General features: G+C 43.5%; 110 protein-coding genes (1 of these 110 cut by a window edge). 38 read left to right on the top strand and 72 right to left on the bottom strand.

Annotated features, from left to right (window positions below):
- Positions 1-485: the 3' portion of an RNA recognition motif domain-containing protein gene (locus tag KJ365_RS09655; RefSeq protein ID WP_250884136.1), read on the top strand. Its footprint begins 7 nt before the window's first position; only the last 485 of its 492 coding nucleotides appear in the window; its start codon lies beyond the left edge, outside the window; its stop codon occupies positions 483-485.
- 41 nt (positions 486-526) lie between these two features.
- On the opposite strand, the gene KJ365_RS09650 is transcribed toward KJ365_RS09655, so the two are convergent.
- Complete coding sequence (locus tag KJ365_RS09650; RefSeq protein WP_214451449.1) at positions 527-1,657, bottom strand: DUF5610 domain-containing protein; 1,131 nt, start codon at positions 1,655-1,657, stop codon at positions 527-529.
- Between the two features lie 130 nt (positions 1,658-1,787).
- Here KJ365_RS09650 and trmA point away from each other — a divergent pair, with 130 nt between their 5' ends.
- Positions 1,788-2,879, top strand: coding sequence for a tRNA (uridine(54)-C5)-methyltransferase TrmA (gene trmA / locus KJ365_RS09645; protein WP_214451448.1), 1,092 nt, complete (start codon positions 1,788-1,790; stop codon positions 2,877-2,879).
- A gap of 4 nt (positions 2,880-2,883) precedes the next feature.
- Here trmA and fabR read toward each other — a convergent pair whose 3' ends face one another.
- Entirely contained in the window at positions 2,884-3,483 is a 600-nt protein-coding gene (gene fabR, locus KJ365_RS09640; RefSeq protein ID WP_214451447.1) for an HTH-type transcriptional repressor FabR, read from the bottom strand.
- Between the two features lie 116 nt (positions 3,484-3,599).
- Here fabR and KJ365_RS09635 point away from each other — a divergent pair, with 116 nt between their 5' ends.
- Positions 3,600-4,736, top strand: a complete 1,137-nt coding sequence (locus KJ365_RS09635; protein WP_214451446.1) for an acyl-CoA desaturase — start codon at positions 3,600-3,602, stop codon at positions 4,734-4,736.
- 81 nt (positions 4,737-4,817) lie between these two features.
- Here KJ365_RS09635 and KJ365_RS09630 read toward each other — a convergent pair whose 3' ends face one another.
- From KJ365_RS09630 to dusA, 9 genes are all read right to left on the bottom strand, one after another.
- Positions 4,818-5,129 (bottom strand): pyridine nucleotide transhydrogenase, encoded by a 312-nt coding sequence (locus tag KJ365_RS09630; RefSeq protein ID WP_214451445.1) that lies wholly within the window; start codon positions 5,127-5,129, stop codon positions 4,818-4,820.
- A 358-nt stretch (positions 5,130-5,487) separates the two neighbouring features.
- Entirely contained in the window at positions 5,488-6,231 is a 744-nt protein-coding gene (locus KJ365_RS09625) for a phosphoadenylyl-sulfate reductase (RefSeq protein ID WP_214451444.1), read from the bottom strand.
- On the bottom strand, positions 6,224-7,936 hold the full coding sequence (cysI, locus tag KJ365_RS09620; RefSeq protein ID WP_214451443.1) for an assimilatory sulfite reductase (NADPH) hemoprotein subunit: 1,713 nt from the start codon (positions 7,934-7,936) through the stop codon (positions 6,224-6,226). The genes KJ365_RS09625 and cysI overlap by 8 nt, the downstream gene beginning before the upstream one ends.
- Positions 7,936-9,738 (bottom strand): assimilatory sulfite reductase (NADPH) flavoprotein subunit, encoded by a 1,803-nt coding sequence (locus KJ365_RS09615; protein ID WP_214451442.1) that lies wholly within the window; start codon positions 9,736-9,738, stop codon positions 7,936-7,938. The genes cysI and KJ365_RS09615 overlap by 1 nt, the downstream gene beginning before the upstream one ends.
- A 113-nt stretch (positions 9,739-9,851) precedes the next feature.
- Positions 9,852-10,613, bottom strand: coding sequence for a TIGR04219 family outer membrane beta-barrel protein (locus KJ365_RS09610; protein WP_214451441.1), 762 nt, complete (start codon positions 10,611-10,613; stop codon positions 9,852-9,854).
- 4 nt (positions 10,614-10,617) lie between these two features.
- Positions 10,618-11,604 carry a DUF2333 family protein gene (locus KJ365_RS09605; RefSeq protein ID WP_214451440.1) on the bottom strand — a complete coding sequence of 329 codons (987 nt, stop codon included), beginning with the start codon at positions 11,602-11,604 and terminating at the stop codon, positions 10,618-10,620.
- A gap of 50 nt (positions 11,605-11,654) precedes the next feature.
- Positions 11,655-11,855 carry a PspC domain-containing protein gene (locus KJ365_RS09600; RefSeq protein ID WP_214451439.1) on the bottom strand — a complete coding sequence of 67 codons (201 nt, stop codon included), beginning with the start codon at positions 11,853-11,855 and terminating at the stop codon, positions 11,655-11,657.
- Between the two features lie 165 nt (positions 11,856-12,020).
- Positions 12,021-12,314: a hypothetical protein gene (locus tag KJ365_RS09595; RefSeq protein WP_214451438.1), complete on the bottom strand. Its 294-nt coding sequence runs from the start codon at positions 12,312-12,314 to the stop codon at positions 12,021-12,023.
- A gap of 208 nt (positions 12,315-12,522) precedes the next feature.
- Complete coding sequence (dusA, locus tag KJ365_RS09590; protein WP_214451437.1) at positions 12,523-13,572, bottom strand: tRNA dihydrouridine(20/20a) synthase DusA; 1,050 nt, start codon at positions 13,570-13,572, stop codon at positions 12,523-12,525.
- A 223-nt stretch (positions 13,573-13,795) separates the two neighbouring features.
- Here dusA and KJ365_RS09585 point away from each other — a divergent pair, with 223 nt between their 5' ends.
- From KJ365_RS09585 to KJ365_RS09565, 5 genes are all read left to right on the top strand, one after another.
- On the top strand, positions 13,796-15,952 hold the full coding sequence (locus tag KJ365_RS09585) for a sensor domain-containing diguanylate cyclase (RefSeq protein ID WP_214451436.1): 2,157 nt from the start codon (positions 13,796-13,798) through the stop codon (positions 15,950-15,952).
- A 180-nt stretch (positions 15,953-16,132) separates the two neighbouring features.
- Complete coding sequence (locus KJ365_RS09580; RefSeq protein ID WP_214451435.1) at positions 16,133-18,193, top strand: sensor domain-containing diguanylate cyclase; 2,061 nt, start codon at positions 16,133-16,135, stop codon at positions 18,191-18,193.
- A gap of 102 nt (positions 18,194-18,295) precedes the next feature.
- Complete coding sequence (gene yihG / locus KJ365_RS09575; protein ID WP_214451434.1) at positions 18,296-19,204, top strand: 1-acylglycerol-3-phosphate O-acyltransferase, YihG family; 909 nt, start codon at positions 18,296-18,298, stop codon at positions 19,202-19,204.
- Positions 19,201-20,085, top strand: coding sequence for a 1-acylglycerol-3-phosphate O-acyltransferase, YihG family (gene yihG, locus KJ365_RS09570; protein ID WP_214451433.1), 885 nt, complete (start codon positions 19,201-19,203; stop codon positions 20,083-20,085). Before yihG (KJ365_RS09575) ends, yihG (KJ365_RS09570) begins: the two co-directional genes overlap by 4 nt.
- Positions 20,086-21,372, top strand: a complete 1,287-nt coding sequence (locus KJ365_RS09565; RefSeq protein WP_214451432.1) for a mechanosensitive ion channel family protein — start codon at positions 20,086-20,088, stop codon at positions 21,370-21,372.
- A gap of 65 nt (positions 21,373-21,437) precedes the next feature.
- Here KJ365_RS09565 and KJ365_RS09560 read toward each other — a convergent pair whose 3' ends face one another.
- Positions 21,438-21,629, bottom strand: a complete 192-nt coding sequence (locus KJ365_RS09560) for a hypothetical protein (protein WP_214451431.1) — start codon at positions 21,627-21,629, stop codon at positions 21,438-21,440.
- Between the two features lie 281 nt (positions 21,630-21,910).
- Between KJ365_RS09560 and KJ365_RS09555 the strand changes: the two genes are divergently transcribed.
- Positions 21,911-22,720 carry a DUF2884 family protein gene (locus tag KJ365_RS09555; RefSeq protein WP_214451430.1) on the top strand — a complete coding sequence of 270 codons (810 nt, stop codon included), beginning with the start codon at positions 21,911-21,913 and terminating at the stop codon, positions 22,718-22,720.
- 6 nt (positions 22,721-22,726) lie between these two features.
- On the top strand, positions 22,727-23,575 hold the full coding sequence (locus KJ365_RS09550; protein ID WP_214451429.1) for an SDR family oxidoreductase: 849 nt from the start codon (positions 22,727-22,729) through the stop codon (positions 23,573-23,575).
- On the opposite strand, the gene KJ365_RS09545 is transcribed toward KJ365_RS09550, so the two are convergent.
- The 3 genes from KJ365_RS09545 to KJ365_RS09535 all read right to left on the bottom strand — a co-directional run bounded on the left by KJ365_RS09545 (position 23,572) and on the right by KJ365_RS09535 (position 26,218).
- Entirely contained in the window at positions 23,572-24,993 is a 1,422-nt protein-coding gene (locus tag KJ365_RS09545; protein WP_214451428.1) for a sodium-dependent transporter, read from the bottom strand. The genes KJ365_RS09550 and KJ365_RS09545 overlap by 4 nt on opposite strands.
- Positions 24,994-25,103: 110 nt before the next feature.
- Complete coding sequence (locus tag KJ365_RS09540; protein ID WP_214451427.1) at positions 25,104-25,829, bottom strand: SDR family NAD(P)-dependent oxidoreductase; 726 nt, start codon at positions 25,827-25,829, stop codon at positions 25,104-25,106.
- Positions 25,826-26,218 (bottom strand): thiol-disulfide oxidoreductase DCC family protein, encoded by a 393-nt coding sequence (locus KJ365_RS09535; protein ID WP_214451426.1) that lies wholly within the window; start codon positions 26,216-26,218, stop codon positions 25,826-25,828. The genes KJ365_RS09540 and KJ365_RS09535 overlap by 4 nt, the downstream gene beginning before the upstream one ends.
- Before the next feature lie 121 nt (positions 26,219-26,339).
- Here KJ365_RS09535 and msrA point away from each other — a divergent pair, with 121 nt between their 5' ends.
- Positions 26,340-26,873 (top strand): peptide-methionine (S)-S-oxide reductase MsrA, encoded by a 534-nt coding sequence (gene msrA / locus KJ365_RS09530; protein WP_214451425.1) that lies wholly within the window; start codon positions 26,340-26,342, stop codon positions 26,871-26,873.
- A gap of 1 nt (position 26,874) precedes the next feature.
- Here the strand turns inward: msrA and KJ365_RS09525 are convergent, their stop codons facing one another.
- The gene (locus tag KJ365_RS09525) at positions 26,875-27,957 is read right to left on the bottom strand and encodes a hypothetical protein (RefSeq protein WP_214451424.1); all 1,083 of its coding nucleotides are present in this window, start codon (positions 27,955-27,957) and stop codon (positions 26,875-26,877) included.
- A 132-nt stretch (positions 27,958-28,089) separates the two neighbouring features.
- Here KJ365_RS09525 and KJ365_RS09520 point away from each other — a divergent pair, with 132 nt between their 5' ends.
- The 3 genes from KJ365_RS09520 (at position 28,090) to KJ365_RS09510 (ending at position 31,066) form a co-directional block, all read left to right on the top strand.
- On the top strand, positions 28,090-29,988 hold the full coding sequence (locus tag KJ365_RS09520; RefSeq protein ID WP_250884135.1) for a metallophosphoesterase family protein: 1,899 nt from the start codon (positions 28,090-28,092) through the stop codon (positions 29,986-29,988).
- 26 nt (positions 29,989-30,014) lie between these two features.
- Positions 30,015-30,551 (top strand): flavodoxin FldB, encoded by a 537-nt coding sequence (gene fldB / locus KJ365_RS09515; protein WP_214451423.1) that lies wholly within the window; start codon positions 30,015-30,017, stop codon positions 30,549-30,551.
- Between the two features lie 110 nt (positions 30,552-30,661).
- Positions 30,662-31,066 (top strand): ExbD/TolR family protein, encoded by a 405-nt coding sequence (locus KJ365_RS09510; protein WP_214451422.1) that lies wholly within the window; start codon positions 30,662-30,664, stop codon positions 31,064-31,066.
- A gap of 27 nt (positions 31,067-31,093) precedes the next feature.
- Here KJ365_RS09510 and KJ365_RS09505 read toward each other — a convergent pair whose 3' ends face one another.
- The 3 genes from KJ365_RS09505 to KJ365_RS09495 all read right to left on the bottom strand — a co-directional run bounded on the left by KJ365_RS09505 (position 31,094) and on the right by KJ365_RS09495 (position 32,823).
- Entirely contained in the window at positions 31,094-31,636 is a 543-nt protein-coding gene (locus KJ365_RS09505; protein WP_214451421.1) for a YgjV family protein, read from the bottom strand.
- 96 nt (positions 31,637-31,732) lie between these two features.
- Positions 31,733-32,098, bottom strand: a complete 366-nt coding sequence (locus KJ365_RS09500; protein ID WP_214451420.1) for a hypothetical protein — start codon at positions 32,096-32,098, stop codon at positions 31,733-31,735.
- A 95-nt stretch (positions 32,099-32,193) separates the two neighbouring features.
- The gene (locus KJ365_RS09495; protein WP_214451419.1) at positions 32,194-32,823 is read right to left on the bottom strand and encodes an NAD(P)H-binding protein; all 630 of its coding nucleotides are present in this window, start codon (positions 32,821-32,823) and stop codon (positions 32,194-32,196) included.
- 209 nt (positions 32,824-33,032) lie between these two features.
- Between KJ365_RS09495 and KJ365_RS09490 the strand changes: the two genes are divergently transcribed.
- Both KJ365_RS09490 and KJ365_RS09485 read left to right on the top strand, forming a co-directional pair.
- Positions 33,033-34,034 (top strand): serine/threonine dehydratase, encoded by a 1,002-nt coding sequence (locus tag KJ365_RS09490; RefSeq protein ID WP_214451418.1) that lies wholly within the window; start codon positions 33,033-33,035, stop codon positions 34,032-34,034.
- Positions 34,035-34,037: 3 nt separating this feature from the next.
- Entirely contained in the window at positions 34,038-35,699 is a 1,662-nt protein-coding gene (locus KJ365_RS09485; RefSeq protein ID WP_214451417.1) for an amidohydrolase, read from the top strand.
- Between the two features lie 235 nt (positions 35,700-35,934).
- On the opposite strand, the gene KJ365_RS09480 is transcribed toward KJ365_RS09485, so the two are convergent.
- From KJ365_RS09480 to bamJ, 21 genes are all read right to left on the bottom strand, one after another.
- Positions 35,935-36,711 carry a LytR/AlgR family response regulator transcription factor gene (locus tag KJ365_RS09480; protein ID WP_214451416.1) on the bottom strand — a complete coding sequence of 259 codons (777 nt, stop codon included), beginning with the start codon at positions 36,709-36,711 and terminating at the stop codon, positions 35,935-35,937.
- On the bottom strand, positions 36,708-37,856 hold the full coding sequence (locus KJ365_RS09475; protein ID WP_214451415.1) for a sensor histidine kinase: 1,149 nt from the start codon (positions 37,854-37,856) through the stop codon (positions 36,708-36,710). Before KJ365_RS09475 ends, KJ365_RS09480 begins: the two co-directional genes overlap by 4 nt.
- Before the next feature lie 126 nt (positions 37,857-37,982).
- The gene (locus KJ365_RS17035) at positions 37,983-38,285 is read right to left on the bottom strand and encodes a GNAT family N-acetyltransferase (RefSeq protein ID WP_352109373.1); all 303 of its coding nucleotides are present in this window, start codon (positions 38,283-38,285) and stop codon (positions 37,983-37,985) included.
- Between the two features lie 27 nt (positions 38,286-38,312).
- Positions 38,313-38,468 carry a hypothetical protein gene (locus KJ365_RS09465; RefSeq protein WP_214451413.1) on the bottom strand — a complete coding sequence of 52 codons (156 nt, stop codon included), beginning with the start codon at positions 38,466-38,468 and terminating at the stop codon, positions 38,313-38,315.
- A gap of 2 nt (positions 38,469-38,470) precedes the next feature.
- Positions 38,471-39,331 carry an MBL fold metallo-hydrolase gene (locus KJ365_RS09460; RefSeq protein ID WP_214451412.1) on the bottom strand — a complete coding sequence of 287 codons (861 nt, stop codon included), beginning with the start codon at positions 39,329-39,331 and terminating at the stop codon, positions 38,471-38,473.
- Positions 39,332-39,380: 49 nt separating this feature from the next.
- Entirely contained in the window at positions 39,381-39,605 is a 225-nt protein-coding gene (locus KJ365_RS09455) for a DUF1653 domain-containing protein (RefSeq protein WP_214451411.1), read from the bottom strand.
- Positions 39,606-39,608: 3 nt separating this feature from the next.
- Entirely contained in the window at positions 39,609-41,171 is a 1,563-nt protein-coding gene (locus KJ365_RS09450; RefSeq protein WP_214451410.1) for a M17 family metallopeptidase, read from the bottom strand.
- A 79-nt stretch (positions 41,172-41,250) separates the two neighbouring features.
- Positions 41,251-42,342, bottom strand: coding sequence for a DNA polymerase IV (gene dinB / locus KJ365_RS09445; RefSeq protein ID WP_214451409.1), 1,092 nt, complete (start codon positions 42,340-42,342; stop codon positions 41,251-41,253).
- Positions 42,343-42,411: 69 nt separating this feature from the next.
- Positions 42,412-42,645 (bottom strand): (Na+)-NQR maturation NqrM, encoded by a 234-nt coding sequence (gene nqrM / locus KJ365_RS09440; protein WP_214451408.1) that lies wholly within the window; start codon positions 42,643-42,645, stop codon positions 42,412-42,414.
- Positions 42,646-42,666: 21 nt separating this feature from the next.
- Positions 42,667-43,707: an FAD:protein FMN transferase gene (locus KJ365_RS09435; protein WP_250884134.1), complete on the bottom strand. Its 1,041-nt coding sequence runs from the start codon at positions 43,705-43,707 to the stop codon at positions 42,667-42,669.
- Between the two features lie 76 nt (positions 43,708-43,783).
- The gene (gene nqrF / locus KJ365_RS09430) at positions 43,784-45,016 is read right to left on the bottom strand and encodes an NADH:ubiquinone reductase (Na(+)-transporting) subunit F (RefSeq protein WP_214451407.1); all 1,233 of its coding nucleotides are present in this window, start codon (positions 45,014-45,016) and stop codon (positions 43,784-43,786) included.
- A 21-nt stretch (positions 45,017-45,037) separates the two neighbouring features.
- Entirely contained in the window at positions 45,038-45,646 is a 609-nt protein-coding gene (gene nqrE, locus KJ365_RS09425) for an NADH:ubiquinone reductase (Na(+)-transporting) subunit E (RefSeq protein WP_214451406.1), read from the bottom strand.
- A 5-nt stretch (positions 45,647-45,651) separates the two neighbouring features.
- Positions 45,652-46,284 (bottom strand): NADH:ubiquinone reductase (Na(+)-transporting) subunit D, encoded by a 633-nt coding sequence (locus tag KJ365_RS09420; RefSeq protein WP_214451405.1) that lies wholly within the window; start codon positions 46,282-46,284, stop codon positions 45,652-45,654.
- 9 nt (positions 46,285-46,293) lie between these two features.
- Positions 46,294-47,058: a Na(+)-translocating NADH-quinone reductase subunit C gene (locus KJ365_RS09415; protein ID WP_214451404.1), complete on the bottom strand. Its 765-nt coding sequence runs from the start codon at positions 47,056-47,058 to the stop codon at positions 46,294-46,296.
- A complete protein-coding gene (locus KJ365_RS09410) occupies positions 47,048-48,250 on the bottom strand; it encodes an NADH:ubiquinone reductase (Na(+)-transporting) subunit B (RefSeq protein WP_214451403.1) in 1,203 nt (400 codons plus the stop codon). Before KJ365_RS09410 ends, KJ365_RS09415 begins: the two co-directional genes overlap by 11 nt.
- Before the next feature lie 3 nt (positions 48,251-48,253).
- Positions 48,254-49,594 carry a Na(+)-translocating NADH-quinone reductase subunit A gene (locus tag KJ365_RS09405; protein ID WP_214451402.1) on the bottom strand — a complete coding sequence of 447 codons (1,341 nt, stop codon included), beginning with the start codon at positions 49,592-49,594 and terminating at the stop codon, positions 48,254-48,256.
- A gap of 414 nt (positions 49,595-50,008) precedes the next feature.
- The gene (fabV, locus tag KJ365_RS09400; protein ID WP_214451401.1) at positions 50,009-51,193 is read right to left on the bottom strand and encodes an enoyl-ACP reductase FabV; all 1,185 of its coding nucleotides are present in this window, start codon (positions 51,191-51,193) and stop codon (positions 50,009-50,011) included.
- Between the two features lie 134 nt (positions 51,194-51,327).
- Positions 51,328-52,422 carry a TRAP transporter substrate-binding protein gene (locus tag KJ365_RS09395; protein ID WP_214451400.1) on the bottom strand — a complete coding sequence of 365 codons (1,095 nt, stop codon included), beginning with the start codon at positions 52,420-52,422 and terminating at the stop codon, positions 51,328-51,330.
- 22 nt (positions 52,423-52,444) lie between these two features.
- Entirely contained in the window at positions 52,445-53,812 is a 1,368-nt protein-coding gene (locus KJ365_RS09390) for a TRAP transporter large permease (protein ID WP_214451399.1), read from the bottom strand.
- Positions 53,812-54,333, bottom strand: a complete 522-nt coding sequence (locus tag KJ365_RS09385; RefSeq protein WP_214451398.1) for a TRAP transporter small permease subunit — start codon at positions 54,331-54,333, stop codon at positions 53,812-53,814. Before KJ365_RS09385 ends, KJ365_RS09390 begins: the two co-directional genes overlap by 1 nt.
- A gap of 136 nt (positions 54,334-54,469) precedes the next feature.
- Positions 54,470-55,093, bottom strand: a complete 624-nt coding sequence (gene bamJ / locus KJ365_RS09380; RefSeq protein WP_214451397.1) for a BamJ family beta-barrel-assembly machinery protein — start codon at positions 55,091-55,093, stop codon at positions 54,470-54,472.
- Positions 55,094-55,327: 234 nt separating this feature from the next.
- Between bamJ and ppc the strand changes: the two genes are divergently transcribed.
- Positions 55,328-58,003 carry a phosphoenolpyruvate carboxylase gene (gene ppc, locus KJ365_RS09375; protein ID WP_214451453.1) on the top strand — a complete coding sequence of 892 codons (2,676 nt, stop codon included), beginning with the start codon at positions 55,328-55,330 and terminating at the stop codon, positions 58,001-58,003.
- Positions 58,004-58,006: 3 nt separating this feature from the next.
- Positions 58,007-58,528, top strand: coding sequence for an RNA methyltransferase (locus tag KJ365_RS09370; protein ID WP_214451396.1), 522 nt, complete (start codon positions 58,007-58,009; stop codon positions 58,526-58,528).
- A 61-nt stretch (positions 58,529-58,589) separates the two neighbouring features.
- On the opposite strand, the gene mdh is transcribed toward KJ365_RS09370, so the two are convergent.
- Positions 58,590-59,528, bottom strand: coding sequence for a malate dehydrogenase (gene mdh / locus KJ365_RS09365; RefSeq protein WP_214451395.1), 939 nt, complete (start codon positions 59,526-59,528; stop codon positions 58,590-58,592).
- A 189-nt stretch (positions 59,529-59,717) separates the two neighbouring features.
- Between mdh and argR the strand changes: the two genes are divergently transcribed.
- Positions 59,718-60,182: a transcriptional regulator ArgR gene (gene argR, locus KJ365_RS09360; protein WP_214451394.1), complete on the top strand. Its 465-nt coding sequence runs from the start codon at positions 59,718-59,720 to the stop codon at positions 60,180-60,182.
- A 6-nt stretch (positions 60,183-60,188) separates the two neighbouring features.
- On the opposite strand, the gene rsmI is transcribed toward argR, so the two are convergent.
- Positions 60,189-61,034: a 16S rRNA (cytidine(1402)-2'-O)-methyltransferase gene (gene rsmI, locus KJ365_RS09355; RefSeq protein WP_214451393.1), complete on the bottom strand. Its 846-nt coding sequence runs from the start codon at positions 61,032-61,034 to the stop codon at positions 60,189-60,191.
- Positions 61,035-61,142: 108 nt separating this feature from the next.
- Between rsmI and KJ365_RS09350 the strand changes: the two genes are divergently transcribed.
- The 4 genes from KJ365_RS09350 to KJ365_RS09335 are packed head-to-tail and all read left to right on the top strand — an operon-like array spanning position 61,143 to position 64,593.
- On the top strand, positions 61,143-63,038 hold the full coding sequence (locus KJ365_RS09350) for a penicillin-binding protein activator (protein WP_214451392.1): 1,896 nt from the start codon (positions 61,143-61,145) through the stop codon (positions 63,036-63,038).
- A gap of 12 nt (positions 63,039-63,050) precedes the next feature.
- Positions 63,051-63,401 (top strand): YraN family protein, encoded by a 351-nt coding sequence (locus KJ365_RS09345; protein WP_214451391.1) that lies wholly within the window; start codon positions 63,051-63,053, stop codon positions 63,399-63,401.
- Positions 63,402-63,424: 23 nt separating this feature from the next.
- Complete coding sequence (locus tag KJ365_RS09340) at positions 63,425-64,021, top strand: D-sedoheptulose-7-phosphate isomerase (RefSeq protein ID WP_214451390.1); 597 nt, start codon at positions 63,425-63,427, stop codon at positions 64,019-64,021.
- A gap of 2 nt (positions 64,022-64,023) precedes the next feature.
- Positions 64,024-64,593 (top strand): BON domain-containing protein, encoded by a 570-nt coding sequence (locus KJ365_RS09335; protein ID WP_214451389.1) that lies wholly within the window; start codon positions 64,024-64,026, stop codon positions 64,591-64,593.
- Between the two features lie 7 nt (positions 64,594-64,600).
- Here KJ365_RS09335 and KJ365_RS09330 read toward each other — a convergent pair whose 3' ends face one another.
- The 18 genes from KJ365_RS09330 to pdsR all read right to left on the bottom strand — a co-directional run bounded on the left by KJ365_RS09330 (position 64,601) and on the right by pdsR (position 83,282).
- A complete protein-coding gene (locus tag KJ365_RS09330; RefSeq protein ID WP_214451452.1) occupies positions 64,601-64,993 on the bottom strand; it encodes a ClpXP protease specificity-enhancing factor in 393 nt (130 codons plus the stop codon).
- Positions 64,994-65,033: 40 nt separating this feature from the next.
- Complete coding sequence (gene sspA / locus KJ365_RS09325; protein WP_214451388.1) at positions 65,034-65,666, bottom strand: stringent starvation protein SspA; 633 nt, start codon at positions 65,664-65,666, stop codon at positions 65,034-65,036.
- Positions 65,667-65,772: 106 nt separating this feature from the next.
- Positions 65,773-66,504, bottom strand: coding sequence for a cytochrome c1 (locus KJ365_RS09320; protein ID WP_214451387.1), 732 nt, complete (start codon positions 66,502-66,504; stop codon positions 65,773-65,775).
- Positions 66,501-67,766: a cytochrome b gene (locus tag KJ365_RS09315; RefSeq protein ID WP_214451386.1), complete on the bottom strand. Its 1,266-nt coding sequence runs from the start codon at positions 67,764-67,766 to the stop codon at positions 66,501-66,503. The genes KJ365_RS09320 and KJ365_RS09315 overlap by 4 nt, the downstream gene beginning before the upstream one ends.
- The gene (petA, locus tag KJ365_RS09310; RefSeq protein ID WP_214451385.1) at positions 67,766-68,398 is read right to left on the bottom strand and encodes a ubiquinol-cytochrome c reductase iron-sulfur subunit; all 633 of its coding nucleotides are present in this window, start codon (positions 68,396-68,398) and stop codon (positions 67,766-67,768) included. The genes KJ365_RS09315 and petA overlap by 1 nt, the downstream gene beginning before the upstream one ends.
- 366 nt (positions 68,399-68,764) lie before the next feature.
- Positions 68,765-69,157: a 30S ribosomal protein S9 gene (gene rpsI / locus KJ365_RS09305; RefSeq protein ID WP_214451384.1), complete on the bottom strand. Its 393-nt coding sequence runs from the start codon at positions 69,155-69,157 to the stop codon at positions 68,765-68,767.
- 12 nt (positions 69,158-69,169) lie between these two features.
- Positions 69,170-69,598: a 50S ribosomal protein L13 gene (rplM, locus tag KJ365_RS09300; protein ID WP_214451383.1), complete on the bottom strand. Its 429-nt coding sequence runs from the start codon at positions 69,596-69,598 to the stop codon at positions 69,170-69,172.
- 145 nt (positions 69,599-69,743) lie between these two features.
- A complete protein-coding gene (locus tag KJ365_RS09295) occupies positions 69,744-70,814 on the bottom strand; it encodes a GGDEF domain-containing protein (RefSeq protein ID WP_214451382.1) in 1,071 nt (356 codons plus the stop codon).
- 126 nt (positions 70,815-70,940) lie between these two features.
- Entirely contained in the window at positions 70,941-71,345 is a 405-nt protein-coding gene (locus tag KJ365_RS09290; protein WP_214451381.1) for a MazG nucleotide pyrophosphohydrolase domain-containing protein, read from the bottom strand.
- On the bottom strand, positions 71,345-73,486 hold the full coding sequence (gene relA, locus KJ365_RS09285; RefSeq protein WP_214451380.1) for a GTP diphosphokinase: 2,142 nt from the start codon (positions 73,484-73,486) through the stop codon (positions 71,345-71,347). The genes KJ365_RS09290 and relA overlap by 1 nt, the downstream gene beginning before the upstream one ends.
- Before the next feature lie 89 nt (positions 73,487-73,575).
- Positions 73,576-74,943, bottom strand: a complete 1,368-nt coding sequence (rlmD, locus tag KJ365_RS09280) for a 23S rRNA (uracil(1939)-C(5))-methyltransferase RlmD (RefSeq protein WP_214451379.1) — start codon at positions 74,941-74,943, stop codon at positions 73,576-73,578.
- Positions 74,944-74,946: 3 nt separating this feature from the next.
- Positions 74,947-75,333 carry a holo-ACP synthase gene (acpS, locus tag KJ365_RS09275; RefSeq protein WP_214451378.1) on the bottom strand — a complete coding sequence of 129 codons (387 nt, stop codon included), beginning with the start codon at positions 75,331-75,333 and terminating at the stop codon, positions 74,947-74,949.
- On the bottom strand, positions 75,333-76,082 hold the full coding sequence (gene pdxJ / locus KJ365_RS09270; RefSeq protein WP_214451377.1) for a pyridoxine 5'-phosphate synthase: 750 nt from the start codon (positions 76,080-76,082) through the stop codon (positions 75,333-75,335). The genes acpS and pdxJ overlap by 1 nt, the downstream gene beginning before the upstream one ends.
- 50 nt (positions 76,083-76,132) lie before the next feature.
- A complete protein-coding gene (recO, locus tag KJ365_RS09265; protein WP_214451376.1) occupies positions 76,133-76,855 on the bottom strand; it encodes a DNA repair protein RecO in 723 nt (240 codons plus the stop codon).
- Between the two features lie 15 nt (positions 76,856-76,870).
- Complete coding sequence (recJ, locus tag KJ365_RS09260) at positions 76,871-78,586, bottom strand: single-stranded-DNA-specific exonuclease RecJ (RefSeq protein WP_214451375.1); 1,716 nt, start codon at positions 78,584-78,586, stop codon at positions 76,871-76,873.
- Positions 78,587-78,673: 87 nt separating this feature from the next.
- The gene (locus KJ365_RS09255; RefSeq protein ID WP_214451374.1) at positions 78,674-80,305 is read right to left on the bottom strand and encodes an FMN-binding glutamate synthase family protein; all 1,632 of its coding nucleotides are present in this window, start codon (positions 80,303-80,305) and stop codon (positions 78,674-78,676) included.
- A 108-nt stretch (positions 80,306-80,413) separates the two neighbouring features.
- Positions 80,414-82,576, bottom strand: coding sequence for a proteobacterial dedicated sortase system histidine kinase (pdsS, locus tag KJ365_RS09250; RefSeq protein ID WP_214451373.1), 2,163 nt, complete (start codon positions 82,574-82,576; stop codon positions 80,414-80,416).
- A 13-nt stretch (positions 82,577-82,589) separates the two neighbouring features.
- Positions 82,590-83,282, bottom strand: a complete 693-nt coding sequence (gene pdsR, locus KJ365_RS09245) for a proteobacterial dedicated sortase system response regulator (RefSeq protein ID WP_214451372.1) — start codon at positions 83,280-83,282, stop codon at positions 82,590-82,592.
- Between the two features lie 229 nt (positions 83,283-83,511).
- Here pdsR and pdsO point away from each other — a divergent pair, with 229 nt between their 5' ends.
- The 3 genes from pdsO to KJ365_RS09230 are packed head-to-tail and all read left to right on the top strand — an operon-like array spanning position 83,512 to position 87,173.
- Entirely contained in the window at positions 83,512-84,330 is an 819-nt protein-coding gene (pdsO, locus tag KJ365_RS09240) for a sortase-associated OmpA-like protein PdsO (RefSeq protein WP_214451371.1), read from the top strand.
- A 10-nt stretch (positions 84,331-84,340) separates the two neighbouring features.
- Positions 84,341-86,569, top strand: coding sequence for a marine proteobacterial sortase target protein (locus KJ365_RS09235; protein ID WP_214451370.1), 2,229 nt, complete (start codon positions 84,341-84,343; stop codon positions 86,567-86,569).
- Positions 86,553-87,173, top strand: a complete 621-nt coding sequence (locus tag KJ365_RS09230) for a class GN sortase (RefSeq protein WP_214451369.1) — start codon at positions 86,553-86,555, stop codon at positions 87,171-87,173. Before KJ365_RS09235 ends, KJ365_RS09230 begins: the two co-directional genes overlap by 17 nt.
- On the opposite strand, the gene KJ365_RS09225 is transcribed toward KJ365_RS09230, so the two are convergent.
- The 3 genes from KJ365_RS09225 to djlA all read right to left on the bottom strand — a co-directional run bounded on the left by KJ365_RS09225 (position 87,170) and on the right by djlA (position 89,908).
- Positions 87,170-87,904 (bottom strand): thioredoxin fold domain-containing protein, encoded by a 735-nt coding sequence (locus tag KJ365_RS09225; protein WP_214451368.1) that lies wholly within the window; start codon positions 87,902-87,904, stop codon positions 87,170-87,172. The two genes, KJ365_RS09230 and KJ365_RS09225, sit on opposite strands and share 4 nt — an antisense overlap.
- A 204-nt stretch (positions 87,905-88,108) precedes the next feature.
- A complete protein-coding gene (xerD, locus tag KJ365_RS09220; protein WP_214451367.1) occupies positions 88,109-89,050 on the bottom strand; it encodes a site-specific tyrosine recombinase XerD in 942 nt (313 codons plus the stop codon).
- A gap of 6 nt (positions 89,051-89,056) precedes the next feature.
- A complete protein-coding gene (gene djlA, locus KJ365_RS09215; RefSeq protein ID WP_214451366.1) occupies positions 89,057-89,908 on the bottom strand; it encodes a co-chaperone DjlA in 852 nt (283 codons plus the stop codon).
- Between the two features lie 196 nt (positions 89,909-90,104).
- On the opposite strand from djlA, the gene KJ365_RS09210 reads away from it, so the two are divergent.
- The 7 genes from KJ365_RS09210 to KJ365_RS09180 all read left to right on the top strand — a co-directional run bounded on the left by KJ365_RS09210 (position 90,105) and on the right by KJ365_RS09180 (position 98,720).
- Complete coding sequence (locus tag KJ365_RS09210; RefSeq protein WP_214451365.1) at positions 90,105-92,315, top strand: LPS-assembly protein LptD; 2,211 nt, start codon at positions 90,105-90,107, stop codon at positions 92,313-92,315.
- A gap of 34 nt (positions 92,316-92,349) precedes the next feature.
- A complete protein-coding gene (gene surA / locus KJ365_RS09205) occupies positions 92,350-93,639 on the top strand; it encodes a peptidylprolyl isomerase SurA (protein ID WP_214451364.1) in 1,290 nt (429 codons plus the stop codon).
- A gap of 9 nt (positions 93,640-93,648) precedes the next feature.
- Positions 93,649-94,635 carry a 4-hydroxythreonine-4-phosphate dehydrogenase PdxA gene (gene pdxA, locus KJ365_RS09200; RefSeq protein WP_214451363.1) on the top strand — a complete coding sequence of 329 codons (987 nt, stop codon included), beginning with the start codon at positions 93,649-93,651 and terminating at the stop codon, positions 94,633-94,635.
- Positions 94,632-95,435, top strand: a complete 804-nt coding sequence (gene rsmA, locus KJ365_RS09195) for a 16S rRNA (adenine(1518)-N(6)/adenine(1519)-N(6))-dimethyltransferase RsmA (RefSeq protein WP_214451362.1) — start codon at positions 94,632-94,634, stop codon at positions 95,433-95,435. The genes pdxA and rsmA overlap by 4 nt, the downstream gene beginning before the upstream one ends.
- Complete coding sequence (gene apaG, locus KJ365_RS09190) at positions 95,428-95,799, top strand: Co2+/Mg2+ efflux facilitator ApaG/CorD (protein WP_352109371.1); 372 nt, start codon at positions 95,428-95,430, stop codon at positions 95,797-95,799. Before rsmA ends, apaG begins: the two co-directional genes overlap by 8 nt.
- Before the next feature lie 9 nt (positions 95,800-95,808).
- Positions 95,809-96,630: a symmetrical bis(5'-nucleosyl)-tetraphosphatase gene (locus KJ365_RS09185; protein WP_214451360.1), complete on the top strand. Its 822-nt coding sequence runs from the start codon at positions 95,809-95,811 to the stop codon at positions 96,628-96,630.
- Between the two features lie 65 nt (positions 96,631-96,695).
- Entirely contained in the window at positions 96,696-98,720 is a 2,025-nt protein-coding gene (locus KJ365_RS09180) for a methyl-accepting chemotaxis protein (RefSeq protein WP_214451359.1), read from the top strand.
- A 78-nt stretch (positions 98,721-98,798) separates the two neighbouring features.
- Here the strand turns inward: KJ365_RS09180 and lysC are convergent, their stop codons facing one another.
- The 4 genes from lysC to KJ365_RS09160 all read right to left on the bottom strand — a co-directional run bounded on the left by lysC (position 98,799) and on the right by KJ365_RS09160 (position 104,772).
- Positions 98,799-100,148: a lysine-sensitive aspartokinase 3 gene (gene lysC / locus KJ365_RS09175; RefSeq protein ID WP_214451358.1), complete on the bottom strand. Its 1,350-nt coding sequence runs from the start codon at positions 100,146-100,148 to the stop codon at positions 98,799-98,801.
- Positions 100,149-100,163: 15 nt separating this feature from the next.
- Positions 100,164-100,667: a DUF192 domain-containing protein gene (locus KJ365_RS09170; protein WP_214451357.1), complete on the bottom strand. Its 504-nt coding sequence runs from the start codon at positions 100,665-100,667 to the stop codon at positions 100,164-100,166.
- A 143-nt stretch (positions 100,668-100,810) separates the two neighbouring features.
- A complete protein-coding gene (acnB, locus tag KJ365_RS09165; RefSeq protein ID WP_214451356.1) occupies positions 100,811-103,423 on the bottom strand; it encodes a bifunctional aconitate hydratase 2/2-methylisocitrate dehydratase in 2,613 nt (870 codons plus the stop codon).
- 233 nt (positions 103,424-103,656) lie between these two features.
- Entirely contained in the window at positions 103,657-104,772 is a 1,116-nt protein-coding gene (locus tag KJ365_RS09160; protein ID WP_214451355.1) for a PQQ-dependent sugar dehydrogenase, read from the bottom strand.
- Between the two features lie 94 nt (positions 104,773-104,866).
- Here KJ365_RS09160 and KJ365_RS09155 point away from each other — a divergent pair, with 94 nt between their 5' ends.
- From KJ365_RS09155 to KJ365_RS17030, 4 genes are all read left to right on the top strand, one after another.
- Positions 104,867-105,316 carry a hypothetical protein gene (locus KJ365_RS09155; RefSeq protein ID WP_214451354.1) on the top strand — a complete coding sequence of 150 codons (450 nt, stop codon included), beginning with the start codon at positions 104,867-104,869 and terminating at the stop codon, positions 105,314-105,316.
- A 111-nt stretch (positions 105,317-105,427) separates the two neighbouring features.
- The gene (locus tag KJ365_RS09150; RefSeq protein ID WP_214451353.1) at positions 105,428-106,999 is read left to right on the top strand and encodes an AMP-binding protein; all 1,572 of its coding nucleotides are present in this window, start codon (positions 105,428-105,430) and stop codon (positions 106,997-106,999) included.
- A 1-nt stretch (position 107,000) separates the two neighbouring features.
- Positions 107,001-107,438, top strand: coding sequence for an SRPBCC family protein (locus KJ365_RS09145; protein ID WP_214451352.1), 438 nt, complete (start codon positions 107,001-107,003; stop codon positions 107,436-107,438).
- Between the two features lie 40 nt (positions 107,439-107,478).
- Complete coding sequence (locus KJ365_RS17030; protein WP_214451451.1) at positions 107,479-108,438, top strand: AEC family transporter; 960 nt, start codon at positions 107,479-107,481, stop codon at positions 108,436-108,438.
- 82 nt (positions 108,439-108,520) lie between these two features.
- Here the strand turns inward: KJ365_RS17030 and KJ365_RS09135 are convergent, their stop codons facing one another.
- Positions 108,521-110,062 (bottom strand): leucyl aminopeptidase, encoded by a 1,542-nt coding sequence (locus tag KJ365_RS09135; protein WP_352109369.1) that lies wholly within the window; start codon positions 110,060-110,062, stop codon positions 108,521-108,523.
- A 181-nt stretch (positions 110,063-110,243) separates the two neighbouring features.
- On the opposite strand from KJ365_RS09135, the gene KJ365_RS09130 reads away from it, so the two are divergent.
- Entirely contained in the window at positions 110,244-112,154 is a 1,911-nt protein-coding gene (locus tag KJ365_RS09130) for a GGDEF domain-containing phosphodiesterase (RefSeq protein WP_214451351.1), read from the top strand.
- Between the two features lie 5 nt (positions 112,155-112,159).
- On the opposite strand, the gene chrA is transcribed toward KJ365_RS09130, so the two are convergent.
- From chrA to tuf, 4 genes are all read right to left on the bottom strand, one after another.
- Positions 112,160-113,332 carry a chromate efflux transporter gene (gene chrA / locus KJ365_RS09125; RefSeq protein ID WP_214451350.1) on the bottom strand — a complete coding sequence of 391 codons (1,173 nt, stop codon included), beginning with the start codon at positions 113,330-113,332 and terminating at the stop codon, positions 112,160-112,162.
- A gap of 1 nt (position 113,333) precedes the next feature.
- On the bottom strand, positions 113,334-113,753 hold the full coding sequence (locus KJ365_RS09120; RefSeq protein ID WP_214451349.1) for a hypothetical protein: 420 nt from the start codon (positions 113,751-113,753) through the stop codon (positions 113,334-113,336).
- An 84-nt stretch (positions 113,754-113,837) separates the two neighbouring features.
- Positions 113,838-114,041 (bottom strand): hypothetical protein, encoded by a 204-nt coding sequence (locus tag KJ365_RS09115; RefSeq protein ID WP_214451348.1) that lies wholly within the window; start codon positions 114,039-114,041, stop codon positions 113,838-113,840.
- 65 nt (positions 114,042-114,106) lie between these two features.
- A partial coding sequence (tuf, locus tag KJ365_RS09110) for an elongation factor Tu (RefSeq protein WP_214450484.1) occupies positions 114,107-115,000 on the bottom strand: 894 nt, incomplete at its 5' end.

Below are 115,000 nucleotides of genomic sequence, written 5' to 3'. Positions count from 1 at the left end.
CTATCAGGCTTCCTCTAGCCATTATCATTACCGCAATACTAGCGATTGGCGCTTTTTTCGCGCATTCATCTTTTTCATCAACATCATTTGGCCCATATATAGCCTCAATTTTTGTTATTTTAACTTTTGTATTGATGGCGCTGCCATCAATGTTTGCCAATATGGCTAACGGAAGCGAGCCGCAAACCTCTCAAAAAAGAGTGAAAACCAAGTCCAGCGTAACGACAGCAGAAGGAATGGCAACGTTATATGTGGGCAACTTGCCCTATAAAGCAAATGAAGAGTCTATCAAGTCATTATTTGCAGCAGTCGGACACGTTGAATCCGTGAGACTAATGAAGGACCGAAAAACTGGTAGACGAAAAGGTTTTGGATTTGTCGAAGTTGAAGCATCTAAATTAGATGTGTTTATTGACAGACTCAATGACCATGAGTTTATGGACAGAACGATTAAGGTTCGCACCGCAAAAGATAAAGCAAGTTAATTTCTTGTAGGAGCAAAAGGCCCGCTATTACGCGGCGCCTTTTATTCAGAGAACTTAGAATTAAATGAATAGAACTTATTGATGGCTTGGACTATGTCAGGCACTTGTACGTCACTCATTTGATTCACAATACCATTAATAATATCTTTGTACTGTCCTTCGTCATCAAATAGCTCGTTAGATTTCTCCATGAGATTCATAAGCTTTGAAACATACATCACAACGGCTTTAGGTGACGAAAGCTCCTTCGAATCCATACCATCTTTAAAGTGTTTAATATCACCATAAGCGTTCTTTGCATTGAGCCGCTCCATTGCGTCGTTTTTTGCTAATCCCGATAATTCTTTGTCGTCATAACCGAGCGCTAGGGATTTATTGTATGCGGTACTTACGCCACCTCTATAAAACGAATTAATCAAATCGTCGGCGCTGTTAACAAAAGATGCTAATTTCTCGGCAGATGCTTCATTGAGAATATTTTCAATCGAAAAACTAAGATTGGAAGCTTGTGTTGTAAAAAACTGCGCGGTGTTTTCATCGCTAGCATCATTTCCAAACACGCCCTCGCCAAACTTAATCGTGAGCGTTTGGTTATCGCGTGTAGTGACACTTATCTGCGCTAAAGCTGAGTTTTCTGAAGCGTTACTTGACAGATTATAATCGTTAGGATCATTTGATAAAGCTTCTATGCCTTCGATTATCGACGTCCTTGTAAGATCGACTTGAGCTAGTAATTGATCGTCAGCAATGCCTATTAATTCTTGCTTCGCCGCTTGTACTCCTGTTTCGACGCCTTCAATTGCTTTATCTCTGAAATAACTTAACGCATTTGCATCAGCGCCATTAGCAGAAAGGTCCTGAAGTGCAGACGAGACATAATTAATCACATTGTTTGTAACCAAATCAATATCGAACACCACGCTCTGGCGAACAGGTGTCTTTGATTGGCTTTGGTCACTTTTCGTATTTAATTCCGATTCAAACCGTTGAGATATAGAAAAAGACAGCACCTTTGCAACGAATTTATCCGCTGTGCTCGATGCACTGTACGAATCCCCACGCGCAATATCTGCTGTTTTTGTTACTCTTTCGTATTTTTCTAGGTCGACCACATTTTTGGCTTGTTGAACAGGCACACCTGTCAACCCAGCCTTTACTTCTGCTGTGTTCATGATTGATACCTCACTATCCTCAATCTGTTATCGGCCCAAACGTAATTTCTTTAATAAAGAGTTGGTAATTTTTTCAACAACGTTACAATTCAGCCACAAAACAGATTGAACATATTAAAGGTAATCATTTTTGACTAAAGATTTGCACATCTCATATGCAGCACAGTTACAAGAAAAAAGTACTCGACTGCATTCGCTACTATCGCCGTTTTATAAACACAGCATTACCACCTTTTCTTCTGCTGAGAAAGGGTATCGAATGCGCGCGGAGTTTAGGGTGTGGCATGAAGGTGAAGAAACCTTTCATATTATGTTTAATCAAGATACTAAAGAAAAATTTGAGGTTAAAACGTTACCGGCTGCTTGCGATTTAATCAACGAAGCGATGTCTGCGGTAATCTCATTTTTGCATGGAAACAATGAGCTTAGATCCAAGCTTTTTCAAATTGACTACCTTGCAAGCACTAGCAATGAACTCGTTATATCAATGCTTTACCACAAACCACTTAGTGAACAGTGGGATATAGCCGCTACGGCTTTGCAAGCGCATTTATCGAGTTTAGGGAAGGTCAATATAATTGGCAGAGCCCGCAAACAAAAGAGAGTGATAGGGGTTGACTATGTGCTAGAAAAATTAACGCTTAATGGCAGAAAATACGAATTCAAACAAATTGAAAACAGTTTTACGCAACCAAATGCCCAAATCAATTGCAAGATGATTGAGTGGGTATCAGACCATGTTAAAGATTTACCAGGTGACTTACTTGAACTTTACTGCGGGGCAGGGAATTTTTCGATTCCATTAAGTGAGTATTTTAATCACGTGTTGGCCACTGAAATATCCAAAACATCAGTCGCCGCTGCCCAATACAATATTGAACGCAATCACATCGACAACCTAAGTATTATTCGCTTAAGCAGCGAAGAATTTACACAAGCGTATACAAAAGTACGTGAGTTTTATCGCCTAAAAGAAGTATCCTTAGACCAATATGCGTTTTCGACAGTGTTGGTAGACCCGCCAAGGGCTGGCTTAGATGAGGAAACGCTTTCACTGATTGCTAAGTTCGATAACATTATTTATATCTCTTGCAATCCAGAGACCTTGGCAGACAACCTCAAAGCGCTGTGTAATACCCACCGCGTGACTGATGTTGCACTTTTTGACCAATTCCCGTTTACACATCACATCGAAACTGGCGTGATCCTCACTCGATGCTGAGCGTTCACTTTAACTGATAGCTCGAAGCACCCAGTTGTATGAAGCGAAGTTGTGTAATGACTCGGTCAGAGAGCTTATTGACTTCGAGTTGACTTGCATCGAGTGCCTCTGCGCCTGCACTGAAAACAACTCGAACCATTGCTTCCGCCTGCAAATGAGCAATTTGAGGTTCTAGCTGAAGATGAGAAACAATATAATCAGATAATTCTTCTGTGAAATATTGAATCTCTCGCATAACCGCCGAGCGAAACGCCAGCGATGTACCGGTGTGCTCACGCAGCAGCAAGCGGAATACGTTTTTGTTTTGCGTAATAAATTCCATAAAGGTATGCACTGAGATCTCAATCACACTGCCACCTTTTTCAATACGTTGGCGAGCCTTACGCATTAATTGCCTGAGGGCGAGGCCTGATTCATCTACTAAGGTCAGACCTAATTCATTAATGTCGGTAAAATGCCGATAAAAAGAAGTGGGCGCAATACCGGCTTCTCGAGCTATCTCGCGTAAACTAATCGCTGTTAGTGTTTTATTCTCATCTAGCAAAGCGAACGCGGCATCGATAAGTTTTTGACGTGTTTGTAGTTTTTGCTGCTGTCTGTTCATCCGCATATGTTTACACAGCAGATGAGCTTATATCAATAAAATTCTTGCCTTTGCTTGCGCTAAAAGTTAAATTCTGCGTACAGTTGTACGCTGAAATAAATTAAAGTGAAAAATAAGTGAATAGACCTCCATTAATCCCCCTAAATATAACCATCTTCGCCTTAACCACCATCATTGCTGTGATTGGTGTACCTGTTTGGATTGCATTTAACGGCGTTGATTTGACCGAAATTCTTGTAGGTGTGTTCCTATTCTTTTTTACTGGCATGTCAATCACTGCTGGCTATCACCGTCTATGGTCCCATAAAGCCTATGAAGCGCACCCCGTTGTAAAGGTTATTTTGGCCATCGGAGGCGCCATGACGGTGCAAAACAGTATTTTGCACTGGGCTTCAGACCATCGTGTGCATCATCGCCATGTAGATGTTAATGATAAAGACCCCTACTCGGCTAAACGCGGTTTTTGGTTTTCACACATCGGTTGGATGCTACGAGAGTATCAATCTGAACGATACAGTGATTACTCTAACTGCCGTGATTTGCAAAAAGACAAGGTAGTAATGTGGCAACATAATTATTACCTACCAATAGTATTAATTGCCAATTTTGGCATCACCGGTTTGTTAGGCTGGTTAAACGGCGATATTTTGGGGATGATACTCATCGCTGGCGTCGCAAGACTTGTATTGGTGCATCACGTAACATTTTTCATTAATTCGCTCGCGCACATCTGGGGTTCTCGTCCATATACAGATTCAAATACTGCAAGGGATAATGGATTTATCGCCTTTTTTACGTTTGGCGAGGGTTATCATAACTATCACCACATCTTTGAATACGACTATCGCAATGGTATTCGTTGGTGGCAATATGATCCTACAAAATGGTTGATTAAGTCATTATCGTGGGTGAATTTAACGTCTAACTTGCGTACTACACCAGAAGAGCGAATCGAAAAGGCTAAACTTCAGATGGAGCTTAAGTATGCCAAGAAGCGTTTGGTCAATTTACCCAATGCAGAGGAAGTTGCCGCGAAGATTCAACATGAGTACGACATCCTAGTACAAAGGATGACAGATTATTACACGGCTAAAAAGCGTGTTATGGCAAATAAGGGCCATGACATAAAGGCGTCGTATGAAAAATTAGAGCTCGACTTCAAAGTGAAGGAGTTAAAACACTCTTTTTCAATACAAAAAGAAAAATGGCAGTCACTGTATGACCTCTATACCACACCAGCGGCTGTGGCATGACCTAAGTTTTTGTCGTGTTCCTAAAATAAAAAAAGCCTTTCAAATAGAAAGGCTTTTTTGTTTTATCTGTTATTCAGTGTTTTACTTTTGCTTATTGAGTAACTTTGCAAGGTAAGCGTCTTTGTGCGCTACCACTTCAATGTTAAGCGTTTTTGGGTCTATCGTTAGCGTTGCCATTGCGTTATCGCTGGCATTCGCATTCTGCTCAAACAACATAGTTTGTGCTTGTAAAAAAGATTCGTTAGTTTCTATTTTATTGCTCATGCACGAAGCGTTAATCTCGAAAGATGTCTTATCCATACATGAAAAACTATTTGTAGCTACTGTGTCTGTTTGAGCAGCTGAAGCGCCAAAGCAAAATGCTGTTAACAGCGTTGCGGCTAGTATCTTCATATTATTCTCCTCACAGATAACTATGGCAAAGTATACGTAAAGTTTAAGGAAAACACAATGGGCATCATAGAAATATTACATTTATATGACAATAAAGTGATATTTACATGACACATTTGCAAAACATCTTCATTATTGAAGGGGAAGTAGCGTAAATCGCTTTATAAATATGGGATTAACATGCAGATATCATTGCGCCTCGGAAGCATTTCCGTAAAAACGCTCACCATATTGGTATCAAAAGAAATAACTAATAATAGGTAAATATACCCAAGCTCAATGAAAGTCAGGTATCGAACCTATCAATTCAGAATTAGCAAACCTTAGCTTAAGAGAAATACGACTCAAGAACGTTTGTCTATATGCCGTCACCGTCCCCGAACTCATGTAAACCGCACTCACGCTTCAAGCCAAAGAAACGTGTGTCTTGCTCGCTCATACCCGCCTCTAATGGACGCGTTGTATGCCAGTCACCAATTGAAACATACCCTTTTTCCCAGAGCGGATGATACGGTAATTGGTTCTGCTGCATATACTCATGCAACTGCTTATTGCTGTAATCGGCGATAGGATGCACTTTAAATTGTCCACCTTGCTTTTGAACATAGGCTAAATCTTCACGAGATTGAGATTGAGAACGTCTTAGCCCCGCAAACCATGTGTTTGCATTATGTTCTTGCAAAGCTCGCTTCATCGGTTCTACTTTATTTATACGGTTATACTCTTCAATTCCCTCTAGTCCGTTTTCCCATAACTTTCCAAATCGAGCTTCTTGCCACGCGCTTGAAATAGCCGCGCTATAAACTTGCAGGTTGAGGTTGAAACGATTCGTCATTTCATCAATAAACCGATATGTCTCTGGAAACAAATAGCCGGTGTCAGTCAAAATAACTGGGATGTTTGGGGCAACCTCATTAAGTAAGTGCAGCATCACTGCTGATTGTGCGCCAAAACTAGACGATACAATATGTTTGCTGGGCAAATGCTCTAAGGCCCACTCTACGCGTTGAATTGCACTAGACGTTTCTAGGTTTACATTGATTTGCACCAAATCCATCACATTTAGCGGCGCAATCGCATGTTGTTCGGCGAGATTATTCATAAAAATCCCTCGCAGAGTCTATAACAGGCTTAACAATTCCCGCCCTAATAACAAAGTCACCAAATGCCTCTTTGGGTTGACGTTGCTTAGCCCATTTCTCTATAAGTTCATCAATGATTGCCATGATTTCAACATCACTGATGTTTTCCTTGTACATGCGTGGAATTCTAGTTCCTTCGCGGTTACCGCCAAGGTGCAAGTTATACTTATTAGGCCCTTTTCCTACCAAGCCAATTTCAGCTAACATTGCTCTACCGCAACCGTTTGGACATCCGGTAATGCGATAGATGATGCTTTCATCTCCTACATCATGCTTGTTGAGCATCGCTTCAATTTCGCTTACCGCATCAGGTAAGTAACGCTCAGCCTCCGCCATTGCGAGTGGACATGTCGGTAACGAAACACAAGCCATAGAATCTTCACGCTGCTTTGAAACATCTTCTCGCTTTAGCCCATACTTAACCGCCAAGTCTTCAATGACTTGTTTCTGCTCTGTTGGCACACCCGCAACGATCAAGTTTTGATTTGCGGTCAATCTAAAATCACCTTGATGGACCTTTGCAATTTCTCTGCAGCCAGTTTTTAAAGGTTTGTTTTCATAGTCCAAAATACGACCGTTTTCGATAAACAAAGTAAGGTGATGCTTGCCATCGATGCCCTCTACCCAGCCAAAGCGGTCTCCTCGTGAGGTGAATTCATAAGGTTTACTGGGTGCAAAGGTAAGCCCTGCTCGTTTTTCTACTTCAGCCTTAAAGGTCTCAACACCAACACGCTCAAGCGTGTATTTTGTTTTCGCATTCTTTCTATTAACTCGATTACCCCAATCACGCTGAGTAGTGACTACCGCAGCGGCAACATCGAGTGTTTTATCTAGGGGAATAAATCCAAAGTCGTCCGCTTTACGCGGGAAAGTTGACTTATCTCCATGGGTCATAGCCAGTCCACCACCCACTAGCACGTTAAAACCAATCAGTTGATCATCCTGTGCAATAGCGACAAAATTGAGATCATTAGCATGTACGTCCACATCATTATGAGGCGGAATGACAACCGTGGTCTTAAACTTTCTTGGTAGATAGTTTTTGCCCAAGATAGGCTCGTCTTCTTGCGTCGAATCTACTTTTTCGCCGTTTAACCAAATTTCGGCATATGCGTTTGTTTTAGGAAGTAAGTGCTCGCTAATTTTAGCTGCCCATTGCCAAGCCTGTTGATGCACTTCCGATTCAATAGGGTTGGATGTGCACAATACATTTCTATTTACATCACCTGCGGTCGCGATAGAGTCAATGCCTGTTGCATTTAAGGTTTGATGCATAGATTTAATATGCGGCTTTAGAACGCCATGAAATTGAAAGGTTTGCCGAGTAGTAAGTCGAATGCTGCCATAAATAGAGTAGTCTTGTGCAAACTTATCAATTTCCAACCACTGCTTAGGGGTGATCATACCGCCAGGTAGACGGGCTCTTAACATCACATTATGCAAGGGCTCTAGTTTTTGTTTCGCACGTTCAGCACGAATATCTCTATCATCTTGCTGATACATGCCGTGAAAACGAATCAGCTGGAAGTTATCGGCGGTAAAACCGCCAGTGACGTCATCGGCTAAGTCTTGCGTAATCGTTCCGCGCAATAAGTTACTTTCTTTTTTTAGACGCTCATTGTCAGAAAGTTTACCCTCTACGATAAGGTTTTTGTCATTACTCATTAGTAAACATCCTTCTGATAGCGTTTTTCTTTGCGTATCGCCAGTAAATATTGCTTCGCTTCTTGCTCAGTTTTCTGACCAAAGGTTTGAATAATTTTCAGTAACGCAGTTTCTACATCTTTTGCCATTCTAAGAGCATCGCCACATACGTAAAAATGTGCACCTGACTCTAACCACTCGTAAACCTCTTTGCCGTTCTCAAGCAATCGATCCTGAACATATATTTTTTCAGCTTGGTCACGAGAGAAAGCAAGACTGATTTTGGTTAAAAGACCTGATTTCAAATAGCCTTGCCATTCAGTCTGGTACAAGAAGTCTTGCGTAAAGTTGGGGTTACCGAAAAACAGCCAATTTTTGCCCTGTGCCTCAAGCGCATCTCGTTGCTGCATAAATGCGCGAAAAGGCGCGATACCCGTCCCGGGGCCGACCATAATAATCGGTGTATCTGCGTTGCTAGGCAGACGAAAATTATCGTTGTTCTCGGTGTAGACCTTGACCTGCCCCCCCTCTTCTAAACCTGTACATAAGTAACCAGAAGCGCCGCCCTGATGCCGTGTGCCGAAAGCTTCATAATCGACATGAGCTACCGTTAAGTGAACTTCATCTTCAACTTCAGATTGGCTCGATGCAATAGAGTACAAACGCGGTGTGATCGGGCGTAACGCGTCTACTAATGCCTGAGCACTTATATCTTCGGGAAACTGTTCGACGATGTCGACAATTTGTCTTTCTGCTAAAAATGCACGAAGTGCTGCACTGTCATTAAGCAAGGCCGCTAAGGCCTCACTATTAGAGGCTAGCTGATACGCTTTAACGAAGCCGGGATAACTCAATGTTAATTCCAGATGCTCGGTCAAGGCATCAAAAAGTTGATACTCAACATCTTTGATGAGCACTTTATCGTCTGCTTGGTTATTGGTTGCAGTCAGGATCCTTGAAACTAACGATTCATTATTAAGAAAAAAGACACCAAGCGCGTCGCCAGGTTGATAAACGATACCGGAATCTTCAAGAGAAATTTCAACGTGGCGTATATCTTTCACAGAATCCCTGCCGGTTATCTTAAGACTCTGGTTTAGGGTAGCGATGTACGGGTTTTGCTTGGTGTATGCAACAGCAGAGGGTTGTGCAACTATCGGCGCACTTTTTTCAACCGGACTAGTTTTCATGACTGTCGCTAATATCTCATTAATTTTTATGGTCCATGCCGCGAGCTCTTGCTCATACTCCACATCACAATCGAGCCTTTCAATAAGTGGTTGAGCACCAAGCCCTGCAAGACGAGCATCGAAATCTTTACCGGTCTGGCAGAAAAACTCATAACTGGTATCACCTAAAGCTACTACTGCATACTTTAATTTATCGAGGTTAGGCGCTTTTTTGCTTGCAAGGAATTCATGAAATTCAACCGCATCGTCGGGCGCATCGCCTTCACCGTGAGTACTGACGAACAATACCAAATGCGATTCGTCTTTGATTTTGCGGGGTTTGTAGTCAGCCATGCTTACTACGTTGGTTTTTATCCCCTGCGCCTTTACCGAGTCAGCGTAGGAAATAGCAGCATGCTTAGCATTGCCGGTTTGTGAGCCATACATGACGGTCAAAACGCTTTGCTCTTGAGACACTGCCACCGCATTATTAACACTCGCCATTGCTTTTATATCGCTTTGCGACAAACCCGCCAGATATCCACTAGCCCAAATCAGTTGCTCTCTGTCTAACCCTGAGACCGCTTGAGTAATTTGAGAAAGCTGGGTTGAATCCAGCAATGTCAAAGGTATTTTGTTTTGTTGTGACGACATTAAAAAACCGCTAACTTTGAAGATATTCCCAAAGGTTAGCGGTTTTTGTCAATAACGTGAAAGAATTAAAACTAATTTTTTATATTCTTTTATGCTGAATGTTTTTTTGAAGCTTAAAAATCAAACTCGACACCTACGTAGGCGCCATCAAACTCTAAATCAGCATAAATATCATCGATATCCTCAAGCTCTATAGTCGTTACTCGATATCCTGCTTGAATCGTCATATCAAGTGCTAACGTTTCCATAAAGTTATAAGTAATGGCAGCTTGAATATCGCTCACGGTGCTATCGTCTATTGATAAGAAACTTCCCTCTACATACAAACCAAGGCCGGTTAATGGCAGACCCACTGCCGCACGCGAATACACCATAGGAACGATTACATCGAATGACTCAAAGCCAGCTTGTTGCGTTTGCTCATCTACAACCAAAAACTCTCCATCCACTTGTTTACCGGTAATGCCGACATCTAAACTGACTAAATCATTATCTAAGATTTCATAATATAGGATGTAGTCGGTGGTCGTCAGGTCTGCGGTAGTTTGCAGTTGAGAATTTACGACAAATACTTCATCGCCAAAGGTAAAAGTCGAATCGAGGATAGTCGTGCCTGACGTATCATACGTTGTTCTCGCCACCTTAATGTTAGGTATTAGTGGAATCGGATGCTCTAGGGCTGCATAAAAACTGTTATTTGCCTCTTCTTCAAAACTAAAACCTGCAAGGGACTCATTTTGCGCAAAGCCACCTTCGGTTTTCATATTCCAAGCTTGTGCGCCTATGTAACCACCTAACACCGTATCGGCATGTGCCGACATGCTCATAAGTGACGTGCCCGCAATAATCGCAGACAAAATAATTTTCTTTTTCATAAGTTTAGCCTTGGTTAAGGAGTTCTGATAATTCAATCAACGCCGCATTGGCACGAGAGATGTAATTAGCCATGACCAATGAGTGATTTGCTAAAAATCCAAAACCACTACCGTTTAAAATCACAGGGCTATAAACCGCCGTTTGCGTCGATTCTAGCTCGCGAATTATTTGCTCAAGGCTTACAGTAGCATTTTTCTTTTGTAGCACGTCCTCAAAGTCAGTTTCTATGGCTTTTAGAAAGTGTAGCAAAGCCCAGCTAGCTCCGCGAGCTTGATAAAAATTATTATCTAATTGCATCCAAGGTGTTTGCGTAATAATTTTCTCGCTTTGCGGTGTAGACTGCCTTGCTGCGCTATCACCGGCTAAATCGGTATTGAATGCCTCTGTACCAACACTTGCGCTTAGTTGTTGCGACAAGCTACCCAACCGCTTCTCAACTTGCTTTAAATATTCTCTTAAATTATCCGCCCGCGCATAAAACTGACTGTTGCGCTCAGCAATATCGCTTAATTCAGAACGGTAAATTTTCAATGCATCGATACCATCCTGAAACTCACCTTCTGATGATGGCAATATCCAGCGATTATGATCGAAGTTTAATTTGGGTGACGCTTTAACAAGCTGAGGGTTTTCTAATGACTGAGACTGCGAACGGCTGAAGTCTTTGCGCATAGCTAACACAAGGTCTCTCGACATTTCTATCGCGCCAAATTCCCAGCTAGGAATATTATCCATCAATACACCTGGCGGTAGGACATCATTTGAGAGGTACCCACCTGATTTATTCATGAGCGTTTCCATCACCTCTATCAGTGCAGTAGTGGTGGTATACCCGGTCACGACACGTTCGTTGTTTGCGGTCGCTGTCTCTAGCGCTTTTGCATCCACATCAAAAGTGCTAGGCTCAAATCCCCACCAAAATCCAATTAAACCGATAATCAGTAAAACTGAAGCGATGACTGCTGAAACGCTTTTAGTACCTATATTCATGACATTATGTCTTCCGCTGTAAATGCTTGTTGCTTAGTGTACCTTTGTCTCTAGCGATATCGCAATAAGAGTATTGCCAAAACATAGGCTAACGCCGTTGCGACAGGTAACAAAACAAAACAGAAAATCGCACCACCTCTGACTAGCCATGGGTTTACGTCAAATTGCTTTGCAAGCCCAGCACATACGCCAGAAACCTTTGCATTTGCTGCGTCTCTAAAAAAACGATGATGGTTTAAAACAGTTTTCATGGGCATCTCCAATACAACAAAAATTTAATCATTAATAAGTTTTAAATAGGAAAGCAGCATAACAAGCGCTGCACTTCCTAGATAAAACAGTACAGGGGAAAGCAGTAGCCCTAATAAATTTAATTGAATCAACATAATCTAGCTCCGAATATCTGATAATTAAATTTATTCGCCTTTTTGCTCTTCCTTAGAGACTTCGCTTTTTTCGGTCGTCGTCGCTACCAAATCCGTGATCGTTACCGTACCTAGAACTTGCTCGCCATTTACCGATAACAGATGATTTGCGGTAAGTACCGTTTTGTCTATTTGCGTGTCAATCTCTTGTGAAACACTTGATACAGCCTGCTTTACCATCGAGGTGACAATTTGACTTACTGCAGTTTCGTTTGCATTTGCAACACAAGCCGCTGAACTAGTAGCCAATAAAGTGAGTGCAATAATTGATGTTTTAGTATTCATAATCTTTCCTTTCATGCTTTAAATTAAGAGAGGATAGCTGACTGCCTGTATCCTTGCTTCGCCATCAATTGGCTTTAATCAAAGCATTGCGAAACATGTGCCAAAAGTTCAAATTTAATTTTATTTCAATTAATTCAATGGTTTATATTTTTAAACTAAAAGTTTCAGATTGAAAGGAAGGAACGCATGAAGAATTTAACCAATAGGTTTAGCCATTTTGACCAAATTTTAGTGCTTTTTCTTGGGCGTTGATGACTTGCTCATATGCGTCTAGCAGTAAGTTGGGGTTATTGTGCTTACCTGTGCCGTTTTGACTAAGATAGCGGCGCCATATTTTGCCCCCCACTTGGCCTTGGAAGAGACCGAGCACATGTCTAGCGATATGCCAAACTCGAACACCTTGAGCAACCTGATGGTGAATATAATCAGTCATTTGATGGATTACTTGCTCTCGACTTATTACAGCGCCATCAGCTACATAAAATAAGTCAGCGTCTGCTGTAGCCAAAATATATGGATTACTATAAATCTCACGCCCCATCATTACGCCATCAACATTTTTTAAGTGTTGTTTAGCTTGGCTGAAGTCGGTAATGCCGCCATTTATACTAATATAAAGGTGTGGGAACTGCTCTTTAAGACGATATACACGCTCATAATTTAAAGGTGGGATATCTCTGTTTTCTTTAGGACTAAGCCCTTGCAGCCAAGCCTTTCTGGCATGAACAATAAAATGTTCCACACCACTATCGACGAGTGGACTAACGAAAGCTGTTAAGCCTTCGTCATCATCCATATCATCGATGCCAATTCTGCATTTAACGGTGATGGGAATATCCACACTCGCTTTCATATTTTCAACACAACTTGCCACAATCTCGGGATGAGACATTAAGCAGGCACCAAAACTACCGTTTTTCACGCGATCTGATGGGCAGCCCACGTTTATGTTTAGCTCATCATAGCCTTTTTCTTGCGCAATACTCGCACATCGCGCCATATCATCAGGAGCGCTTCCCCCTAGCTGTAAGACAAGTGGGTGCTCTGCTTCATCAAACCCTAGATATTCCCCCTTCCCATAAATGATAGCGCCCGTGGTCACCATCTCTGTATACAGAACAGTATGTTGGCTCAATAATCTTAAAAAATATCGGCAATGCCTGTCCGTCCAATCCAGCATTGGCGCGACAGAGAAGCGGTGATCCAGAAGAGTTCGTTTCAAGGCAATTAAGGGTATCGTTGTAAATTCGGCGCGCATTATAGCTTATTTTCGATACTTTCGTTAAAAACATTTTGCTGTGAGTGATCTGATTTAATAAATCAACTCCCACGCACTACTAAAGTTTGAAAAATCGCAGATTACATGCATAATTAGTGAGTTAATTTACGATTATTATGAAACTTGAGATGAATCCATCTGAGTTATCATTGATTGCCAAAATGACGTTCGACAATTATAAAATCACCTATATAAGGGATGAATGAACGACAGGGAAATAATCATAAAACGACGGCATAATAACGCTGCCACGTCATTTTTTGCGCTTCCTAACCTGCTGTATGGCCTAAATTTCGGTGTGCTGGGCGGGATGGTAAATGCATTTTTGGGTGTGCCGTTCTTCGGTAGCTTTACGTTGTTTTTTGGACAAATATTTGTACTACTGTGTTTAATAACTCGCGGTATAAATTCGGCTGTCGTCGCCGTAGCGATTTCTTCTCTTGTTACTGCCGTGTATGCAGGTGACCCTAACCTCATTATTATTTTTGCGCTTGAGATATTTTTTATCCATATGTTACTCAAACGCGGCTTCTTTTTGCTTCAGTCTGTCATTCTTTACTGGGTTTTATTCGGCATACCGTTATTACTTGCACTGAGTGCGCTTACGTCAGATGCGACACTGCAAGTGCATTTTATCAACGGACTCACCCGAGGCATTAATGGCTTGATATGCGTGTCGGTCGCGGCAATTTTTTATTGGTCCGTCCCCAGCTCTTTCCTGACCACCAGTTATTACAACAAGCCTCCTAAACTTGCGGCACTTATATTTAGTTTATGCATGCTCACAGTTACCTTGCCTGCCATTTTAATATCTTTATTTTTTATTCACCAAGCTACTTATCAAAATGAAAAAACAATCTCTTCTGAACTCAATAATACAACCAATGAGTTAAGTTTAATTACTGAAGGCGCGCTTACAGCGAATACGCGGGCACTCTCGTTACTTGCCAATTACCTCTCAAAAGGCGCGGACTTGCTTGAAACCCAAGATATGATCGCAACGCTGTATGAAAGCGACACACTATTTTCTAGCGTGCTTGTGGTGGACCATACCGGCAAAGTGGTGATCGCTTCGCCTTCAAAAAATGCCCTTAAGTTGATGCGAGAAGGAGATATAAACATCAACAATACGGAGGCGTTTCAGCTGGCTAGACAACGTTATGAGCCTATTTATAGCAATGCCACACAAACTACTCAATTTGATAACGTGCCAACATTTAGCATCGCTGTACCTGTATCAGACCAAAGAGGCTTTCAAGGTTTAGTGAGCGGCTCAATACCGCTAGAGCGGTTTCAAACTTATGTTTTAGATAAGACTAAATCTGAACAAGACTTTATTATTACCGATGCAAATAATAATGTATTGTTAACATCCCTTGGGAAGAGTTTGCCAAGTCTCTCATCCTTCAATATTGAAGAAGAGGAAAATCCTCTAATAAACCTTGTTCCAACATTAAGGCATGAGCAAAATGAGTACCTGTTTTCGAAGATTGACACCGAAAATAGCTGGCAAATTATTGCGTTAACTTCTCCGGAGTCAGCCATTTCAGAATTAATGCAGCGATTTTTGATTCTGTTGTTGAGTACCGGTTTATTATTAATCTCTTTTGCTTTTATAGCTCGCCAACTATCTAAAAAAATAACCCAACCTCTAGAAAATATTGCCAAACGTTTTCCTGATAAAAAAATTAATCCACAAATATTAAAAGACGCAAAAATTAGTCAAGAAACGGTAACGTTGACGAATCGTTTAATCTCATCGCATGCAGTTATGACCGATTTTCAACAACAGTTAAAAGAGCAGGTCGATAATAAAACGCGTCAATTGAAACAACTTAACCAAGAGTTATACTCACTCGCCCAAAAAGACGGGTTAACACAACTTTTGAATCGCGCCGGCTTCAACCGCTTTGCTCTTACATCTTATCGAAACTGTATTCGCAACCATATAACGATGTCTCTCATTTTGATAGATATCGACCATTTCAAGCATATCAACGATACTCATGGGCACTTATTTGGTGATAAATGTATTACCTCTGTGGCTGAAGTATTGCAACATTACTGCAAACGCGATACCGACATCATTGGCCGATTTGGCGGTGAAGAATTTATTATTATGATTGTCGGAGGCGATGTGGTGGAGCATCATGCTCGCATTAAGTTAATAAAAGAGAGCATTGCCAATAACCAAATTATTGAGAAAGAAGATCGTGCTAGCATGACCGTCAGCGCCGGGGTAATAAGTATTAAAGATGATTACACCTTAGATTTTGAATCAATGATAAAACTCGCCGACGACCAGCTTTATCTTAGTAAGCGCACAGGTAGAAATAAAATAAGTACCCTTATTCGATAAATGCGTAGTACACTTGCAAACGAATATCGTGGCGCCATTCGGCGTTCAAATCCAAAACAATAAAAAAGATGCAAGCGATACCGTAGACTGTCGATGAGCCCAAGCGATCAAATAACATCAATAGAGCACTTTCAAAGGTGCCTGTTCCTAGCAATACTAACCATTTCGGTTAACCTTTTTATGATGGTTCCCGTCATTGGTGATGTCACTATTATGCTGGGCAGCGTATTTGTGCTGATGTCTTTGATATTATTGCCTACGCCCTTTATGTTTATTGTTTTATTGAGTAGCGCAGTTAGTCTTTATCTTGCTAATGTGCCATCGCTATTTATTGCCACGCATATCTTAGAAATTATCGTCATCGCGTATTTACTCAAACGCCAGTTTTTTATATTGACAGCCTCTGTGATGTTTTGGGCATTGATGGGTACCCCATTACTGTGGCTGTTAATTAAGTTTAACCCCTCTTTTTTACAGGAAATTCCGTTAGTTATCGCAATCCAATATGGCTTAAATGGTATTTTTAATGCCGCTATTGCGGCATCTATCCTGGCCATCATCCCACTGAGTTACAAGCAATCTCGATTAGCGAGCAAGGAGCGGACGCTTTCAAAGAATATCTTTTCGCTATGTGCATCTTTGATGGTAGTGCCAGTTCTCATTATTTCATTTGTATTTATCGCGCTTACAAGCAGAGAGTATGAAACACTCTTAGTACAAAAGATAAAATCAAACAGCGTTTATGTGGCAGAGCTAACGCAAAACTTTATCGATCAACACAAAACCATCATTGAACATCACGCCATGTTATTAAGCAATGATACGCCTTTAGAAAAGGTGCATGCATCGATGCGAGTCTCCCAGCTTAACTATCCGGCCTTTTTTAGCCTCACTACTGCTGATGCTAACGGGCAGCTATTATTTTTTGCCCCAGAAAAGTTGAATACCGAAATTGCGGGCTTGCCAGATGAGCTCAAAAGTGTGGCTGATAGGGCATACTTTAGAATGGCACGCGACAATAAAAGAACTACCCTTTCAAATACACTGCTTAGTCGCGGTGTTGTCGTCGCCCCCATGATTTCGGTGGCTTCACCTATTTTTAAAAATAACGTATTTGATGGGATCGTGTTTGGTGCTATTAACCTTCATGCAATGAACGCCTTCAAATCGCGCATTGAGCCAATTTCAACAGATGCCGCTGTGGTAATAACCGATTCTGACAATCTCACTGTTTATGCTTCAGATGAAGGGATCGCCCGTCCACTATCGACTTTCTTGCCCTTACCTAGTTATCACTACATTATCAGTAAGCTCCCCGTCTTAAATAATGACGATAAGCGATATGCATACTTTAGAAGTACAACCGATTATGGTTGGAATATTTACATTTTAACCGAGTCCAGTAGCTTCACTAAACACTTGCGAGATAACTTTGTCATTGCCAGTGTGTGCCTACTTATCGTTATGGGTATCTTTTTATTATTTGCATATAAATTAGCACATCAAATTACTCAGCCATTAGTCGCTATGCTAAACGCCGATGAAGAAACCGTTTCTTTAGATAATCGTTACCCAAATAGTAAAGAGTTTTCAGATGTAGCAAATAAACTCAAACGCACACAGTTTCTTATGCGCAACTTTGAAAATAGACTTAAACAACAAGTAACTGAGAAAACTGAGCAGCTCGAACAACTCAATTTACAGCTCGCAGCGCAAGCGCGGGAAGATGGCATGACCCACCTGCTCAATCGCAGTGGCTTTGACGAACTCGCCTTAAACGCAATAAAAACAAGCTACCGCCTAGGGCAACCCTTTAGTATGGCCTTACTCGACATAGACCACTTTAAAAAGATTAACGACAACTATGGGCATTTAATGGGCGATAAATGCCTGCAAGCCTTTTCAGCCCTAATGCAGCGAAACTGTAAGCGTGATACAGACATTATTGGGCGATACGGAGGTGAGGAATTCGTAATCCTCATGTCTGGTAAAAATATCCATGCACATCATCAACTGATGCAAAATATCCATCAGCAAACCCGCAACATTTCATTGAAGCAGGCAGATACTGGCGAACTTATTAAGTTTACCGTCAGTATTGGCATTTGTAGCGTATTGGGAAATGCCAACCTCGAACTACAAGAAATTGTAAAACTTGCAGATGAAGAGTTATATAAATGCAAGCGCGCCGGCAGAGACCGAATTTCAGCAATGACAGTGGGCTACAGCGATAACATTTGAATATCGTGCTGATGTTTGCTCAAACCTTCGAACCTGAGTGACTAGGATTGCGCTTGTTTATGAGTATAATTACGCGACTATCGCCGCTAAAATAAAAACAATATGAAGCCATTTTTGCACTTAGTAAACGGCACCATCGCAGTGGTGTTATATTTTATCAACACGGTCATGCTCGTCATCCCGCTGTTATTTTTCTCCATTTTCAAGCTTATACCTCAGCCTACTTGGCGCAAATGGATGTCCAAAGTAGTAGATAGCATTGCAACCCTTTGGATAAGCGTGAACAATCTTAACCAAAGCATTTTTTCTCGCACAAAGTTTGAGATAAAAGCTAAGCCTGACCTCTCTCTCAACAATTGGTATTTAGTGATCTCGAATCATCAGTCTTGGGTGGATATTTTAGTGCTCCAACGTGTTTTTAACCGAAACATTCCATTTTTGAAGTTTTTCCTCAAAAAGAATCTCATTTATGTTCCATTTTTGGGACTGGCTTGGTGGGCCTTAGATTTCCCATTTATGCAACGTTACAGTCGTGCTTATCTTGAAAAGCATCCACATTTAAAAGGTAAGGATCTTGAAACTACCAAAAGAGCATGCGAAAAATTTGAGTTTAAGCCGGTCAGTATTATGAATTTTGTAGAAGGCACTCGCTTCGAACCTTCCAAACAAAAGCCAGGGGATCCATATAAACACCTGTTGCCTCCCAAATCAGGCGGTATCGCATTTGTTTTAAGTGCCATGGGGGAGCGCCTTGATAAACTGGTCAATGTTACTTTATTTTATCCAGATGGCATTCCTAGCTATTGGGATTTTATTAGCGGAAAAGTGAATAAGATTGTTGTGGATATTGAAACGATCGACATAAAGCAACTCTATGATGACGGCATCTTCTCAGAAGCATACTTTGAAGACGACCAGCATAAACAAACTTTTCAAAACTACGTGAATGCGCTCTGGCACGATAAAGATGCTAAACTCCAGCAACTTAACGATGAGCATCAATCTACATGACAAAACTTAGAAGCTTTCTAATCTTTCCTATTCATCTCACAATTCAACTTTGTAATTTGGCACTATGGGGTGGATTAGTCATATTTTTTGGGTTAATTAAACTCATTATTCCTATTAGAAGTGTCCAAGAAATCCTGCTAAATGTGATGCACCGCTTATATTTTTCCTTTGGCATTTTTAGCGTTGCCATCATAAAAGCATTTAATCGCATAGAGATACGCATAGAAATTGACGAAGCCTTGTCGAAACAGAAATGGTATTTGATAACGGCCAATCATATTAGCTATCTGGATATTATTTTACTTATCGATTTCTGCGCACCGCGTATCCCACCTCCTAAGTTTTTTCTCAAAAAAGAACTCATTTGGCTACCTTTTGTTGGCATAGCCGCCTGGGCATTAGACATGCCTTTTATGCGGCGCTATTCGCAAGCCTTTGTGCAAAAGAATCCGCATTTAAGAGGCAAAGATATCGAAACAACTAAAAAATACTGTATGCGCTACAAACATAAACCGACTACCGTCATCAACTTTGTTGAAGGCACTCGTTTTACACCACAAAAGCACAAACTCAAGCAAAGTCCTTTTTCACATCTAATGCGACCGAAAGCTGGGGGCGTTGCCTTTACGCTTTCAGCAATGGGTGAGCTTTTTAGTAATATTCTTGATATAACATTGGCTTATCCCGACTCTCGTCACCCAATGATGGATATGTTGTGTGGCAGAATGACAAAGATAGTAATTGATGTAACTACCTTACCTGTTACAGATGAGTTAATCGGTGATTACTTTAATAATCAAGCGTTTCAAAGCCATTTCCAACAATGGTTAAATACGCTTTGGGAAAAGAAGAACGCACGCATGCGTGCTTGGATGAATTAGATGCAAACGATTAGTGCAGCACAGCAAACCGCTTCTTATTTTAACGAGGTTATTACCAAGTTAGCCGAATATCTTGGTCTAAGCACCCAAGCGGGTAGTTTAGTGCATCAATGGCTTGGCTTAGGGGTGCTAATCGGGGCTGCTGTATTAGGATGGCTGGTTGCGCTTTTTGTGCTGCGCTTTAAGGTTGCCAGATTAGTCAACTTTTCCAAGTCTACTTGGGACGACACATTGTTGCACAATGGCGTGTTTCGACGACTTGCCATGCTGGTACCAGGGCTCATCGTATACTTTGGAATAAATGCCTTCTTAATTGTTGACAGCCAGATGTATCAGGTCGTTAACAACCTAAGCATTATCTATATTATGCTCGGTGTTTATTTTGTCGCGCAAGCATGCCTAAGTGCGACAGAACAAATATATAAGTCCACCCGCTTTGCAAAGAAAGCGCCTATCACCGGATTTATACAAGTTGGGCGCTTACTGTTTACCCTTGCACTGATTTTCTTGCTCATCTCACTGTTGCTAGGTAAAAGCCCGATATACTTATTATCAGGTCTTACTGCCATTGCCGCGGTGCTGCTGCTGATTTTCAGAGATACTATTTTAGGGTTTGTAGCGGGCATTCAGATTGCAGCTAACCGCATGTTCAATACTGGCGACTGGATTGAAATGCCAAAGTATAACGTTGATGGTGAAATCCTCGAAATCGGCCTCACAGTCGTGAAAGTTCAGAATTGGGATAAAACCATAAGCACCCTTCCCTCATACAGCCTTATCACCGAAGCGATTAAAAACTGGCGAGGGATGAGCGAGTCTGGTGGACGCAGAATAAAACGCGCGATTTATATAGACCTGCAAAGCCTGCAATTTGCAAACGAAGAAGACTTAATGAGATGGCAAAAGCTCGCTATTTTGCAGCCTTATCTAGCCAGCAAAAAGTTGCTTTTAGAAGAAGACTCAAAGGAGCTAACAAATAAACAGTTAGATATTATTAACGGGCGCAAGCTTACAAATATTGGCACGTTCAGAGCCTATATTAAGGAGTATTTAGCACAACACAAAGACATCAACCACGATATGACCTGCATGGTTCGTCAGTTGCCACCTAAAGAAACCGGATTACCGCTTGAGGTGTATTGTTTTAGTAAAAATCAGAATTGGGTTGAATACGAGGGGATTCAGGCAGATATTTTTGATCATATTTTATCAATGATGCCTTATTTTAACTTAAGAACATACCAACGCATTACTAACACAAAACAAGATAGCGAATTACTACGTTAAAAACGGAAAAGTAATTACGTCATCTTATTTCGTGTTTGCGCTTAAACTGTCTTGAAATAGAGGTTTTAGCTTAATGCGTAAGCTAACAAGCCAGTGATCACCAGACCTGTTACACCTAAAAAGCCATATTCAATGCGTTCTTGGAAGGCTTCTTGGCCCTTCTTAGTAGAAATAATGGCCATGACAATACAGCTTAAACCAAGCACTAATGCCAGCATCATCACACCAAACAATACCGTGCCAACTAATTCATTCATAAGGGTTCCTGATTAAATAAAAACGGCGGCTATTATGCCCGAAACGTTCAAAAATCACTATGCGACAAAAGTATTTTTTAAACAATAATGATCTTGGTCAATTTTGCGAATTTTATCGCATTTTCACCTTTTACTGACTATATTAACAAAAAAGTGTTCTATTGGATTTTTAACTGTTTGTTTTATAGAGCATATTTACTTGGTCTAATATTTGCTATTCCAGAATTGACAGTTCACAAACTGCACTATCGTTTCACCGCTTGGTTGCTTAAGGAAATACTATGAAAATGCATAAAACAATTCTTGTCGCTGTTGGCTTTATCTCAATGTTTAGTCACAACGCAGTCGGACACAATTTACAAAATGATGCGTGTGAGGTTAGGCTGCAAGGAGACTTAGTCTTAGTAGACGGCCAGGTTACCTTATCGGATGAAAATGATGCGGTTATTGTATTAAATCGTTCAGGTGAAGCGACGGTCAATGGTCGTACACTCGTCCTAAACACCAACGAGCAAGCTCGCGTGACAAGCTACGTAGAAGGAATAGAATACGCTGTGCCGCGCGCTATTGAGCTTGCGGCAAATGCCATTGAATTAACAAATTTTGCGCTTACCGAGGTATTTACTGGATTACTTGGACAGGACAGCAGGCTAGTGAAGCTTTTAAATGAGAAGCTTACTGCGTTAAAGCAAAAACTGGACGCGCATATATATCAAACGCCAAACGCTATCACCTTTAAAGGCGATGTATTCGGACTCAATGAAACCGGTAAAAGCGAGTTAGAAAAAGAAATTGACGCAGCGGTCGAAGATTTACTTGCTACCGCAATGGCAGAAATGTTTATCGCATTGGGTAAGGGTATGCTTTCAGGAAATGGAGGGCTACAGGAGTTAGAAAGTAAAATGAATAATTTAGGTGACCAATTAGAAGCTACCATCGAAACTGAATCGCAAAAATTAGCTGACGATGCACAAGCGCTGTGTGACAGTATTGAGCTATTAGACATACAAGAAAGTCAGCTAAACAATATTGACGGACTGCAAGATTTAGACTTCTTTGAGTACCAAGCTGTAAATCGTTTGAAGGCTTAACATCTAATGCAAGCATCAATTATTGGCCTAGGGTGGCTTGGATTACCGCTAGCTCGCAATATTCAGGACGCTGGAGGCGATGTTATCGGTACTACAAGAACCCCCGAGAAACGCCAGCGTTTAGAGCAAGAGGGTTTCAAAGCGCTATTATTTGATGTGTTCGATGACGCCATTGCAGAGCAACTTCCTGCCGCGTTTTTCGAAAATAGGCAGTTGATCATCAATATTGCGCCTGGACGGCGCAATATTGAGGCAAAGCGTTACATTGATGCTATTTCCTCGCTTATTTCTCATGCATTTACTCATGGCGCATCACATTTAACGTTTGTTAGCACCACCTCGGTTTTCGGGGAGCAACATGGCGTTTTGAATGAATCAAGCCCAGTGATGCCAGTATCTAATTCCGCCATTGCGCACTCACAATTAGAACAGTACCTATTGAATGTATTTACCGATAAGTCTTGCGTGATTCGATTAGCCGGATTAATTGGCCCCCAAGCAGATATTCAAGCAAGTGACATCCGCCATCCAGTTACCTCATTAGTTAAACGAGAGGAAATTACCGGTGGCAACGCGGTTGTAAATTTAGTGCATCAATTTGACGCCATACAGTGCATTTTTAGCATTATGAAGCACAAACACGTAGGCAAGATATTTCATGCGTGCGCAACTGACCATCCCACTCGCAAAGACTATTATACTTGGGCGGCTCAGCAGATGGGATTATCAAGCCCTAAGTTTATTAATGATGGGGATACAGCTAGTAAGATTATTGATGCAAGTGAAAGTTTTAAGAGCCTTGGGGTAACATTGCGCTACCCCAGTCCCTACGATATGTTATCGGATAAGCGCTAACCAATAAGCGCTACACCGAAATATTTAAGTGCTACCGTGTTAACAAAAATAAGCAACAAAATGCCTGGGATAAACGTACCCAGTGAGAAGTTGACATAACGCTCAAACAGACTGTTTTTAAACTCTGGTGCGCCTCGGTCCAATTCTTCATTAAAGTTGTGTTTTTTCCAGCGGTAAATAACAAACAAGCAAATTAACAGTCCATTCAACGGTAAGATTGTGTCGTAAAAAACGTCATATACTAAATCGAAGAACGAACGATCGGCGCCTGCATAGCTGACAAAGTTCGTAAAGAACTCAACGAAGCCAAATGACAGCGCGCAAAACGCCGAGAACACAATTAGCAAGCTAACGCATAATAACAATGCCTTCTTCCGCTCCATCCCCTTCTCACTCATGAGTGCAGCAACCGGCACCTCGAATATAGAAACAATGGAAGTAATGGCAGCAAAGAAAACAAGCAAGAAGAAGAAGCTTGCTACTGCACTGGCGCCAAAGTACCCAATTGAGTTCTGCAACTCTAAAAAGATTTGCGGTAAGTAAGAAAAGATCATCGATATCGACGACTCACTTAACTCATCTGGGTTAACTTCTGGGTTGAAAGAAAAGATTGCGGGTAAAATCATTAGGCCAGCAGCGAAGGCAACAGCGGTATCAGTAAGTGCTACAAGTTTCGCAGAGCTAGGTAAGTTGGCTCTCGTATCAATATAACTGCCATAGGTAATCATGATCCCCATACCAAGAGACAGTGAGAAGAAAGCTTGTGCTAACGCACCGTTGACAACACCAGCATCAATTTTGCTTATATCAGGGATCAGATAGTATCTAACGCCTGCAAAAGCGTTTTCGCGGGTTAATACAAACACCACTAAAATGATAAGCATAATGAATAATGCTGGCATCAGTATCTTCGCCGCTTTTTCAATCCCTTCTTTTACACCGCCGCGCAATATGGCATAGATGATTGCCACAACGCCGGCCATATATATAAATAGGTTCGAACTGGTAATAAAGTTACCAAAGGTTTCTGGCTGTGCGAGCTCGTCTAAGTTGCCAATAGACGATTCAAATAAATAGCCAAAAATCCAAACCGTAATGACCAGATAAAAGACGGCAATCATAAAAGGCGTGATGATTGACAACCAACCGGCCATACGCCAACCTCGGTTATGTCCTGATAGATTGGTTAGTGCTCCTAAAGGGTCTTTCTGAGATGCCCGCCCAACGGTCATTTCAGCGATCATTACCGGTAGACAAATGAAAGCGACGAAAATCGCGTACATGATAAGAAATGCACCACCGCCGTTTTTAGCAGCGCCCACTGGAAACCCAACTAGGTTACCAATCCCGACTGCCGATCCGGCTGCGGCTAAAATAAAGCCCAGTTTAGAGCCAAATTGCTCTCTTGAACCTGCCATGTGTTGTCCTTTTTTCTTATTATTTTGTGCAGATGTTAACAGCCATTAACAAAAAAGTCTTTACGCAAAATACATAATTCACGCAAAGACGATGCCTTAATTTTTGCGTACTACCAGTTAATCGTTTTTCCATCCCAATCTAAATAATAGGGTGAACCCTCTGGGTCTAAATTAGATGTATGCAGAATAAGCTTTTGCGCGGTAAACTCTGGCGTGAATAGCTTGCTGGCTTTCACATTACTTTGAAACGGTTTTGAAAGCTCTGTGTCTACGGTTCCAGGATGATAAGACACCAATACTGTATTTGGCGCTCTTCTTTTGTATTCAACCGCAGCAGTTTTTACAATCATGTTGAGCGCAGCTTTTGAGGCGCGATACCCATACCAGCCGCCCAATTGATTTTCGCTAATACTGCCAACGCGCGCACTAAAGACCGTAATGACGGCATGCGCTTTATCAACTAAATGAACGGCGTATTTGAGCCAAAGTGCAGGCACAACCGTGTTAACTTTAAAGTACTCCTCGAACTGTGCTAAATTCATATCCTCTAGCCGCTTTTCTGGCTTTAATGTTTGATTACCAGAGGTATGCAACACTCCGGTACAACACACAATCTGAGTAAACTGAAATTTCGTTTTTTGCTGGTCGACAAATGCTTTAATCTGCGTTTCGTCTGTTGAGTCGATAAGAATATGTTCATGGTTAGCGGATAAGGGTTCAAGAGCTTGCCGCGAGACAGTGACTAAGTGTTCAAGGCTTGCATCATTAATAAACTGTTTAATAAGTGCTTGGGCAATGCCGCCGCTTGCGCCAATTAGTAATACGTTTTTTTTCATTTCAATTTGCTCTCACAGTGGCTTTCACATCGCTCTTTACGAGTGAGCAGGTAAGATATTTTATGTCTTCGCTTTGCAAACAAAAGATATATTTTATCAAACACACTGCGCAAAATGGGTAGGCGAGTGATGCCATACAGCCAGCGTACCCCAATTCTTGACCATGCCTCATGCATAACATCGAATCCAACCACCATCCGACCATCCTCATGTTGCCCATGAATTCTTGCATCAAGTGCTTGGTAGTCAAGGTGCGGGTATGAGTCAGCAAAATCTGCTGCAGTGATGTCTACAAAGGCCAATCGATTTTCAGTGTTGCGCTTCTTCAAATGTTCGATTTCAATCTCACACAGCGGGCACTGTCCATCATAAAAAATCTTAAATGCCACTACATTTACCTGATTTGCTTAGTGTAAAGATGGTTACGCAAATAATTGTTGAACAGATGACTTGAAAAGAGAATCGATGGCACACACTTATATCCTACAGTGTAAAAGGAGACATACAAATATGGCGACAGAATCCATTGTATTAGGTGGCGGTTGTTTTTGGTGCATAGAATCTGCTTTCAACAGCGTTGATGGGGTAGTGAGTGCTTATTCAGGCTACGCTAACGGTTCTGTCGAAAACCCTAGCTATGAGGCGGTATGTACCGGTAACACTGGGCATAACGAGGTTGTTGAAGTGAATTTTGATACTGACGTTATCAGCCGACGAGAAATTCTTGAAATATTTTTTGCGCTTCATGATCCCACGCAGCTCAATCGTCAAGGTAATGATGTCGGTACGCAATATCGCAGTGGCATCTATTTTAAGTCGAATGAACAAAAGCAGGATGCGCTAGCAATTATTGAAGAAATACGCGAGGCAGAAATTTGGCCTGGCGAAGTGGTTACCGAAGTTGAACCACTTGGTTTATATTTTCAGGCCGAAGATTATCATCAGGACTACTTTAGCAATAACCCTCAAAATGTATATTGCAATATGGTGGTTGCACCCAAACTAGCGAAGTTTAAAAAGACCTTCGCTAGTCGCTTAAAGTAAGTTAACGCTTTACAAACCAGTTTGAATCAATGGGCAGCGAGAATATAAGCGGAGACATACGTTCATACTTCTCGCGCTGTGACTCACATGTGACATTCTTTAAGTAATTAACCTTCCAAGGGTCGTTGATCAGTATTAGTTGCTGATCTGCGACCGCAACCCCTTCAATCGAAGCATTATCCATTTTGTAATTTGTAGCGCATTGGGCATCATCGCTTTGCGCCAAAAAGACAAGGGGAATAATAGTGGTTGGCTGCTGTGCAGTTAAATCAATCACCCACAGCTCGTTGTCATTTCTCGCGGCAGCAAGCAAATAACCATCTGATGCATCATCCGGATAATATATATCCATGCCGTTAATAGGGTGATTTCCCTGACTAAAGACAGGCATGTTGAGCTGAGCATCTTCTACTTGTAAAAACCGCTCAGTCTGCTCGAACACATCCGCTGAGAGGGCTACTTTAAATACCCTAGGCTGCCCTGCATTATCTTTTTCTAGTCCTAGATACAGTGTATTGTCTTTTGCAATGGATAAGCCCTCTATGCCGTCGTTAGGAAAGTCTCCTACTTGAGCCTCGTGAGGAAACTGTATCGCTCGAACACCGCTGACGATTAGCTCTTCATCTTGCTTGGTGACTTCTACGAGTAGCGTTGGATACTCAGTAGAGCCGGTTTTGGCAAAGTCATCCGCACATTTGCCACTTAGTATTGGGCTGTTCGTGGCATCTTCTGTGACTAAAAGCCATGCATTCCTTTTAAACGGATGCAAAACAATCGCCTCATAATCTGGGTTGTCACCCAGATATGTAGCAAAACAACTGTTAATTACCTTCGCACTTAAGCGCATCGGTCCGTAACGTTTAATTATTGCACCACTATCTCTATCTAATAAATGCAATTGTTGTATCTGGCTTTTATCCGCGCTTCTGTCAGAAATGGTCCATAGTCCGACTTCATCGTTAATCAGTCCTGAGGTTTGCGGGTCTAGCATGGTTTCACCACTTTCTTCTAGTACCCATTGCCCAGTTGTCTCAACAGCCTCCAATACACGTGGTGGTTGTGCACTTGAGCAGCTCCAAATCAATAAAGGGCTTAAACAAACGATAAATCTACACAGTTTTTTACACTTAGATGTTAACACCTGACTTCTATCTCTCTGCTGGCGTGATATGCTGTGAATATGATACCGACTTTTATGGCTCCTGATCACTAAAATATGTCAGATAATTCAATACCCTCGATTATTGCTGGACCGATGTTGCGTCATGTTGATGAAAAGGTCATTACCATTTGGCTTGTCACCAAAGATGACACCCCCATCCATGCGCAGTTATTCGATGAGAATGATGCGGCGATTGGTATTGACGAGAAAAAAACCGAAGTCTTAAGCCTGTGTTTAGGCAAGCATTGTTTTATCCGCTTAGTGCGCATGGTGCCCAGCCAAACGCTGTCGTTAAACGCTCAGTATGCTTACAACATGAACCTTGAAGATGACCAAGGCAAATTGACTTCGCTTAACCAACTGTTACCTGATATTTTTTATGAATATGAAAAAAACCTCTCTTTTGCATTGAAAAAAGATCTAACCAATGTGGTGCACGGAAGCTGTCGAAAGGCACATTTTAGCAAAGGGAGTGACGCCTTACCGCAACTCGATAAGCTTTTAAAAAAGTGCGATCAAGGCACAACACCTGAGGACTACCCTGATTTACTGCTGCTTACCGGCGACCAAGTCTACGTCGATGATGTTGCCGGCCCAATGCTGCATGCCATAAATCAAGTGATTGATTTGCTTGGATTACATCACGAAAGCTTTACCGATAGTATCATTGAGCACTCTTCAGAACTTGCCGACCATAAATTTAGTTTCTATGATCGTGAAAAGCTATTTCCTGAAGTGGATGAAAACGATGATCTGACCAAGGCTTTTTTTAAAGGTGCCCGCAAACCCGTTTTCACCTCGGTAAACGCTCACAATCACTTAATTGCGCTAAATGAAGTCATTGCGCTGTACTTATTATCATGGTCAAGCCGGCTGTGGCCCCTTGTAAAAGAAACAAAGCAGGGCTTAAATGAAACCCTAACCGCACAATACAACGCAGAAGCGAAAAGCATCGAACTCTTCTGTTCAAGCCTAGACGCTGTAGAGCGCGCCCTCGCCCACGTACCTACTTATATGATATTCGACGATCATGATGTGACTGACGACTGGAATCTCACAAGAGGTTGGGAAGAACAAGTCTACGGCAACGCCTTTTCAAAACGGATGGTGGGTAATGCACTATGTGGGTATTTTTTATGCCAAGGACTTGGCAATCCATATACCGCAATGAAACCTTTAGTAAAAAAAGCACAAGCTGTTTTTACTCATGATGGCCTAAACAAACAAGATGCATTTATAGATACTTTGCTTGAATTCGATAAGTGGCATTATCAGCTCAACACCAGCCCCCCGGTGCATGTGCTTGATACTCGCACCCAAAGATGGCGCAGTGAATCAAATAAAAATAAACCTTCTGGCCTGATGGACTGGGAGGGATTATGTGAGTTGCAACAAAATATCATCGGCAAAAAGTCCGTTATTATGGTGTCGGCGGCGCCTGTTTACGGGGTTAAATTCATTGAAACTATTCAACGCGTATTCACCGCCTTTGGCGGGGCGTTGATTGTGGATGCAGAGAATTGGATGGCGCATAGAGGCACCGCTAGTGTAATGCTAAATATTTTTAGGCATATTAAAACACCACCGTTGTTTATCATTTTGTCAGGTGATGTTCACTACTCGTTTGTATACGATATTTCTTTGCGCTTTAGACGCAACAGTCCAAAGATATTACAATTCACATGCTCGGGCATGCACAATGAATTCCCAGACAAATTACTCACTTGGTTTGAACGCTTGAATAGATGGCTTTATGGACACCGTTCACCACTTAACTGGCTCACTAAACGCCGAAATATGTCGGTTAAACAGCGAAAGCCACAAGGCAGTGAGCGAGACGTGATCAATGCATGCAGTATTGGCGTACTGCAACTAGAACAAGACGGAACAGAAAAAGCCTGTAAAGTGATAAGGGCAGATGGCAGTCAGGTCGTGTTCAAACCTTCTGCATAAGCTATTGAGATGAGAAATAAAGTTTTATGAGCAACAATAAGCGAATGGCAATTTTTTATGGCTCTACTACGTGTTATACAGAGATGGCCGGCGAAAAAATTCAAGCCCAATTGCAGGCTATTACCAACCAAGCAATTGACCTTTTTGACATTAAAGATACACCATTAAGTCGCTCGCAAGACTATGACATCGTCATTTTTGGCATTTCCACATGGGATTTTGGTGAGCTTCAAGAAGATTGGGAGTCTACTTGGGATGACATATCTAGTTTAAACTTCAGCGGAAAAATCTTGGCACTTTTTGGCCTAGGTGATCAGCTAGGTTATGCAGATTGGTTTCAAGATGCATTGGGCATGCTACATGACGAACTGATTGTACTAGGTGGCGACATAGTCGGCTACTGGCCTGTCGCAGGGTATGAGTTTGTTGCCTCAAAGGGTGTAACCGAAGACGGCGAATATTTTGTAGGGTTAAGCTTAGATGATGAAAATCAGTTTGATATGAGCGAGGAGCGCATCGCCTCGTGGTGCAAGCAAATTGCCGCTGAATGCGAGATTGCATAAATATCATGTGAATTATTTAAAAAATGTTATAGAAAATTACGCCTTTGCTCTATGCATTTTGGTTTGAATAGATATACTATAGCGATAAGTAAGTAAGAGAGCTGTGAATAATGAAGAGAAAAAAGCATACAGCCGCGGATGATGACGCGCAAATCGACATGACACCGATGCTAGACATAGTGTTCATAATGCTAATATTTTTTATCGTAACAACGACTTTTTCATCTGAGAAAGGTTTAAGTGCGAACCGTCCAAAAGATAACACGCCAACGAACACGCCAAGCAAAGCGTTGTCTATTCGTATCGATGATACAGGGCAAATCATGATGGGTGGACGTATTGTTGATATTCGTCGTGTTGTTGCTAACACGCAGACATATCTAGCTGAAAACGCCACTGAAACGGCTGCTATTCAAGCTCATGAAAATACTGAGCATGGTATTGTGGTAGAAGTCATGGACCAAGTAAAATTAGCAGGTATTAGAAACGTTTCTATCTTAGTTAAGAAAGACTAACGGTTTATATATTTGAGAGAACGCCGGTTAATCCGGCGTTTTTTTTGTCTCTAAATCATTCGACGCATTTTTCTTATCACGATACAACACGTAAAAAATGCTGCATAAGTTTGTGATGTTAAAGATCGTACCAAAAATGCTTCCTACCAAAATTGCATAAACCAGCCCAAGTCCTTCAGCAAAAATAAACCATTTTCTTACCTGAGCAGCCTGGGTGAATACGATAGACCCCACCGTAAAAATCATCGAAGAGGTATATGCAATAATAATAATCCAAGGGCTATCCAAATAGCCCCATTCATATACAAAGAAGGCAATATTGAGCACAACAAACAAAGCAAGAACACTATTGCCACGGTAATAAATAGCAATAATATTTCGAACACTCGCCAGCGCAGTACCAATGCCAGCGGCTAACGCGCCAAGCATAAAAAAGTGGGTACTAACGGCAGCCAAAGCAATAGCCGAAATAAGACGATACCGATTGATATCTTGTTGTCGATAACCAATGAAGTTGAAAACAACCGCAATCGCACCAAATACCTCAGCAATGACATACTGATTTTCCACCTGCGGCTCCTGAAAACTAAACGGGTGCGTATTATGCGGATTTAATAAGGGATTTCCACTAAAGATTGGAGAAAGTTACGATTTCGGTGCGATGCGCTAGCTGATCTTTTGTCGCGCAAACCATTCGTCATAGGACATAGAGAACGGCTCATCAATACAATCCGCTGGATAAGCATATAACGCAAACTTATCTCCCTCTTGATGAGTAAGCACCACTGCAAACTTAGGCATACTGTTTAATGCTTTATGCATGGGATCCCAAATGGGAATATGATAGTTACCAAGGGCTAAAATTGGCACTTCAAAACCATTTATATGAGTGTAATGATCCGCCACAGGATTTGGAATTACCGCATAAACGCAGTGAAATGGGATGTTGACCTGAACGCCATCCCACCAAAACTTCTCAACTTGTACATTGCTGAATAACGCTTTTGTAGACGCTGGAATTGCATTTTTCATTGTCATCACCCGCTTTACATCGTTGAATATAATTTCGTTGTATATCTTTATATCCACTGATCGCGTGCTTTTCTTTAGCGTTTATCTTTAAAGAATTAAAAAACCTGTAAATTTATCATTTCACTGGCAACCTGCTGAGGCAAAACGGGACGATACTTTTTTAACGGTCCCAACATGAGTGGATCTAGAATTTTAAGCAGTTTTAGCGCAAATGATTCCCCTGGTCTGTGCAATTTGCGCTGTCCGTCTAACAAAGGTGGTCTTACTGCTGCTGGATGGTTTAACTGCGGCATGGTTAAAATCGCATTCTCGAGTTCGCCTTTCACTCGCAAATAAAACTGCTTGCTTCTTGCATTAGCGCCTATCGACGAAATCCATACAAAACTGGCGGCTCTTTGGGCTCTTGCGAGCTGAGCGCATACATGAACAAACTCAAAATCGACACGCCTAAAAGCACGCTTACTGCCAGCCTGCTTCAGGGTAGTCCCTAAACAACAATACACATGATCAACTGAAAAGTACCCTTGGTAATCCTGCAATAAATCAAAGTCGATGACTAGCGCCTGAATTTTCTTCATTGGATCATGGTAATCAGACTGGCTTAGAGGCGCTCGGACTAAACAAGTTACCGTGGCATAACGATCATCTTGGCACAATTGATTGACCAAGGCCTTACCAACTAAACCGGTAGCTCCTAGCACAATTGCGCTATATTTTTTATTCATGTAAGACCTGTTTGTGCTAATCTAAATGTGTGTTTAACATACCCTTAAACGCTGACCAATGATCAGTCTATTTAACGATTTATTCATTTTCCTTTGTCAGCATAGCGATGCTGAATGCTAATGCAGGCGGTTTAATAGGCCAAAAAGCAAAAGCCAAAAAAACACATCAACCAACTTTGCTCCTTTATTCATAATTTGAGATTGACATCATGGTAACTTTTGACGATATCAAGCAGGCACAAACTCTTATCTCGCCATATATACAACGCACCCCCATCATGCAATCGAGTCTGTTAAATGGGTGGTTGGGACATGAGATTTTTTTTAAAGCTGAGTGCTTACAAACGACTGGCGCGTTTAAGCTAAGAGGCGCAATCCACTTTTTGTCGCAATTAAAAAAGCACAATGCATTACCCAAACATATTGTTGCCAATTCATCCGGTAATCATGCACAAGCCGTGGCTTATGCTGGCAGACTCTTCAATGTCCCGGTGACCATTTATAGCGCTAAAAACATATCCCCCATCAAGGCTGCCGCAACTGAATCATATGGCGCAACCTTAAACCGCTTTGACACTCGAGTGCAGGCAGATGTTGCCGTTAAAGCTGCAAGCGAACAAGAGGGTGTGGTTTGGATACCACCATTTAATCATCCGTATATCATCGCAGGACAAGGCACTGCTGCTCTTGAAGCATTAAAACAGGTCGATGATATCGACATGATTGCAGCGCCGTGTGGTGGCGGTGGTCTATTAAGCGGTACCATTGTTACCGCACGAGCATTGAATAAGAATATTGACGTTGTGGGTGCAGAGCCGCTTGCAGCAAATGATGCGGCGCGTTCCCTCAGAGAAAACCGCATAATGAGCCTAACTGAGGCGCCCAATACACTTGCTGACGGCGCTGCAACGCCAAGTGTTGGTGAGCATACCTTCGAGATTTTAAAAAGTGTCGATGCCTTTCATGAAGTCGATGAATCCTCTATCATTTATTGGACACAATGGTTACAACATCTACTAAAACTACATATAGAACCCACCTGCGCGATGACCATGCAAGCTGTTGTTAATTATTTATCTCAACAACAAACAAAAAAGCGTGTAATGGTTATTATCTCAGGTGGCAATATCAGCCAAACAAGCATGCATAAGATTTGGGAGTATGACTGTTTGGACACTTTGCCCAGTTTGGGTCTTGCAACAAGGATATAAAGCATGAAATTAATTTATTCGCTGACGCTCATCATCAGCTTTCTTACCCTTATAACGCCTGTTGACGTAGGTGCGGCATCTCGCGTTTACACTAATGCAACCGGCTATACCTTAAATTCCGATGGTGAAATGCTTGCCTTTTCTCAGCTGTATATAGTGGACGACATTGTGCAAGGCGTTGGACATAACTTACAGGTACCAAACGATGTTGAGCGTATCGACATGCAAAATGCGGTTATTATACCGGGTTTAATTGACGCTCACGGACATATTTTAGGACTAGGAGAAAACCTGTTTCAGGTGGACCTGCGCGGCACAACAAGTGAAGCTGAGGCCGTTGAACGCATCAAGAACCATATTAGCGCGCGCGGTTCACAAGGCAATGGATGGATAATGGGAAGAGGATGGAACCAAGTTTTGTGGGATAACAAAACCTTTCCATCAAAAGAGAGCTTAGATCAAGCGTTTCCAGATACGCCAGTCATCATGAGCAGAGTGGACGGTCATGCCGATTGGGTCAACTCAAAGGCGCTAGCAATGGCTGGGATCAATGCCGATACCCCGCAAGTTACCGGTGGTGAAATTGTAAAAGATGATGCAGGGCAGCCTACTGGTTTACTCATTGATAATGCTAGCTACCTCGTATACAAGTTAATTCCTAAACTTTCGACCGACGGTTATAAGAAGCGGCTCAACCTTGCTGGTCAGCGCTTACTATCGCTAGGTATTACGAGCGCACACGATGCTGGCATTACAGAAACCGTCAGGAACTTCTATATACAGCAAGCTAACAACAATGAGCTAGATTTTCGTATTTACGCAATGCTATCTGCGACAGAGCCAAATATCGAGCGAATGTTAAAAGAAGGACATTTTAACGACGAGCAAGGTTTTTTATCTATTCGTAGCGTGAAGGCCTATGGCGATGGCGCGTTAGGTAGCAGAGGAGCAGCTTTACTTGAACCGTATTCAGACGATCCAGATAATGTAGGCTTACTCGTTACTCCAGAAGAGAGTTTACCGATGCTGTTTAACACGGTAATCGGTGCGAATTTTCAATTAAATTTTCATGCAATCGGTGACCGAGCCAACCGTTTAGCTTTGCAACAATTTATTAAATCATTCGAAAACTTTCCACAAAATGTATCACGACATCGTGTTGAGCACGCACAAGTTATCGCCGTAGAAGACATTCCACTATTTGCACAGCACGGTATTATTCCATCTATGCAACCGACACATGCAACCAGCGATATGAACATGGCAGAAGATCGCGTTGGAAAGGAACGCCTTAAAGGTGCGTATGCCTGGCAGACATTCTTGGCACAAGGGTCTCGCATTGCATTTGGTAGTGACTTTCCCGTTGAGCTCGCTAACCCATTTCATGGCCTACACGCCGCAGTCACTCGACAACAGGCAAATTCTGAGCCAAAGGGTGGTTGGCTAGCTCACGAGGCCGTTACCCGCTTACAGGCCTTTAAAGGCTTCACATTAGATGCGGCGTACTCTGGGTTTCAAGAGGATATGATTGGCACGCTAGAAGTCGGCAAAAAAGCGGACTTTATTGTGATTGATACGGATATTTTTGAAGCTGCACCCGCTGCAATTCGGGATACTCAAGTGCTTGAAACGTGGGTAAATGGTGAACTCAAATATAAGCGTTGATCTTGCACGCTCTATCGATTCTAGAATTGTATCTATGACTGGGTTTGCATCCGTGCATTAAAAGAACCGCCGTCAATATAGACGGCGCTTTTGTTGTGCCAACCAAACACTATCTAAAAAAATAATACCGATTCCACATTCGACCTAGCTGTATGAAACTGAAATAATGACTCAATCCTAATTTTTTCAATATCAAACAGTGATGCTTTACCTTAATAACAATGGATATATCAGTCTAGTTAGCTAAAAATCCCTTTACAACATCTCTGTAATTCCTGCTTACTTTCACTTGGTCGTACTCACCTAATACCAAGTGAAACTCACCTTTTGAAAGTGGGATAACTTTTTTTACAAATTTCAGGTTAACAATAGTAGAGCGATGTACACGCTTGAAGATTGACTCATCTAGCTCTGCCAACAACTCCTTCATCGTTATACGTTTGACATGCGTTTTTCCCCCAATATGTATACACATATAATCACCCGCTGCATCAATCCATTCAATTTCGCGTTGGTTTAACATATGAATCTCATCTTTATCTTTTACAACTATTTTAGATGGTGACTCTTCTTTTTCAGCACTTGCCATTTGTGCAATGGCGTTCATGACAGACGTTTTATTGATCTGAGAAGCACTTCGCTCGAGCAAACGCAGGGTTACTCTGTCAATTGATCGCTTCAATGATTCGTCGCTAATTGGTTTTAATATATAGTCAACTGCATTGGCATCAAACGCGTCCAAAGCGTATTGCTCATATGCAGTAGAAAATATAACGAGTGGCATTATGTCGCCCTGCACTCTTTTGATAACCTCTAGTCCCGACATTCCGGGCATTTGAATATCGAGAAACATCACATCAGGACATTGGTCAGCAATACAAGCTAACGCCTCTTGGCCATTCTTGCATTGTCCTACAATTTCCACATGTGACCATTTAGCTAATTTAGCTACCAACAACTGTATTGCTAAAGGCTCATCGTCAACAATGATAGCTCGAATGCGTCTGTTCATAATTGCGCTTTACTTACTGGTTGGTTGCGTTCATATGGGATCACAATAGTCGTCATTAAACCGCGATCGCCGTTAGGGGCTGATGTCAAAGAGTGGTTGTCCTCATATAACACATTCAAACGTTGGCGGATGTTTTTTAACCCAACCCCAACAGAGGGGACTTGATCGCATACCATATCAGAATTGGCATCACTACCGGTGTCAGAAAGCTGTATTACTAGTTGCTCATCTTCAACATGCGCTTTTATATCTATTTCACCACCTAACACACTTTTTGCGACCGCATGTTTCATTGAATTTTCGATAATTGGCTGTAGTAATAGGCTTGGCACCAGAGCCTCTTGCGCTTCGTCGGAGATATCAATGTTTACCCTCAATCGCTCTGCAAACCGAGTTTCTTCAATTCTTAGGTATAGGTTTAACGCAGACACTTCTTCATCTAGAGATGTTTTCAAGTTCGGATTACTGTTTAGAGAATAGCGCAAGAATTCGCTCAATTGCACTGTGACTCGCTGCGCCTTATCTGACTCACCGATCTCAATAAGTGAATTAATTGCGTTTAAGGTGTTACATAAAAAGTGTGGATTAAGTTGATAACGAAGCATTTTTAACTTCGCATCTGCGGCCTCACTTTGTGCGCTGATACGTTTTAGGTGCTCTATTCGAGACTTTGTTTCAGCTTCTAGCATTATTTTATGTTCTGACTCAGACAACTCATAATAACGAATGCCATAGAATAGACCAGTCCAGCACAAAAATACGAAGATACTGCTAAAATACCAACCTCCAAATTCGTTCCAAACTGCGGCATATCCCGTAAGCATTACAAATATTTGCATATGCATGAGGGTCCAGCACAAGGAAGTGAATAAAACGAGCACTAGACCATAAAAAATAAGCCTTATTACACTGAGGGTATGCATCCTCTCGAAGGCTACCTGCATCAATATGGAAAAAAATAAACCCAGTACCGCCTGCATAATGATATGGGCAACGTTCGCAAACGTGACTTCGCTATACCATAAAATTAGTGTGAAAAAACCAACAATGCAAAGAAACAACCAAAACCCAATGTGCCACACCCAAAAACGATATTTCGGATTTGTTTCTAGCGCCACGCGCAAATTCAAAAGGCTAGATTCCATAGTCTTGCTCTTACGTAATCGGTTAACACACATTTGTTAATGAAATGTTTTACGCTAAGTTAATACTTGGGTCTACTAATTTATCGGATAAACCGCTCGATTTGCGCAGTTTGAGTGACGCAACACCTAATAACGCAACGTCATGTACTGGCAATGTTTGATACTTGAAACATCTTTGGGGTAGGCTGTGGGGACAAAACCAAGGTTATTGTAGCTAGTAAGGGCTGCCTTGTTACTCTCATAAACAAATAATGAAATGATGTGAATGTCCTGCTGTCTTACCGCGACCTCAATCAACCGATTCACTACTTCATAAGATAGTCCCAGACCACGGTAGTCTGGCGATATTACTAAGCGTCCTAGGTGTGCTCTTAGTGGGCATAGCTGAACTTGTCCAAAACCAAGCATGGTTTGGGTATCGGCGCACAACAGCGAATATGACTGATAATTACCTTTTTATATAAGAGATGCCAGTTCTGGCATGGTTTGCCTGAACGGGATATGAGGGCCTGCCCAATGCATAAACTCAACTTCGTCGGTAAACCAAGACAGCAAAGGCGCATAATAATGCGCCTTACTCTCAACAACAGATAAATTTTTAATCTTTATCATGCTCACTGATAAAGGGTCTTGATCCATCTCTCTTCATTAATAAATTGCCATGCCCAGCTGTTCCACTTTTCTTCGAGCCCCATATCTAAAACGGCTTGTTCACTTAAACCTTCCGCTTTTTTAGACTGCACGTAAGCATACGTTTCCTGAATCATATCGACAAAACGTTGCAAGTCAGCCTTGTCAGCTAATGCACCATGACCGGGGATAACCTTAGTATCGTCATCTATTTTACTCAAAAGGGTCTCAACGGACTGAATATAACCTGCTACCGAGCCGCCAGCACCTAGGTCAATATATGGGAACATGTCCTTAAAGAATAAGTCGCCTGTATGCAGCACATCTGGCTCTTCAAACCAAATGGCACTATCGCCATCGGTATGACCGTCGGCTAGATGAAAAACGTGGATCGTTTCGTTGTTCATGTGAAACTTAATGCCATCTTCGTATGTAACAACGGGCAGCATAGCTGGGTTTACATCCTCCCCCGAAGCAAGGCGAATTCGCACATTTTCATGAGCAAAAATAGTGACACCTTTGTTTTGTGCAAAAAAGGCATTAGAACCAACGTGATCTCCATGATAATGCGTGTTTATCACAAAACGTTTTGGCTGTGAGGTTATCTCACTAATTGCGGCACTTATCTTTTCCGCTAACGGAGCATATTGATCGTCAATCATTAACACCCCATCATCACCAGCAGATACCCCTATATTTCCGCCAGCGCCAACGAGCATATGAACCGAACCCGCCACTGCAAGGCTTTTGACTTCAACGTCAGCGAACCTATCTTGCGCGAAACTTGTGGCTGCAGCAAGCGTCAAAGACGCACTTATTAATGATACTAATAAAACCTTTTTCATATTTTGTTCCTTTGCCCTTCTGATAAATAAGACTGTAGCCTATTTATGATTAATTACCCGCATCACTGCCACAAAAGGCAAAACGAGGGATCATTTCGCCGTTTATCTCTACACCTTCAACAAACATATCGAAAGGTCGCACCCATAATGCTTGGTCACCGTAAAGTGGTTTATATAACACTAACCATTCCTCTGTTTCCGAGTGGCACACAAGGTCGATAACTTCATAATATTGCCCTTTGTAATGACGATATTTGCCTTTTTGTATATTCATCTTTCACAGCCTAGGCAATATATAGCGAGCTGTAAAGGCAGCGAGGGGCGCGGCGGTAGGTTTACCGTGCTGCCAATTTAAATTTTCAACACCGGAGCCAGCGATGTCTACGTGAGTGTATGCTATCGGTTTGTCACTGCCCATGTTATGTGCATCAAGCCCTGACGCAATGCTCAAATAAGCCATCGGAAATTGATGCCCACGCACGGTACTGACCGACGGCGCATTATTTGACGACAAAACATCATCAGCTTTAGTACGAGGTTGAATAAAGTCATAATCTTCTCGCCTGACCCGCGACTGCTCACACGGGTCTGACCAAAGATGGCCGGCATCAATAAGGCCTTGGCTCACACTTTGACTAATTGCCACCTGGTTTTCAAGGAGGGCAGTATATGGTCCAAAGGCAATGGCAGCGTGCCCAGTCAGCGTAGCTACTGAGAATATTTGTGGATTAATAGCATCTATGGCTTGTTCGCGCATATGTGATAAAACATCCGTTAACACCATACGGCCTTCTGCATCAGTGTTACCAACTCGCACTCTAATACCGGCGTGGGACGTGATTATTTCATCTGGTACATAGGCGTCAGCACCCACGCTATTTCTGACTAATGCTAGCGTAGCGACGACTTTAAGCCCTTTGGGTTTTAACATCGAAAGGGTCTTCATGAATCCTGCGACCGCTGCAGCACCGCCTTTATCTCGACTCATCCCTGCCATATGGCCATTGACTTTCAAATCGGCACCACCGGTATCAAAAGTAATGCCTTTACCCGCCAAGAAAAGCGTTTGCTGTATCTCATCTTCACTATCATAGGACAATGTTAGGATTCTTGGATGATGACGGGCAACCTCTAATGAGGCTCTAGCGACAGCGTGCAGGCAAGGATATTCTTGCAACATGATGTTTTCGTCATCGATACAATGCATACCAATGTTGGTATCGGTAAAAGCGTCTTCGCAGTATTCTACAAAACCAATAGGTGCCATGCTTTCCGGCTCAGTTCCGCATAAGTCGCGGGCAACGCGTTTTCCCGCTTCAATGGCAGATATAATGCTCACTTGTGATGCGTCAAGACCAAACATACCCACGCATTCTACCGGCTCTAGTACTTTCTCATCTAGCGCGACACGAGCCTCTAAAGGTTGCCATAACTGCTGACAAATCCCCAAGTAAACATTTTGCAGCGCAAAGTTAAACTCATTATTTTTGTAACTAGGCACTTCATCTACAAACACGCTTAGTAAGGGTTTAACTGAATGAATATCGGTCAACAGTGCAGCAATCGTCTTGCCAAGATCAAAAAAACGTCTCACATCATCATAATCACGTGAAATATCGCCGATGGGCACATACAGCGTTCTGCCACCGGGCAATGAAGACGTTGCTACAAGAGAAGGCGAAACACCTACGCGAGGGTCTATCTTAGTAGCACTAGGGATAGCGTCAGACAACTCAGCAAATATCTCTGGAAATGTTCCTGTCGAGACGACAATTGTTAAATCAAATTTCTCGTGTGCTTGTTGCAAGTCGGCGACGGCCACCGGTATAGGGTAAGACATAACAGCATTCCATGTTGGTTCTTATCACAGTAGTATAGTGAATAGCGCGAATATCACCAAATGATGCGCAGTATTTGACCTAGTTCTGATTGGCCTTAGTCAGCGTATCATCTTCCCAGTCAAATGAAAGTTGGGGTGCGTCGGGCTCTGGGTCCTTTAAACCCACCTGAACCCCTAAGAGACGTACCTGTTTCCCCTCACCTCTTGCAAGTGCCTCGTGGAGCAAAGACAACAGTACTTCCTCATCTATGCATGAATGCTTTAGTTCTTTTGTGGTTTGCTGAAAGTCATGAAATTTTACTTTTACGCCAATCTTGTCGATGCCTCGGCTGGTAATATATTTATCGGCTCGCTTGCTCAGTTCGGGCATCAGTTTTTGAACCATATATTCAGCTAAATCAGCCTCGCGAACCTGATCGACGTTAAACGTGCGCTCTACCCCAACAGATTTGCGAACCCGTGAGGTCTCAACAGGACGAAAATCTCGCCCTTGGCATTTTTGCCACAAAGAACGCCCAAACTTACCAAACTTTTCCACCAACTCACTTTCTCGCAGGGCTCTAATATCAGCTCCAGTGCTTAAACCAAGTTGCTGTAGCTTTTCAAAGGTTACTTTGCCTACTCCGGGTATTTTATTGAGTGGAAGATGTTCAATAAAGTGGTCAAGCTCGCTCGGGGTGACAACGTATTGGCCATTCGGCTTATTCATATCAGAAGCTATCTTTGCAACAAATTTAATTGGTGCAATGCCAGCAGAGGCGGTGAGATTAAGCTCATTCTCAATGGTTTTTCGAATGTCGTGGGCTATCAGGGTAGCGGAGCCATGAAATAACTCACATTCAGTGACGTCAAGATAGGCTTCGTCAAGAGAGAGAGGTTCAATAATAGGCGTGTAACGAGAGAAAATTTCGCGTATGCGTGCGCTTACCTCTTGATATACCTGCATGCGGCCTGGAACGATAAGCAGCTTAGGACATTTCCTCAACGCAACTGCTGCAGGCATAGCAGAGCGGACTCCAAACTCGCGGGCAATGTAATTGCAGGTCGTTAACACGCCACGGTTAGCCGTCTTTCCACCAACCGCGACCGGATGCGAGGCTAATTCAGGGTTGTCTCTTATTTCTACTGAGACATAAAAGGCGTCCATATCTACATGGATGATTTTGCGCATATAGACTCGCAAGCTTATACATACTCAGCATTTTCCACTACACAAAAATATTTGCAATGTGCGTATTAACTACAAGATCTGATTGTTCTTCCACTCTTCAAGTTTACGCTCGCGAATGGCTTCTTTTTCCAGCCTGGCCTTTTTGCGATCGCATGGTTCAGGGCAGTCACATGCCTTCGATACCCCTAGCGCTCCTAATCCACCGCATGAGCCAGAAATACTTTTCTTTTGAAATATATAGCCAACGCCCATAGCAAGGACCATTAATAAGAAAAAACCAAATGCTAAAATAAATGTACTCAAAATTACCTCTGTCGGCTAAATTTATTGTATCACTTTGACCTGACGGTCAAAGGCGGTGGAGCGAAATTCATTAAATCCGTCTTCGTCTTTAGTGATAAAAAGCGCTGCAATATTTTCACGCTCTGCTAGTTCTTTTCCCGTCTCTGGCCCCATAACAATTAACGCAGTGGCGAGGCCATCCGCTTCCATGCTGCTAGGCGCAACGACTGTTACCGCCACTAAATTGTGTTGAATAGGATATGCCGTTTTGGGGTCGATTAAATGCGAGAAGCGTTGACCATCCTCCTCGTAGTAATTTCTATAATCGCCTGAGGTTGCAATTGCATTGTTTCCTATCACAATTGTACGTTGAATCGCTCGCTGTTGAGAAATCGGTTTTTCTATAGCTACAACCCAGTCCTGCTCGTTTGGCTTTTTGCCTGATAAGCGCATCTCACCACCAATTTCAACGAGATAATTGGTAATGTTATATGACTCTAGGATTAACGCCAGCTCATCCACCGCATACCCTTTCGCAATAGTCGACAAATCGATATATACATCGTCATTTGACTTGATGACACTATTGCCCTCTAACACAAAACTCTTAGCACCTGTTAAAGCCTGGGCCGCAAGCAACTGCTCAGGTGAGGGAATTTTTTCAGGTCTTAGGTTAGGTCCAAACCCCCACAAATTGACAATAGGCCCAACCGCAATGTCTAACATGCCATCGCTTAACTCAGAGAGCTCAAGTGCTTTACGAATGACAGACGCAGTTTCTTCACTAATAGGAAACGCTTGATGCGCTGGCGCGTCATTTAACATCGACAGCTCTGAATCGCTGATATATGTCGACATAAGCTGATTGATTTGAATCAAACGCTCATCCAACAAGTTCGTAAGTTGCTGAGTTGAAATCGAACCTTTCCCATCTGAGGGTAAGTATTTTACGCTGTACGTCGTGCCCATCGTTTTACCATTAACTGTTACGATTTGAGCGTTTTGCTTAGCACATCCGACGAGCACCAAGATTGCTAGTGAGGCAATAAGCCATTGTGATTTAGTAAAAATTGTTTTGTTCAACGAACATTCCTCGTGACTACCTAAGCACAAAAAAGGGGCTTACAGCCCCTTTTAATTTCAATAATAACTGAGCTAATTAGCCACCAAAGTCATCTAGCATAATGTTTTCGTCTTCCACACCCATGTCTTTCAACATGTTTATGACCGCTGCGTTCATCATTGGTGGACCACACATATAAAACTCACAATCTTCTGGAGCAGGGTGATCTTTCAGATAATTTTCAAGCAATACATTGTGAATGAACCCTGTATCACCCTCCCAATTATCTTCAGGCTGTGGATCTGATAATGCGACATACCACTTAAAGTTTTCGTTTTCTGCTTGCAACATATCGAAATCTTCAACATAGAACATCTCTCTCAAAGAACGAGCACCATACCAGAACGTGATTTTACGGTCCGTTTTGATTCGACGAAGCTGATCAAAGATGTGTGAGCGCATCGGTGCCATACCTGCACCACCACCAACGAATACCATTTCTGCGTCTGTTTCTTTTGCAAAGAACTCACCAAATGGACCAGATATCGTGACTTTATCACCTGGCTTCAATGACCAAATAAATGAAGACATCTTACCGGCAGGCAAGCTAAGGTTATTAGGCGGCGGCGTTGCAATACGCACGTTTAGCAAAATAATCCCTTCTTCTTCTGGATAGTTTGCCATGGAGTAAGCGCGAATAGTTTCTTCGTCTACTTTAGATTCCACGTCGAAGAATTTAAAACGCTCCCAATCTGGGCGATATTCTTCTGGAATATCAAAGTCTTTGTATTTTACATGATGTGGTGGAGCTTCAATCTGAATATAGCCACCTGCACGGAAAGGCACACTTTCACCATCAGGAATGCCAAGCTTAAGCTCTTTGATGAAGGTCGCTTCGTTGTTGTTAGAAAGCACTTCACATTCCCATTTCTTGATACCAAATACTTCTTCTGGTAATTCAATTTTCATGTCTTGCTTAATCGCTACCTGACATGAAAGGCGACAACCTTGCTTCGCTTCGCGCTTGGTGACGTGATCGAGTTCCGTTGGTAAAATTTCACCACCGCCCTCTTTGATATCAACTCGACACTGACCACATGAGCCACCGCCGCCACATGCTGACGATACGAAAATACCAGAGTCTGCTAAAGCGCCAAGCAACTTGCCGCCTGGAGAGGCGGTAATGACTTTTTCAGGATCGTTATTGATCATGATTTTCACGTCGCCACTTGGGACGAGCTTTGATTTGGCGAATGTAATAATCAATACGAGTATCAAAACAATCGCAATGAACATCCCTACGCCAAGATATATTTCAATCTGATTCATTTCTTAATGCTCCTACTTCACTTAAAGTGAGATACCGGTAAATGATTGGAAACCAAGCGCCATAAGCCCAGCTATCATAAACACTGAACCTAAACCACGGATACCATCTGGCATGTCAGCGTACTTCAGCTTTTCACGAACGGCAGCTAACAATACGATTGCCATCGCCCAACCGATGCCACTTCCCACTCCGTAAACAACGCTTTCTGACAACGTGTACTCGCGCTGCACTGCGAAGGCTACGCCACCAAATATTGCACAGTTTACGGTGATAAGAGGGAGAAAGATCCCTAGTGCGTTGTATAAAGCTGGGAAGAACTTGTCCAGTGTCATTTCCAGTATTTGTACCAATGCCGCAATAACGCCGATAAAAGTCAAAAAGTTAAGAAAACTTAGGTCGGCATCTGGGAATCCAGCCCATGCTAGCGCACCTGGTGCAAGCACGTTGACGTAAATCAACTGATTTACAGGAACTGAAATACCGAGTACTACGATTACCGCAACACCTAGTCCCATTGAAGTCTTAACCTTCTTTGATACCGCTAAGAAAGTACACATCCCCAAGAATAATGATAGTGCCATGTTTTCAACAAAGATGGCTCTGATTGCTAGTGCTAAATAATGTTCCATCAGTCTTATTCCTTAGGCTCAACTTGTTCAGGGCGGATAGTACGAATGCCCCAAATCATTAATCCAATCAAGATGAAAGAGCTAAAGGGTAAGATAAGCAAACCATTACCCTGATACCATCCGCCATTTTGCACGAGAGGTAGGATTTCGAAGCCCAAAATAGTACCGAAACCAAACAGTTCCTTAACTGTGCCAATCACAATTAATATGAAGCTATAACCGAGACCGTTACCGATACCGTCTAGTAAACTCATAAATGGCGGGCTTTTCATAGCATAAGCTTCGGCGCGACCCATTACGATGCAGTTGGTGATAATAAGACCAACAAAGACCGATAGCTGTTTAGATATCTCGTAAGAATATGCTTTCAAGATTTGGTCAACAACGATTACCAACGAGGCGATAATTGTCATCTGAATGATGATGCGCACGCTTGAAGGTATCTGATTTCGTATCATCGAAATAAATAAGTTAGAAAACGCACATACTGCGGTCAATGCCAGAGACATTACCAAGGCAGTCTCAAGCTTTGTTGTGATTGCAAGTGCAGAGCAAATACCCAAAACGTGAAGCGCGATGGGGTTGCTACCTATAATAGGCCCGAAGAGGGCTTGTTTCATTTCTTTAGTATCAGCCATTTTCGTATCCTATGATTTCCAAGATTGACGTTTGAGATATGTACCGTAACCATTTTCACTGGCCCAGTATTGCAAGGTATTTTCAACACCATTACTGGTCAATGTTGCGCCAGATAGTGCATCTACTGCATATTGGTTGCCATCACCTACGTTTTTATCAACGCTGATTGCAACATCTCCATCTTTAAACAGTTGCTTACCATTCCACTTCGCTTGCCAATCAGGGTTTTGTATTTCTCCACCCAATCCTGGCGTCTCTTTATGTTGGTAATAAATGAGTTCGCGGATGGTTTGGCCATCGCTATCTAGTGCCAAAAACCCGTACATTAAATCCCACAGTCCACTTCCGTGCACTGGCAAGATAATGCGTGACACTTCGCCTTGCTCATCTTTAATATGATAAACGCTGGCAACGCTAGAACGGCGTAAGAATCCTACATTACTACCTTCAACACGCACCATAAACTCTGGTTGTTTGGCCGCTTTGTACATATCAAAATCAGGCGAAGGTTTCTCTACATATTCACCCGATGACAAATCAACAAACTTCTCTTCTACCTTGTTCAGGTAGATTTCAGCAATTTCTTCTTTTGTGCTGGCTTCTCCAAGTAAACCCGCAGCGCCGAGAATGTTTGATTTCTTATCGAGGGCGGCGTTAGTTTGTTGAAGCTCGCGTAAGCCTACCGCGGAGCCCGATACTACAATCGAGCAAACGAGACATACCGCAACAACCACCAACATTGTTTTTCCTAATGTTTCCTTTTTAGCCGACACGTGCAAGTCTCCTTTTTATGTTGCTTTGGGCAACGAAGTAATCAAACAATGGCGCCCATAAGTTAGCAAACAATATCGCTAGCATTATCCCTTCTGGGAATGCTGGGTTTAGCACACGTATCAACACAGTCATAAACCCGATAAAGAATCCATACAACCATTTACCCTGATTAGTAAACGATGCAGACACCGGGTCGGTCGCCATAAAGAACATACCAAAAGCCATACCGCCAATGACGTAATGGAAGTAGAAAGGCATATTAAACATCGCATTGGTATCTGAACCTATGAGGTTGAGTAACAGTCCGAAAAACGCCACGCCAAGGGCCACACCTGAAACAATACGCCAACTTGCAATACCCAGATAGATGATAAACAAACCACCTATCATAATCATTAGTGTCGAGACTTCACCCACCGAACCAGGGATATTACCTAAGAAAGCTTGAATGAAGTTTTCATTGGTATATTCCAATGCGCCTGCGGCTGATTGACTTAGCCAAGTTGCGCCTGAGTATCCATCAGCGGCTACCCAAACTTGGTCGCCAGATATTTGTGCAGGGTATGCAAAGTAAAGGAAAGCACGTCCAGATAACGCTGGGTTTAGGAAGTTACGTCCTGTACCACCGAATATCTCTTTGGCAATCACCACACCAAATGTAATACCCAACGCCACTTGCCATAATGGAATCGTTGCCGGTAGCGTTAACGCAAAGAGTACGGATGTAACAAAGAAGCCTTCATTGACTTCATGCTTGCGCACCGAAGCAAACAATACTTCCCAAAATCCACCAACGATGAACGTTGTTGCATAGATAGGTAAGAAGAAACAGGCGCCATAAAGCATCATGCTTATCCAAGTAGCATCTGCACCCATGCTGCCGCCAAGCGCAGTGAACAATGCTGCTTGCCAAATATCAGGAAGGGCGCCCGCACCAGACATAATGGCTGAATGCGCTTGAGCACCAACGTTATACATACCGTAAAACATTGCTGGGAAGGTTGCCATCCACACCATGATCATGATGCGCTTAAGGTCGATACCATCTTTTACGTGAGTAGTAGATTTATTTACTTTACCCGGCGTATAAAAAATAGTCGCTGCGGCTTCATAAAGCGCATAGAACTTTTCGTATCTGCCGCCCGCTTCAAAATCGGGCTCGATTTTTTCTAAATAAGCTTTTAAACCCATCAGTTAACCCTCTGCTTCAATTTTGCTTAAACAATCTCGTAATTCTGGACCGTAATCGTATTTGCCTGGGCACACATAAGTACACAATGACAAATCTTCTTCGTCCAACTCCAAAGCGCCTAAGTTTTGAGCGCCGTCGGTATCACCCGATAAAATGTCTCTCAAAAGTAAGGTTGGAATTACGTCCAATGGCATGATGCGCTCATAGTTGCCAATAGGCACCATGGAACGGTCGGAGCCGTTTGTTGTTGAGGTCATATCAAACAGCTTTTTACCGCCTAAATGCCCTAAGTAAGCGCGTGTGACAGAATGCTTATCTGAACCCGGCATAATCCAGCCAAATAGCTTCTTCTCACGATCTTCTTTAATGAGTGATACTTGATAATGGTAACGGCCCAAGTACGCGTGTGGACCTGATGCATTAGTTCCGTTTAGAACCGAACCAGAAATTACACGAATCGGTTCGTCTGTGGTTTGATCAGCAATCAAGTCATTAACACTTGCGCCAAGCTGTGTACGAACCACTTTTGGTGACTTGGCCATAGGACCAGCAATGGAGATGACGCGTGATGTGTCGAGATCACCTGACTGGAGCGTAGCGCCAATTGCAATGACATCTTGATAATTGATGTGCCATACTTTTTTGCGCGGTCCAACCGGATCTAGATAGTGAATATGGGTACCAGGAAGCCCTGCAGGATGAGGACCCGCAAATTCGTTAACTTCGACACGTTCGCCCATAGCCGGAATGTTTGCGCCAGGTGCTTTGTTGACGAACAGCTTACCTTCCGTCAATTTAGCCAGTACCTTTAAGCCAAACGCAAAATCCTGCTCTCGCTCTGCAATCACAATTTGAGGGTCAACTGCGAGTGGATTAGTATCCATCGCCGTAACAAAAATTGAATGAGGCACGCTATCAATCGCGGGGACTTTACTAAATGGTCTAGTGCGCATTGTCGTCCAAAGCGCTGAGTCGACGAGCACGTCAACCAATGCCTGACGATCTGCGTTTGCTAAACTCGCATCGTCGAATTTAGTGAACTCTACCGTTTCATTGCCAGACACGCTAATTACAACAGATTGCAATACGCGTTTATCACCACGGTTTACTTCAACGACTTCACCACTTGCAGGAGCAACAAATTTTACGCCAGGATTTTTCTTGTCCTCGAATAAAATCTGTCCCTTCTTCACCACATCCCCAACTTGGACGTGCATGGTGGGTCGCATACCAATATATTCCTGTCCAAGAATGGCTACCTTAGAGGCTGTTACCGTATCGGTAATAGTCTGCTCAGGGGCACCTTGGATAGGAAGATCTAAGCCTTTCTTTATCTTTATCATATGCAATTGACTACTCTTAAATTTAGAAACCAATTAAAACGCGCCTGTTGCTTTCATCTGATTGTATTTCAAGCAAGTTTTAATTGTCTCCTAACAGTACGATATAAAATTTCAAACAAGCCATTGCGTCCAAACAGTCACATAGACCAAATCGGACACATCCTTAAGTACTTGTTATTATTATTTATTGTTGTGCACGCCGACTTGCATTTCTATTTGTGATGACCGTAGTCGATAGTATGCAGTCGTTGAATGGGCGCGATTTTAGCATTATCCGCCCTTAAAAGGCTATGGTAATTATACCAAAAGCGTATTTAATCAATCATTAACGTGAACAAATAATTCCACCAACAGCGTGTGCTAAACAACAGGCTAGTGCCGTAGCTTACTGTATATGAGGGGGAATTAGTGAAACTAAGACCAATGTACCATAGGGTCAACATCGGCCTCATAATCAACACCTTGAATTTCAAAACCAAATAAGTTTAAGAAATCTTTATGGTATCCCGCATAGTCACTTAATTCATGAAAGTTATCTTGGGTCACTTGGTCCCATAAAGCTTTGATTTTAGCCTGTGTTGCTTCGTTGGTCTCAATACCGTCCATCCGGTAACGATTCAACTCATCGGTAGGTGGGTTGTTTGCATAAAGCCGTTTACCAAACAAACCCGCGATTTGTTCAATACATCCTTCATGGGTGCCTTCTTGCTTCATGACTTTGTAAATAAGAGATATATACAAAGGCATGACCGGAATAGCGGAGCTCGCTTGCGTCACTAAGGCTTTTAAAGACGACACGTTTGCTTGTACCCTGCTCGTTGCGATGTCTGACATGATTGCGCTCGCTGCTCTGTCTAAGTCTTCCTTCGCACGGCCTATGGTTGCATTTCCATAAATTGGCCAGGTTAGCGCTTTGCCTATGTAGGTATAAGCGGTTGTTTTGCACTCGTCAGCTAGCACGCCTGCTGCAGCTAATTGTTTTAACCAACGCTCCCAGTCTTCGCCGCCCATAACTTTAACGGTTTGGGCAATTTCATCATCATTCGCCGGCTCAAGCGAGACCTCATGCACCTTGTCTTTATCGGTGTCGTAAGTCTTAGTCGTATACGCCTGTCCGATGGGTTTAAGCGTCGATTTGTAAGTTTCTCCAGAGTCTGGATCTGTGCGACGTGGAGACGCCAAACTATAAATGACGAGGTCTATTTTGCCCATCTGAGCTTTGATCTTTTCGATCGTTTGCTGTTTGATTTCATCTGAAAACGCGTCGCCATTAATGCTGTCTGCAAACAAACCCTGTTCTTTTGCAGCGTCGTGAAATGCGGCTGTATTATAAAAACCTGCGGTACCCGTCTTTCTCTCAGTTGGGGCTTTTTCAAAACACACACCAAGGGTTTTAGCGCCATATCCAAATGCTGCGGTAATGCGTGAGGCAAGTCCGTATCCTGTGGAGCAGCCAATCACTAACACATTTTTAGGGCCATCGGTCTTATCAAAAGATTGTGATTGCACGTACTTTATTTGCTGCTCGACGCTTTTTGCGCATCCTACCGGGTGTGCATTTGTACAAATAAATCCTCTGACCTTTGGCTTGATAATCATGTCTGCTCCTTTGCGCAAATTGTGTTTTGTATCTGCTACATTAATGTTGTGGGTAAGCTCACCCATAATTTATGGCGCGCATTCTATAGTGCAACGCGCCAAGAACATATCAGTCCAGCTAAAAAAAATGGCGCTTAGCGATTGTTATAATAAGCTTGCTCTGACAACTTATGGTACTGCTTAACATTTTGATAAAACGCATCGTAAGACGCATAGATTTTATCAAACATGGGGTCATCGGCACGTTCTTGTGCAATCACTTCAGCAGTAGCCTGTTTCAGCGCTTGCATGACATCATCAGGTAATGGGCGCACATCAATGCCATGCTCATTAATCAGTTGTTGCAACGCGCTATGGTTTCTAGCAGTGTATTCATCCAGCATGTCTTGGTTCACCGCGCGGGTGGCCACTTCAATAATTTTCTGTAAATCAGGTGGTAGAGAAGCATAAGCTTCCTCATTAACGATAAACTCTAAGGTTGTACCCGGCTCATGCCATCCGCTGTGGTAGTAATAGTTTGCAGCTTTATGTAGCCCAAATGCTAAATCATTATAAGGTCCCACCCATTCTGTGGCATCAATTGCGCCACTTTGTAACGATGTAAACAACTCACCGCCGGTAAGCGTAATTGGCAAACCACCAACGCGTTTAAACACTTCACCACCAAGCCCAGGGATGCGCATCTTTAAACCCTGCAGGTCTTCTAACGAATTAATCTCTTTTTTAAACCATCCGGCCATCTGAACTCCCGAGCTTCCACCAGCAAATGGGATAACACCAAATGGAGCATACAATTCACGCCATAAGTCCATGCCCTCGCCGTAGTGAAGCCATGCATTCATTTCGGTAGCATTCATACCAAAGGGGATCGCTGAAAAAATCGGTGCCGCAGGAATAGAGCCCTTCCAATAATATGCGCCAGCGTGTCCCATTTCAGCACTGCCGTTGGCGACTGAGTTAAACACTTCAAACCCCGGCACCAGTTCGCCTGCCCCATATACAGTTACCGTTAAGCGACCACCAGACATTTCATTTACGTATGTCGCGAAAGTCTCCGGGCCTTTACCTAAACCAGGAAAGTTTTTGGGCCACGAGGTGACTAGCTTCCAATTATAAGTTTGTTGCGGTGCGCTGGCTGTATCTGAAGATGCAGGGGATTGGTTGCCGCCGCCGCATGCTTGCACAACAATTGCGGTAGAAAGGATGAGCAATAGTCTTAAGTATTTCATATGGGTTCCTTTATCGGGTCACTTATCCGTAAATCGTATGAGGTAGCCAAGTCACAATACTTGGCCAGATTGCCATTAATATTAACACTGAAATTTGAATTAATATAAAGGGAATGACGCCCTTATAAATGTGCTCCGTTTTCACTAGTTCACTTGCCACTCCGCGTAAATAAAACAGAGCAAATCCAAACGGAGGCGTTAAAAAGGAGGTTTGTAAATTAACCGCAATCATAATTCCTAGCCATATTGGGTCCACACCCATGATCAATAATATAGGCGCAACAATAGGAACCACAACAAAGGTTATTTCAATAAAATCTAGAATAAAGCCAAGCAAAAAGATAACAAACATCACCAGCAACATTGCGGTAAATACGCCGCCAGGTAAACTCGTGAAAAAGTCTGTAAGTAAACGCTCACCACCAAAGCCTCGGAACACGAGAGAGAAGATTGAAGCACCAATTAAAATCAAAAATATCATGCAGGTGACCTTTGTGGTCTCTCGCACAACGTAGTTGACGTTACTTTTAGACAATTGCCTCTTAATACCGGCCAATATTAAAGCACCTACAGCACCAACGCCTGCCGCCTCAGTTGGCGTCGCAAAACCGAACAAAATGGTGCCTAATACGGCAACGATAAGTAATAGCGGTGGTAACAAGGCCATCAGTAGCGTAGTGAGTGATGCGTGCTCATTTTTTTGACCATGCTCGGGTACTTGTGACGGAGAAAAGGCGCTCACCGCCCACATATATGCTAGGTAGCAAAGGACCAAAATAAGTCCTGGCACTAATGCACCTACAAACAAGTCGCCAACAGACACGCTATCGGGAGAGAATATACCCATATCTAATTGTGCTTTTTGATAAGCACTTGATAACACATCTCCTAACAACACCAGTGCGATGGAAGGCGGAATAATCTGGCCCAGCGTACCTGTCGCACAAATTGTGCCGGTCGCCAATGCAGGCGAGTATCCACGGTTGAGCATCGTCGGTAAAGATAATAAGCCCATTGTCACCACAGTAGCGCCAACGATGCCGGTACTGGCAGCCAAAAGCATGCCCACTAGGATGACTGATACGCCTAAACCCGACTTGAAGCGCCCTAGGACTGCCGACATTGCGACTAATAAATCTTCAGCAATCTTTGAACGCTCTAACACCACACCCATAAATACAAACAGCGGCACGGCAATTAATGTAGTGTTGCTTATAATACCAAACAATCTAGAAGGTGCAGTGAGCAAATAGTTTGCGTCAAATACGCCAAACGCAACACCTATACCAGCAAATATGAGCGACACCCCCGCCAACGTCAGCGCAACCGGGTAGCCAATTAACAGCGTCAAGCATACAGCGGCAAATAAAACGAGAGATAACCACTCCATCAGCGAGCCTCTTGCTTAGCTTGGGCGCCTGCCAGTTTCAATCCTTGGCATATGATGTCTGATATAGCTTGCAATACTAAAGAGATTGCGAACAACAGTAGAAAGGACTTAAGAATATATACAAAGGGCAGGCCACCTGGCTCACGACTCCCCTCCAACAATCGCCATGAGTCGAGCACGTAATCAAAACATATAATGCCAATATAGAGCGACACAGGTAACATAAATAAAAGGCTGCCAAATAGATTTACCCATGCCTTTTTACGCTCTGAAAACTGTCGATAAAACACATCCACTCGAACATGAGCATTGTGTTGATAGGTATATGCACTGCCCAGCAAAAATACAGCCGCGTGCAGATACATAACCGATTCCTGCATCGCAATCCAGCCTAAATTAAAACCGTATCTCAATACCACAATCGTGCAGGTTACCAACGCCATCAGAATAGTTGCGTAACTTACCGATATTCCTAATATCCGATTGATGTGATTAATTGTATTTGCAGTTTGCTGAAGCATTTACACACTTTTTTATATTTTTGTCACAGCATTGTGACACAACTTAACGTTAAGGCAAACGCTTGATTTCTTGCAAAAATGATAAAAAAAAGCTGCGGAACCAGTCCACAGCTTTTCATGTAATTTTCGCTATCAATTACGCAATGATATCGAGCAATTCAACATCAAAGATAAGCGTTGCATAAGGACCAATAGCTCCGCCAGCGCCTTGCTCTCCATACGCTAGCTCAGAAGGTACGTATAAACGCCATTTGTCACCTACATTCATCATTTGTAAGGCCTCTGTCCAGCCTTTGATTACACCACCTACCGGGAACTCGGCTGGTTGACCACGATCGTAACTGCTGTCAAATACAGTGCCATCTAATAAAGTACCGTGATAATGTGTGCGCACGGTCGAAGCTGCTGTGGGTGATTGGTCGCTATCACCTTTATTAATTACTTCATACTGAAGCCCAGAAGCCGTCACAGTGACTTCTTTACGAGCACTGTTTTCTTGTAAAAATTGCTTACCCGCTTCTACCGTTGCGGCAAATTTTTCTTGCTTGGCCGCTTGCATACGATTATGAATTTCGTTGAATGCGGCACGTAACTCTTCGCTGCCAACAGCTGATTCAGCGTGCTCGAAACCATCTTTAATTCCGCGAGCGACCATATCAAGCGACAGCCCATCAAACGGATTTGACGCTAACTGCTCACCCATTTGATAACCAATACCATAACTTGTTTGCTGCTCAACACCTGTAATTTTATCTGTCACTGCTCTACCCCAATAATTTAAAGGCGCTAAGGCTAACATAGCCTATATCGAAATAACACCTTCAGTGGGGGGTAAAACGTGAAAGTCAGTCTGAAAGTTTTACATCCACAGTACATAATAAATTATACGAATTTATTTAATTTGAGGCATAGACTTCGCACCTTCATATGGGTATGTTTGATAGCAAGATATTGCGCCTGGAACCTCTTTTTAATGACAAACACGACCAATACCATGACCGAGACGAACCTCTCGGATACTTCTGCAAATAGCGGACAAGACGCTAAAGATGTGCTTTCCGCGCAACTAAGAGAAACCATTAAATATCTTGGTGCAACACTCGGTGAAACGATTGAAGCAGAACTTGGAAGTGACTGGCTAGCGCTGATTGAACAAGTTAGGCATGATGGGCGACATTCATCTAAAGGTAATTCAGATAGTACCGCGCGCTTAGCACACACCATCGCTGAATTAGATAATCAGTCGCTACTCACTATTGGACGCGCGTTTGCACAATTTTTGAATCTGGCAAATATAGCTGAGCAAGAATTCAATACCGTTGCACAAAAAGACGAATCGCTCTCTATTTATCTAAATCAGTTAATCGAGAATGCAAAGAGCGCTGACGATGAGGTGTCACAAGCATCCATTCTGAAAGCCATCGAACAGTTGAATATCGACTTGGTATTGACCGCCCACCCAACTGAGGTTACCAGACGCACCCTAATCCACAAGCATCGCGCTTTAGCGGCTCAATTACAAAAATTACACAATGCAAATCTAACCGAAGTTGAAGAACGCAAAATTAGAGCGAGAATCGGCGATTTGATCGCCCAAGCATGGCATACAGAAGAAATTCGCTCTATTCGTCCTACGCCAGTGGATGAGGCTCGTTGGGGTTACTCAGTGATTGAAAGCTCACTTTGGGAGGCAATCCCCGACTTTTTAAGAGATTTAGACGACTTTTTACAAACCACATTCAAGACCGCTCTTCCTCTCGATGCCAAACCTGTGCAATTTAGTTCATGGATGGGTGGAGATCGAGATGGCAACCCCTTTGTCACCTCAAAAGTGACTGAGGAAGTGCTACTGCGCGCTAGGCGCCGCGCTGCCAAACTGTTTTTACAAGATTTAAACGAGCTCTATGTAGAATTGTCGATGAACGATTGCGATGATGCGCTTAGAGCAATCGTAGGGGATGTAAAAGAACCTTACCGAGAAATTTTACGCCCTCTTGTTCATAAAATGGAAATCACGCGTGATGGTCGCGCATCAGAAGACCAGTGGCTTCAAACAAATGAAGAGTTATTAAGACCGCTGACTTTGTGCTATCAGTCCCTTTTATCGTGCGGCATGCAAGTGATTGCTAACGGCGCACTGTTAGATACCATTCGCCGCGCCCATGCGTTTGGCATGCATTTACTTAAACTGGATATTAGACAAGACTCACAACGCCATGCAGATGTGTTTAGCGAACTTACGCGCTACCTTGGCTTAGGCGATTATAATCAGTGGTCGGAAGTCGACAAACAAGCCTTTTTATTACGCGAACTTGCGTCTCGCCGACCGCTTATGCCACCAAAATGGTCTCCTAGTGAAGAAGTGCAAGAAGTCTTAGACACCTGTAAGGTGATTGCTAAACATGGTAAAGCTGGGTTTGGAATTTATATTATCTCTATGGCTAGCGAACCCTCTGATGTGCTTGCCGTCCAATTGTTGTTGAAAGAATGCGGTGTTGACTGGCCCATGCCGGTAGCGCCATTGTTTGAAACCTTAGATGACTTAAATCACTCTCCTAAAGTAATGCATGACTTACTCAATATTGACTGGTATCGCGGTTATATCAACGGGCGTCAGTATGTCATGATTGGTTACTCAGATTCCGCAAAAGATGCGGGTTCGCTAGCGGCGGGTTGGTCGCAGTATAGCTCCCAAGAGGCACTTGTTGACTTGGCGAAAGAACAAGGTGTTCAACTTACACTCTTTCACGGCAGAGGGGGTACGATTGGCCGAGGCGGTTTACCTGCCAAAGCGGCAATACACTCGCAACCACCTGGCTCACTCACGGGAGGCTTCAGAGTAACCGAACAAGGTGAAACGATTCGCTACAAATTTGGGATGCCACAACTAGCTAAACGCAGCTTATCTATATACGCATCGGCCGTTGTAGAGGCGATTGTGTCGCCACCTCCTGCACCAGAGCCTCGTTGGCGAGAGCTGATATCGCAAATGGCAGAGCAAGGCTGCGAAAATTATCGTAAGACCGTACGCTATGATAAAGAGTTTGTCCCCTATTTTAGAGTCGCAACACCCGAGCAAGAATTGGGTAAACTGCCCTTGGGAAGCAGGCCTGCAAAACGTAAACCCAGTGGAGGAATAGAGAGCCTACGGGCCATCCCATGGATATTTGCATGGGCTCAAACACGACTTGTGTTGCCCTCTTGGTTAGGGGTAATGCGCGCAGTTCAGACTGTTAATACCCAAGAAAACCAGCAAGACGTGCAAAACATGATTGAACAATGGCCGTTTTTTGCTTCGCGTTTATCCATGTTAGACATGGTCTTTAAAAAGGCCGACCCGTCTATCAGTGAGGCTTATGATAAAAGGCTAGTACCCGCAGAGTTAGTTCACTTCGGCGAAGCGCTGCGTGAGGAGCTCAAAGAGAGTATGCAGTCACTTTTGCAGATCACGGGGCATGAACACATGATGGAGGATGATCCCCTGGGCCGAAACTCTATGAATATTAGAGCCGGTTACTTGCAGCCCCTGCACTACCTGCAAATTGAATTGCTCGATAGAATTCGTAAAGCCGAGGCCTCTGAATTTAGTGATGACGATGTCGCCACTTTAGAGCGAGCAATGATGGTGGCAATCACTGGGATTGCCGTGGGTATTCGTAATACAGGGTAAGTAATGACTTCACATTCATCTGGGCCAGCACTGAATCATGGACGGATCAGCATTGGTTTGGTTAACCCCAAATCCGCTAGTAATGTTGCCGTTATTTTGCGAGCAGCGGGATGCTATGGCGTATCATCAGTATTTTATACGGGTAAGCGCTATAGTTTTGCAAAAGGATTTCAAGAAGATACGAAAGGCATGCGCCACAAAATACCCACGATTGCAGTGGAAGATTTGATGGCAATGAAACCACAAGGGGCCACAACCATTGCAATAGAACTTGCTGAAAATGCTAGTCCATTACCTGAATTTGAACACCCAGAAAATGCTTATTATATTTTTGGGCCTGAGGATGGCTCGGTGCCATCAGATGTGCTTGAACAATGTGACCAAACCATCTACATCCCGACCTTCACCAGCATGAACTTAGCAGCAACTGCTAATGTCGTGCTTTATGATCGCTTAGCAAAACGTGAATACCCTCATTCTAATGCGTTTATTCGCCAGAGCCGAGACAAAAACAATAACCTATGACGCTATAAACAAAAAGCCACTTAACGATCAATCAAGTGGCTTTTGCAGTTTCTTGTGCTGATTATCCGTTAACGAATTCGACACCTAACTTAATGTCGCCGCGCAGACCTTCTAGCATTTCGTTTTTCGCATTTTCTTCAAACGCACTTAATGTACCGTAAGGTAAGATTTCTTCTACGCCATTTTTACCTAAACGCACTGGGTGAGCGAAAAATGCCGCATCGTCAGAACCATCTACTTGTACATAAGTGTATTCGGTTACTGACTCACCTTGTAATGCTTTTACAAGAGATAGACAGAAACGCGCCGCAGCTTGTCCCATAGATAAGGTTGCTGACCCGCCACCCGCTTTTGCTTCAACGACTTCAGTACCAGCATTTTGAATTCGCTTAGTTAAACTCGCGATTTCATCATCCGTAAAGCTTACACCCTCAACTTGTGAAAGCAAAGGCAGGATGGTGGTACCAGAGTGACCACCGATAACAGGTACATGCACATCTGATGTGCTCTTACCTTTAAGCTCAGCGACGAAGGTTTCAGAACGAATAACATCTAGCGTAGTTACACCAAATAGTTTGTTCTTATCATATACACCTTTGGCTTTTAGCGTTTCTGCGGCAATAGCAACCGTAGTATTCACGGGGTTGGTAATCACGCCAATGCAGGCATTTGGACAATTGTCAGCACATGCTTCGATAAGGTTTTTTACGATACCGGCGTTAATATTAAACAAGTCTGAACGATCCATGCCTGGCTTTCTTGGTACGCCCGCTGGAATCAATACAACATCGCATCCGCTAAGGGCATCTGCCAAAGCGTCTTTTCCAAAACCTTTCACCGCAACATCGGTGGGTATATGGCTCAAATCCACAGCTACACCAGGTACCACCGGTGCAACATCATATAAGGATAATTCAGAACCCGCTGGTAACTGGGTTTTTAGTAATAGTGACAATGCTTGACCAATACCACCGGCAGCGCCTAATACGGCTACTTTCATGTTCAATCTCCTAATCTGAAGGCGTTAAATTCGAGCGTGAGAATAATCTAAATAAAATGATATCTCAATGACACATTGGTCTGATGCAGGCAAATTGTGCATAAAGTTATTTTTACGGTCAGATAAATTGATAAAGCCAAGCGCATACTGCACAATAACGCCTAAATTTGGCAGTGTGATACATCAGTTATGAGCTCAAACAAACAAGACGCGCTTGTTAAGGCATTTAAAGAAATCATCAATACAGAGAGTTACGGCTCCCAAGGTGAGATAGTCAGCGCATTGAAAGCCCGTAACTTTGACAATATAAGTCAATCAAAAGTGTCTCGTATGCTCAGTAAGTTTGGTGCCGTTCGTACGCGAGATGCTCGTGGGGATATGGTCTACTGCCTTCCGCCAGAACTAGGTATGCCAACTGCAAAGAGTCCTCTCAAGCAGCTTGTATTAGATATTGTACACAATAATGTTATGGTAATTATTCGCACAAGCCCAGGTGCTGCGCAGTTGATTGCACGCTTGCTTGACTCACTAAGCCATACAGACGGCGTATTAGGCACCATTGCCGGGGATGATACCATTTTCATTGCGCCTGCTGACATTACCAAGATAGAAGAATTACGTCAGCGTGTTCAAGACCTATTTGATAGTGTTTAGCACCCGTTAACCGTCGTTTTTGGCCTGTAAGCTATATTCATAAAGCTGCTTTTTGTTTAAGTCATAATGCTCAGCAACTACACCCGCTGCTTTTTTAGGCGGCATAATTGGCAAAAGTTGATTGAGTAAGGCAGCCGCTCTTTCAGGTATCCCCTCCTCAACCTGATTTGGGCAATGCAGCATCAGCACAAACTCACCTTTTTGATGGCTAGCATCAGCGTCTAAATAAGCAAGTAAGTCTGCTATGTCACCGCTCACATAAGTCTCATAGGACTTACTTAATTCCTTTGCCAATACATAACGGGTATGGCTTGGTAGCTCTTGCTGACATGCTCTTAACGTATCGGTGACTCGTCGCGGCGATTCATAAAAAATACTCGTCACACAAGAGTTTGCGGCACTTAAAAGCTTAGCGGCTTTAGCTTGTTGCTTCACCGGTAAAAAACCAAAGAATGTAAAGGTATCAGTAGGCAAACCCGAGGCGCTCAAAGCGGTGGTCAAGGCACATGGCCCGGGTAAGGCTGATACGGTAATGTTTTGGGACCTGCATAAGTTGACTAAGGTATAACCTGGGTCGCTAATTAAGGGCGTACCGGCATCAGAAATAAGCGCAATCGACTGACCGCTGAGCAACCTTTCGATTAAAAGCGTGGAACGCTGAGCCTCATTATGGGAATGCAAACTAATGGTACGCGTACTAATTTGATAGTGCTGTAACAAACGAGCAGAATGGCGTGTGTCTTCGGCGGCGATTAAATCGACCTCTGCCAATGTAGTTAAGGCCCTAGCGCTGATATCAGAAAGATTTCCAATAGGCGTGGGAACAATATACAGGCAACCTGCGTCTGACATATAATGACTCTACTCGATAGAAAAATGCCATTCTACCCTAGCTTTAAGGTAGAATCTGCGAAAGGTATTAGAATTTTACGTTCACCTAATCGACAAGTAAGGAATGTTGTGAGAATAACCCGTTCATTATTGCTGATTGCAGGCGCTGTGTTTGTGTTTGGCTGTGCAACCGCTCCTCAAAAAGAGCGCACAGATATTATTAGCCAACCTACTGCACCGGCGGTAGCCGACGAGCTAGAGCAAGACAGCATTGATGCCATCATTGAGCAGTATGAATCTACAAACGACCTTTTGTCACTTGAGAGCAAATTATTAAACCTCGCTGAACAATACCAAATGCAAGAAGACTGTCTTTCCGTGAACATCATCGAACAGACAGCCACCCAGATTTTTGTAACCGAAGCCTCACGCACACTGCTCAAAATTGTCACCCATGAGTGTGCACTCATGCACAGACTCTCATTAATCGGGAACGACGCTGACAGTCATAGCAATAAAGTCAATCCGCCTAAAATGGAAATGACAACCAGAGCAGAACTGCCCTTGGCTTGGCAAGCACGCATGAACATTGTTAATGCTTACCAATTAGCAGACACACAAAACTACAATGATGCGTTAAGCACCTTAATGTCACAGGATGCATACGTCAGTCCTTTAGATAAATTTAAGCGTCAACATGTTTTTGACTGGCTAGGGCAACTCAATCGCTCACAAAGGTACACGCTTTCTGCACGCTTTACACAGCTAAAAGAATACGTTGCTCTGCTCGATATTATCGAAAGTGACACCTCTAACGAAGTTGAAAAGCAGCAGCAAATGCTTGGATTTGTACAAAATGTATCGAATGAAGCCTTCTTAACTGATTTACCATCACACATACAACAATACTTAACATTAGATATTAGTACTCAACAAAACATTGCGGTATTACTTCCACTAACAGGGCGTCTAGAGAGTCAGGGACAAGCAATAAAGCAAGGGATCCTCGCGGGTTATTACGACCGTGTTTCGAACAGAAGTTATGATGCAACACAACACACACCCTTAATTACATTTATTGATACAGGCTCTGAGTCGCAACTTGCTGAAACAATCAACAGCGAAAGCTTAGGTGAATTTAACGTGATCATCGGCCCGTTGTTAAAGTCACATTTAGATCCAGTGGACAGCTTGGCACCCCCTCAATCTTTGCGTATCTTTCTCAATGATGTAGACCGTCCTTTGCAATTACAAAGAAATGATATTAGTAGACAATACTTTTCGCTATCGCCTGAACAAGAGGCTATTGCACTGGTGGCGAAAATGAGAGATCAGAGCATTAGAAACCCTGTGTTGATATATGATAACAGTAGCATCACTACCCGCATGGCGAACGCCTTTCTTTCTCAGTGGGATGCAACAAAACGTGATGTAAATACTCCCTCGCCTAGCGCGGTTCGTTATTCTGATAATACCTCAATGCGCACGGGCATAAGGTCTGCGCTGGACGTTTTACAAAGTGAGAGACGTATCACCCAACTGTCTAACCTGATTGACGAAGAGGTCCATAGCGTCACGCGTAATCGCCGTGATGTGGATGCATTTGTCGTGTTCGCAAGACCTAACGAAGTCGAACTGATTAACCCCATTATCGAAAGTAGCATGAGCCTGTTTACTGCGGAGCAACTGCCTGTTTTTGCCACATCATATAGCTATAACCATAAGCAGAACCGCAATACACTGCGTGATTTACGGAATTTGGTATTTGTCGATATGCCTTTCTTACTGCCAGAGGGACGACGCTCACCGATAGCAAATCAGGCTGATGAGCTTTTTAATGAACCTTCAAGTACGTTTCTGCGTCTATTCTCGTTTGGTTATGATGCCATGCAATTGAGTAATCACGCACTAACGATGCGTTTATTTGAACAAATTACATCTCAGGGGCTAAGTGGTAAATTGTCAATTAATCGTTTTGGCGTGGTGCAAAGAGAGCTAGACGCTTTGAGCATTCAGAGTCAGTAAGTTATCGTCTTTATGAAGCAGTGGTATGCCTCAAAAAGAGGGGCTTGTGCAGAGCAATATGCAAAACAATACCTAATCGACAAGGGCTTGTACTTTGTCGCTGAAAACTATCGCGTCAAAGTAGGTGAGATTGACCTCATATTTAAAGACCACGAGCAGTGGGTATTCGTCGAAGTGAAGTATCGCGAAAACAATACTCACGGCAGCGCCGCTGAAATGTTCACAACGGGAAAAAGACGTAAACTAACCCGTGCAATCATGTGCTATTTGCAATCACATGATTTAAACTTTCACCACACGCATATGAGGATTGACCTGTTTGCAATTGATGGCGACGAAGTTAACTGGATTAAAAATGTATAGCGTTATTAGGAGCCACATTGCGCATGCTTGAGTACATAAAAAAAGATTTCACCGAAAGCATACAAACAAAGATCGCGGCATTGGAAGAACTACCTAAGCCGGTTGAAAAAGCCGCCAACATGATGATTGAAGCATTGATTAGAGGCAACAAAGTCATGACTTGTGGTAATGCTGGCTCGGACGCACTTGCGCAGTATCTTGCCTCTCAGCTTATCAATCGTCATGAAAGGCACCGCCCCCCCTTGCCTGCATTATGCTTATCTGGAGAAAGCACCACGCTTACAGCAATTAGTAACGATTTTTCATTTGCTGATATATACTCGAAAAAAGTTAAGGCGCTTGGTCAAGGCGGTGATATTTTAGTGGCCATTTGCAGTAACGGGAATTCGGAAAATATCATAAACGCGATGCAGGTAGCACTTACGCGAGATATGACAATTATTGCGCTAACAGGTAACGATGGAGGTGAAATGGCGGGATTTATTGGTGTGAATGACGTTGAGATACGAGTGTCATCGGCCCGAACAGCGCGTATTCAAGAAGTGCATTTACTGGTTGTTCATAGCCTATGTAGTTGTATCGACAACGCCCTATTTCCTGTTAATTCAGAGGAGTCATAAGAATGTTACGCGCGCTATTAGTACTCATATTGCTCACACAACTTAGTGGTTGTGTTTCTGTCGTTGCAGTAGGCGCTGCCGGCACCGCTGCGGTCTCTGCAAGTGACAGAAGAACAGTAGGCACGCAAATAGATGATAAGACCATAGAAGCTCGGGTTAACTCAGCAATCAATAAGCTTGAAGGAACCGATGAAAGCGCGGCAATCAGCGTTCATGCCTACAACGGTCAGGTCTTATTAACCGGCCAAGCAAATCAACAAAGTATTATTAATAATGCAGCTCTGGTCGCATCAAAAGTGCCAGAGGTTACAAAGGTTCACAATCAGATTCGCCTAGGCCCACCTATTCCGGCAACCGCGACTATGAATGATATTTGGTTAGGAACTAAGATTCGTACTTTGATGACCGCAGATGAAAATGTCCCTTTGTTAAAGCTAGATCTGATTGTTGAAGATAGCGAAGTCTTCATAATGGGCAAGCTTACTAAACAAGAAGCCACTGCTGCAGTTGAGGTTGCACGTAATGTAACAGGTGTAACTAAAGTGATTCGTGTTATGGAATTGACGAACTAATTGCGTATTACTTTACAACCCGCAGACTTGCCTTTTTAGTAGGTGGCTTTGAAGGCGGCGTTGGTGGCTCTGGTTGTGGGTCATTGTCAGTCGTTTCAGGGGTAAAAACAGTACCTGCACCATTTTCTTTTGCATAAATAGCCGTAACCGCCGCAATAGGATAGCGCACAATCATTGCTTGACCACCAAACCTTGCTTGAAACGAAACCCACTCAAGATCCATGAAAAAGTTGACACATGCACTAGGCGACACATTCAGCACAATTTGCCCGTCTTTGACAAATTGCTCTGGTAGCTGAGTACCGTCAACGTTGGCATCAATCACCATATAAGGTGTCAGCTCATTATCGATAATCCAATCGAAAAAAGCCTTCACCAGATAAGGTTTATTTGACGTCATCATCTCAATAAGTGCCTTCTATCCACATTACCTCCGCTTGCTACAGAGGGTTGTGGATTTCGCGCTCTTGATCGGTAAGTGATGCTTTAAATGAGCCACGTTCGAAAATACGCTTCATATAAGCGTTCACTTCACGTGAACCTGTTCCACTGAGGGTGATGTTTAAAGCAGGTAAGCGCCACAACAAAGGTGCTAGGTAACAGTCTACTAGGCTGAACTCTTCACTCATGAAAAATGGCGTTTCGCTAAATACTGGAGCAAGGCTAAGGATAGCTTCGCGTAGCTCACTACGAGCTTCTTCAGCGCCCTCTTCATTTCTAAATATACGCCCTGCGAGACTATACCAATCCTGTTCAATACGGTGCATCATTAGGCGGCTTTGGCCTCTTGAAACCGGATAAACTGGCATAAGTGGCGGATGAGGGAAACGCTCATCAAGGTATTCCATGATGATGTGCGACTTATATAACACTAACTCTCTATCTACGAGAGTAGGAACCGTGCCATACGGGTTTAGCTCAAGGAGCTCTTCGTTCAATTGCGTGGGTTCAGTGAAAATAATTTCTACGCCTACACCTTTTTCTGCCAGTACGATGCGTACTTGATGGCTATAGATGTCAATATTGTCGGAAAACAATGTCATGATAGAACGTTTATTGGTGGCAACTGCCATTTAAGAACCTCCGCGTTCTTTATAAAAAAGAACTGAAAATATGATTAAAGCTAATGCGTAAAAAGGGGCATCATGCCCCTTAAAAATGACTCGCGATTATAGAGTATTACTTAATGTCTCGCCAGTATTCTTTCTTCAGTAAATACGCGAACACAAAGAAGATAACGAGGAAGATTAACACGCCGCGCCCAATCGCTTCAGATTTAAGGCGAGTTGGCTCTCCGGTGTACTCTAAGAAATTCACAAGATCACGAATAGTCGCGTCATACTCTTCGGGTGACATACTGCCACCTGTGACTTCCAAATCGAAAACTTCAGTAGCCTGCATTTGACCGTCTACCATCTTTTCACGGTAAACTTTGCGTGGTGTACCTTGCAAACTTTCTAACACATGTGGCATACCCACATTTGGAAATACTAAGTTATTTACCCCAAATGTTTTGCTGTCATCAGCGTAAAACGTACGAAGGTAGGTGTATAGCCACTCTGGACCTCTCACTCTAGCCACCAATGTAAGATCAGGTGGCGGAGCACCAAACCAACCAGCAGCATCCTCAGCAGGCATTGGTGTGGTAATGTAATCAGACACCTTTTCACCTGTGAACTGCAAATACTGAACACCCAAATCTTCAGGGATATCTAAATCGGTAAACGTACGCTGATAACGTTGATACTGCATTTGGTGACAACCTAAGCAGTAGTTCATAAATATTTTAGCGCCGTTTTGCAAGGACGCTTTATCAGTCAAATCAATATCCACATCATCCAGTGGATGGTTAGAGCCTGCTGCAAACGCAAGCCCAGGAGCCAATAATAAAACTGCTAACCATTTTTTCATCGTGGGATCCTCGTCGGTACAGGCTTGGTCTTCTCATTCTTGGAGTAGATAAATAACAAAATAAAGAAACCAAAATACATTACAGTACCGATTTGAGATGCAGTAATTTTCCAGTTTTCTTGTGGCGTACCACCCAAATACCCTAAGAAGATGAAAACAATGGCGAACACAATCAAGTTGACTTTATGTAAGCCACTTCTGTAGCGCCATGAACGAACGTTACTGCGGTCAAACCATGGAAGCGCGAACAAGAATCCAATAGCAGCAAACATCGTAAGTACACCACCTAACTTATCTGGAACCGCTTTTAGAATCGCGTAGAAAGGCGTGAAGTACCAAACAGGGAAAATATGCTCAGGGGTTTTCAATGGATTGGCAATTTCAAAGTTTGGATGCTCTAGGAACTTACCGTCCATTTCTGGAGCAAAGAATAATATGTAGCAGAATACAAACAAGAACACGGCGAATGCGACTAAGTCTTTCAACACAATGTGCGGGAAGAAAGGTACGACATCGTCTGCAATGTCATATTTTTGAGTGTAGTACTCGTGAATCTTAAATTTGGTCTTCTCGTCTTCTGAGAGACTGCCTTTTTTGTGTTTGATGTTAACGCCATCAGGGTTATTTGAACCCACTTCATGTAAAGCAACAATGTGCAAGAATACTAGAATTACAATGACTAATGGTAATGCAATGACGTGAAGCGCAAAGAAACGGTTAAGCGTTGCACCAGATATAACGTAATCGCCCTGAATCCACTCTACGAGATCTGGGCCGATGATTGGGATCGCACTGAACAGCGATACAATTACCTGAGCGCCCCAATAACTCATTTGGCCCCATGGTAATACATAACCCATGAAAGCTTCTGCCATAAGCGCTAGATAAATAAGCATGCCGAAAACCCAAAGTAACTCTCTAGGCTTCTGATAAGAACCGTACATCATTCCGCGGAACATATGCAGGTACACAACCACGAAAAACGCCGAAGCGCCGGTGCTGTGCATGTAGCGAATAAGCCAACCGTAATCGACCTCGCGCATAATGTATTCAACTGAAGCGAAAGCGCGCTCAGCTGAAGGCTCAAAGTTCATGGTTAACCAGATGCCGGTCACAATTTGATTGACCAATACAATCGTAGCCATAAACCCAAACACGTACCAAACATTCATGTTGCGTGGTGCGGGATATTGAATAGCATGCTGGTTTGCAACGCGCATCATTGGAATGCGCTGTTCAACCCAATTTAAAATAGCGTTCATTAAGCAACCTCCCCGTCAGAACCAATCAGAATAGTACTGTCATCGATGAAGTAATATGGTGGAACAACCATGTTCAGACCGGCCGGAACGTTTTGAAACACTCGACCCGCCATATCAAATTTTGACCCATGACATGGACAGAAGAAGCCATTATTGACGCCCGGCTCATACTCAGTGAATGCACCTTCAGCCAAATGTTGTGGTGAGCATCCAAGGTGTGTACAAATACCAACAAGAACGAGATATTCTTCTTTTATGGAACGATGTTGATTCTGCGCATAAGCTGGCTGTTGTTCTGCTTCTGAATTAGGATCTTTAAGCTTATCTTCAACCACGTTTAATGATGCAAGAATCTCTGGCGTTCTTTTTACGACCCATACTGGCTTGCTTCGCCACATGACGCGTATTAATTGACCGTCTCTAACACCACTAATATCTACTTCAACATCCGCGCCAGCAGCTTTCGCACGCTCACTAGGCTGCCATGAAGCAATGAATGGGACTGCAGCACCTGCAACACCCACCGCACCGACAACCGAAGTTGCTACGGTAAGGAACTTACGCCTGTTACTGTTTGGCGCGTCAGCGGGTTGTTGTGCTGATTCATTGGCATCGACTGATACATCGCTCATCAACTGTTCTCCGAGGGTTAGACAGGCATTACACCTGCTATTGCTTCCTACTGTGCCTATGGCGACCAGTTAAATTAGAGTCGAACGAGGCGTTTTTTTGGTAGTAGGATTACAAGCTAAAAAAATTCTGTGCGTATGGTAAAAGAAAACACTTAGTAAACACAAGGATTTAGTGCCAAAAAAGGCAGGTTCTTGGTGTTTTAAGTCAACTATTTTGCACACCCTAAAATAATATGCCTATGCGACATTAGTCTTTTTGTGCGTTTGCTGAACAATTACGTCCGTTGAGGGAAAATGATTCGAGCAAAAACAAAAAACCTCGCACCAAGGCGAGGTTTTCTAATTTTGCATAAATGCAGCGTAGAATTAACGTTTTGAGAATTGTGGACGCTTACGCGCTTTGTGTAGACCCACTTTCTTACGTTCAACTTTACGAGCATCGCGGGTAACAAAACCTGCTTTGCGAAGTGCTGGACGTAGACCTTCATCATATTCCATAAGTGCACGTGTAATACCGTGACGAATTGCGCCTGCTTGACCTGAAATACCACCACCAGAAACAGTGATGTATAAGTCAAACTTTTCAGTCATTTCAACAAGCTCTAATGGTTGTTTTACAATCATTTGTGCTGTTTCACGACCGAAGAACACGTCAAGTGGACGTTTGTTAACTACAATGTTACCACTACCTGGACGAAGAAATACACGAGCGGTAGAGCTTTTGCGACGGCCTGTGCCGTAATATTGAGTATCTGCCATGTTGCTCGCTCCTTATATATCCAATGCTTGAGGTTGTTGTGCCTGATGCGTATGCTCTGGACCTACAAAAACTTTCATTTTGCGGAACATTGCACGACCTAGAGGGCCTTTAGGTAACATACCTTTTACAGCTTTCTCTAACACCATCTCAGGCTTTCTTTCGATCATTTTTTCAAATGTCGCTTCTTTCAAGCCACCTGGGTAACCAGAATGTGAGTAATATACTTTGCCCTTGGCTTTGTTGCCAGTTACAGTAATTTTCTCAGCATTCACAACTACGATGTAGTCGCCAGTGTCCACGTGTGGTGTGTACTCTGGCTTATGCTTACCACGCAATCTCGTTGCGATTTCTGCCGCTAAGCGACCTAACGTTTTGTCTGTGGCGTCGACCACAAACCAGTCGCGCTGTACGCTTTCTGGCTTTGCAACAAAAGTTTTCATTAATATTCACCCGAATTAAAATATAAAAGTTATGTTTATCAACTACTTGACCCCTTCGAGCCGGTTGATCTTCCACCTTCCCAAAGGTGGGTGTAACTGGGCAGGTCGCGAATTATACAGATTCTGTAGGAAAAACGAAGTGTTTTTATGGTTTTTGTTCGAAAGAGTCGCTAATGACTCGGTTTCTACCTTCACTTTTTGCAGTATATAGATATTCGTCGGCAATTTTTATCGCCTCATCAACGCTTAAGTTCGGTGTGACCTCCACTAAACCAAAACTCATTGTGATGTTGAGTCTTTTACGTGTGAATCTTTCAGCGCAAATGCTCGCTCGCAGATAATCTAGCTTTTCAAATGCGCTTTTTAAATCATCTGAATCTAGATAAAACATAAACTCTTCACCACCCCATCGCGCAATATTGTCGCTTTTACTTAACAATTGTGTAAGTCGGTTTGACACAACCACAAGCACATCATCACCGAGGCTATGGCCGTGCACGTCGTTTACCATTTTAAACTTATCAATATCTGCGATAGCTAAAAAGAATGAACGGTTTTTCTCTTTTGCTTGCGCATGACGTTCATTAAGATAGGTGTAGAAGAAGCGTCGGTTATGCAAATCAGTTAACATATCGTGGTTTGCGAGGCGCTGTAAGGCCTCTTGCTGCAATACAAACTCTCGTTTCATGATCATGATCCCAATAACAATTGGGAACGTCGCACTTAAGAAGCACATGACGAAAATAAGTAAAACATGATCTTCAAAGATCACTTGTTCAGTTGCACTTGGAAAAATCACATACAAACCAGCAAATAAAAACAAACAAAAGAGGCTTAATACCCACCCTGACATCACTTTGATGGATGGGTTAACGACAAGTAGGCAGGCGATAGAGATTAAATAAAATTGAAACCCGTATTGAGTGCCTAGGGCAGACACAACGAATACCGCATGAATCGAAATCTCTGCACACGCGATATAAATTGCATCGCTCCATTTAGATTTGTAGGCCAAATAAAGATACCAAGACCACGCCAATATGCTGAAAATATTCACGTTGACCATCAACTCTACGTCTTGCCAGACAAACAAAAAGAAGAAGCATATATGCACTAGCAAGCCAGTCCATCCGCCGAGCAGTACAGCGTAAAACGTAGGCTTGTCTTCAGCAGCTACCGAGTTAGGTGCTTTATAAATACGTTCTAAAAAGAGCATAGAATGTGATAACGAACCATAAGCAAAAACATATAAAGATAAGTCGTTATCGGCAATGGAACAATAAAATGGAGTGCTCTATAGGTTTTATTGAGAAAATTTGTAAGCGCTTATATTGAGCGGCGTTTATACCTTACCGACGTCTACTTTGGCCTTATTCCATAGGTGGTCGAGCTCTTGTTCGGTTAAACCATTGAGCTCGAGGTTTTGCTCACGCGCCATTTGTTTCACCAATGAAAAGCGGCACTCAAACTTATGCGTGGCAATTAACAATGCATGTTCCGGACTGACTTGTAGATGACGTGCTAGGTTCACCGCGGCAAACAACAGGTCGCCGAGCTCCTCCTCTTGTCCTTGCAAATCGCCCGTCAGGAGCGCTTGCTTAACCTCTAACAACTCCTCATGGACTTTGTCAAAGACAGGCAGCGCGCTTGTCCAGTCAAAGCCAAGCTCGCGGGCGTCTAGTTGAACGCGAAGCGCCTTTGATAGGGCGATATTGGCCTTATTGTCTGGTGTGTTGCCTACCCCCATCAGTGTCTGCTTACATCAATCACATCACTAATGTTGCGCAAGCGTGATATTAACTTACTGAGCTTGACCGCATTAGGCACTTCTACCGACAATTTGATTAACGCTGTGTGGTCTTTGGTGTTTGACAAACTGTTCACTCCAAGCAAGCTAATCTTTTCATTGGATAACTCGGTTGTCATATCACGAAGAATGCCATTTCTGTCATTCGCATGAACATGCAAGGTCGTTTTAAAAGCGCCGTCATCATTGTCTGCCCACGTCACTTCAATTTCGCGTTCTGGATGCATTTTCAGTAAATTTTCTAACTGAACGCAGCTCTCTTTGTGAACACTTACTCCTTTGCCTAAGGTTATGTAACCTACGATGGCGTCGCCCGACACTGGTTGGCAACATTTTGCGAGTGTGCTTAATAAATTCCCTACGCCCTCGGCAATAACCGGTTGTTTGGACTTGTGAGAACGACCTTTCACTACTCTTGGAGTCACTTCTTCCTCAGGTAATGGTGCATATTTTAGCGCCAAGGTGTTGACGATATTCATAACTCGAATATCACCGCCCCCAATGCCTGCGTATAGGTCATCTAAGGTTTTCACATTGTATTTTTCAAGCACTTCTGCGGCATGTTTAATAGGGATTTGTGCTTTATTTAACTCCCGCTCAAGAAGCTCTTTGCCTGCATCACGATTTTTGTCTTTGTCTTGCTTCTTAAAGTAAGAGTGAATGGTTGCGCGAGCTCTAGCGCTATGCACATATCCTAAGCCAGGGTGCATCCAATCTCGTGATGGCGTGCCGTTTTTGCTCGTAAGCACACTGACTTGGTCGCCGGTTTGTAAGCGGTAGGTAAAAGGCACGATCCTATCGTTTACTTTCGCGCCAGTGCACTTATGACCGACATTACTGTGAATATAATAAGCGAAATCAAGTGGTGTCGAGCCATGTGGCAAATCGATTACATCGCCTTTTGGGGTAAACACATACACCCTGTCTTCAAAAACTTGGCTTCTAAATTCCTCAACCAAGTTACCTGACTCTGCCATTTCTTCTTGCCATTGCAGAATTTTACGTAGCCAATTCACGCGCTCATCCATGCCTGCTTGTTTACCTGCGCTACCCTCTTTATATTTCCAGTGCGCGGCAACACCTAGCTCGGCATCTTGATGCATTTGCTGCGTACGAATTTGGATTTCGATAGATTTGCCTTGTGGTCCTAACACAACTGTATGAATACTCTGATAGCCGTTTTGCTTGGGCGTAGCAATGTAGTCATCAAACTCTTTAGGGATATGGCGAAAGTTAGCATGGACAGTGCCAAGTGCAGCATAACAATCTTGCATCCTGTCAGCGATAATGCGCAAAGCTCGAATGTCGAATAGCTGCTCAAAATCCAACTGTTTTTTCTGCATTTTTTTATAGATGCTGTAAATATGCTTCGGCCTACCAATGACCTGCGCATTGATACCTTCGGCGTCTAAAAGCGCTTGCAAATGCCCGACAAAATCAGAGATGTACTGCTCCCTGTCGCTACGCTTTTCCTTTAACATTTTGGCAATTTTTTTGTATGTTTGGGGGTGTAAATACCTAAAGGATAAGTCCTCAAGCTCCCATTTGAGCTGACCGATTCCTAAACGATTTGCTAACGGTGCATAAATCGTTGAACACTCCCTAGCAACGATAACACGCGTCTCTTCGTCCTCCTCCTTGACTTGATGTAAGGTGCAAATTCTTTCAGCCATTTTAATGACGACCGCGCGCACATCTTCCACCATTGCCAGTAACATGTTGCGTAATTTATCGACTTGAGCTGCGTCTGAAGTATTGCGAGAGGTGAGTGTTTTGATAGCGTCCATTTTGCGAACACCCGCGATTAACTCGCACACGCCCTGACCGAATTTTTCACTGATATCTTCGTTGTTTAACGCGTGAATTTGGCAATAAGGATAGACTAATGCTGCCTGCAAGGTTTCATCGTCCATGTGCAGCTCATGCAGAATTTCCACCATTTCTTGCCCAATGAGCAAGATATCTGGCTGATCTGAGATGGTTCGAAGTTTTTCTTTTGTAAGCTCAGGTACCGGCAAGTCTTCAAGCCACTGCGCAAATGCCGGGCGGCTCGACTGATGTACACTGCGAATAGAAACCATGCAGAACTGCTCCAACTTAATTAATGTTTGATGCCCAACGACTTAACCGTAATTATGTGAGTAAAAGCCTTTCTTCAAAGCTCCAGGTTTTACGCAACGGTCAGTAAAACCATACTCTCAAGATGTTGTGTGAAAGGAAACATATCCAGCGCTCCAATAGCCATTACTTTATAGCGAGGTTGTAAAATTTTCAAATCTCTTATCAAGGTATTGCTATTACAAGAAACATATAGGATGTGTTGCACGGGCGTTTTGACAAAGTATTCACACAACTGCTGCGCTCCGGCTCTAGCAGGATCAAGTAATACCAAATCTGTACTGCGAATATCGAGATTATTTAACGTCGCCGGGTGCGATAAATCGGCACAATTGAACTCAACATTTTCAAGCTCATTGCTCTGGGCGTTGATGCGCGCCTGCTCAACCATTTTCGCTTCTACTTCATAACCAATCACCTGGGCCCCGCCAGCGGCTAAAGCGAGTGAAAAGTTACCGATGCCACAGAAAAAATCATGTACGCGTTGACCGCGTGCAGGTTTTAAAAGCGCAATTGCTTGCGCAATCATTTTAGCATTCACAGGCTGATTGACCTGAATAAAGTGATTGTTCTCAAGCGCTAGAGCGACATGATTGTAATCTTTAATGACAAGCTCAGCATGTTCTATACCTTGGTCGAGCAATACTTTTTGCTTTAATGAAACAATGACTCGAACATGACATTCATCACTCATCTTAGCGAGTGCATTTAACTGTGACGCGCTTATAGAATGGCTAAGGTAAACATCCACTACCACTCCATTGTGAGTTTGTGTCAACTGCAAATGTCCAACGCGAGAAAGGCTATTAAATTGCTTGAGAAAAGCAATTACTGCGGCAGATTTATCACGCAATGATGAGCTCAAAATGGCACAGCGCTCTATATCAACCACCTCATTTGACTGCGATTTTCGATAACCAATTTTAACGTTTTGCTCATTGCGCGCATCGATTGCAAATTTTACCCGACGGCGATATCCAAGCTCCCCCTCTAGCGAGTCATAATCAATTTGTGACAAAATTGGAGCCAGCCAAGCGCTCTGCATCACATTCACCTGTGTCTCAATATAACGAGTAAGAGCCTGCAGTTTGAGATTTAGTCCATCCCTTGCGCTAGCATGTTGTATGGCACATCCGCCGCATTGCTCATAATATGGGCATTGAGGCCGTTGTCGAATCTTACTGGCGACCTCGACCGAACATAACTTAGCATGTTGGACTTTTTTGCTCCCCTTCACCCTAACAACGCTGACTTGCTCGCCAGGAAGCGTTCTAGGCACTATGGTGATTGGTTTGGTTGACAGTGCAATGCCATTGGCATGTTGGTCTAGCACATCAATGCTTAGGGGTTTACTGGCAAGCGTAGCGTGAGGATTAGATTTTCCAGACGATGGCTTTTTTGACTTATAAAACTGCACCATCGTCTACTGCACGCCCCCACCTTCAATCACAACAAAGGCCGTCGCATAGGCTTGTTCATCAGCAATACTCAGGTGAAGCTCGGTGACATTATTATCACTACACCATTTTTTAAACGCGCCAAGTGCATTTAACATGGGTTTTCCACGTTCATCATGCGATATTTCTATGTGTTGCCATCCCATACCGTTACCAATCCCTGTTCCAATGGCTTTTACAGTAGCTTCTTTGCTGGCAAACTTTTTAGCAAGATAACGAGGTTTGTCAGTGCTTTTTTCAAACTCCGACCATTCAGCGGGTGTTAAAACACGTTTGGCTAAGGCGTTCGACTTTTCAAGCGCCTTGGCAATGCGCGAAATTTCGACTAAATCGGTGCCAATCCCTACAATCATTAGCGAGTATTCACAAGGCCAAGTCGTGCTTCTTGCATCAAAGCACGCATATCTCGTACTGCCTTATCTAGGCCATCAAATGCCGCACGGGCGATGATTGCATGCCCAATATTTAGTTCGATTAGCTGAGGGATTGCGGCAATGGGTTTTACGTTATGATAGTGTAAGCCGTGACCCGCATTAACTTTCAGTCCTAAGCGAGTAGCATACTCTATTCCGGTAATTAACTTGTTGAGTTCATATTCAGCTTGATGCTCGTCACGAGCTTCTGCGTATTGACCGGTATGTATTTCGATATATGGCGCGCCAGCTTCAACACTGGCTTCAATTTGTGCTTCATCGGCGTCAATAAAAAGCGATGCTTGTGTATTTTGCGCTTTCAATTGCGCACAAGCGTCGGTAATTTTAGCTAAATTACCCACGACATCTAAACCCCCTTCGGTGGTTAACTCTTCGCGCTTTTCTGGCACTAAACAACAAAATTCAGGCGCTACTTTTGCAGCGATAGCAAGCATTTCATCGGTTACGGCCATTTCTAGGTTTAAACGTGTATTGATAGTTTGCTTGAGCAAGAACACATCGTTATCTTTGATATGGCGACGGTCTTCTCTTAAATGTACTGTAATACCGTCGGCTCCGGCGCGTTCGGCAACATCCGCTGCATGCACAACCGAAGGATAGTTGGTACCTCTGGCGTTGCGAAGCGTGGCAATATGATCAATATTTACGCCTAAAAAAATGTCCTGCATTGGGTGAGTCTCACTTCATTCACATGTAATTTATGTGCATAGTATAACGCCTACTGACCGGTGTGTGACAAAAATAGCTCTCTTGATTTAAGCGGCTTGTCACCAATTATTGGCAGTAAGGCTTGTCTACAGATGTGTTTAGCTGTTTTGCGGGCACTGGGCGTGAACTCTCTCGCCTCAATGGCAATAAGGTCTGTACCTTGTATTGCATAGGCTTGCGTCGATGGGCATGGCAAAAACCCTTGTTCGGCGATAAAAGTGTAATGCTGATTTGCATCAATGTGTTCACCGGTTTGCGCATCATGAGCTAAATCGGGTAAGTAGCCTAATTCTTGCAATAACATCAGCTCAAAACTTCGTAAAACCGGTTCAATATTAACAAGCGAATCATTTTCAGACAGACTTGCTAAGTGCTCTAAACTGCTTTGATATTGCTCAAACAACAGACTCACCGGCTCGGTTTCTGGCAAGGCTCGCATGAGCAACTCATTCATATAAAATGCGCTGTACAAACAGTTACCTCGAAGCGGCCAAGGGTTTCTAATTGCTTCTGCTATTCCTAGATTTTTTAACTGACTGCGCCCGGCAAGTTCGAATGACAATAATTGTAACGGTTGAAGCAAGCTCTTTCTATCTGACTTCCCGCTTCCTCTAGCGCCTTTGGCCACCGCACTGATGCGCCCAAATTGTGGTGTAAAAAACTCAACAATAACGCTAGTTTCTCGGTACGCACGAGTATGCAGTACATATCCTCTGGCTTGGAGTTTTGCCATCTATTTACCATCCCATCAGGCAGGCGCTAACGCAGAGACGATTAGCTGCACAGACACTTGCCCGCGAAACTCATTAATATCAAGACGGTAAGCTAAGTGCACGCGGCGGCAATTGACGTTTGGCCACAGCGATAAATCAATGTTAAACGCTATTGCATCAAGCATATTGCCATCTTTTTTTACCAAGAGCTTTAAATGCTTTTCGCCCACAATTCGATGCTCAATGAGTTCAAACACATCATCAAACAAGGGCTCTTCAAACTGCTGTCCCCAGGGCATAGAAAGTTTTAGTAACCACGCGGTATCTAGGGAGATACTCGGTGCCTCCAGTGCACCATCAGAGAGTAAGGTATTGGCTACCGGCAGACCTGCCAAAGCCTCAGCACATTGCTTTTCAAAGGCCGTCTTAAACTCGGTATATCGGGCTTTGGACAAAGATAATCCTGCCGCCATTGCGTGACCACCGAACTTAATGATTAAACCTGGGTGAAGCGTATGAATGCGTTCGAGCAGGTCGCGCATGTGCACGCCCGGAATCGAGCGCGCAGAGCCTTTGATAGTGCTTTCATTTTCATCTGCAAACGCAACCGTAGGCTTAAAGTATTTCTCTTTAATTCTACCCGCCAGAATGCCCACTACGCCCTGATGATAGTCACTTTCATACAACGCAATACCTTGCGGCAAGGATGCATCATTGATAGACAATTTATCTAAAGACTGCTGCGCGGCAACTTGCATGTCTTGTTCAATTTCGCGCCGCTCTTTGTTTAATTTATCAAGTTCAGCTGCTAAGGATAGGGCGACGCTTGGGTCTTTTGCCATTAAACAATTGATACCTACCGACATATCTTGAAGGCGTCCTGCGGCATTTAAACGCGGACCTAGTACAAAGCCTAGGTCACTAGATGCCAAGCGCGCGGGATCTCTCCCGGCTACTTTTAGCAGTGCCAAAATCCCTGGTTGGGTTTTACGACTGCGAATGCGTTGCAACCCTTGATGCACCAGTATTCGATTATTCTGGTCAAGCGGCACCACATCTGCCACGGTGCCTAATGCGACAATATCTAAAAAGTTAGCTAGGTTGGGAGCAGCAATTCCCGTTTTGGCAAAATAATCAAGACTGGTAAGTGTCGCTTTTAACGCAGACATTACATAAAAGGCGACGCCTACGCCCGCTAGGTGCTTAGAAGCGAACCCACATCCAGCCTGATTCGGATTGACTATCGCATCCGCGTTAGGCACCTGACTGCCAGGCAAGTGATGATCCGTTACGACTACTTGCATGCCAAGGGATTTTGCGTGAGCAACGCCATCGATACTTGAAATACCATTGTCCACTGTCACAATCAGCTGAGCGCCTTGCTGATGTGCCATATCAACCACCGGCTCTGTCAATCCATAACCAAAATCGAAGCGATTAGGCACGATAAACTGACAGTTTTTATGACCTAGCGCGTCTAGCACGTGCATACACAAGGCAGTACTTGTTGCACCATCTGCATCAAAATCGCCAACAATACAAATATTGAGCTGGTTTTGTATCGCATTCGCTAACACCTGCGCCGCTACATCTACGCCTTTTAATTGAGAATAATGTAGAAGCGCAGATGCCTTGGTATTGGTTTGCTCTGCTTTGGTGATGCCGCGCAAGCGTAGCAAGCGGTCAAGAATGGGGGGCAGAGCCGGATCTAAGGGAGTGTCGCTCGCAAGCTCTCTTTGTTCAATTAGCACGATGTCATCATTAGTGTAGTTATTTTTCGCTGGCTATAGAGTACCGCATTTTTTGCCATCAACCTACACTCGAAAGTGCTTTAGCCGTTAATTAAGTGCGTGCATTTTACTATCGATTTCACTTAACTGAGCTGCCGGCATAAAGCTCCTTGCACTCGATTCAGCTAGGTCTAAGGCATAGCATTTAGGTATATTATCCGTGAGGAAGCATCCGGGCTTAACCAGCGGGAAAATCTCATCATAACGCTTTACTTGCTCTTGATTTACGCGTCTGAAGATATGCGTACGGTTCACTTCATCGGGTGACTTGATGCCAGCAGAAGACATAATGTCTACTGCAGCAAAGACTGTTTTCTTTTGAAACTTGTACACCCGCTCAGACTTTTCTGGCACGGCAAGACCTCTGAACAACTTAGGGTCTTGGGTCGCAACTCCGGTAGGACAGCGGTTAGTATTACAGCTTAAAGACTGCACGCACCCTAACGCCAACATCATACCTCTCGCACTGTTGCAAATATCGGCGCCAATGGCTAAGTTTTTCACAATATGAAAACCCGAAATAATTTTACCACTAGCAATCAGCTTCACGTTTTCACGCAAACCAAAACCGGTAAGGGCGTCATCAACGAAAGAAAGCGCCTCTCGCAGAGGCGAGCCAATGGAATTTGAATACTCTAAAGGTGCAGCCCCAGTGCCGCCCTCTCCACCATCAACGGTAATAAAATCGGGCCCGTTGTCGAGCTCAACCATCGCTTTACAAATTGCCATAAACTCACTTTTCCGGCCAATTGCGAGCTTTATCCCAACCGGTTTTCCGCCAGAAAGAGTGCGCAATGTTTGGACAAATTCTACTAATTCTAAGGGAGTGGTAAACGCAGAATGAAACGGGGGGGAGTCCACTTGGGTGCCTGGTTCAACACCTCGAATTTTTGCTATTTCGGGGGTGTTTTTACCTGCAGGTAAGATACCACCATGACCAGGCTTAGCCCCTTGAGAAAGCTTTATTTCGATCATCTTTACCTGTGCCTGTGTGGCATTCTTCGCAAAGATTTCTGGGTTAAATGTGCCGTCTTTGTTTCTGCAACCAAAATAGCCAGTTCCGATTTGCCAGACTAAATCTCCACCGTGCTGTTGATGAAAACAGCTGATCCCTCCCTCTCCAGTATTATGATAGAAACCTCCGAGCGCTGCGCCTTTGTTTAATGCTTGCAGAGCCGTTTGACTAAGCGAGCCATAGCTCATCGCTGAAATATTTAAAATGCTAGCCTGGTAAGGCTGGGTACAATGCTTTCCTCCCACCATAATACGAGGTTGGCAGTTCACTTCTTTTACGTTGAGCGCCGAAATTGAATGTCCAATCCACTCGTAACCTGACTTATACGTATCCACCTGTGTGCCAAATGGCACACTATCTCGGTTGTCTTTAGCACGCTGATACACAATGTTTCTAAACATTCTGCTGATAGGCGTACCACCGGTTTCAGACTCTATTAAATACTGCTGCACGAATGGTCTAATTTCTTCCATAAACCAACGCCCGCGAGCAATTAGAGGGAAGTTACGCCATAGCGCATGCTTGGTCTGTAATGCGTCGTGAATCGCTATTATCAGCAAGGGAAGAGAGAGTAGCAAAAGCCATATCGTGCCCGCCCAAAAGGCGCTTAGCCCTAACACCAATGCGTTAATCACTAACAATACCGATATGATCAAAGTGGCCATATTTTCGTCCCTATTTTTGCGTTATGTACTGACTATTGTTCAAGCCGGTGAAAAAGTAAAGTGCACTCGCGTTGTTAACCAGCGTTACTGTAAACCCATAGAAAGTGCTTATTGCTTGTCAAACATCATCAGCACTATCACGCCGGTATGATCGGGTAAGTTATCAATGCTCAGTTTGCCATGATGGTACTGAACAATCATATTGGCAATAAACAGCCCTAGTCCCAAATGAGAAGATTCTGCGTCATTACTTGCTCTTACAGACACCATCGATTCCAGTAATTGCTGCTGCATATTCGCCGGCAATAAAGGGCCCCTATTGGAAATAGATATCGCCAAACGCTTATCTTTTTCAAACACACGAATGGAGATTGGGTGGCCGATTTCACAGAACTCTGTTGCATTGCTCAAGACCTTGTCTAACATTTGCGCAAAAAGCTCTGGTGAACCTGCCAAGGCGGCGTTTTGAAGGTTATTCTCTAACACATATTGCGTATCAGGATGCGTCATACCAAAGCCCTCAACACAACCTTTAAGTACATCGTTTAACACAAAGTTCTCATGTTCTGAACGCTTTATCGCCTCTTCAAGACGCGTGGCTTCACTCATGCTATTTAAGATTTTACTTAGCCGTGAAATACCCTGCTTCGCTCGCTCAACATATATGTGACGGTCTTTAGCATCAGGGTCAATCATCAAATTATCTAGTGATGAATTGACCACCGCCACTGGCGTGCGCAGTTCGTGGGAAAGGCGAGATGCCATATTTTCTAAATAGTGATTGTATTGAGTAAGCTTAGTCAAAACATGCTGAAAGCTGCGCGACAAATCGCCAATTTCGTCACTCGAGCGAGATACTTCGATTTCGCCAATAATTTTACCGTTGGCATCAATGGCTGACTCGGTATTATCGCGTAATCTGCGAATGCGAGTGGATATACGTGATGCGATTAAAAACAACGATGCCACCCCTAAAAGCATTACCGCAAGGATGAAGTTAAACTGTTTTTCCAAAGCTTGGTTTCGTAGCGTTCGAATGCCATGGGTGGTTTGTTCAACGACCACCGCCCCCATGACATCACCGTCTATGAATATAGGGTGAGCAGCCGATAAAATTACCGCTTTGTTGTCTGGGCTTAAACGCCAAAGCGTATCAGGAGCACCTTGTAAGGCATTGGCAATGTCTTGTCCTTGCAATGCAAATGCGTCTGCCAAATCATCAATAAATTCATTCGGCGGGCGAGTAAGAATACGATAATAAAGTGGCTTTAACACGCTGTGTTCAAAACGAGCAAACCATCCTGTTTGTGTCGCAGTGGTAGAGCTTCTCGTTTCTGCAACCCCTGCTGATTGTTGAATATCGCCCGAGCGCGCGAGCACGCGCATATGCTTATCAACCACCCACACTCGAGCGTTAGAATATTTTAAACCTTTAATAATTCGCTCGATATTAGGAGAGGGAATAAGCACCGTGCCTAAGTCATCAGAAGTTGCCGGATCCGCGGTACCCATCACATAAGCCGCCCGCCGGTCATTCGGGTCGTCGACGTCGGTAATGGCGAAAGCGATATTGCTCGAGAGCATACTCAGTGGAAAACGCAGCTCAAGGATGTAGCCGGTGTCCGTTTCGCGCCATTGGCCCTGAATGGCTCGTTCTAAACCGAGTGGCGTGATGCCTTCAGCATGTTCATCTAGGCGGAATGCGTTCACCCATCCGGGGCCATATGGCGCTATGGCAAATCGATTGAACTCCCCTTGTGCGTTAATCAATGCAATTTGTACGTAGTCGTTTCTATCAATTCTTAACGCGTTTTGTGGTCGATAGAGCACGCTGTCATCGGTGACCTCAAACATGGCATATAAATACTTATCAAACTGGCCAACCATGTGCTTAAAGTTTAAGCTCTGCGGCCTATACACCTGAGACTGCTCAATTAAGTTTTCACTACCATAATCAATCATTAAATCTTGATAATCTTGCCAATCCGACAACCTGCCGTCTAGCTGAATAGGATATGCAATGCGATGCGCGTATAAATCTTTGCCCGGTCGTACATTCGATAAGAAGGCTGATTGATTATTAAATAAGGCAGGGCGCTCATGCAGGGCAGTCGCTACCGCTCGAGCAGTGCCGACTAGCGTTTGCTCTTGTCCAATGCGAAGGTAAGTCTCCAGTTCCCATACAAACTGATACCCTAAATAAGGGATAACCAAAAGAAAGGACGAAAACAGCAGTAGCTTTGTGCGGATCCCAACCGCCCACTTTTTCATATGCTCTCACCCACTATACTGACTTCCAACGGTAGCCCATGCCATAGACGGTCTCAATGCAATCAAATTCCGCGTCTATTTGCATAAACTTTTTGCGGATGCGCTTGATGTGGGAAGTAATCGTCGTATCGTCTACGACCATCTTAGACTCGTCCATTAATTGCTGCCGGCTCTTTACATGCCCAGCATATTTAGCAATAGCAAAGAGCATCCAAAACTCTGTGACTGTTAATTCAACAGCTGTGTTGTGCCAGGTAACTGTCATGCGGTTTGCATCCATACTCAGCGGGCCATTTTGCACAATGTCTGATGCTTTTTGCGGTTGTGACAGCAAATCGTTTCGGCGAAACAGCGCCGCGATGCGCGCAAGCAGGTGAGGTAAGCTAATGTCTTTGGTGAGGTAGTCATCTGCCCCCATACGTAAAGCACAAATTGTATCGTAGTCGTTATCCCTGGCGGTAAAAAAAATAATGGGTAAGGTTTTCGATAAACCTCTAAGTTGCTGACACAAAGCAAAGCCGCCATCTATCTCATCGCGCAAGCCAATATCGATAATTGCTAAGTCGGGCAACTGCTTTGCAAAAGCTTGCTCAGCCTGCGGACGTGTCTCATATGCATGCACGAGATAGCCTTGCTTGCTCAACGCAGCTACATAGTTTTCGCGCAATGCTAGATCATCCTCCACTAACGCAATCTTTTTGGGCATTTATTATTCACTCTATTATCGCAGCAATAAGTGCTTGTTACTTTGGTCCTACACTATATCGAATTTTCCTAGCGACGAAAGTGTATTGCCCCAATTTCCATTTTTTCGCCACAATTGCTCGCTAGATTGCCATATTTACCCCCTTTGATTGTCGTTTTTGCCTTGTTTAATAGACCTCATTGAACCAACACAGTTTCAATTAACCTCAAACGACATCAAAGGAAATATTATGAAAAAAGTACTTATCGCTACTGCTGTAGCAATCGCACTCACTGGAATTAACGCAAAATATGCACAAGCACAAACCAATAATAGTGAGCAGACTGCCCCTGTATCGGTGAAGGCAGACAACACACAACGCGATTTAATCGGATTTGGCGCTGGCGCAACAACAGGCGCATTAGTAGGGGGCCCTATCGGTAGCGTTATTGGCGCCATTCTTGGGATTTTGATTTCAAATGATATGAATCAACATGACGCACTCGAGCACAGTGAATACCAATTACTAAGCGCCAATCAAGCGTTAACCACACAACAAAACGATTTTCTCGCCCTACAGCGCCAATACGTTGAGCTTGAGCAATCTCAAATGATGCAACTCGCCAGTTTTGACACTAAAGCGGCTACTGAGTGGATGTACGATTTACCAAGTCTTGAGTCTAACGTGCAGTTTAAAACCGCTTCTTTTGATATTGAAGATACCTTTAAAGGACAGTTAAACAGCATGGCAGGCTTACTTAATCAGTATCCAAGTTTAAAAGTGCAGTTAACCGGGTTTGCAGATATCAGAGGTGACTCTCAGTACAACAAAGCACTTTCGCAGCAAAGAGCTGATTCAGTGAAAAGCTATTTGCTTAAGCAAAACGTTGACCCTTCACAAATTTTCACGCTTGCACAAGGTGAACAAGCTTCATTCGCTGAGCTAACCAACGCAGAAAATGCAGACTTGGGAAACGCCGGATATACATCACACGAAGCGTTGTTTTTTGACCGCCGAGTTACCGTAAAACTATTAACGAAAAAAGCATCTCTTTCAGCCTCTAACTAAGGAAAACAACATGTCACCTTTTCAAAAAGGAAGCGTGTTAATTGTTGCAGTGGCCATTGTTGGCCTACTGCAACTGTTCTTGAACCCAAGCGATATTTTTAGAACGCTTGAAGCACGTGATACATCAGCAGGCGACTCTTTGCAGCTTCGCGAGAGTGGGCCAAACAACCAAATTAATGCCTTATTCAATACTGGCGAACAACACTCCCTTGTCCAGAACATCTACCAAGCGGGTACGGCAGGATTGTTTTTTGAAGTGGCCAGTGAAAACGAGCAGTCGCACTACATTGATACCCCGATGCAAGATAGTCAGTTTGATGTCCAGGTTACGGGTAATATTGTGCGCACTCGCGTTACACAAACGTTCACCAATACAACGGCTACATGGCAACAAGGTACCTACATTTTCCCCTTACCGCATGATGCCGTTGTAGATGCGATGCTTATGCGCATAGGCAATAGAACTATTGAGGGAGTGATTACAGAAAAACAGCAAGCAGAAAAGTCGTTTAAACAAGCCCAACGAGATGGCAAGAGCGCTAGCCTAGTGAATCAGTTACGACCTAATATGTTCATCAATAAAATTGCCAATATAGCCCCACAATCAACAATTGAAGTCAAAATTGAGTACCAACAAGTCTTGCACTTAGACAACAAGCGCTACCAATTACGTATCCCTACATCGATTACACCCCGATATACGCCGCATACCATACAAGATGACAAGACCACTGCCCAAGCTATAACCAGCATGACGATGAACGATAAGACACGTCTTGCAACTCATGGAGAACTTCGCATTAATGTGGATATCAATATGGGTACGGCGTTACAAAACATTGTCAGTGAACATCATGCAATCAATACTCGGCGCGCTGAAGATAAGGGCTATCGCGTCACATTAGACAGTAAAGCGATACATCCTCCTGAGGAATTTGTGCTGACGTGGGAACTTGACCAACCTGCAGCGCCACAGGCGATTCATTTAACGCAAAATATAGGTGGTTATCAATATGGTCTTATTCAAATTGTGCCTCCGCAAACGCCAAAAACGCAATTCGCACGCAATATAACGTTTATCCTCGACACCTCTGGCTCTATGGTAGGAGATGCTATTTCACAGGCAAAAGCAGCCCTTGTAACGGGTATAAAGGCCTTAGAAGCACATGAATCTTTTAATGTGATTGAGTTTAATAGCCGGGCGCAAAACTTATGGCAATCAGCACAATTTGCCAGCGCTGAAAATAAACAGCAGGCCATTGCGTTTATATCTATGTTACAAGCGAGCGGTGGCACCGAAATAGCTGATGCGCTGACCCTCGCCTTTTCATTACAACACGCGAGCAATCAAACAGACACCTCCCATCTTTTGCAGCAAATTGTTTTTATAACAGATGGAAGTGTGACCAATGAAGCGCAGATTTTGCAAATGATTAGTAAGGAGCTAAATGAAGCACGCTTATTTACCATTGGTATTGGAAGTGCACCAAACACCTATTTTATGACCGAGGCTGCAAGTGCAGGTAAAGGCACGTTCACATTTATTGGGGACATTGCACAAGTTGATGAAAAAATGACGACTTTACTCAAGAAAATTCAACGTCCCGCCCTTACCAATATTGAGCTTAGCATGAATGCGATACCAGCAACCGATGTATTAGAAGTTTACCCCAAAATAGTGCCCGACGCTTATGCAGGTGAGCCGCTTACATTGGTCTATCGCCGAGAGTACAATGCTGACACCCAAGCACGAATAAGCATTCAAGCTCATTGGTATAAATCGCTTACAAAGAATGCCTCTACCCCCATGCTTTGGCAAAGCCAGTTGCCCGCCAAGAGCGCCAAGCCAAATGCAGGGCTGACGCAACAGTGGGCTTATGAAAAGATTCGACAGCTCTCTCGCACCCTTCATACCAGTGCAGCGGAAGGTGAGGAACGCTTGGCCCTTCAAACCTTTACCAAGCAAGAGATTACTGAGACCGCCCTTGCCCATAAACTGGTCAGCAAATACACCAGCTTGCTGGCAATTGATGACCAAGTTACGCGCCCATCCCAAGAGCTCTTGGAGCAACTCGCGGTTCAAGCCAAGCAATTAAGTGAACAGCGAAAACAATGGATAGCGGCCTCCGTGCAGTTACCACAAACCGCCACTCATTCGGTAATGCTATTGTTTTATGGACTAGTGCTATTGGTTGTGGCGTTCGCAACGAAGCGGCTGTCAAATGACAGAAGCGCTTAAGATGACAAGCGTTAACGTGAGGTTTTCCAAAGCCGCCATACTCGCGCAACTGCAGCGCTTGGCTCCTTGTGTATTGCTAGTGGTGAGTTTATTGCTGATTGCAAAAGGCGGGTATATTCAAGGTAAAGCAGCTGTAGCTCAGTGGTTGATGCATGAAGCATGGCAGCAAGCAATGCAGACAAAAAAGCCGGTTGCACCATGGCATTGGGCCGACACGGAAGTCATTGGCGTATTGCACTTTAAATCGCAACGGCAGTTTATTTTATCCGGGGAAAGCGGCCGAAACTTAGCATTTGGGCCAAGCTTATTGAGTCAAAGCGCACCACTTGATGAAAAAGGAAATAGTGTGATTTCAGGTCATAACGACACGCATTTTGCGAAGTTGGCAAAGATAGAGACCGGAGACATCATCAAGCTCGAAACAATCAATCAATTAAAATCGTATCGAGTCTCTGAAGTTCTCGTTGTTCGACAAGACCAAACAGGGGTGTTAGCGCAAACGCAGGTCGATGCGCTCACCCTTATAACGTGTTATCCATTTAACAGTACCACTTTACAATCCAAATACCGCTTAGTGGTAAGGGCCCTGTTAATAGAAGCTTAGTTCATCGCCTGCAATGCAAGTTCTAGCTGTTTGGCCGGCTGATAACCAGGTACAACTGAACCATCGGGCAGTACGATATTAGGCGTGCCATTTACGCCAATTTTCTGGCCAAAGCTAAATTGCTCAGAGACTTTGTTTGCGCATGAAGCATCCGCAACTTGTTCACCGGCTTTAGCTTTTGTAATAGCTTCTTGTGGATTTTCAGAACACCAAATCGAGACTGCATCCAAATATACTTGGCTGTTAATCCCAGCGCGTGGGAAGGACAAATATCTCACGGTGATCCCCAAGTCGTTGATTTGATCAATTTCATTATGTAGCTTTCTGCAATATCCACATGTCGCGTCGGTAAAGACATGAATGACATACTTCTCATTTTCTGCTGTAAACTCAATCGCAGAATCGGCAAATTGGCCAATACCATCCAAGCGCATTTTCTTTAACGACTCTTCAGTAACATCAACTATACCGTCGGCTACGTTGTACACTCTCGCTTGCAAGAAGTACTCGCCATCTTCACTGGCATAGAACAAACCACGATCGGTATACAATTCTAGTAAGCCCGGTACTGGTGAGTTTGCTACCGAATCAATGCGTAGCTGCAATTTCACGCCAAGCGTTAATGCTAAATCTTCATTGTCTTGTTGAGCAAATAAAGTGCTGCTAAAAATCAATGCAACAAAAGCTGCGACGAGGGCTGTAAACCGGCGAGCGGTAAATCGTTGTGACATATAAAACTTCCAAAATTGACATATCGAATCGATATGACCTGAATTTAGTGATAATAATTTCAAAAATATGGCTGTCGCCAATCAATTTTTGAATGATGTTGTGTAAGTATACGAATAAAATCGCTTTTATGATGAAAAAGATAGGTATTTTTATTTCTAAATGTATGTTTGAGCATACTCAAATGGCATATGGGGCTTAGCGTACTATCCCCTCGGATGATGTTTTTTCACTAGAATTTGCAAGCGCTGAGTGGCGACATGCGTATAAATTTGCGTGGTAGATAGATCTGAATGCCCCAACAACATTTGCACTACGCGTAAATCGGCTCCATGATTTAAAAGATGCGTTGCAAATGCATGACGCAGGGTATGCGGAGACAGCTTCGCATGAATCCCCGCGACTTTTGCATAAAACTTTATTCGATGCCAAAACGTCTGACGGGTCATGGTCAACCCCCGCTTGCTGGGAAATACCGTATTTGTGGGAGTGTTCATCAACTCGGGTCTCGCGTTTTTCAAGTAGAGCTGAAGGTGTTCACTTGCATGCTCACCCATTGGTACTAGACGCTCCTTGCCGCCTTTACCGGTCACTCTTATTACTCCCTGCAACATGCCAATTTCATGCATTTGTAAGTTGACCAACTCACTCACACGCAACCCTGTTGCATACAGAAGTTCAAGCATGGCCTTATCCCGCATTTGCACCGCATCGCTGTTGTTTGGCGCATCGAGAAGTAAATCTACCTGATGCTCCGATAAGGTATCCGGTAGATAGCTAGGTAACTTAGGGTTACTTACGTCATCAATAGGGTTTTTTGAACATGTACCTAATGCAATTTGATAGCGATAAAACGCTCTCGCACTGCTTAGAAATCGCGCTGTAGAACGCTGAGAGAGCCCTTTTTCGAGGCGATTGGAAAGATAAGATTGAACATGTTTTATAGTGCACTCGAGGATGCAAGGTACACCAATCGATTCGCAGTACAAAGCAAACTTCATAAGATCGGTTTGATAGGCACTAGCGGTATTTTTACTCAGCCCCTTCTCTAACCACAGCATGTCAATAAATGCTGATATGCATGCAAGATTTGCGGCGCAAAGGGATCCCTTCGCTTTCGTTTCAATTGCACCTTGCTTGGTTGACATGCTCTCTTAAATGCCGCGCTGTTCTTTGATTAGCTCGTACGCAGACTGAATTTCTTGAGTGCGCTTATTTGCCATTTCGAGGGCTTGTTGTGGTAACCCTTTCGATGCAAGTTTGTCGGGATGATGCTGTGCCATGAGCTTTTTATATGCTCTTTTTACTTCTATGTCAGGTTGATTTGCGCTAACACCTAATATTTTGTAAGCATCGTTTAGTGCACTAGCCTTGTTATACTCTTGATTATATTGTCTTTTTTGCCCTGACTGGCGTTGATGAAACCCGCTTCCCTGCCTAAATCGTTGCGCAGCCTCAAAACGCGTGATCATAAACTGCAAGTCAACTTGACTAAAACCGAGACCAAGCGCTACTTTTTGTAGTATACGAATTTCAGGCTCGGTTAAACGACCGTCTGCGAATGCCGCAGCAATAAGAATTTCAATGAAAACTTGTAGGATGTCAGTTCTTCCATGGGCATGTTCGCGAAACCCTTTTAGCATGTCGGTAAGCGGAAAATCTCGCTCTTTACCTTCTCGAAAGGCCTGCTGTGCCTCCAGTCTTATGTCGCCGGCTAAGCCCATATCATCCATTAATTTGGAGGCAACTTTAATTTCATCTGAAGTGACTTTGCCGTCGGCTTTACATACATGTCCAAAGGCTGAAAACAAGGCATGGAAAAAAACAGCATCTTTTTGGATATTCTCTTTTGATGAAAAGAAACGCGCAAACCCGCCCTGCCGAGAAAAGTCTTGGGCGTAGTAAACATCAAATAGATGACCGACAATTAAGCCAAGCAGTGCGCCTGGTAATCGAAAGATTGCCATGCCCACTAAGACACCAATTATTTTTCCTGAATATCCCATAAACAGTTAGTGATATAACAATGAATTATTAAAAGATAACCGCTAGTTTAAAGGGTTTTGCATAAAAAAATACCTTAAATAAGAGTTTTTCGCGCTTTTTATGTTTTTAACCTTGGGTTTTCTTTGTTTACCCTTTAAAATCTGTGCACTATCAGAATGTCACTGATTCGATATTCTCTCCAACCATGAAGTGTGAATGAAAATAGCAAAAATAGGGTTAATTTTAAGCGCAGGTTTGTGCGCAGCACATGCACACGGACAGCTTGTCTGCGAGGTGCAAAGCTTTGATTTTACCCCACCTAAAATTGCTGATGGTACAATAGAAGTCACTTCAGACGCCGCCCAAATTATCAAAGATGAGCTTGCAGTGTTCGAAGGCAATGTTGTGATTAAAACTCGAGATTCCATCATTCAAGCAGACAGCGCAAATCTGAGAGAAAATGGCCGCACAATCGTGGCAAGTGGCGATGTTATATATACCGACGAGTTGCTTCAGGTTGAAAGCTTAGGAATAGAGGCAAATGCAGAGCTTGAATTACTGCAATTGCAATCTACCGACTATAAAATCAGAGGCATTAACGGTCGAGGTGGGGCAAACTTGTTATCCATCTCCACCGAGCAGGGCGTCATTTTGGAAGATGTATCTTTCACTACTTGCCCTAAAGGCGGTGAAGACTGGCGCATACAAGCATCTGAAATTGCGATTCGCAAAGGAAAACCCTTCGGTGAGGCAAAGCACACTCGCTTTTACATCGCAGATGTACCTGTATTTTATCTACCCTACTTTGCGTTTCCAATTACCACCGAACGTCAAACAGGTTTCTTGTTTCCAGAAATCGGCAGTACTAGCAGCACAGGGATAGAATATGAGCAACCCTTTTATTGGAATATTGCACCCAACATAGACACAACCATTTCCACGCGGTTTATGACCAACCGGGGTTTACAACTCAAAAATGAATGGCGTTATTTAACCGAGCAACACAGCGGCGAACTTCAATTAGAATATTTAGCCAACGATATTGACACCGACTTGGATGAGCCTCGCTATTTTTATCGCTTAAGCCACAAAGGTAAACTTAGCGAAAACTGGTCAGTTACCGCAGATATCAGCGACATTAGCGATAACAACTACATCGTCGACTTGCGCTCCGATTATTATAATCAAGCCGACACTCATCTCTATCGTCAAGCAGGCCTTAGCTATTTTAGCGACTCACTAGACTTTTCAATGTTTATCCGTGATTTCACCACCATCGGAAATTTTGACGATAACTATCGTGCGTTACCTGAAGCAAAATTGGGTTACTCAACCGCATTAAATGATTGGCTTGAGTTCGATGTAAAATCCGAGATGGCGTATTTTGATAATCGTTTAGATCAGAGGCCCGACGCATTTCGCTTACATGTCGAGCCTTCTTTAAGTATTCCTTACCAGCGCGCCTGGGGAGAGCTGCTAGCACAGGTGAGTGTGTTGCATACTTACTATAATCAAGACATTGTTGAGCCAAGCACAACTGTGTTGGAAGAAACCGTTGACCGAACACTTGGCCAAGCTAGATTGTATGGCTCTTTAATATTTGAGCGCCCACAGGACGTAGCAAATGATCAATACATGATCACGTTTGAGCCAAAAGCACAGTACTTGTATACCAGTTATCAAGACCAATCCAACATTGGCCTGTATGACACCACTGAATTGCTGACAACGTTCTCTAATATTTTCCGCGGCCAAGAATTTACAGGCCTAGATCGTATCAACGACAATAACCAATTTACGCTCGGCGCTACCACTCGCATTATTGATAATAACAACCGCGAGCTACTGGTCGCTAGCGTCGGTCAAATCTTATATTTAGATGACGCCAAGTTACAATCTAGCCAACGCGATGATAATCGCTCCGCAATTGCAGCAGAAGTTGACTGGAGAGTGAACCAAAATTGGTTTTTACACTCTGATATTCAACTTGGAAATCAAACCAATAAAGTCGAGCGCAGCAGTTTCTCGACAGAATATCGTTTAGACGAAAATAGACTTATCCAATTGAACCATCGCTACATTAGAGAGCTCTCTGGTGAGAAAATTGATCAATTCGGCGTGTCTGCAAGTTGGCCTATTAGCCAGAATTGGCATTGGGTTGGACGATATTATCGAGACTTTGAGCGCTCGCGCACGACCGAAAGCTTTGTTGGCATTGAATATGAAAGCTGCTGTTGGGCATTGCGTTTAACTGTGCAGCGTCATTTAGCAACTCGCTTCAATAATGATGGATTTCGGGATATAGATGAATTTGATTCTGGAATTGCGTTACAATTCGTCTTTAAGGGTATTGGCAGCGGTTCTGGTAAAGTTGATATGCTAAGTCAGGGCCTCTTTGGTTACAGACAGCCTTTCGTTTTAAATTAATAATTAAATTAACACCTTACATGCTTGAGAACTTATGAATAACATATTAAAAAAACTGAGTTTAATCACCTTACTATGGTGTGTTGCTTTTTCATTACAAGCTAAAGAACTACTCGACCGCGTATCGGTTATCGTTGACCAAGGCGTCATATTAGAAAGCGAAATTGATGAGCTTGTCACAACCGTGAAGTCAGACGCTGCCACCAGCGGTCAAACGCTACCATCTGATAGAGCACTAAGAACGCAAGCAATTGAGCGTTTAATATTAGAAAATCTGCAAACGCAAATGGCGGAACGCATGGGCATACAAATCAGCGATCCACAACTTGATCAAACTATTGCAAACATTGCACAAAGTGAAGGCATTGAACCTGCGCAATTTAGACAGGCAATCGCCTCACAGGGCATCCCATACGAAACTTACAGAGAGTCCATTCGCAAGGAACTGGTAATGGGCGAAGTGCGACGCGCCAACGTAAGACGCAGAATTTACATCACGCCACAAGAAGTTGAAGTGCTAGTGGGAATGATTAACCAGCAAGGGGAACAGCAAGCAGAGTATCGTTTAGGACATATCCTGATAGGCGTTCCGTCTAGTGCAGACGCAGATGAAGTGACCGAGGCGAGAGAACGCGCAGACAAAGTGCTGGAATTATTGGGTAACGGTTCTGACTTTCAGCGCTTAGCAATCGCATCATCTTCAGGCTCTGAAGCGCTAGATGGCGGGGACATGGGGTGGATGAATATCAACTCTATGCCAACACTATTTGCTGAAGTGGTTGCGGGAAAAGAAAGTGGTGAGCTGATTGGACCGATTCGGTCTGGCGCAGGTTTCCACATCCTCAAAATTCAAGATACACGCGGCGTTGAAGTCGTGAGAGTTGAAGAAGTCAACGCTCGTCACATTCTTATTAAGCCATCGATTATTTTAAGTGACAATAAAGCTGAGCAAATGCTTATGGAATTCAGAGCCGAACTGTTAGAAGGTGAAGCAGATTTCGAAGCGTTAGCAAAAGAGTATTCTGAAGATCCTGGCTCGGCGCTTCGTGGTGGTGAGCTGGGTTGGAATGACCCTAATGTTTATGTGCCTGCCTTTAAAGAAGCACTTGCACAACTCGACAAAGACCAATACAGCATGCCAATTCGTTCACAGCATGGTTGGCACTTAATTCAGCTGATTGACCGTCGAATGGATGATGCCACAGAAAAGCGCAAGGAAGACCGCGCATATCAACTTATCTATAATCGTAAATTCCAAGAAGAGACGGATGCCTGGTTAAGAGAGATGCGCGACCAAGCCTATATTGAAATTATTGAAAGCTAAGGAATATTAATGTCTGCATCAATACGGATTGCCGTAACTCCTGGAGAGCCAGCCGGCATTGGTCCAGACTTAATGCTTTGTTTAAGCCAGCAGCAATGGGAAGCTCAGCTTGTTATCTTTGCCGACCAAAAAATGCTTGAAGCTCGCGCGGCGCAACTGGGATTGCAGGTAGATTTTATCACCTTCGAACCTGGGCTAGAGTACGTGCAACAACCCGGACAAATGATAGTTCATCACATTCCAACAGCTGTCAATGTTGTTGCTGGTCAATTGGATAGCGCAAACGGACAATATGTAGTAGAAACACTGCGCCAGGCTTGTGAAGCCAATATGCAAGGTAATTTTGATGCGGTTGTGACAGGACCTGTACACAAAGGCATTATTAATAAAGCGGGTGTTTCGTTTAGCGGTCACACTGAGTATTTTGCTCAGCAGTCGAATACTGCAGATGTCGTTATGATGCTTGCCACCGACGGCCTAAGAGTCTGCTTGGCCACCACACATATTCCCCTTGCGTACGTCTCCAAAGCAATTACACCTGAGCGAATAGAAAAAGTCATTCGCATCATGAACACCGACCTTAAATTAAAGTTTGGCATCGCACAGCCATCAATTTATGTATGTGGCTTAAATCCTCATGCAGGTGAAGATGGCCATTTGGGCAAAGAAGAAATTCAGGTGATTACGCCTACCCTCGATATACTCAGAGCGCAAGGGCTTAACATCATCGGGCCTTTACCCGCAGACACTATTTTTCAGCCAAAATACTTAGATAAGGCCGATGCAGTATTAGCGATGTACCATGACCAAGGGCTACCGGTGTTAAAATTCAAAGGTTTTGGCAACTCCGTCAATATTACCCTTGGACTGCCGTTTATACGAACCTCTGTTGACCATGGAACCGCCGCCGACCTCGCGGGCACTGGACAAGCGGATACCGGCAGTATGAAACGCGCTATTAGCAAAGCCATCAAACTAGCGAAGAAAAGACTTTGAGCAAAACGCATCTTGGACATACCGCGCGTAAGCGTTTTGGTCAAAACTTCTTATTTGACGAATATGTAATTGACCAAATAGTGACTGCTATCGCTCCTAAGCCTGGTCAAAACTTAGTAGAGATTGGTCCTGGTCTAGGAGCGCTCACAGAGCCGGTTGCCAATCTTGTTGAGCATTTGCATGTGGTCGAGCTTGACCGTGATTTAGCAAAACGATTAAGAGAACATCCCTTCATTCAAGATAAGTTGAACGTAATTGAGCAAGACGCGCTGAAGTTTGATTTTGCTAGCTTAACGCAGAATGACAAACTAAGAGTGTTTGGCAATCTGCCCTATAACATATCAACTCCGTTGATGTTTCATCTATTTAGCTTCAGTGAGCACATTCAAGACATGCACTTTATGTTGCAACTCGAGGTGGTTAAACGTCTTTGTGCAGTGGATGGTGATTCGCTATATGGAAAACTGTCGGTAATGGCACAGTATTACTGCGCAGCAACCCCTGTAGTCATGGTTCCGCCCTCAGCGTTTAAGCCGGCGCCAAAAGTAGACTCCGCAGTTGTCCAGTTGATCCCACATGCTACACCTCCTGTTGAGTTGCATAGTGTATCGTCTCTTGAGCTCACCGTAGGGACGGCATTTAATCAAAGAAGAAAAACTATTCGCAATAGCTTGAAAAATCTTATTAGCGAAGCTAGCCTAAATACATTAGATATTGATGCAGAGCGTCGAGCACAGACACTATCGTTAGTCGAGTTCGCTCGCATCGCCAACTATGTATATGAGGCAAATGGTGAGTGAACCTATTCACATCGCGGTAGACACAAAATTTATTGGTAAACAAAGGAAGGCACAGCAAGATGTGTTTGTGTTTAGCTATACCGTTAGTATCACCAATTTAAGCGAAACGCCTATGACGCTGAAAAGTCGTTATTGGTTAATCACTAATGGAGATGGCGAAAAAGTAGAAGTAAGCGGCGACGGTGTAGTAGGAGAACAGCCCACTATTGCACCCAACCAAACTTATCAGTATACCAGCGCCTCGGTCATGAAAACTGAAGTGGGTAATATGCAAGGCCACTATACGTTTGAGCTTGAAAACGAGCAAACATACCAAGCAAACATTCCTATTTTTAGGCTCGCTACTCCCCATGCTTTGCACTAAAAATCACCCATGAGAAATTTTGTAGTAGGTGATATTCAAGGTTGCTATCGCGCTTTGAAGAGAGTCTTAAAAAAAGCAGACTTTGACCCAGCAGCCGACAAACTTTGGGCGGTGGGGGACCTCGTTGCCCGAGGCCCTGATTCACTCTCTACCCTCTCATTTTGTCGTGATTTAGGCCCACACTTTGAAACCGTATTGGGTAACCACGACCTGCATTTAATCGCAATCGCTTTTGGCCTGAAAAAACCCAAAGCACAAGATAAGTTAAAGCCCCTTATTGATAGCAAAGAGTTTTCTAACATCATCGATTGGCTTTTAACCAAACCCCTCGCGGTTAAACCTGCAAAGAAAACCCTCATCACCCACGCTGGCCTTCATCCGAAGTGGTCAATAAAAGATGCAATTGCACTATCAAATGAGGTGCAGGCAATTCTGCAAGGTGAATTTGCTGCCGACTTCCTCAAAGATATGTACGGGAATGAGCCAGACAAATGGTCAAGTAAGCTAAGCACAATGGATAGGCACCGCTTTGTGGTCAATGCCTGCACTCGTATGCGCTATCTCAGAAAAAATATGGCCTTAGAGTTTGATACGAAATGTCACCCGAGTAGCGCTCCAACCGGCCTGGCGCCTTGGTTTATGTTTGAAAACCCGTCGCTAACTGACAAGCACACCCTACTATTCGGCCATTGGGCATCCCTACTCGGTCAAGTCCCAGCCTCCCCAGGATGCAAAGCAGACGTGCGCGCCCTCGATACCGGTTATGTATGGGGAAACACCCTCTCTTTGACCTGCCTAGAAACAAAAAAAACAATTCAATATCACGCTTAAGTTATGTTCTGCCTGACCGATACTCTACTTAAGTATTAGTAGAATTTATTGCTTTAGGAGCGAACATGAAAATAACGGTAGCACTGCGGGTCATTGCAGGTTTTGCAGTGATCAGCTTTTTATTACTGTTGCTTGGTTTTTCTTCCATGTCTAGTCTGGATAACGTAGGTGATGCCTCTAATGAGGTTAGTACCTTAGCACTTCCGACAGTTGCGGGCACCTCTAACTTAAAAGTCGCTTTTCTCAATATGGGACGCCTTTCTTTTGAAGGATTTGTAAGTGATCAAAAAGACCAGGTGGAGGCAAAACAGGAAGAGTTCAATGCCAGTAAAGCGCGTTTTATCGAGACTCTGACAGCATTAAATGAAGTGGTTAAAGAGGACAAAGCGCTCAGTGAGGCCGTTGCCAATGTTAATTCACTTTACGAATCCTATGTAGACACCTCATCAAAAATGTTCACCGCTCACCTTAGCGCCATTGAATTGAATACCTCAATAAATGAGATGGTTTCCTCGCTTGAAGAAAATGCCGACGATGCATCATCTTACTTATTGGATTTCACAGATCTCGATGAAATCAGCGACTCTGATAGCCTTACCGAGGCTGCTGAAGTAGCAAACAACGTTGAGTCAAATCTACTGTCATTACTAAGTGTTGCCTCAGATTACGGTAAGACTCAAAGCATGCAGCGCGCTGAGATCAGAAGTAAAGAAGTCGCGGTCGTTTTAGAACAGACACAAGCGCGATTTGCACAAATGGTTGATGCTGCAAATGGAGAAGATGAATCGGGCACAATTGATGAGGTCGCCGAATTAATTGCACAGATTGCCGAAACACTCAATGCTACCGATGGCCTATTGAACACCAAAATAAACGAACTCCAGCAAATTAGCATTTCAAATGATTCACTACTTGCGTCAGACCAAAAAATTACCGAAGCAATTATTGAGTTAGATGCCTTAAATGCAATCGCAGATACGAAAGCGGCTGAAATTAAGGAGTCGGTGGACTCGCAAATTGCAACAAGTACCGCTACGATAATTATTGTTGTTATCATCTCATTTGGTTTAGCTGGATGGGTTGGATATGTAACTGTTAACGCTATTACACGTCCGTTGGCTCGCGTAAACGAACTGCTTAAAATCGCCTCCTCTGGTGACCTTACACATCGATTAGATGACTCAGCAAGTGACGAATTTGGTACCTTGGCTAAAAACTGCAACACCTTGATTGATAATTTAAAAGAGTTAATTAATGCCATTAATCAACGTGCTGACCAACTCGCAGCGGCTTCTGGTGAAACGTCAACGATCACGCTTGAAACAACGACTTCGATTGAAGAACAAAAATCGCAGATTTCACAAATTGCAGCCGCTACTACAGAGATGCATACGACGTCTGAATTAGTTTCCTCAAGCGCGAAAGACACTTTGCTAGAAATTAAACATGCTGATGCCGAAGCTGAGAAGGTTAAGAAAATCTCAGCGGAAAACAAAGATACGATTGAAGTACTAGCGCGAGAAGTGCAAGAAGCTGCAGAAGTTATCAACAAGCTACACCAAGATAGTGCGAGCATTGGCGGGATCCTTGACGTTATACGTGGCGTAGCCGACCAGACAAACTTACTTGCGCTTAACGCGGCAATCGAAGCTGCGAGAGCGGGCGAATACGGTCGTGGCTTTGCAGTAGTAGCCGATGAGGTCCGCACGCTTGCAAGCCGCACTCAGCAATCTACTCAAGAAATTAACTCCATGATTGAAGTGCTTCAAGCGGGCGCTGAAAAAGCGGTAACCGTGATGAATCAAGGTAAAGAGCAAACTAATGCTTGTGTTGCTCAAACTGAGAAAGCAGGTGCGGCACTTAACCTTATTACGGACGCTGTGCACAAAGCATACGAAGTTAGCACTCGCATTGAAGAAGCCGCTCGGGAACAACACACCGTGTCTTCGCAAATTAGCGAACGCTTAGAAAATATCGTTGGTATTGCAGAGCACACAACAGTTGGCGCAAAACAAACGTCAGAATCTAGTGCTGAAGTAGCAAAACTAGCTGAAGAACTGCAAGCTTCTATTAGTCAATTTAGAGTCTAGTAAGAGCATCTATAGCAAAAAGGCGATCGTATGATCGCCTTTTTTATGCTTTAAATTTGATACCTCTGGCGTTGCTAGCTATTCAAATAGCGCGGCATGAAGCACCTTCACCACTTCTTCACTGTCTTTATCCTGCACGACAAAAGAAAGGTTATGCACGTTCGCGCCAAAACAAATCATGCGCAAATTAAAGTTAGACACCGCTGCAAAGATTTTTGATGATACCCCCGCGGCGCTATGCATATTATTGCCAACGACTGTAACTGCATCAAAATCATGTTCAACTTTCACTTCACAGATTTCGCTCAACGCTTTCAACGTATCTTTATTCATTTTTTCAGAAATGCTGTTTGGCGGATTATCCAGTGTAAAAGAAACGGCAATTTCAGATGTGGTGATCAAGTCAACGCTAAGGTCTTGCTTTGCAATTATTTCAAATACACGCGCCAAGAAGCCTTGGGCATACATCATTTTCGGCGTTTTTACGGTAACCAATACTTGGTCCTTGCGCCTCGTGATTGCGCGGAAAGGCGGCTCATGTTCGCAGTTACGACGGATCCAAGTACCGCCTTTTTCGGGTTCTTTACTTGAGCCCACAAACACTTTGATATCCCTGCGTAAGGCCGGCTCCATCGTTGCAGGGTGCAACACTTTGGCACCAAACGTGGCCATTTCTGCCGCTTCTTCAAAGCTAAGCTCTGGTAGCGGCTTTGCTTTATCGGTTATACGAGGGTCGGTGGTATATACGCCTATTACATCCGTCCAAATTTCACAGGTCGAGGCATTTAGCGCTTCTGCCAAAAGGGCTGCCGTAAAATCTGAGCCGCCGCGACCCAGTGTTGTAGTCTTGCCATTAGCATCTGCCCCTACAAAACCTTGGGTGACCACGATGGCTTTATCAAGCTCTGGTAACAACAATTGCTGGGCGAGTTTACCAATAGTTTCGAGCTCTGGCGTTGCCTGGGTATAGCGGTCGTCAGTGCGTAATACTTTTCTGACATCAAAATTAATGGCGTGGCAGCCCTTCTCGCGAATGATCGCTGCAACCAGTAAAGATGACATTCTTTCTCCCATCGAGAGAAGTGCATCCTTTAAATCATCGCGAAAGTTAATCTCTTCATGACGTGCGTATTCTTCTAGCTCATCTAAAAGAGCAAACAATTTGTCTTCAACATCGCTTGGCTTTTTAAGCTCATTGAGAATCGCTAATTCAATGATGCGAATTTTCTCAATCACCTCTGCAATTTGCTCAGAGGTCAAGGCGGTATTTGCAAGCAACACCAAGTAATTAGTTACACCTGCAGCCGCGCTTACCACCACTACTTTAGTATTTTCATTTTTGATAACGATATCAGCGCAGTTTTGAATCGTTAGGTAATTTGCGACACTCGTGCCACCAAACTTAGCGACATTTAATGTAGAGGGCATGTATGTTCCTTTAAACTATTTAATATGGTTAGGTAAGGTAATTTTATCGCCGACAGAAATGCCGTTTGTTTCGAACCAGCCCTCATTCATCTCTAACGCGTAAAGCACGGGTACAGAGCTCGGTACCGAAGTTAAGTCATGTGGCTTTAACTGTTTGATGTCAACGATTTTGCCAAATGCGTTGATATAAGCCAGATCGAGCGGAATATACGTATTTTTCATCCAAATGCTGGCAATTCTAACTGAGTCAAACTTGAACAACATGCCGCAATCGTCACACATTTCGCGTCTGTACATTAAGCCAAGTGCCCTGGTTTGTGGGTCATTTGCAAATTCGACCTGAATGCTTACGTCATTTTCAAATTTCAATGAAACGAGGTCTTCGCTTTCTTCTGATTTCTCATCGGCAGAAACGTTTATTAGAGGTGCATGTGCATATGCTAGGTTCACCGCCAAGGAAACCTGAGCGATAACGTAAGTTGCAAACACTATGTATGCCAGCTGTAGTGCTTTTTTCATAAGCATAAATCTCTATGTTAGATAACGCCCAAGAGTAATTGCCAAGGCGAAAAAGCGCAATTAAAAAACCCGCCAAAAGACGGGTTTTTGCTTTTGATATGTCTTAAGCCCATAAAACAAATTATGGACTAAGGCATGATTGATTATGCAACGTTAAGCGTTGGGATAATATTCGCTTTAGCGTCTTCTTCCGCTTTTTTGAACGACTCAATACGATCAAAGTTTAGGTAACGGAAGACTTCACCGCTCATTGACTCAATTTTGCTTGCGTATTCCATGTACTCATCAAACGTTGGTATTTTACCTACGATTGCGCCTACAGCAGCCATTTCAGCTGAACAGAGATATACATTTGCACCATCCCCTAAACGGTTCGGGAAGTTTCGAGTCGATGTTGAAAGTACGGTTGCGCCTGCAAGCACGCGTGCTTGGTTACCCATACACAATGAACACCCTGGCATCTCAGTACGAACCCCAGCACGGCCATAAATGTTGTAATAGCCTTCTTCCATTAATACCGCTTTATCCATTTTTGTCGGTGGTGACATCCATAAACGCGTCGGCAATGTGCCGTTAAACTGCTCAAGCAATTTACCAGCAGCACGGAAGTGACCAATGTTAGTCATACACGAGCCGATGAATACTTCGTCAATCTTATCACCTGCCACGTCAGACAAGGTCTTAGCATCATCAGGGTCGTTAGGACAGCAAAGGATTGGCTCTTTAATGTCGTTCAAATCAATTTCGATGGTTTCAACATATTCAGCGTCGGCATCTGCTTGCATTAGAGATGGATTAGCAAGCCACTCTTCCATCTTCTGAGCACGACGCTCAAGCGTACGAGGGTCGCCGTAACCTTCGTTTATCATCCAACGTAACATAGTAACGTTAGACGTTAAGTACTCTGCAACAGACTCTTCAGAAAGTTTGATAGTACAACCTGCTGCTGAGCGCTCTGCCGATGCATCTGATAACTCAAACGCTTGTTCAATGGTTAAATCTTCAAGCCCTTCAATTTCAAGGATGCGGCCAGAGAAAGCGTTGATTTTGCCTTTCTTAGCAACGGTTAATAGACCTTGCTTGATAGCATATAATGGAATGGCATGTACTAAGTCACGTAAAGTGATGCCAGGCTGCATCTTCCCTTTAAACTTAACAAGTACTGACTCTGGCATATCTAACGGCATAACACCGGTAGCTGCAGCAAATGCAACTAACCCAGACCCTGCAGGGAAAGAAATACCCATTGGGAAACGAGTATGCGAATCACCACCTGTACCTACGGTATCAGGAAGCAACATGCGGTTTAACCAAGAGTGGATAATGCCGTCGCCTGGACGCAGTGATACACCGCCGCGGTTCATGATGAAGTCTGGCAGCGTATGCTGGGTGTCGATATCAACCGGCTTAGGATAAGCCGCGGTATGACAGAAAGACTGCATGGTTAAATCGGCAGTAAAGCCTAAACAAGCTAAGTCTTTAAGTTCATCTCGCGTCATCGGACCTGTAGTATCTTGAGAGCCTACCGTCGTCATTTTGGGCTCGCAATAAGTACCCGGTAAAATACCTTCAACGCCACATGCTTTACCGACCATTTTTTGGGCAAGTGTGAAGCCTTTCGCTTTTGATGTGGGTAGTTCAGGCTTGCGGAACAAATCAGCTGCGCCAAGTCCTAATGACTCACGCGCTTTATCGGTTAGTCCTCGGCCTATGATTAAGTTGATGCGGCCACCAGCGCGGACTTCGTCTAATAATACTTTTGACTTGTAGCTATATTCAGCTACTACTTCACCGGTTTTCGCATTTTTGATCACACCGTCGAATGGATAGATTTCAATCACATCACCCATTTCCATTTTTTCTACGTCGGCTTCAAAAACAAGTGCGCCAGCATCTTCCATGGTGTTAAAGAAGATTGGAGCGACTTTAGAGCCAATACAAATACCGCCACCACGCTTGTTAGGAACGCCTGGTAAGTCTTCACCAAAGAACCAAAGAACAGAGTTGGTCGCTGATTTTCTTGAAGAACCCGTACCAACAACATCACCTACGAAGGCTACTTGATGCCCTTGCGCTTTAATGGCTTCAATCTGGCTCAAAGGTCCTACTTCACCATGACTCTCAGGCTCTAGGCCATCGCGGGTCATTTTGTACATTGCTTTTGCATGCAAAGGAATATCAGGACGTGACCATGCATCTGGAGCAGGAGAAAGGTCGTCGGTGTTAGTTTCACCAGTTACTTTAAACACACTTGCAGTGATTTTTTCAGGCATATCGTCTCGTGATGTGAACCACTCGCCATCTGCCCAAGATTGAATGACTTCTGTGGCATATTTATTACCCGCTTTATGCTTTTCTTCCACATCATGGAACGAATCAAACATAAGCAAGGTATGCTTCAATTCTTCTGCTGCTAACTCAGCGAGGTTTGCATCATCAAGCAAAGCAACTAAAGTCTCGATATTGTAACCGCCGTGCATATTTCCAAGTAATTGCACTGCTGCATCTGGAGAAATAAGGTCACAGGTCTCTTCACCTTTAGCGATAGCGCTTAAAAAGCCCGCTTTCACGTAAGCAGCTTCATCAACACCTGGAGGTACACGCTCTGACAAAAGTTCTAATAAGAATTCTGCTTCACCTGCTGGAGGATTTTTTAACAATTCTACTAAGCCAGCCACTTGCTCTGGATTCAATGGCTTTGGCGGAATGCCTTGTGCTTCGCGCTCTGCGACATGCTTGCGATATTCTTCTAACACTTTTACGTCCTCTAATTAAAAATGAGCCTGGGGCGACTCAGCGTTGACTTTTCGTAGGCGGATTATACCTACTTGCGCATTAAAAATGAATGCTAGTCGGTGAAAAGGTGGTTATAACCAATATTCATAATAGTAATTGAAAACCATTTAAGGATGCATTTCATCAATACATTAGTCTTACTCGACGACTCACCGCCACAAAATGGTCGAGTTATATGCCATAGTTACCCGCCCTATTTGCGCAACACCTTGAACAACGAGGCTTGTTCGCCGTCGCCAAGTATCCAAATATCGCCATCAGCATCTGTTTCAATGTCGCGCAATCTGATGCCACTTTCATTGAGCACTATCTTTTGCTCACCAATCACGCCATCGGCATAAGCCACTGCATAGATTTGCTGAAATTTTAAAGATGTAACCAGCAAATGTTCACTCAATGAGGCAAATTTATCATGTGTATAATGAATCATGCCCGAAGGCGCAATAGATGGAGTCCAATCTAGTGCAGGTTGCTCCATACCTTCATATTCAGTAAACGGAGAAATAGTTGCGCCAATATAGTCCATGCCATTTGTAATGACAGGCCATCCATAGTTTTTACCCGAAGCGATGATATTGATTTCATCGCCTCCGGCGGGGCCATGTTCATGAGAAATTAGCCGGTTATTTTTGGTAACCAACAGCCCCTGTGGATTTCTGTGACCCAGCGAATAAATAAAGGAAGCGCTGTTTGTTTGACCAGTGAAAAATGGGTTGCGAGGATGTGCATCACCTATGTCAGTGACGCGAATAATTTTTCCTAGATGACTCTGATTAAGTTGCGCCTTTTCTCGATAATCGAAACCGTCTCCGGTGCTGATATAAAGCGCGTTATCCGCATCAAATGCTAAACGGCCGCCATAGTGGACAGGCGTGTCTTTTTTATCATGAGCGACAAATATATCTTCAAGTTCTTGCACTTGCTCACCGACGAGCTTAAATCTGACTACTTTGAGCGCATTTGAGTTAGCGGTGCCGGCAGAATACGAAAGGTAAATCCAACCGTTAGTGATAAACTCAGGGTGAAAGGCGATGTCGAGCAAACCGCCTTGACCACCGCTTAGCAAATCATCTGGTAGAAATGCCACGGACCTTCGCTCTAGCGCACTGTTAATGATACTCAGGCCGCCCTCGCGATGGGTGATATACATGTCATTATCAGGAGAGGCCGCAACTGCCCATGAAGGAGGTAACCCTTCTAAAACAGGACTTAGAACCAGCGAATCGTCAGCCAACACACTATTAACGCTGATGTAGGCAAACCCTAAACTAAGAAGTAACTGTTTCCCTAAATGCTTGTATGACATCATTTTTCTCTTACATCAAAACGGGTAATGGGTTGACAATGTAAGGCTCAGTGTCCTAATTTGCAACTTAGAATCAAATACACCTTTGGAAAACACAATGAAATGGTTGCGCCGTATTGGCTATTTTCTTATCGCGAGCATCGTCGGATTTTTATTCGCTAGTATGTTGCATACACAGTCCGTCTTGGCAGGTCTATCGGACATTGGAGTTGTGATCCCGCTTATGGACAGGTTAAGCACCACGGGTAAAGATTTAGTGGGTTTAGCTCCAACCTATGGTGTAGTCATTTTAATTGCGCTAGGCATTGCATTTTCGGTGGCAGGACTTTTAAACAAAAAATTAAACACCAAAGCATGGTATCTCTATCCCTTGGCCGGAGGGCTAGCGTTTTTAGTCATGCTTTTAGCTATGCAACCCATACTCAATGTAACACTTATTGCCGGGGCTAGAGGCACTGCTGGACTTATTATGCAAATCATTGCAGGCGTTATCGCAGGGCTGTGTTTTGCCAGCTTATTATCTTCAAAACCCAAGTTAAGTAACTAGGCTTTTTGCATCTTATCTAACAAGGTCAAAATTTGCTTGTGACAAACTGATCCTCTGATGTAAATTTTGTGTTAAAAAGAACATACAAAAATAGCGTTAAAAGAGGAAGTTATGGCACGAAGCGCATTGATCCCCAACAACATCAACAGCTTAGCTGATTATATTGAAGAGACCTTTAAAAAGTATGCAGACCGCCCTGCATATTCTGCTTTAGGGCAACAAAAAACATTTGCTGAGATGGATGCGCTATCTGGCAAGTTTGCGGCTTGGTTACAAAACAACACGAGCCTAGCGCCAGGCGATAGGATCGCAATCCAATTACCCAACCTTATTCAGCACCCAATCGCCGTTTACGGAGCATTAAGGGCAGGCTTAGTTGTGGTTAATACCAACCCGCTTTATACGCCAAGCGAAATGCTTCACCAGTTTAATGATTCAGGCGCAACCGCCTTGGTTATCTTGGCAGACTTTGCGCCAAAGTATGAAAGCATTAAAGACCAAACAAACATTAAACATGTCATTGTCACAAGCGCGACACAACTGCTCGACAATAAGAAAGTTGAGGATTCTGCCTATCCATGCTTTGCAACAATATTTGAGGAGGCTGACGCGCTAACACTCAAGCCACGCCCTCAAATTTCGTTAGATGACCCTTGCATATTGCAATACACGGGAGGCACCACTGGCGTATCAAAAGGCGCAGAATTATCTCATCAGAATGTATTGGCCAATAGTGAGCAAACATTGGAACGTCTAGGTGATCAGTTTGTAGAAGGCAAAGAAGTCATTATCTGCCCTCTTCCGCTTTATCACATCTATGCATTCACAGTGTGCATGATGACTTTCTTTGCAAAAGGGGCAATGGTAGTACTTATTCCAAACCCGCGCGATATGGATGCATTTGTTGCAGCCCTTAAGCCGCAAAAATTCACAGCGTTTGCTGGTATCAATACCCTATTTATGGGGCTTTGTTCACACCCTGAGTTCAGAACATTGGATTTCAGCACCCTTCATCTGACCATTTCTGGCGGCACTGCACTGACTCGCTCAGCGTCTGATCTTTGGATGAAAACAACGGGCTGCACTGTCACAGAAGGTTATGGTCTATCTGAAACCGCGCCTGTTGTGGCATTCAATCAACCCAAAAAAGAAAACCTCGGTACGGTAGGGTTACCAGTAACAGATACCGACATTCAAATTTTGGACGAAAATGACCAACCACTTGCACAAGGACAAGAAGGGCAAATCGCGGTAAAAGGTCCACAAGTCATGAAGGGCTATTGGCAACGCGACGATGAAACAGCAAAAGTAATGACCGACGATGGCTATTTCAAAACTGGAGATGTGGGCGTCATATTGACAGATGGCTGCATAAAAATCGTAGACCGATTAAAAGATATGATCATTGTATCTGGCTTTAATGTGTACCCGAACGAAGTTGAAGATGTGCTTACCCAGCATCCAAGTGTGTTAGAAGCAGCTGTAGTAGGAAAGGCAGATGATAAAACACAAGAACGTGTATGCGCGTATGTGACGGTCACTCCAGACTACAACGAGGATGATGTTCTTGCACACTGCAAAACTGTCCTAACCAACTACAAAATACCCAAAGAAATCAACGTACTTGATGAGTTACCTAAATCAACCGTTGGGAAAATACTAAGACGGGAGCTAAGAGCTTAATATGTTTTCAATTTGCGTAGAACGTGAAATCAAAAAGCCTATTGATGAGGTGTTTAGCGCCCTAGCCGACCACGCAAATTACAAACAGTTTAAGGGAATAGATGACTCCTCGCTGTTAGAAGAGGGAAAGCAGGAGCCTAATGGATTAGGCGCCCTGCGTGAGGTCGTAGCAGGCTCTTCGGTGTTGCATGAGCGCATTGTGGAGTTTGCGCGCCCAACTCGGCTTGCCTACCTCATTGAATATTCAAAACCCCTGCCGTATGAACATGAATTCGGTGTAATCACTCTAAAAGACCTTGGCGAAAGCACGCTAGTAATTTGGAAGTCACAGGGGCGTATTAAAATTCCTCTTTTAGGCCCTTGGTATTTTGATAAACAAATTCAAAATGGAGGGGGGCGCGCCTTTGGGAGTATTCTCAAAGCTATTGATATGCGATAATTTCAAACAAGGCAACGTCTAAACTCAAACGAGCAACCTTATCTCTCCTCTTGAAGCGTTTATTAGTTTTTCTATTACCGTTATCGGTCCTGTGCTGCTGCTTATTGTTGCGGGCTATGGTTTTTATCGCCAAGGATTGTTAGACGACTCATTTGTCGAAAAAGCATCTAGATTAATTTTTAACTATGCTTTACCCGCACTCTTGTTTGTTAATATAAGTATCAGCGACATTAGCGCACTCACTGAAGTTAAGACAATTGGAATTGGTATTTCAGGCACCTTGATAGTATGCGCAGGCTTTTTAGTTTGGGTACACTTTTGGGTGCCTAATCGTTTAAATAAGGGCGTTATTGTTCAGGGGGCATTTCGCTCGAATATGGGAATCATCGGCTTGGCTTACTGCGCTAATGCATATGGCAGCGAGGGGCTAGCTTACGCTTCAATCTTTTTGGGTGCATTAACCATCGTATATAACGTATTGTGCGTAACCTTGCTCAATGTGTATGCTGGTTCAACGGTTAACGCTACACGCATTCTTAAGGGCATTATCACAAACCCTATTATTTTGAGCATCATAGCGGGCCTTAGCGTTTCGTACTATGCAGTTACGCTTCCTACCTTCATTAGTAATAGTTTGGGATATTTCGCTCAACTCACCCTACCTTTGGCTTTGTTATGCACAGGTGCTGCGCTACGGTTTAGAAATTTGGGAAGCTACTGGTTTTTAGTCTTAGTCACCACCGTAGGTAAATGTATTATTTACCCTATGGTCCTCGTTGGTCTATCTTTGGCATTTGATGTTACCGGCCTATCACTTGGCGTCGTGTTTCTAATGGCCACCAGCCCAACCGCTGCGGCCAGCTATGTTATGGTGCGTAAAATAGGCGGTAATCATCAGTTGGCAGCACAAATCATTGCGATTTCTACTTTGGCATCTGTACCGATTACTATCGCAGGGTATTATTTAATGTTGCAGTTTACTTCGATAGCAACAGCCTGAACTTACCTGAGGAGGGAGGGGTTGTTTTGCCAATAAAACAGGTAAGCGCCCTTGGCGCTTACCTGCTCTGAAACGTAATACTTTATTTATTGTCTCTCACAAGCTGGTCCATATAACGCACACCCCAGCCCTGACTGCCTTTAGGCGCAACATCAATAGAACTAGATAACCAATCCACGCCGGCGATGTCTAAATGAACCCACGGTAAATCATCAGCAACAAACGTACCTATCACCGCAGCACCAATACTTGCGCCTGGGTTACCCGCACCCGAGTTTTTGATGTCGGCGATGTCAGATTTAATTTGCTCAAAGTGATTTTCGTGCAGCGGTAAAGGCCAAACATGCTCGCCGCTTTTCTCACCCACTTCCATCATTTGCAAAGAGTAAGGCATATTTCGCGTCACCAACGCAGCGTACTCATCACCAAGCGCGCGCGCCGCAGAACCGGTTAATGTCGCAATATTCAGCAGCATTTTGGGCTTATACTTATCTTGTGCATAGTACACTGCGTCTGCCAAAATGAGGCGACCTTCAGCATCAGTGCTTATAATTTCAATAGTGGTGCCCTGCATAGTTTGCAGTACGTCACCTGGGCGAATTGCATCTTCAGCAGGCATGTTTTCGGCAAGTGGCATCAAACCAATGACATTGACATTTTCACCGCGCTGGGCAAGTGCATGCATGGTGCCAGCAACAGCCGCAGCGCCAGATAAGTCGGCCTTCATCATCCACATATTTGTATTTGGTTTGATACTAATACCACCTGTATCAAACGTGATGCCTTTACCTGCAAGTGCTATGGGAGCGTCGCCCCTTTTACCGCCTGTATATTCAATGACTAACATACGAGGTTCATGGATAGAGCCTTTGCCTACACCCATCAACGCACCCATGTTGTATTTTTCCATGTCTTTGACATCCAACACATCAATTTTCACATTATCAACGCCTTTGAATAGGGCACTAACGGTGTCAACAAACAATTGTGGGTACATGCTTTTACCAGGCTCAGAGGCAAGATCGCGGGCCAAATGAACGCCTTGGGCTATGAATTTCAAGTCGTTCGCGTAAAGGTTTTCGTTTTCATTCGCTGATGGCGTCACGAATGTAATATTTGATTCACCTTCTTGCTTTTTGCTTTGGTACTTATCAAAACTGTAATGACGCAAATGATAACCGTACGCTAGGTGCGCCGCGGTAATCGATGAGTCGCTTGATAGTCCGTCAACAAAAACGCTCGCCTCTACATCCTTTGATGTTGAAGAAAGACTAGCAGCAATTTTTCCACCCAGATTTTGCAATGCCGGACCGTCTAGCGCTTTGTCACTGTCAATACCAATCACTAATACGTCATCAACCTCGCCCACCATCTGCAGATGTAATATACCCTGTGAACTTGGCGTGAATTCATTTAATTCAAGCAAGGCTGCAAAACGCCCATCACTTTGTTGATTCAACTGCAAGGCTTGCCCCGATAGCGCCGCGGCGTCTGAAACAAACACAACAACTTTGTTTGCATCATCTTGAGCCGTTTCAACAAAACTAAAACTTGCATTTGCGAGACTGATAAATGAAGTAACAAGCAATGCGCTTGCAATGAAGATTAAAGAAAGGGTTTTCACCGATTGATTTCCTTATATGTCAAATTAACATTTAGTGTAAGTAGTTTTACGCACAATATACAGCTCAATTTTATGGTGTTTGGACCTCGATTTTTTTGATGTTTTACGTCAAGAATGACTCACGCCGACCGATAACCTTTATAGCGAGTGCACAAGCAGCTGGAAGCCTTCAAACATTCCCATGACTTATATTCAAAAAAGAAAGCTCAAATATTATGGTTTGATATTAGTGATTATCGCTGCGATCACTTTTACTACCTTGGCCTTTCTAAAATATTACAACGCGACAAATAAAGCTTACTTACAAGAACTCGAAACGCTCCATCAGATAGAAAAGAGCGCGATTGACTTACAATACTTTTTTAAACGCCAAGTACAGGAATGGAAGAACATCTTGCTCCGCGGAAGCACTCCCGAAGATTTTGAATTGTATACCACACTTTTTAGTGAAGAATTCATGAATACGCAGGTTGCTGCAGACCGCCTATACAATCGCATCGATGCAAGCAGCGAGGCCAAGCCACTTGCGCTTGATTTTATTACTATACATAAGGCTATTTTAGCTGATTATTTAGACGCGATTGAAATATTTAAAGATTCGAATTTTGATGCAGCTATGGCCGACAAATCGGTCCGCGGTATCGATAGGGCCCCTACCTTTACTCTAGATCAAGTTTCACAAATAGTTACCATTGAAGTGGGCACCAAGAAAGACAGACTCAAACAAAGCTTACATGAACTTACCGTAGTTTCCGGGACAGTCTTCGCACTTATCCAGTTAACATTATTGTGGTTAATATTAAGACTCACTGACAAGCTACTTCAAGCAAATGTTCGAGACAAAGAGACTGAGTTAGGCAATAGAGAGTTTTTTGTCCATTCAATAGATGATGCGCTCAAAGGTAACAAAGCTAGCGTTGTGATCATTCTCGACATAAATAATTTCAAATTGATCAACGAGGCATTTGGTAATAATGGCGGCGACACATACCTCAAAAACGTAGCGCAAAAACTCCAACAATGCACCTCTAAAGGAGATGTGCTTTGCAGAATAGGCGGTGATACGCTAGGCGTCATCGCATATACCCATGATGACACTGACGTGGATAAAATCGTTCGTCGTCTACTTGATGTGATTGCCGAACATGAGCATAGTAATCAATCAGTATCGATTGCATTAAGCGCATGCGCTGGCGCTGTCGGTATAACTCAAACTGAAGATACAAACCGTGAACAGGTTTTGAACAAAGTGTTTGCGTGCTTGCAAGAAGCAAAGTCATTAGGTCCGGATAATCATGTTGTGTTTGATCAAAGTGACCGCAGAATATCGTCTAGGCAGCAACAAATGCGAGCGGTAACAGAGATAAACCTCGCACTAAAAGAATGTCGTTTAGCTTTGTTTAAACAACAGATAAAGCCGTTTAATGAAGATGCTCATCATACCTATCACGAAGTACTGCTGCGTGTCATAGATGAACAAGGAAACATCCAAAGCCCTGGGTTATTTTTGCAAGCAGCTGAACGTTTTCATCTTATGGACAAGGTTGACCGCTACGTGCTCTCTTCACTTGTTGATTATTTGCTAGAGCACCCTGAGGACAACACTCACTATACCGTCAATCTCTCTGGTAACACGCTAAGCGACATCAATTTTATAGACTTTGTCGATACTTTGTTCGCATCTAGCGATATCAATCATGCATTAATTGGTTTTGAAATTACTGAAACTAATATCATAAAAAACTTTGATATCGCCTCCAGTGTGCTTAACAAGCTGTCGAGTTATCGTTGCAAGATTTCACTGGACGATTTTGGTACGGGCATGTCCTCATATGGATATATCTCACGATTGCACATAGACACGTTAAAAATTGATGGAACCTTTATACAAGACATTGATACGCGAGAAGATAACCAAGCCATCTTGCGAAGCATTGTCGGATTGGCTTATGACCTAGGTATAAGCACGGTTGCCGAGTTTATCGAAACGCAGTCGGAGTTGGACACCGTCAAAAAGCTTAATGTCGATTATGTCCAAGGTTATCTATTGCACAAACCCAGTATGATGTACCACCCCAAGAACAATGATTAAAGTGCTCATACGATTGTCAGAAACAGCTTTGACATCACGCAGAACATAACAATATAGAGTACCGACACCTTATATCTGCTCAAACCCGCATACGCAACCGCCGCGATCGCAATGTCTAACGGTTGCGTAATGGCATGCACAAAAATGGGATCGTATAAGGCAGCCGCGAGTAATCCAACAACTGCCGCATTCGCGCCAGCAAAAGCAGCTTTGTTTTTAGATGAATGGCTTAGCCTCTGCCAAGACGGTAATATCGTCATTACCAACAGAAAACCCGGAAGAAAGATAAATACGGTAGCAACAAACGCTTGAATTAATGGACGCTCACTACCTGGGAGCAGATACCCTAAATAAGCGGCAAATGAAAACATCGGTCCTGGCACCGCCTGAGTCGCGCCGTAACCCGCTAAAAAATCTGCTTGAGAGATTTGCTCGATTGACACAAAGGCAGATTCTAGTAACGGTAACACCACATGCCCACCGCCAAATACCAATGCTCCTGAACGATAAAAATCAGAAGCCGTTGAAGATAATATGGGTAATGTAAAAAGCAGCAATACAAAGGTTAACCCTAGAATTGGTGCAGCCTTTTTGAGCCATTTAACATGCACGATGACTTGCTCTGGCTCGTCAATGGACTGTGTCATATTCGCCTTTTCTCGGTAAACATAAGCGATGAGCGCCCCCAAAGCGATGACTAGTAACTGGGTTAGTGCGTATGGCAGCATTATTAAAGACACAAAGCTAAATAATGCAATCGAAAAATAACGACGTTCGCTACAATTGGACTGCCCCATACCGACAACGCCATGTGACACAACGACAAATGCAAGTATCGCAAGACCTTGCAATACCGCTTGCCCCCACTGGGCATCGAACATAAACAGGTAATTCGCAAAGACAAGCAGCAAGATCACAGATGGAAGGGTAAACGCTATAAAGGCTAGACAAGCACCGAGAATACCTGCGCGCATCAAGCCAATACTGAATCCTACTTGGCTACTTGCCGGCCCGGGCAGAGTTTGGCAAAGGGTGAGTAAGTTAGAATATTCATATTCAGTTAACCATTTGCGCTGATGAACAAAGGCTTCTCTAAAATATACTAAGTGTGCAATTGGCCCTCCAAATGAGGTGCAGCCAAGTTTTAAGAAAACCCAGAAAACCTCAAGATGGCGCATGCTAATTGTTAAACCCGTTGCATTGAGATGCATCTATCAGCAACTTGAGATACTTATCGTCTTTTGTGCGCGTAGCTACTAGGGTTACTTCAACAGGTACTTGCTCATCTATTTTCGTTTTAAGCACTCGGTGATCACACACAAAACGAATTGCGTCATTTTTATATGAAGATAATGGACTATTCAAATTGTTGAGAGTTACGGTTAGCTCAACACCATTTGGAGCATCTCTGTACGTCATAAGCGTTGCGTCAATATTGGTATCGCGGATAAGGCTGGCATTGACATCCTCGGCCATATCTTGGTAACTGTAGATGTTTTGATAATTCGCGAACAGTAACACTGTTAACGTCACACCTAGAATTGCTGCAATTATCAAAATATTTTTACGTTTCAAACGATAGGATGTGTGTTGCTGCATACGATAATTAGCCCTTCATGTTACAAGCAGGAATGCTCAAAGTGCATTATGATATGGTTTATATCGAGATTAGATGCTGAAAGTTCAAAAAAAGCGTTTGCCGGTTAAGGCGATATACGCAGCAAAAAAACCTACAGCAGCATAAATCACTTCAAATGCGCCCACGCTATCCCAGTCTCCGTTAATACCTGCATTGATTAAAAACGCCGCCAACAAGACAGAAGGTATGGACAAAATACCAATTAATATTCGAACTTTAAGTGAAAGTGTTTTTGATTCTGGTTTCATAATACGTTTTCTGTTAAACAAAAAAGGCCGCATCATGCGGCCTTCTTAAAACGTGTGCGGTGTGCTTAAGCTAAAATCTTAGCTACAACACCGGCGCCTACTGTGCGGCCACCTTCACGGATTGCAAAGCGTAAACCTTCATCCATCGCTATCGGAGCAATTAGCTCTACGACGAATTTAAGGTTATCACCAGGCATTACCATCTCTACGCCTTCAGGTAGCTCTACTGCACCTGTTACGTCAGTTGTACGGAAGTAGAACTGTGGACGATAGCCTTTGAAGAATGGAGTATGACGGCCACCTTCATCTTTGCTTAGTACATATACTTCTGCTTCAAACTTAGTATGCGGGTTGATTGAACCAGGCTTAGCCAATACTTGACCACGCTCTACGTCTTCACGCTTTGTACCACGTAATAGAACACCTACGTTCTCACCAGCACGACCTTCGTCTAGAAGCTTACGGAACATTTCTACGCCCGTACAAGTTGTCTTCGTAGTGTCTTTGATACCTACGATTTCAACTTCTTCACCTACTTTAACGATACCTTGCTCAACACGACCGGTTACAACCGTGCCACGACCTGAGATTGAGAATACGTCTTCGATTGGAAGAATGAACGGCTTGTCGATGTCACGCTCTGGCTCTGGAATGTAGTTGTCTAGCGCTTCGCCTAGCTCTACAATCTTCGCTTCCCATACTGGGTCGCCTTCTAGCGCCTTAAGTGCTGAACCTTGGATTACCGGTAAGTCATCACCAGGGAATTCATATTCAGTTAATAGCTCACGTACTTCCATCTCTACTAGCTCTAGAAGTTCTTCGTCGTCTACCATGTCACATTTGTTCATGAATACGATCATGTAAGGAATACCAACCTGGCGACCTAACAAGATGTGCTCACGAGTTTGTGGCATAGGACCGTCTGTAGCAGCTACTACTAAGATACCACCGTCCATTTG

The sequence above is a fragment of the Glaciecola sp. XM2 genome (assembly GCF_018595715.1).
GTDB lineage: Bacteria > Pseudomonadota > Gammaproteobacteria > Enterobacterales > Alteromonadaceae > Glaciecola.
Note: the sequence above shows the minus strand (reverse complement) of the source record. Positions and strands in the feature narration are given on the sequence as shown.

What these genes read in the sequence shown, in the direction of transcription:
- KJ365_RS09650 (WP_214451449.1), bottom strand. Translation starts at nt 1,657, where the DNA reads ATGAACACAGCAGAAGTAAAGGCTGGGTTGACAGGTGTGCCTGTTCAA.
- fabR (WP_214451447.1), bottom strand. Translation starts at nt 3,483, where the DNA reads ATGAACAGACAGCAGCAAAAACTACAAACACGTCAAAAACTTATCGAT.
- KJ365_RS09630 (WP_214451445.1), bottom strand. Translation starts at nt 5,129, where the DNA reads ATGAAGATACTAGCCGCAACGCTGTTAACAGCATTTTGCTTTGGCGCT.
- KJ365_RS09625 (WP_214451444.1), bottom strand. Translation starts at nt 6,231, where the DNA reads ATGAATAATCTCGCCGAACAACATGCGATTGCGCCGCTAAATGTGATG.
- cysI (WP_214451443.1), bottom strand. Translation starts at nt 7,936, where the DNA reads ATGAGTAATGACAAAAACCTTATCGTAGAGGGTAAACTTTCTGACAAT.
- KJ365_RS09615 (WP_214451442.1), bottom strand. Translation starts at nt 9,738, where the DNA reads ATGTCGTCACAACAAAACAAAATACCTTTGACATTGCTGGATTCAACC.
- KJ365_RS09610 (WP_214451441.1), bottom strand. Translation starts at nt 10,613, where the DNA reads ATGAAAAAGAAAATTATTTTGTCTGCGATTATTGCGGGCACGTCACTT.
- KJ365_RS09605 (WP_214451440.1), bottom strand. Translation starts at nt 11,604, where the DNA reads ATGAATATAGGTACTAAAAGCGTTTCAGCAGTCATCGCTTCAGTTTTA.
- KJ365_RS09600 (WP_214451439.1), bottom strand. Translation starts at nt 11,855, where the DNA reads ATGAAAACTGTTTTAAACCATCATCGTTTTTTTAGAGACGCAGCAAAT.
- KJ365_RS09595 (WP_214451438.1), bottom strand. Translation starts at nt 12,314, where the DNA reads ATGAATACTAAAACATCAATTATTGCACTCACTTTATTGGCTACTAGT.
- dusA (WP_214451437.1), bottom strand. Translation starts at nt 13,572, where the DNA reads ATGCGCGCCGAATTTACAACGATACCCTTAATTGCCTTGAAACGAACT.
- KJ365_RS09585 (WP_214451436.1), top strand. Translation starts at nt 13,796, where the DNA reads ATGAACGACAGGGAAATAATCATAAAACGACGGCATAATAACGCTGCC.
- KJ365_RS09580 (WP_214451435.1), top strand. Translation starts at nt 16,133, where the DNA reads ATGATGGTTCCCGTCATTGGTGATGTCACTATTATGCTGGGCAGCGTA.
- yihG (WP_214451434.1), top strand. Translation starts at nt 18,296, where the DNA reads ATGAAGCCATTTTTGCACTTAGTAAACGGCACCATCGCAGTGGTGTTA.
- yihG (WP_214451433.1), top strand. Translation starts at nt 19,201, where the DNA reads ATGACAAAACTTAGAAGCTTTCTAATCTTTCCTATTCATCTCACAATT.
- KJ365_RS09565 (WP_214451432.1), top strand. Translation starts at nt 20,086, where the DNA reads ATGCAAACGATTAGTGCAGCACAGCAAACCGCTTCTTATTTTAACGAG.
- KJ365_RS09560 (WP_214451431.1), bottom strand. Translation starts at nt 21,629, where the DNA reads ATGAATGAATTAGTTGGCACGGTATTGTTTGGTGTGATGATGCTGGCA.
- KJ365_RS09555 (WP_214451430.1), top strand. Translation starts at nt 21,911, where the DNA reads ATGAAAATGCATAAAACAATTCTTGTCGCTGTTGGCTTTATCTCAATG.
- KJ365_RS09550 (WP_214451429.1), top strand. Translation starts at nt 22,727, where the DNA reads ATGCAAGCATCAATTATTGGCCTAGGGTGGCTTGGATTACCGCTAGCT.
- KJ365_RS09545 (WP_214451428.1), bottom strand. Translation starts at nt 24,993, where the DNA reads ATGGCAGGTTCAAGAGAGCAATTTGGCTCTAAACTGGGCTTTATTTTA.
- KJ365_RS09540 (WP_214451427.1), bottom strand. Translation starts at nt 25,829, where the DNA reads ATGAAAAAAAACGTATTACTAATTGGCGCAAGCGGCGGCATTGCCCAA.
- msrA (WP_214451425.1), top strand. Translation starts at nt 26,340, where the DNA reads ATGGCGACAGAATCCATTGTATTAGGTGGCGGTTGTTTTTGGTGCATA.
- KJ365_RS09520 (WP_250884135.1), top strand. Translation starts at nt 28,090, where the DNA reads ATGTCAGATAATTCAATACCCTCGATTATTGCTGGACCGATGTTGCGT.
- fldB (WP_214451423.1), top strand. Translation starts at nt 30,015, where the DNA reads ATGAGCAACAATAAGCGAATGGCAATTTTTTATGGCTCTACTACGTGT.
- KJ365_RS09510 (WP_214451422.1), top strand. Translation starts at nt 30,662, where the DNA reads ATGAAGAGAAAAAAGCATACAGCCGCGGATGATGACGCGCAAATCGAC.
- KJ365_RS09500 (WP_214451420.1), bottom strand. Translation starts at nt 32,098, where the DNA reads ATGAAAAATGCAATTCCAGCGTCTACAAAAGCGTTATTCAGCAATGTA.
- KJ365_RS09495 (WP_214451419.1), bottom strand. Translation starts at nt 32,823, where the DNA reads ATGAATAAAAAATATAGCGCAATTGTGCTAGGAGCTACCGGTTTAGTT.
- KJ365_RS09490 (WP_214451418.1), top strand. Translation starts at nt 33,033, where the DNA reads ATGGTAACTTTTGACGATATCAAGCAGGCACAAACTCTTATCTCGCCA.
- KJ365_RS09485 (WP_214451417.1), top strand. Translation starts at nt 34,038, where the DNA reads ATGAAATTAATTTATTCGCTGACGCTCATCATCAGCTTTCTTACCCTT.
- KJ365_RS09480 (WP_214451416.1), bottom strand. Translation starts at nt 36,711, where the DNA reads ATGAACAGACGCATTCGAGCTATCATTGTTGACGATGAGCCTTTAGCA.
- KJ365_RS09475 (WP_214451415.1), bottom strand. Translation starts at nt 37,856, where the DNA reads ATGGAATCTAGCCTTTTGAATTTGCGCGTGGCGCTAGAAACAAATCCG.
- KJ365_RS09465 (WP_214451413.1), bottom strand. Translation starts at nt 38,468, where the DNA reads ATGATAAAGATTAAAAATTTATCTGTTGTTGAGAGTAAGGCGCATTAT.
- KJ365_RS09460 (WP_214451412.1), bottom strand. Translation starts at nt 39,331, where the DNA reads ATGAAAAAGGTTTTATTAGTATCATTAATAAGTGCGTCTTTGACGCTT.
- KJ365_RS09455 (WP_214451411.1), bottom strand. Translation starts at nt 39,605, where the DNA reads ATGAATATACAAAAAGGCAAATATCGTCATTACAAAGGGCAATATTAT.
- KJ365_RS09450 (WP_214451410.1), bottom strand. Translation starts at nt 41,171, where the DNA reads ATGTCTTACCCTATACCGGTGGCCGTCGCCGACTTGCAACAAGCACAC.
- dinB (WP_214451409.1), bottom strand. Translation starts at nt 42,342, where the DNA reads ATGCGCAAAATCATCCATGTAGATATGGACGCCTTTTATGTCTCAGTA.
- nqrF (WP_214451407.1), bottom strand. Translation starts at nt 45,016, where the DNA reads ATGAATCAGATTGAAATATATCTTGGCGTAGGGATGTTCATTGCGATT.
- nqrE (WP_214451406.1), bottom strand. Translation starts at nt 45,646, where the DNA reads ATGGAACATTATTTAGCACTAGCAATCAGAGCCATCTTTGTTGAAAAC.
- KJ365_RS09420 (WP_214451405.1), bottom strand. Translation starts at nt 46,284, where the DNA reads ATGGCTGATACTAAAGAAATGAAACAAGCCCTCTTCGGGCCTATTATA.
- KJ365_RS09410 (WP_214451403.1), bottom strand. Translation starts at nt 48,250, where the DNA reads ATGGGTTTAAAAGCTTATTTAGAAAAAATCGAGCCCGATTTTGAAGCG.
- KJ365_RS09405 (WP_214451402.1), bottom strand. Translation starts at nt 49,594, where the DNA reads ATGATAAAGATAAAGAAAGGCTTAGATCTTCCTATCCAAGGTGCCCCT.
- fabV (WP_214451401.1), bottom strand. Translation starts at nt 51,193, where the DNA reads ATGATTATCAAGCCAAAGGTCAGAGGATTTATTTGTACAAATGCACAC.
- KJ365_RS09395 (WP_214451400.1), bottom strand. Translation starts at nt 52,422, where the DNA reads ATGAAATACTTAAGACTATTGCTCATCCTTTCTACCGCAATTGTTGTG.
- KJ365_RS09390 (WP_214451399.1), bottom strand. Translation starts at nt 53,812, where the DNA reads ATGGAGTGGTTATCTCTCGTTTTATTTGCCGCTGTATGCTTGACGCTG.
- KJ365_RS09385 (WP_214451398.1), bottom strand. Translation starts at nt 54,333, where the DNA reads ATGCTTCAGCAAACTGCAAATACAATTAATCACATCAATCGGATATTA.
- ppc (WP_214451453.1), top strand. Translation starts at nt 55,328, where the DNA reads ATGACCGAGACGAACCTCTCGGATACTTCTGCAAATAGCGGACAAGAC.
- KJ365_RS09370 (WP_214451396.1), top strand. Translation starts at nt 58,007, where the DNA reads ATGACTTCACATTCATCTGGGCCAGCACTGAATCATGGACGGATCAGC.
- mdh (WP_214451395.1), bottom strand. Translation starts at nt 59,528, where the DNA reads ATGAAAGTAGCCGTATTAGGCGCTGCCGGTGGTATTGGTCAAGCATTG.
- argR (WP_214451394.1), top strand. Translation starts at nt 59,718, where the DNA reads ATGAGCTCAAACAAACAAGACGCGCTTGTTAAGGCATTTAAAGAAATC.
- rsmI (WP_214451393.1), bottom strand. Translation starts at nt 61,034, where the DNA reads ATGTCAGACGCAGGTTGCCTGTATATTGTTCCCACGCCTATTGGAAAT.
- KJ365_RS09345 (WP_214451391.1), top strand. Translation starts at nt 63,051, where the DNA reads ATGAAGCAGTGGTATGCCTCAAAAAGAGGGGCTTGTGCAGAGCAATAT.
- KJ365_RS09340 (WP_214451390.1), top strand. Translation starts at nt 63,425, where the DNA reads ATGCTTGAGTACATAAAAAAAGATTTCACCGAAAGCATACAAACAAAG.
- KJ365_RS09335 (WP_214451389.1), top strand. Translation starts at nt 64,024, where the DNA reads ATGTTACGCGCGCTATTAGTACTCATATTGCTCACACAACTTAGTGGT.
- KJ365_RS09330 (WP_214451452.1), bottom strand. Translation starts at nt 64,993, where the DNA reads ATGACGTCAAATAAACCTTATCTGGTGAAGGCTTTTTTCGATTGGATT.
- sspA (WP_214451388.1), bottom strand. Translation starts at nt 65,666, where the DNA reads ATGGCAGTTGCCACCAATAAACGTTCTATCATGACATTGTTTTCCGAC.
- KJ365_RS09320 (WP_214451387.1), bottom strand. Translation starts at nt 66,504, where the DNA reads ATGAAAAAATGGTTAGCAGTTTTATTATTGGCTCCTGGGCTTGCGTTT.
- KJ365_RS09315 (WP_214451386.1), bottom strand. Translation starts at nt 67,766, where the DNA reads ATGAACGCTATTTTAAATTGGGTTGAACAGCGCATTCCAATGATGCGC.
- petA (WP_214451385.1), bottom strand. Translation starts at nt 68,398, where the DNA reads ATGAGCGATGTATCAGTCGATGCCAATGAATCAGCACAACAACCCGCT.
- rpsI (WP_214451384.1), bottom strand. Translation starts at nt 69,157, where the DNA reads ATGGCAGATACTCAATATTACGGCACAGGCCGTCGCAAAAGCTCTACC.
- rplM (WP_214451383.1), bottom strand. Translation starts at nt 69,598, where the DNA reads ATGAAAACTTTTGTTGCAAAGCCAGAAAGCGTACAGCGCGACTGGTTT.
- KJ365_RS09295 (WP_214451382.1), bottom strand. Translation starts at nt 70,814, where the DNA reads ATGCTCTTTTTAGAACGTATTTATAAAGCACCTAACTCGGTAGCTGCT.
- KJ365_RS09290 (WP_214451381.1), bottom strand. Translation starts at nt 71,345, where the DNA reads ATGGGGGTAGGCAACACACCAGACAATAAGGCCAATATCGCCCTATCA.
- relA (WP_214451380.1), bottom strand. Translation starts at nt 73,486, where the DNA reads ATGGTTTCTATTCGCAGTGTACATCAGTCGAGCCGCCCGGCATTTGCG.
- rlmD (WP_214451379.1), bottom strand. Translation starts at nt 74,943, where the DNA reads ATGGTGCAGTTTTATAAGTCAAAAAAGCCATCGTCTGGAAAATCTAAT.
- acpS (WP_214451378.1), bottom strand. Translation starts at nt 75,333, where the DNA reads ATGATTGTAGGGATTGGCACCGATTTAGTCGAAATTTCGCGCATTGCC.
- pdxJ (WP_214451377.1), bottom strand. Translation starts at nt 76,082, where the DNA reads ATGCAGGACATTTTTTTAGGCGTAAATATTGATCATATTGCCACGCTT.
- recO (WP_214451376.1), bottom strand. Translation starts at nt 76,855, where the DNA reads ATGGCAAAACTCCAAGCCAGAGGATATGTACTGCATACTCGTGCGTAC.
- KJ365_RS09255 (WP_214451374.1), bottom strand. Translation starts at nt 80,305, where the DNA reads ATGGCCACTTTGATCATATCGGTATTGTTAGTGATTAACGCATTGGTG.
- pdsS (WP_214451373.1), bottom strand. Translation starts at nt 82,576, where the DNA reads ATGAAAAAGTGGGCGGTTGGGATCCGCACAAAGCTACTGCTGTTTTCG.
- pdsR (WP_214451372.1), bottom strand. Translation starts at nt 83,282, where the DNA reads ATGCCCAAAAAGATTGCGTTAGTGGAGGATGATCTAGCATTGCGCGAA.
- pdsO (WP_214451371.1), top strand. Translation starts at nt 83,512, where the DNA reads ATGAAAAAAGTACTTATCGCTACTGCTGTAGCAATCGCACTCACTGGA.
- KJ365_RS09235 (WP_214451370.1), top strand. Translation starts at nt 84,341, where the DNA reads ATGTCACCTTTTCAAAAAGGAAGCGTGTTAATTGTTGCAGTGGCCATT.
- KJ365_RS09230 (WP_214451369.1), top strand. Translation starts at nt 86,553, where the DNA reads ATGACAGAAGCGCTTAAGATGACAAGCGTTAACGTGAGGTTTTCCAAA.
- KJ365_RS09225 (WP_214451368.1), bottom strand. Translation starts at nt 87,904, where the DNA reads ATGTCACAACGATTTACCGCTCGCCGGTTTACAGCCCTCGTCGCAGCT.
- xerD (WP_214451367.1), bottom strand. Translation starts at nt 89,050, where the DNA reads ATGTCAACCAAGCAAGGTGCAATTGAAACGAAAGCGAAGGGATCCCTT.
- djlA (WP_214451366.1), bottom strand. Translation starts at nt 89,908, where the DNA reads ATGGGATATTCAGGAAAAATAATTGGTGTCTTAGTGGGCATGGCAATC.
- KJ365_RS09210 (WP_214451365.1), top strand. Translation starts at nt 90,105, where the DNA reads ATGAAAATAGCAAAAATAGGGTTAATTTTAAGCGCAGGTTTGTGCGCA.
- surA (WP_214451364.1), top strand. Translation starts at nt 92,350, where the DNA reads ATGAATAACATATTAAAAAAACTGAGTTTAATCACCTTACTATGGTGT.
- pdxA (WP_214451363.1), top strand. Translation starts at nt 93,649, where the DNA reads ATGTCTGCATCAATACGGATTGCCGTAACTCCTGGAGAGCCAGCCGGC.
- KJ365_RS09185 (WP_214451360.1), top strand. Translation starts at nt 95,809, where the DNA reads ATGAGAAATTTTGTAGTAGGTGATATTCAAGGTTGCTATCGCGCTTTG.
- KJ365_RS09180 (WP_214451359.1), top strand. Translation starts at nt 96,696, where the DNA reads ATGAAAATAACGGTAGCACTGCGGGTCATTGCAGGTTTTGCAGTGATC.
- lysC (WP_214451358.1), bottom strand. Translation starts at nt 100,148, where the DNA reads ATGCCCTCTACATTAAATGTCGCTAAGTTTGGTGGCACGAGTGTCGCA.
- KJ365_RS09170 (WP_214451357.1), bottom strand. Translation starts at nt 100,667, where the DNA reads ATGAAAAAAGCACTACAGCTGGCATACATAGTGTTTGCAACTTACGTT.
- KJ365_RS09160 (WP_214451355.1), bottom strand. Translation starts at nt 104,772, where the DNA reads ATGATGTCATACAAGCATTTAGGGAAACAGTTACTTCTTAGTTTAGGG.
- KJ365_RS09155 (WP_214451354.1), top strand. Translation starts at nt 104,867, where the DNA reads ATGAAATGGTTGCGCCGTATTGGCTATTTTCTTATCGCGAGCATCGTC.
- KJ365_RS09150 (WP_214451353.1), top strand. Translation starts at nt 105,428, where the DNA reads ATGGCACGAAGCGCATTGATCCCCAACAACATCAACAGCTTAGCTGAT.
- KJ365_RS09145 (WP_214451352.1), top strand. Translation starts at nt 107,001, where the DNA reads ATGTTTTCAATTTGCGTAGAACGTGAAATCAAAAAGCCTATTGATGAG.
- KJ365_RS09130 (WP_214451351.1), top strand. Translation starts at nt 110,244, where the DNA reads ATGACTTATATTCAAAAAAGAAAGCTCAAATATTATGGTTTGATATTA.
- chrA (WP_214451350.1), bottom strand. Translation starts at nt 113,332, where the DNA reads ATGCGCCATCTTGAGGTTTTCTGGGTTTTCTTAAAACTTGGCTGCACC.
- KJ365_RS09120 (WP_214451349.1), bottom strand. Translation starts at nt 113,753, where the DNA reads ATGCAGCAACACACATCCTATCGTTTGAAACGTAAAAATATTTTGATA.
- KJ365_RS09115 (WP_214451348.1), bottom strand. Translation starts at nt 114,041, where the DNA reads ATGAAACCAGAATCAAAAACACTTTCACTTAAAGTTCGAATATTAATT.